Source organism: Mesorhizobium sp. M0522 (genome assembly GCF_040321085.1).
In the GTDB taxonomy this organism is placed as follows: domain Bacteria; phylum Pseudomonadota; class Alphaproteobacteria; order Rhizobiales; family Rhizobiaceae; genus Mesorhizobium.
Map to the genome: position 1 here is coordinate 227,598 of NZ_JAMYQW010000004.1, position 98,381 is coordinate 325,978.

108 protein-coding genes and 6 pseudogenes (1 of these 114 only partly in view) are annotated in these 98,381 nt (G+C 62.9%); 60 read left to right on the forward strand and 54 right to left on the reverse strand.

The features are described from left to right. The 5 genes from NKI58_RS07745 to NKI58_RS07765 form a co-directional block, all read left to right on the forward strand. Positions 1 to 131, forward strand: the 3' end of a protein-coding gene (locus NKI58_RS07745; protein WP_352784874.1) for an AMP-binding protein. Its footprint begins 1,636 nt before the window's first position; only the last 131 of its 1,767 coding nucleotides appear in the window; its start codon lies off the left edge, out of view; its stop codon occupies positions 129 to 131. A 66-nt stretch (positions 132 to 197) separates the two neighbouring features. Then, positions 198 to 419, forward strand: a complete 222-nt coding sequence (locus tag NKI58_RS07750) for a cysteine rich repeat-containing protein (protein WP_352450969.1) — start codon at positions 198 to 200, stop codon at positions 417 to 419. Positions 420 to 595: 176 nt separating this feature from the next. Next, positions 596 to 1,699 (forward strand): calcium:cation antiporter, encoded by a 1,104-nt coding sequence (locus tag NKI58_RS07755; RefSeq protein WP_352785199.1) that lies wholly within the window; start codon positions 596 to 598, stop codon positions 1,697 to 1,699. Positions 1,700 to 2,325: 626 nt separating this feature from the next. Next, on the forward strand, positions 2,326 to 3,432 hold the full coding sequence (locus tag NKI58_RS07760; protein WP_051406143.1) for an efflux RND transporter periplasmic adaptor subunit: 1,107 nt from the start codon (positions 2,326 to 2,328) through the stop codon (positions 3,430 to 3,432). Further along, entirely contained in the window at positions 3,429 to 6,632 is a 3,204-nt protein-coding gene (locus tag NKI58_RS07765; protein WP_352784878.1) for an efflux RND transporter permease subunit, read from the forward strand. Before NKI58_RS07760 ends, NKI58_RS07765 begins: the two co-directional genes overlap by 4 nt. A gap of 411 nt (positions 6,633 to 7,043) precedes the next feature. On the opposite strand, the gene NKI58_RS07770 is transcribed toward NKI58_RS07765, so the two are convergent. After that, a complete protein-coding gene (locus NKI58_RS07770; protein ID WP_352593740.1) occupies positions 7,044 to 7,685 on the reverse strand; it encodes a peroxiredoxin-like family protein in 642 nt (213 codons plus the stop codon). Between the two features lie 415 nt (positions 7,686 to 8,100). On the opposite strand from NKI58_RS07770, the gene NKI58_RS07775 reads away from it, so the two are divergent. Further along, positions 8,101 to 8,703, forward strand: a complete 603-nt coding sequence (locus tag NKI58_RS07775) for a cupin domain-containing protein (protein WP_352785201.1) — start codon at positions 8,101 to 8,103, stop codon at positions 8,701 to 8,703. A 72-nt stretch (positions 8,704 to 8,775) separates the two neighbouring features. On the opposite strand, the gene NKI58_RS07780 is transcribed toward NKI58_RS07775, so the two are convergent. Further along, positions 8,776 to 9,684: a hydrogen peroxide-inducible genes activator gene (locus tag NKI58_RS07780; RefSeq protein ID WP_352784883.1), complete on the reverse strand. Its 909-nt coding sequence runs from the start codon at positions 9,682 to 9,684 to the stop codon at positions 8,776 to 8,778. 148 nt (positions 9,685 to 9,832) lie between these two features. Between NKI58_RS07780 and katG the strand changes: the two genes are divergently transcribed. Then, complete coding sequence (gene katG, locus NKI58_RS07785) at positions 9,833 to 12,031, forward strand: catalase/peroxidase HPI (RefSeq protein WP_352784885.1); 2,199 nt, start codon at positions 9,833 to 9,835, stop codon at positions 12,029 to 12,031. Between the two features lie 78 nt (positions 12,032 to 12,109). Here katG and NKI58_RS07790 read toward each other — a convergent pair whose 3' ends face one another. Continuing rightward, positions 12,110 to 12,787, reverse strand: a complete 678-nt coding sequence (locus NKI58_RS07790; RefSeq protein WP_352641539.1) for an MIP family channel protein — start codon at positions 12,785 to 12,787, stop codon at positions 12,110 to 12,112. Positions 12,788 to 13,132: 345 nt separating this feature from the next. Here NKI58_RS07790 and NKI58_RS07795 point away from each other — a divergent pair, with 345 nt between their 5' ends. The 3 genes from NKI58_RS07795 to NKI58_RS07805 all read left to right on the forward strand — a co-directional run bounded on the left by NKI58_RS07795 (position 13,133) and on the right by NKI58_RS07805 (position 15,708). Next, positions 13,133 to 14,422, forward strand: coding sequence for an RsmB/NOP family class I SAM-dependent RNA methyltransferase (locus NKI58_RS07795; RefSeq protein ID WP_352784888.1), 1,290 nt, complete (start codon positions 13,133 to 13,135; stop codon positions 14,420 to 14,422). Between the two features lie 125 nt (positions 14,423 to 14,547). Continuing rightward, positions 14,548 to 15,006 carry a PaaI family thioesterase gene (locus tag NKI58_RS07800; protein WP_023677140.1) on the forward strand — a complete coding sequence of 153 codons (459 nt, stop codon included), beginning with the start codon at positions 14,548 to 14,550 and terminating at the stop codon, positions 15,004 to 15,006. A gap of 27 nt (positions 15,007 to 15,033) precedes the next feature. Beyond that, a complete protein-coding gene (locus NKI58_RS07805) occupies positions 15,034 to 15,708 on the forward strand; it encodes a 5'-methylthioadenosine/S-adenosylhomocysteine nucleosidase (protein WP_352623137.1) in 675 nt (224 codons plus the stop codon). Here NKI58_RS07805 and NKI58_RS07810 read toward each other — a convergent pair. Beyond that, positions 15,680 to 16,006, reverse strand: coding sequence for a hypothetical protein (locus tag NKI58_RS07810; protein ID WP_352457583.1), 327 nt, complete (start codon positions 16,004 to 16,006; stop codon positions 15,680 to 15,682). The two genes, NKI58_RS07805 and NKI58_RS07810, sit on opposite strands and share 29 nt — an antisense overlap. Positions 16,007 to 16,077: 71 nt before the next feature. Between NKI58_RS07810 and NKI58_RS07815 the strand changes: the two genes are divergently transcribed. Both NKI58_RS07815 and guaA (NKI58_RS07820) read left to right on the forward strand, forming a co-directional pair. After that, positions 16,078 to 16,611, forward strand: a complete 534-nt coding sequence (locus NKI58_RS07815; RefSeq protein ID WP_352457584.1) for a MarR family winged helix-turn-helix transcriptional regulator — start codon at positions 16,078 to 16,080, stop codon at positions 16,609 to 16,611. Positions 16,612 to 16,666: 55 nt separating this feature from the next. Further along, positions 16,667 to 18,229, forward strand: coding sequence for a glutamine-hydrolyzing GMP synthase (gene guaA / locus NKI58_RS07820; protein WP_352623139.1), 1,563 nt, complete (start codon positions 16,667 to 16,669; stop codon positions 18,227 to 18,229). 231 nt (positions 18,230 to 18,460) lie between these two features. Here the strand turns inward: guaA (NKI58_RS07820) and merBA are convergent, their stop codons facing one another. From merBA to NKI58_RS07835, 3 genes are all read right to left on the reverse strand, one after another. Further along, on the reverse strand, positions 18,461 to 20,725 hold the full coding sequence (merBA, locus tag NKI58_RS07825; protein ID WP_352784891.1) for a bifunctional organomercurial lyase/mercury(II) reductase MerBA: 2,265 nt from the start codon (positions 20,723 to 20,725) through the stop codon (positions 18,461 to 18,463). 245 nt (positions 20,726 to 20,970) lie between these two features. After that, positions 20,971 to 21,264: a cation transporter gene (locus NKI58_RS07830; RefSeq protein ID WP_352623141.1), complete on the reverse strand. Its 294-nt coding sequence runs from the start codon at positions 21,262 to 21,264 to the stop codon at positions 20,971 to 20,973. Between the two features lie 20 nt (positions 21,265 to 21,284). Continuing rightward, positions 21,285 to 21,710 (reverse strand): mercuric transporter MerT family protein, encoded by a 426-nt coding sequence (locus NKI58_RS07835; protein ID WP_352623142.1) that lies wholly within the window; start codon positions 21,708 to 21,710, stop codon positions 21,285 to 21,287. 85 nt (positions 21,711 to 21,795) lie between these two features. Between NKI58_RS07835 and NKI58_RS07840 the strand changes: the two genes are divergently transcribed. Next, complete coding sequence (locus NKI58_RS07840; protein WP_352593727.1) at positions 21,796 to 22,224, forward strand: MerR family transcriptional regulator; 429 nt, start codon at positions 21,796 to 21,798, stop codon at positions 22,222 to 22,224. A 14-nt stretch (positions 22,225 to 22,238) separates the two neighbouring features. Further along, a pseudogene (gene guaA / locus NKI58_RS07845) lies at positions 22,239 to 23,198 on the forward strand (glutamine-hydrolyzing GMP synthase); the annotation flags it as partial. 651 nt (positions 23,199 to 23,849) lie between these two features. Here the strand turns inward: guaA (NKI58_RS07845) and NKI58_RS07855 are convergent. Further along, the gene (locus NKI58_RS07855) at positions 23,850 to 24,497 is read right to left on the reverse strand and encodes a TetR/AcrR family transcriptional regulator (protein WP_352623143.1); all 648 of its coding nucleotides are present in this window, start codon (positions 24,495 to 24,497) and stop codon (positions 23,850 to 23,852) included. A gap of 47 nt (positions 24,498 to 24,544) precedes the next feature. Between NKI58_RS07855 and NKI58_RS07860 the strand changes: the two genes are divergently transcribed. The 3 genes from NKI58_RS07860 (at position 24,545) to NKI58_RS07870 (ending at position 26,676) form a co-directional block, all read left to right on the forward strand. Continuing rightward, positions 24,545 to 24,793: a hypothetical protein gene (locus NKI58_RS07860; protein ID WP_352623144.1), complete on the forward strand. Its 249-nt coding sequence runs from the start codon at positions 24,545 to 24,547 to the stop codon at positions 24,791 to 24,793. After that, positions 24,786 to 25,679, forward strand: coding sequence for an NAD(P)/FAD-dependent oxidoreductase (locus tag NKI58_RS07865; protein ID WP_352457588.1), 894 nt, complete (start codon positions 24,786 to 24,788; stop codon positions 25,677 to 25,679). Before NKI58_RS07860 ends, NKI58_RS07865 begins: the two co-directional genes overlap by 8 nt. Positions 25,680 to 25,812: 133 nt before the next feature. Then, a complete protein-coding gene (locus tag NKI58_RS07870; protein WP_352578785.1) occupies positions 25,813 to 26,676 on the forward strand; it encodes a class I SAM-dependent methyltransferase in 864 nt (287 codons plus the stop codon). 906 nt (positions 26,677 to 27,582) lie between these two features. On the opposite strand, the pseudogene NKI58_RS07875 reads toward NKI58_RS07870, so the two are convergent. From NKI58_RS07875 to NKI58_RS07895, 5 genes and pseudogenes are all read right to left on the reverse strand, one after another. Continuing rightward, positions 27,583 to 27,695 (reverse strand): annotated as a pseudogene (locus NKI58_RS07875) (alpha/beta fold hydrolase); the annotation flags it as partial. Between the two features lie 3 nt (positions 27,696 to 27,698). Next, positions 27,699 to 28,511, reverse strand: a complete 813-nt coding sequence (locus NKI58_RS07880) for an SDR family NAD(P)-dependent oxidoreductase (protein ID WP_352578786.1) — start codon at positions 28,509 to 28,511, stop codon at positions 27,699 to 27,701. Between the two features lie 34 nt (positions 28,512 to 28,545). Beyond that, positions 28,546 to 29,052 (reverse strand): SRPBCC domain-containing protein, encoded by a 507-nt coding sequence (locus NKI58_RS07885; protein ID WP_352450990.1) that lies wholly within the window; start codon positions 29,050 to 29,052, stop codon positions 28,546 to 28,548. Between the two features lie 3 nt (positions 29,053 to 29,055). Further along, complete coding sequence (locus NKI58_RS07890; RefSeq protein WP_352784040.1) at positions 29,056 to 29,655, reverse strand: NADPH-dependent F420 reductase; 600 nt, start codon at positions 29,653 to 29,655, stop codon at positions 29,056 to 29,058. 150 nt (positions 29,656 to 29,805) lie between these two features. Beyond that, positions 29,806 to 30,540: an SDR family NAD(P)-dependent oxidoreductase gene (locus tag NKI58_RS07895; RefSeq protein ID WP_023676197.1), complete on the reverse strand. Its 735-nt coding sequence runs from the start codon at positions 30,538 to 30,540 to the stop codon at positions 29,806 to 29,808. A gap of 259 nt (positions 30,541 to 30,799) precedes the next feature. On the opposite strand from NKI58_RS07895, the gene NKI58_RS07900 reads away from it, so the two are divergent. The 3 genes and pseudogenes from NKI58_RS07900 to NKI58_RS07910 all read left to right on the forward strand — a co-directional run. Next, positions 30,800 to 31,696: a LysR family transcriptional regulator gene (locus NKI58_RS07900; RefSeq protein ID WP_352784043.1), complete on the forward strand. Its 897-nt coding sequence runs from the start codon at positions 30,800 to 30,802 to the stop codon at positions 31,694 to 31,696. A gap of 208 nt (positions 31,697 to 31,904) precedes the next feature. Next, positions 31,905 to 32,492 carry an NAD(P)H-dependent oxidoreductase gene (locus tag NKI58_RS07905; RefSeq protein ID WP_352784077.1) on the forward strand — a complete coding sequence of 196 codons (588 nt, stop codon included), beginning with the start codon at positions 31,905 to 31,907 and terminating at the stop codon, positions 32,490 to 32,492. 108 nt (positions 32,493 to 32,600) lie between these two features. Further along, positions 32,601 to 32,768, forward strand: a pseudogene (locus tag NKI58_RS07910) (GMP synthase (glutamine-hydrolyzing)); the annotation flags it as partial. Positions 32,769 to 32,813: 45 nt separating this feature from the next. Here NKI58_RS07910 and NKI58_RS07915 read toward each other — a convergent pair. The 3 genes from NKI58_RS07915 to NKI58_RS07925 form a co-directional block, all read right to left on the reverse strand. Beyond that, a complete protein-coding gene (locus NKI58_RS07915) occupies positions 32,814 to 33,359 on the reverse strand; it encodes a dihydrofolate reductase family protein (RefSeq protein ID WP_352784898.1) in 546 nt (181 codons plus the stop codon). Positions 33,360 to 33,402: 43 nt separating this feature from the next. Further along, positions 33,403 to 34,098, reverse strand: coding sequence for a dihydrofolate reductase family protein (locus tag NKI58_RS07920; RefSeq protein WP_352784901.1), 696 nt, complete (start codon positions 34,096 to 34,098; stop codon positions 33,403 to 33,405). Between the two features lie 315 nt (positions 34,099 to 34,413). Then, positions 34,414 to 36,453, reverse strand: coding sequence for a N,N-dimethylformamidase beta subunit family domain-containing protein (locus tag NKI58_RS07925; protein ID WP_352784047.1), 2,040 nt, complete (start codon positions 36,451 to 36,453; stop codon positions 34,414 to 34,416). Between the two features lie 226 nt (positions 36,454 to 36,679). Between NKI58_RS07925 and NKI58_RS07930 the strand changes: the two genes are divergently transcribed. The 9 genes and pseudogenes from NKI58_RS07930 (at position 36,680) to NKI58_RS07970 (ending at position 45,519) form a co-directional block, all read left to right on the forward strand. Continuing rightward, complete coding sequence (locus tag NKI58_RS07930) at positions 36,680 to 37,453, forward strand: SDR family NAD(P)-dependent oxidoreductase (protein WP_352853112.1); 774 nt, start codon at positions 36,680 to 36,682, stop codon at positions 37,451 to 37,453. Positions 37,454 to 37,533: 80 nt separating this feature from the next. After that, the gene (gene hisD, locus NKI58_RS07935; RefSeq protein ID WP_352784051.1) at positions 37,534 to 38,856 is read left to right on the forward strand and encodes a histidinol dehydrogenase; all 1,323 of its coding nucleotides are present in this window, start codon (positions 37,534 to 37,536) and stop codon (positions 38,854 to 38,856) included. 15 nt (positions 38,857 to 38,871) lie between these two features. Further along, a complete protein-coding gene (locus tag NKI58_RS07940; RefSeq protein WP_352784054.1) occupies positions 38,872 to 39,894 on the forward strand; it encodes a zinc-dependent alcohol dehydrogenase in 1,023 nt (340 codons plus the stop codon). Between the two features lie 31 nt (positions 39,895 to 39,925). Continuing rightward, the gene (gene hutC, locus NKI58_RS07945) at positions 39,926 to 40,657 is read left to right on the forward strand and encodes a histidine utilization transcriptional repressor HutC (protein WP_023676188.1); all 732 of its coding nucleotides are present in this window, start codon (positions 39,926 to 39,928) and stop codon (positions 40,655 to 40,657) included. Positions 40,658 to 40,881: 224 nt separating this feature from the next. Next, on the forward strand, positions 40,882 to 41,883 hold the full coding sequence (locus tag NKI58_RS07950) for an ABC transporter substrate-binding protein (RefSeq protein WP_502896457.1): 1,002 nt from the start codon (positions 40,882 to 40,884) through the stop codon (positions 41,881 to 41,883). Positions 41,884 to 41,980: 97 nt separating this feature from the next. After that, positions 41,981 to 42,778 carry an ABC transporter permease gene (locus NKI58_RS07955; protein WP_352853117.1) on the forward strand — a complete coding sequence of 266 codons (798 nt, stop codon included), beginning with the start codon at positions 41,981 to 41,983 and terminating at the stop codon, positions 42,776 to 42,778. 10 nt (positions 42,779 to 42,788) lie between these two features. Beyond that, complete coding sequence (locus NKI58_RS07960; protein ID WP_352707347.1) at positions 42,789 to 43,571, forward strand: ABC transporter ATP-binding protein; 783 nt, start codon at positions 42,789 to 42,791, stop codon at positions 43,569 to 43,571. Positions 43,572 to 43,775: 204 nt separating this feature from the next. Beyond that, entirely contained in the window at positions 43,776 to 44,177 is a 402-nt protein-coding gene (locus NKI58_RS07965; protein ID WP_051406115.1) for a YciI family protein, read from the forward strand. 86 nt (positions 44,178 to 44,263) lie between these two features. Beyond that, positions 44,264 to 45,519 (forward strand): annotated as a pseudogene (locus tag NKI58_RS07970) (RNA polymerase sigma factor). 282 nt (positions 45,520 to 45,801) lie between these two features. On the opposite strand, the gene NKI58_RS07975 reads toward NKI58_RS07970, so the two are convergent. After that, positions 45,802 to 46,230, reverse strand: a complete 429-nt coding sequence (locus tag NKI58_RS07975) for a type II toxin-antitoxin system VapC family toxin (protein ID WP_352707342.1) — start codon at positions 46,228 to 46,230, stop codon at positions 45,802 to 45,804. After that, positions 46,227 to 46,469, reverse strand: a complete 243-nt coding sequence (locus NKI58_RS07980; protein WP_352468031.1) for a type II toxin-antitoxin system Phd/YefM family antitoxin — start codon at positions 46,467 to 46,469, stop codon at positions 46,227 to 46,229. The genes NKI58_RS07975 and NKI58_RS07980 overlap by 4 nt, the downstream gene beginning before the upstream one ends. A gap of 193 nt (positions 46,470 to 46,662) precedes the next feature. Between NKI58_RS07980 and NKI58_RS07985 the strand changes: the two genes are divergently transcribed. The 6 genes from NKI58_RS07985 (at position 46,663) to NKI58_RS08010 (ending at position 49,139) form a co-directional block, all read left to right on the forward strand. After that, positions 46,663 to 46,986: an ArsR/SmtB family transcription factor gene (locus NKI58_RS07985; RefSeq protein WP_023716560.1), complete on the forward strand. Its 324-nt coding sequence runs from the start codon at positions 46,663 to 46,665 to the stop codon at positions 46,984 to 46,986. Further along, positions 46,983 to 47,393, forward strand: a complete 411-nt coding sequence (locus NKI58_RS07990) for an SRPBCC family protein (RefSeq protein ID WP_352707340.1) — start codon at positions 46,983 to 46,985, stop codon at positions 47,391 to 47,393. The genes NKI58_RS07985 and NKI58_RS07990 overlap by 4 nt, the downstream gene beginning before the upstream one ends. Before the next feature lie 71 nt (positions 47,394 to 47,464). Then, positions 47,465 to 47,857 carry a VOC family protein gene (locus NKI58_RS07995; protein ID WP_023676178.1) on the forward strand — a complete coding sequence of 131 codons (393 nt, stop codon included), beginning with the start codon at positions 47,465 to 47,467 and terminating at the stop codon, positions 47,855 to 47,857. Positions 47,858 to 47,944: 87 nt separating this feature from the next. Next, positions 47,945 to 48,175 carry a hypothetical protein gene (locus NKI58_RS08000; protein WP_023716563.1) on the forward strand — a complete coding sequence of 77 codons (231 nt, stop codon included), beginning with the start codon at positions 47,945 to 47,947 and terminating at the stop codon, positions 48,173 to 48,175. A 21-nt stretch (positions 48,176 to 48,196) separates the two neighbouring features. Continuing rightward, the gene (locus NKI58_RS08005; RefSeq protein ID WP_352784965.1) at positions 48,197 to 48,649 is read left to right on the forward strand and encodes a DUF1801 domain-containing protein; all 453 of its coding nucleotides are present in this window, start codon (positions 48,197 to 48,199) and stop codon (positions 48,647 to 48,649) included. Between the two features lie 109 nt (positions 48,650 to 48,758). Continuing rightward, positions 48,759 to 49,139: a DUF1801 domain-containing protein gene (locus NKI58_RS08010; RefSeq protein ID WP_502897041.1), complete on the forward strand. Its 381-nt coding sequence runs from the start codon at positions 48,759 to 48,761 to the stop codon at positions 49,137 to 49,139. Here NKI58_RS08010 and NKI58_RS08015 read toward each other — a convergent pair whose 3' ends face one another. Both NKI58_RS08015 and NKI58_RS08020 read right to left on the reverse strand, forming a co-directional pair. After that, a complete protein-coding gene (locus tag NKI58_RS08015; protein ID WP_352707334.1) occupies positions 49,140 to 50,048 on the reverse strand; it encodes a dihydrodipicolinate synthase family protein in 909 nt (302 codons plus the stop codon). Positions 50,049 to 50,058: 10 nt separating this feature from the next. Beyond that, a complete protein-coding gene (locus NKI58_RS08020) occupies positions 50,059 to 50,286 on the reverse strand; it encodes a hypothetical protein (RefSeq protein WP_352707332.1) in 228 nt (75 codons plus the stop codon). 26 nt (positions 50,287 to 50,312) lie between these two features. Between NKI58_RS08020 and NKI58_RS08025 the strand changes: the two genes are divergently transcribed. The 6 genes from NKI58_RS08025 to NKI58_RS08050 all read left to right on the forward strand — a co-directional run bounded on the left by NKI58_RS08025 (position 50,313) and on the right by NKI58_RS08050 (position 56,055). Continuing rightward, a complete protein-coding gene (locus NKI58_RS08025) occupies positions 50,313 to 51,410 on the forward strand; it encodes a Gfo/Idh/MocA family protein (RefSeq protein ID WP_352707329.1) in 1,098 nt (365 codons plus the stop codon). 10 nt (positions 51,411 to 51,420) lie between these two features. Beyond that, entirely contained in the window at positions 51,421 to 52,080 is a 660-nt protein-coding gene (locus NKI58_RS08030; protein ID WP_352707327.1) for a ThuA domain-containing protein, read from the forward strand. Positions 52,081 to 52,232: 152 nt separating this feature from the next. Continuing rightward, positions 52,233 to 53,432 (forward strand): mannonate dehydratase, encoded by a 1,200-nt coding sequence (uxuA, locus tag NKI58_RS08035; RefSeq protein WP_352784062.1) that lies wholly within the window; start codon positions 52,233 to 52,235, stop codon positions 53,430 to 53,432. After that, on the forward strand, positions 53,429 to 54,343 hold the full coding sequence (locus tag NKI58_RS08040) for a PfkB family carbohydrate kinase (protein ID WP_352784064.1): 915 nt from the start codon (positions 53,429 to 53,431) through the stop codon (positions 54,341 to 54,343). Before uxuA ends, NKI58_RS08040 begins: the two co-directional genes overlap by 4 nt. 97 nt (positions 54,344 to 54,440) lie before the next feature. Then, positions 54,441 to 55,223, forward strand: a complete 783-nt coding sequence (locus tag NKI58_RS08045; protein WP_352623163.1) for an SDR family NAD(P)-dependent oxidoreductase — start codon at positions 54,441 to 54,443, stop codon at positions 55,221 to 55,223. A gap of 70 nt (positions 55,224 to 55,293) precedes the next feature. Beyond that, on the forward strand, positions 55,294 to 56,055 hold the full coding sequence (locus NKI58_RS08050; RefSeq protein ID WP_352623164.1) for a GntR family transcriptional regulator: 762 nt from the start codon (positions 55,294 to 55,296) through the stop codon (positions 56,053 to 56,055). On the opposite strand, the gene NKI58_RS08055 is transcribed toward NKI58_RS08050, so the two are convergent. Genes NKI58_RS08055 through NKI58_RS08065 form a run of 3 tightly spaced genes read right to left on the reverse strand, consistent with a single transcriptional unit; the run spans position 56,041 to position 56,587 of the window. Further along, positions 56,041 to 56,229, reverse strand: a complete 189-nt coding sequence (locus tag NKI58_RS08055) for a hypothetical protein (RefSeq protein ID WP_352623165.1) — start codon at positions 56,227 to 56,229, stop codon at positions 56,041 to 56,043. The genes NKI58_RS08050 and NKI58_RS08055 overlap by 15 nt on opposite strands. A gap of 8 nt (positions 56,230 to 56,237) precedes the next feature. Beyond that, positions 56,238 to 56,366 carry a hypothetical protein gene (locus NKI58_RS08060; protein ID WP_280952094.1) on the reverse strand — a complete coding sequence of 43 codons (129 nt, stop codon included), beginning with the start codon at positions 56,364 to 56,366 and terminating at the stop codon, positions 56,238 to 56,240. 5 nt (positions 56,367 to 56,371) lie between these two features. Beyond that, positions 56,372 to 56,587: a DUF2934 domain-containing protein gene (locus NKI58_RS08065; protein ID WP_352623166.1), complete on the reverse strand. Its 216-nt coding sequence runs from the start codon at positions 56,585 to 56,587 to the stop codon at positions 56,372 to 56,374. 219 nt (positions 56,588 to 56,806) lie between these two features. On the opposite strand from NKI58_RS08065, the gene NKI58_RS08070 reads away from it, so the two are divergent. The 9 genes from NKI58_RS08070 (at position 56,807) to NKI58_RS08110 (ending at position 63,231) form a co-directional block, all read left to right on the forward strand. After that, positions 56,807 to 57,205, forward strand: a complete 399-nt coding sequence (locus tag NKI58_RS08070) for a hypothetical protein (protein ID WP_352623167.1) — start codon at positions 56,807 to 56,809, stop codon at positions 57,203 to 57,205. Beyond that, complete coding sequence (locus NKI58_RS08075; RefSeq protein ID WP_352623168.1) at positions 57,202 to 58,422, forward strand: Nramp family divalent metal transporter; 1,221 nt, start codon at positions 57,202 to 57,204, stop codon at positions 58,420 to 58,422. The genes NKI58_RS08070 and NKI58_RS08075 overlap by 4 nt, the downstream gene beginning before the upstream one ends. After that, entirely contained in the window at positions 58,422 to 58,784 is a 363-nt protein-coding gene (locus NKI58_RS08080; protein WP_352623169.1) for a hypothetical protein, read from the forward strand. Before NKI58_RS08075 ends, NKI58_RS08080 begins: the two co-directional genes overlap by 1 nt. Next, complete coding sequence (locus NKI58_RS08085) at positions 58,784 to 59,122, forward strand: hypothetical protein (RefSeq protein WP_352623170.1); 339 nt, start codon at positions 58,784 to 58,786, stop codon at positions 59,120 to 59,122. The genes NKI58_RS08080 and NKI58_RS08085 overlap by 1 nt, the downstream gene beginning before the upstream one ends. A 34-nt stretch (positions 59,123 to 59,156) precedes the next feature. Then, a complete protein-coding gene (locus tag NKI58_RS08090) occupies positions 59,157 to 60,443 on the forward strand; it encodes an SDR family oxidoreductase (protein WP_352784067.1) in 1,287 nt (428 codons plus the stop codon). Further along, positions 60,443 to 60,916, forward strand: a complete 474-nt coding sequence (locus NKI58_RS08095; protein ID WP_352593714.1) for a DUF2269 family protein — start codon at positions 60,443 to 60,445, stop codon at positions 60,914 to 60,916. Before NKI58_RS08090 ends, NKI58_RS08095 begins: the two co-directional genes overlap by 1 nt. A gap of 358 nt (positions 60,917 to 61,274) precedes the next feature. Then, positions 61,275 to 61,913, forward strand: coding sequence for a hypothetical protein (locus NKI58_RS08100; protein WP_352593713.1), 639 nt, complete (start codon positions 61,275 to 61,277; stop codon positions 61,911 to 61,913). Beyond that, positions 61,910 to 62,305: a phage holin family protein gene (locus NKI58_RS08105; protein WP_352593712.1), complete on the forward strand. Its 396-nt coding sequence runs from the start codon at positions 61,910 to 61,912 to the stop codon at positions 62,303 to 62,305. The genes NKI58_RS08100 and NKI58_RS08105 overlap by 4 nt, the downstream gene beginning before the upstream one ends. Further along, complete coding sequence (locus NKI58_RS08110; RefSeq protein ID WP_352593711.1) at positions 62,302 to 63,231, forward strand: hypothetical protein; 930 nt, start codon at positions 62,302 to 62,304, stop codon at positions 63,229 to 63,231. The genes NKI58_RS08105 and NKI58_RS08110 overlap by 4 nt, the downstream gene beginning before the upstream one ends. A 295-nt stretch (positions 63,232 to 63,526) precedes the next feature. Here NKI58_RS08110 and NKI58_RS08115 read toward each other — a convergent pair whose 3' ends face one another. From NKI58_RS08115 to NKI58_RS08160, 10 genes and pseudogenes are all read right to left on the reverse strand, one after another. Then, positions 63,527 to 64,048: a ferritin-like domain-containing protein gene (locus NKI58_RS08115; protein WP_352593746.1), complete on the reverse strand. Its 522-nt coding sequence runs from the start codon at positions 64,046 to 64,048 to the stop codon at positions 63,527 to 63,529. Between the two features lie 107 nt (positions 64,049 to 64,155). Further along, a pseudogene (locus tag NKI58_RS35505) lies at positions 64,156 to 64,350 on the reverse strand (c-type cytochrome); the annotation flags it as partial. Between the two features lie 199 nt (positions 64,351 to 64,549). Beyond that, positions 64,550 to 65,434, reverse strand: coding sequence for a cytochrome c oxidase assembly protein (locus NKI58_RS08125; RefSeq protein WP_352784928.1), 885 nt, complete (start codon positions 65,432 to 65,434; stop codon positions 64,550 to 64,552). Then, entirely contained in the window at positions 65,431 to 65,772 is a 342-nt protein-coding gene (locus NKI58_RS08130) for a hypothetical protein (RefSeq protein ID WP_352593708.1), read from the reverse strand. The genes NKI58_RS08125 and NKI58_RS08130 overlap by 4 nt, the downstream gene beginning before the upstream one ends. A 1-nt stretch (position 65,773) precedes the next feature. Next, positions 65,774 to 66,379: a cytochrome c oxidase subunit 3 gene (locus NKI58_RS08135; RefSeq protein ID WP_352593707.1), complete on the reverse strand. Its 606-nt coding sequence runs from the start codon at positions 66,377 to 66,379 to the stop codon at positions 65,774 to 65,776. Continuing rightward, on the reverse strand, positions 66,376 to 68,352 hold the full coding sequence (gene ctaD, locus NKI58_RS08140; RefSeq protein WP_352623172.1) for a cytochrome c oxidase subunit I: 1,977 nt from the start codon (positions 68,350 to 68,352) through the stop codon (positions 66,376 to 66,378). Before ctaD ends, NKI58_RS08135 begins: the two co-directional genes overlap by 4 nt. Then, positions 68,349 to 69,323, reverse strand: coding sequence for a cytochrome c oxidase subunit II (coxB, locus tag NKI58_RS08145; RefSeq protein ID WP_352502165.1), 975 nt, complete (start codon positions 69,321 to 69,323; stop codon positions 68,349 to 68,351). Before coxB ends, ctaD begins: the two co-directional genes overlap by 4 nt. Positions 69,324 to 69,361: 38 nt before the next feature. Continuing rightward, positions 69,362 to 69,895, reverse strand: a complete 534-nt coding sequence (locus tag NKI58_RS08150; RefSeq protein ID WP_352593705.1) for a c-type cytochrome — start codon at positions 69,893 to 69,895, stop codon at positions 69,362 to 69,364. 1 nt (position 69,896) lies between these two features. Beyond that, positions 69,897 to 70,760: a substrate-binding domain-containing protein gene (locus tag NKI58_RS08155; protein ID WP_352593704.1), complete on the reverse strand. Its 864-nt coding sequence runs from the start codon at positions 70,758 to 70,760 to the stop codon at positions 69,897 to 69,899. Continuing rightward, entirely contained in the window at positions 70,741 to 72,543 is a 1,803-nt protein-coding gene (locus NKI58_RS08160; RefSeq protein WP_352593703.1) for a methanol/ethanol family PQQ-dependent dehydrogenase, read from the reverse strand. Before NKI58_RS08160 ends, NKI58_RS08155 begins: the two co-directional genes overlap by 20 nt. Positions 72,544 to 72,865: 322 nt before the next feature. Between NKI58_RS08160 and NKI58_RS08165 the strand changes: the two genes are divergently transcribed. From NKI58_RS08165 to NKI58_RS35510, 5 genes are all read left to right on the forward strand, one after another. Beyond that, complete coding sequence (locus NKI58_RS08165) at positions 72,866 to 73,696, forward strand: SIR2 family NAD-dependent protein deacylase (protein WP_502897040.1); 831 nt, start codon at positions 72,866 to 72,868, stop codon at positions 73,694 to 73,696. A gap of 84 nt (positions 73,697 to 73,780) precedes the next feature. Further along, positions 73,781 to 73,966 (forward strand): hypothetical protein, encoded by a 186-nt coding sequence (locus NKI58_RS08170; RefSeq protein WP_352623173.1) that lies wholly within the window; start codon positions 73,781 to 73,783, stop codon positions 73,964 to 73,966. Between the two features lie 49 nt (positions 73,967 to 74,015). Next, positions 74,016 to 74,606, forward strand: a complete 591-nt coding sequence (locus NKI58_RS08175) for a LysE family translocator (RefSeq protein WP_352641024.1) — start codon at positions 74,016 to 74,018, stop codon at positions 74,604 to 74,606. A gap of 82 nt (positions 74,607 to 74,688) precedes the next feature. After that, a complete protein-coding gene (locus tag NKI58_RS08180; protein ID WP_352623175.1) occupies positions 74,689 to 75,186 on the forward strand; it encodes a hypothetical protein in 498 nt (165 codons plus the stop codon). Between the two features lie 71 nt (positions 75,187 to 75,257). Next, positions 75,258 to 75,422, forward strand: a complete 165-nt coding sequence (locus NKI58_RS35510; protein ID WP_352784937.1) for a hypothetical protein — start codon at positions 75,258 to 75,260, stop codon at positions 75,420 to 75,422. Positions 75,423 to 75,581: 159 nt separating this feature from the next. Here the strand turns inward: NKI58_RS35510 and NKI58_RS08190 are convergent, their stop codons facing one another. After that, on the reverse strand, positions 75,582 to 75,875 hold the full coding sequence (locus NKI58_RS08190) for a DUF982 domain-containing protein (RefSeq protein WP_023676145.1): 294 nt from the start codon (positions 75,873 to 75,875) through the stop codon (positions 75,582 to 75,584). 125 nt (positions 75,876 to 76,000) lie between these two features. Beyond that, positions 76,001 to 76,204, reverse strand: coding sequence for a hypothetical protein (locus NKI58_RS08195; RefSeq protein WP_023676144.1), 204 nt, complete (start codon positions 76,202 to 76,204; stop codon positions 76,001 to 76,003). Positions 76,205 to 76,516: 312 nt separating this feature from the next. Between NKI58_RS08195 and NKI58_RS08200 the strand changes: the two genes are divergently transcribed. Beyond that, positions 76,517 to 77,080 carry a sigma-70 family RNA polymerase sigma factor gene (locus tag NKI58_RS08200; protein WP_023676143.1) on the forward strand — a complete coding sequence of 188 codons (564 nt, stop codon included), beginning with the start codon at positions 76,517 to 76,519 and terminating at the stop codon, positions 77,078 to 77,080. A 50-nt stretch (positions 77,081 to 77,130) separates the two neighbouring features. Beyond that, positions 77,131 to 77,259, forward strand: a complete 129-nt coding sequence (locus NKI58_RS08205) for a hypothetical protein (RefSeq protein ID WP_352569237.1) — start codon at positions 77,131 to 77,133, stop codon at positions 77,257 to 77,259. A gap of 189 nt (positions 77,260 to 77,448) precedes the next feature. Here NKI58_RS08205 and NKI58_RS08210 read toward each other — a convergent pair whose 3' ends face one another. From NKI58_RS08210 to NKI58_RS08255, 10 genes and pseudogenes are all read right to left on the reverse strand, one after another. Further along, positions 77,449 to 77,667 carry a hypothetical protein gene (locus NKI58_RS08210; RefSeq protein ID WP_023676213.1) on the reverse strand — a complete coding sequence of 73 codons (219 nt, stop codon included), beginning with the start codon at positions 77,665 to 77,667 and terminating at the stop codon, positions 77,449 to 77,451. Between the two features lie 225 nt (positions 77,668 to 77,892). Then, positions 77,893 to 78,657: pseudogene (locus NKI58_RS08215) on the reverse strand (class I SAM-dependent methyltransferase); the annotation flags it as partial. Beyond that, positions 78,654 to 79,643, reverse strand: coding sequence for a GNAT family N-acetyltransferase (locus NKI58_RS08220; protein WP_031211613.1), 990 nt, complete (start codon positions 79,641 to 79,643; stop codon positions 78,654 to 78,656). The pseudogene NKI58_RS08215 and the gene NKI58_RS08220, both read right to left, overlap by 4 nt. 7 nt (positions 79,644 to 79,650) lie before the next feature. Then, positions 79,651 to 80,715: a glycosyltransferase family 4 protein gene (locus NKI58_RS08225; protein WP_352623177.1), complete on the reverse strand. Its 1,065-nt coding sequence runs from the start codon at positions 80,713 to 80,715 to the stop codon at positions 79,651 to 79,653. A 20-nt stretch (positions 80,716 to 80,735) separates the two neighbouring features. Next, positions 80,736 to 81,668, reverse strand: a complete 933-nt coding sequence (locus NKI58_RS08230; protein ID WP_352623178.1) for a glycoside hydrolase 5 family protein — start codon at positions 81,666 to 81,668, stop codon at positions 80,736 to 80,738. Continuing rightward, positions 81,661 to 82,422: a TIGR04290 family methyltransferase gene (locus NKI58_RS08235; RefSeq protein WP_352623179.1), complete on the reverse strand. Its 762-nt coding sequence runs from the start codon at positions 82,420 to 82,422 to the stop codon at positions 81,661 to 81,663. Before NKI58_RS08235 ends, NKI58_RS08230 begins: the two co-directional genes overlap by 8 nt. Before the next feature lie 2 nt (positions 82,423 to 82,424). After that, positions 82,425 to 83,225: a nucleotidyltransferase family protein gene (locus tag NKI58_RS08240; RefSeq protein ID WP_352623180.1), complete on the reverse strand. Its 801-nt coding sequence runs from the start codon at positions 83,223 to 83,225 to the stop codon at positions 82,425 to 82,427. Next, the gene (locus NKI58_RS08245) at positions 83,225 to 84,328 is read right to left on the reverse strand and encodes a CgeB family protein (RefSeq protein WP_352623181.1); all 1,104 of its coding nucleotides are present in this window, start codon (positions 84,326 to 84,328) and stop codon (positions 83,225 to 83,227) included. Before NKI58_RS08245 ends, NKI58_RS08240 begins: the two co-directional genes overlap by 1 nt. Before the next feature lie 14 nt (positions 84,329 to 84,342). Beyond that, entirely contained in the window at positions 84,343 to 84,939 is a 597-nt protein-coding gene (locus NKI58_RS08250) for a histidine phosphatase family protein (protein WP_352623182.1), read from the reverse strand. Next, on the reverse strand, positions 84,936 to 86,039 hold the full coding sequence (locus NKI58_RS08255; RefSeq protein ID WP_352623183.1) for an inositol-3-phosphate synthase: 1,104 nt from the start codon (positions 86,037 to 86,039) through the stop codon (positions 84,936 to 84,938). The genes NKI58_RS08250 and NKI58_RS08255 overlap by 4 nt, the downstream gene beginning before the upstream one ends. Positions 86,040 to 86,190: 151 nt before the next feature. Here NKI58_RS08255 and NKI58_RS08260 point away from each other — a divergent pair, with 151 nt between their 5' ends. Continuing rightward, complete coding sequence (locus NKI58_RS08260) at positions 86,191 to 88,023, forward strand: hypothetical protein (RefSeq protein WP_352623184.1); 1,833 nt, start codon at positions 86,191 to 86,193, stop codon at positions 88,021 to 88,023. Here the strand turns inward: NKI58_RS08260 and NKI58_RS08265 are convergent. From NKI58_RS08265 to NKI58_RS08305, 9 genes are read right to left on the reverse strand one after another with little or no spacing between them, the layout of a single operon-like run. Further along, positions 87,960 to 88,253, reverse strand: coding sequence for a hypothetical protein (locus NKI58_RS08265; RefSeq protein WP_031211608.1), 294 nt, complete (start codon positions 88,251 to 88,253; stop codon positions 87,960 to 87,962). The genes NKI58_RS08260 and NKI58_RS08265 overlap by 64 nt on opposite strands. Before the next feature lie 24 nt (positions 88,254 to 88,277). Continuing rightward, complete coding sequence (locus NKI58_RS08270; RefSeq protein ID WP_352853114.1) at positions 88,278 to 89,324, reverse strand: UDP-glucuronic acid decarboxylase family protein; 1,047 nt, start codon at positions 89,322 to 89,324, stop codon at positions 88,278 to 88,280. A gap of 23 nt (positions 89,325 to 89,347) precedes the next feature. Continuing rightward, entirely contained in the window at positions 89,348 to 90,457 is a 1,110-nt protein-coding gene (locus NKI58_RS08275; RefSeq protein ID WP_352623186.1) for a CgeB family protein, read from the reverse strand. Continuing rightward, positions 90,454 to 91,548, reverse strand: a complete 1,095-nt coding sequence (locus NKI58_RS08280; RefSeq protein WP_352824171.1) for a CgeB family protein — start codon at positions 91,546 to 91,548, stop codon at positions 90,454 to 90,456. The genes NKI58_RS08275 and NKI58_RS08280 overlap by 4 nt, the downstream gene beginning before the upstream one ends. Further along, positions 91,545 to 92,675, reverse strand: coding sequence for a CgeB family protein (locus tag NKI58_RS08285; protein WP_352623188.1), 1,131 nt, complete (start codon positions 92,673 to 92,675; stop codon positions 91,545 to 91,547). The genes NKI58_RS08280 and NKI58_RS08285 overlap by 4 nt, the downstream gene beginning before the upstream one ends. 2 nt (positions 92,676 to 92,677) lie before the next feature. Then, positions 92,678 to 93,781, reverse strand: coding sequence for a glycosyltransferase family 4 protein (locus NKI58_RS08290; RefSeq protein ID WP_352623189.1), 1,104 nt, complete (start codon positions 93,779 to 93,781; stop codon positions 92,678 to 92,680). Then, a complete protein-coding gene (locus NKI58_RS08295; RefSeq protein WP_352623190.1) occupies positions 93,766 to 95,058 on the reverse strand; it encodes a TIGR04295 family B12-binding domain-containing radical SAM protein in 1,293 nt (430 codons plus the stop codon). The genes NKI58_RS08290 and NKI58_RS08295 overlap by 16 nt, the downstream gene beginning before the upstream one ends. Beyond that, positions 95,055 to 96,134, reverse strand: coding sequence for an NAD-dependent epimerase/dehydratase family protein (locus NKI58_RS08300; protein WP_352623191.1), 1,080 nt, complete (start codon positions 96,132 to 96,134; stop codon positions 95,055 to 95,057). The genes NKI58_RS08295 and NKI58_RS08300 overlap by 4 nt, the downstream gene beginning before the upstream one ends. Then, entirely contained in the window at positions 96,131 to 97,237 is a 1,107-nt protein-coding gene (locus tag NKI58_RS08305) for an NAD-dependent epimerase/dehydratase family protein (RefSeq protein WP_352623192.1), read from the reverse strand. The genes NKI58_RS08300 and NKI58_RS08305 overlap by 4 nt, the downstream gene beginning before the upstream one ends. A 256-nt stretch (positions 97,238 to 97,493) precedes the next feature. Here NKI58_RS08305 and NKI58_RS08310 point away from each other — a divergent pair, with 256 nt between their 5' ends. Then, positions 97,494 to 97,766, forward strand: coding sequence for a hypothetical protein (locus NKI58_RS08310; protein ID WP_352623193.1), 273 nt, complete (start codon positions 97,494 to 97,496; stop codon positions 97,764 to 97,766). Between the two features lie 104 nt (positions 97,767 to 97,870). After that, on the forward strand, positions 97,871 to 98,200 hold the full coding sequence (locus tag NKI58_RS08315; protein ID WP_352623194.1) for a hypothetical protein: 330 nt from the start codon (positions 97,871 to 97,873) through the stop codon (positions 98,198 to 98,200). Positions 98,201 to 98,381 lie beyond the last annotated feature (181 nt).

The following is a 98,381-nucleotide window of genomic DNA, read 5'->3' on the forward strand; positions in this document are numbered from 1 at the left end:
ATTTCAAGATCCCGCGCTACATCCGCTTCCGCACCGAATTGCCGATGACGGTGACCGGCAAGCCGCAGAAATTCCTGATGCGCCAGGCGATGATCGACGAGCTGGGATTGGTGACGCAGAAGACGGCGTGAAAAGGCTTCCGTTTGTATCTACGCGTGACGGAGGCGTTGTTTGGGCAACATATTGAGGGGTGTTCCATGCGGATTGGATTAGGCGTGCTTTTCCTGGCAACTCAGCTGGCAGCCACCGCGGTGCTGGCGCAGACGGCGGCCGAGCGTGAGGCCTGCCAAGCAGATTACCAGAGATTGTGCAAGGGCGTGTTGCCGGGCGGTGGCCGCGTCGTCAAATGCCTGGCCGGTCACATGAGCGAGCTGACGCCCGAATGCAAGAAGGTCGTCAAGGCCAACACGCCCGGCTAGCACGCGAGCTTCCTGCGGGTGCGATTGTCCTTCCCTTGTGGGGAGGGGCTAGGGGGTGGGGTACGCTGCGATGGCGCCATGACCTGTCATATGCGATTTCTCTGGATGGTCGCGGTGCGCAACAGTGGTTGCAAATCGCCCTTCCACGGGATTTGCGGGAAGGCAAGAAGGTGACAATGAGTGGTCTCGCAAGATCGGCGGTTTCCTACGGCATGCCGCTGGCCGCGCTGGCGATGGCTGTCGCGGTCAGGGCCAGCGGGGTGTCGGTGGACGAAGGGTCGCTGGGCACCAGGATATTCATCGGCGCGCTGTCGAGCGCGATCATGTTCATCACGATTTTCGTGGTGCTCGACCACGCCGAGGCGGTGGCCAGGCGGGTTGGGGAGCCGTACGGCACGTTGGTGCTGACCATCGCCGTGACGGCAATCGAAGTGTCGATCATCGTTTCCATCATGCTGCACGGCGCGAACAACCCGACGCTTGCCCGCGAATCCGTGTTCTCGACGGTGATGATCACCTCCACCGGCGTTGTCGGCATGTGTCTGACGTTTGGCGGCTGGCGCCATCGCAAGCAGGCGATCGTCCGGCAAGGGACCAGCGCCTATCTGGCGGTTCTGGTCGCGCTCAGCGTCATGACGCTTATTCTGCCGACCTACACGCGAACCACCGATCCCGGCACGTTTTCGGCGGCCCAACTTGGCTTCGTCAGCGTCCTTTCAGTGCTGCTCTATGCCGGTTTTCTGTTCGCGCAGACTGTCCGCCACCGCGACGATTTCATCGATGGACAAGCGCATGGCGCCGCAGTGCGAACCGACGCTCACGAAAGCGTCGCCGCCGGCGCTGTTCTCCTGCTGATCGGGCTGATCGGCATCGTCATGCTGGCCGAACAGGTCGCCGCCAGCGTCGAGGATGCGCTCGTCGCCTACCAGGTGCCGCAGGCCGACGCCATTGTCGGCGCGATGATCGCGGGCTTGGTTCTGATGCCGGAGGCCATTTCGGCGGTTCGCGCCGCACTCAGCAACGAGCTGCAGCGTGGCCTGAACGTCGCCATGGGCTCGGCTTGCGCGACAATCGGTTTGACAATACCGGCAATCGCCGCCGCCAGCCTGCTGACCGGAAGAGGCCTGACCCTGGGGCTGCCGGCGACCGACACGGTGCTTTTGGTTCTGGCGCTTTTCATATGCAATGTAAGCTTTAGCACGGAGAGAACGACGTTCTTGACCGGCTTGGTGCATCTGGTGGTGTTTTTTACTTGGGTGTTTTTGATATTTGTGCCGTGAGGGTTGGAGGGAGGTGGCAAACCACTATCGACCGGTTTTCGAACGAGCGGTCATCCGTTTCCGCATTGAGTTGCGAAGTAGGCGAGCCGCAGAAGTTCCGGATGAGGCGATGGTCGAGAATTGAGAGTGGTGACAGCAAAGAGGGCTTGAGGGGTGGGCGCCAATTTGTCTCCTTTGCGCCGTGGGCGGACGCTTAGCACCAAGGCCTTGAACGTCTCGATCTGCAGCCGATTGCGGAATGGCGGCTTTTACGTTTGAAGAAGGATTGCGGACGTTCAGCCCGACGGGACCAAGATCTGCTCCCGGGTCTAGCCGTCCCGTCTCAATGGCGTCCCGGACCGCCCGGTGGATCTGCGTTGCCAGTGGCGGGTGGCGGGGCAGCCACAGGGTGGACATTTCAGCCGACATGGAAAATGATCATGTTGCCATGCACAACACTGCAGTGCTCTGATCTCGACGAAAAGCCTGAGCGTAGAAGCGGATCAACCGACCTCCGGGTCCAGCGAGCGAGGACGCAAATGGACACCCCAGAGAATGGGCAATTGCATCGCGACGCGGGCGGGCGACCCTGTCGATCGGCCGGCTGGCTTCCCCGCGCCGCCGTGTCGGCGGCATTCCTGCTCGGCATGGCTTTCAGCAGCACTGCGTTTGCGCAGGACCAGCAGCTACCCGTGGTGACAGCGGCCAAGCCGGTGGTCCGTGAAATCGTCGAAGACGACGAGTTCGTCGGGCGCTTCGAAGCCGTCGACCAGGTCGCCATCCGTTCGCGCGTCAGCGGCTATCTGGACAAGGTCAGCTTCCAGGACGGCGCACTGGTCAACAAGGGCGACCTGCTCTTCACCATCGACGAGCGTCCGTACCAGGCGGCTTATGATGCCGCCAAGTCGCAAGTGGACGTCGCCAAGAGTCTGCTCGAATTCTCCAAGATGCAGCTGGATCGCGCCGACGAACTCGCCAAGACCGGCAATATCTCAACCGCGACGGTCGACGACCGCCGGCGGGAATACCTTTCGGCGCAGGCGCAGATGCAGGGCGCGACGGCTGCGCTGACGACGGCCAGCCTGAACATGGAATTCACCGAGATCAAGGCGCCCTTGTCCGGCCGCATCGACCGCCGGCTGGTGTCGGTCGGCAACCTCGTGCAGCCGGATTCCACCTTGCTGACGACCATCGTTACGCGCGATCCGATCGACTTCTATTTCGACGTCGATGAGCGCCTGTATTTCAGCTATGCCCGCGACGCGAAGGAGCGCGGCGGCAGCATGCAGGAAGGCGCCGGCGGGCTCGAGGTGGTGGTTCGCGTCGCCGACCGCGCGGAGGCGGTATTCAAAGGCAAGCTCGATTTTGCCGAGAACCGGATCGACAACGCGACCGGCACCATGCGGGTGCGTGCAAGGTTTCCCAACGCCGATGGCATTCTCCAGCCAGGCATGTTCGGGCGCATCAACGTGCCGGGGTCGCTGCCGCATAGCGGCGTGCTGGTGCCCGACGAGGCGATCGGCGCCGATCAGGATCGCCGCATCGTGTTCCTGGTGGATGAGGCCGGGATGGTGTCGGCGAAGCCCGTGCGCACCGGCCCGCTTCTCGACGGCTACCGGGTCATCCGCCAGGGCCTGACCGGCGACGAGACAATCATCGTCAAAGGGCTGATGCACGCCAGGCCCGGCACCAAGGTGAAGGTCGAGATGGTGACGTTGCCGCCCAAGGCCGAGACCGCCGAGTTGCAGCAATGAGGTTCGCACATTTCTTCGTCGACCGTCCGATCTTCGCATCGGTCGTTTCGATCGTCCTGCTGATCCTCGGCGGGATTGCTTATACCCAGCTGCCGGTCGCGCAATATCCCGAGATCGCGCCGCCGACCATCGTCGTTCGCGCGCAGTATCCGGGCGCCGACGCCGAGACGGTCGCAGCGACGGTGGCAACGCCGATCGAGCAGGAGATCAACGGCGTCGAGGGCATGCTCTACATGTCGTCCTATTCGTCGGGCGACGGGGCGATGGCGCTGACCATCACCTTCAAGCTGGGCACCGATCTCGACCAGGCTCAGGTGCTGGTGCAGAACCGCGTGTCGGTCGCCGAGCCGCGCCTGCCCGAAGAAGTCCGTCGCCTCGGCATCACCACCACCAAGAGCTCGCCCGACCTGATGATGGTCGTGCACATGCTGTCGCCCGACAATAACTACGACCAGCTCTACGTCTCGAACTACGCCCGCTCGCGGGTGCGCGATATACTGCTCAGACTAGACGGCGTCGGCGACCTCATCATCTTCGGCGAACGCGAATATTCGCTGCGCATCTGGCTCGATCCGGAAAAACTGTCCGCCCTGGGGATGACCTCGGGCGATGTGGTGCAGGCGTTGCGCGACCAGAACGTCCAGGTGTCGGGCGGCTCGATCGGCGCGCCGCCGACCAGCACCGGCACGGCGTTCCAGTACACGGTCACCACGCAAGGCCGCTTCAACGACGCACGCGACTTCCGATACGTGATCGTCAAATCGACCGACGACGGCCGCCTGATCTCGCTGCAGGACGTGGCGCGCATCGAGCTCGGCGCCAAGGATTACGTCACCAACTCCTATCTCAACGGCAAACCGGCGGTGGCGCTCGCCATCTTCCAGCGGCCGGGCACCAATGCGCTCGCCGCAGCCGCGGAGATCCAGGACAAGATGAAGGAGCTTTCCCGCGACTTCCCGAAGGGGTTGAGCTACGACATCGTCTACAATCCGACCGAGTTCGTCGCCGAGTCGATCCAGGAGGTCTACAAGACGATTCTCGAGGCGATGCTGCTGGTCATCATCGTCATCATCGTCTTCCTGCAATCGTGGCGCATGGCGATCGTGCCGATCGTGGCGATCCCCGTGTCGCTGATCGGCACGCTGGCGGTGCTTTACGCCGCCGGCTTCTCGCTCAACATGCTGACGCTGTTCGGCCTAGTTCTGGCGATCGGCATCGTCGTCGACGATGCGATCGTCGTGGTCGAAAACGTCGAGCGCAATATCGCCAGAGGGCTGGCGCCCAATCCGGCGTCGCACCTGACCATGGACGAAGTCGGAACGGCCGTCATCGCGATCTCGCTGGTGCTGATAGCCGTGTTCGTACCGACAGCCTTCATCCCCGGCATTTCTGGGCAGTTCTATCTGCAGTTTGCGATCACCATCGCGGTGTCGACGGCGATCTCGGCATTCAATTCGCTGACGCTTTCGCCGGCGCTGGCCGCACTGCTGTTCAAGCCGCATCACGCCGCGGCGGCGCCGCCGCGCTTTTTCCTGGCGCGGTTCGGACGGGCGCTCGCCGACGGCTTCAATCGCGGCTTCGACAGGGTCGCCCATTGGTATTCGAGCATCATCCGCGTGCTGGTCGGCTCGTGGATAACGATCGCCGCCATGCTGGCCGTTTTCGCGGCCCTCATCTACGCCACGGTCTACATGGTGCAGTCGGTGCCGCGCGGTTTCATTCCGTCGCTTGACCAGGGCTATGCGATCGTCGTCATCCAGTTGCCGGACGGCGCTTCGCTGTCGAGGACCGATGCGGTCATCCAGCAGGCGTCGCAGATCATCCAGAAAACGCCAGGCGTCGACTACGCAGTCGCCTTCGCCGGCTTCTCCGGCGCGACCTTCACCAACGCCAGCAACGCGGGCGTGATCTTCGCCAGGTTCAAGCCGTTTGACGAGCGACTGAAAGCCGGCCAGTCGGCGACCCAGGTCATCGGCAATCTGTTCGGCAGCCTGCAAAGCATCAAGGAAGCCTTCATTATCGCACTGCCGCCGCCGCCGATCCGCGGCGTCGGCAATGCCGGCGGCTTCAAGCTGCAGATCCAGGAGCGCAACAGCGCCGACATGCGGCAGATCCTGGCGCTTGCCAACGAAATCGCCGGCAAGGCCAACAAGACGCCGGGGCTGACGGGCGTGTTCACCACGTTCTCCGCGTCGAGCCCGCAATTCTTCCTGGCGATCGATCGCGACAAGGCGCGCATCCTGAACGTGCCGATCCCCAACATCTTCGAGGCGCTGTCGATCAATTTGGGCACCGCCTACGTCAACGACTTCAACGCTTTCGGGCGCGTCTACCAGGTGCGGGCGCAGGCCGACCAGGCGTTCCGTCTCGATCGCGCCGACATCTTGAAACTGAAGGTGCGCTCGGCGACCGGCGCGCTGGTTCCGCTCGGCACGTTGGTCGAGATCCGCGACGTCACCGGCCCGGCGCTGGTCCAGCGGTACAACATGTACGTTTCGGTGCCGCTGCAGGGCAACGCCGCGCCCGGCGTTTCCACGGGCGACGCGCTGGCATTGATGGAAGGGATCACGGCAAAGACGCTGCCGGCCGGTACCTCCTATGAATGGACCGAGCTCGCCTATCAGGAGCGCAACACCGGCAATGCCGCTGTCTATATCTTCGGACTGTCGGTGCTGTTCGTGTTTCTGGCGCTGGCGGCGCAATATGAAAGCTGGGTGCTGCCGTTCGCCATTGTGCTGGTGGTGCCGCTCGGCGTGCTCGCGGCGTTGCTCGGCGTGTCGTTCCGAGGGCTGGACAACAACATCCTCGTGCAGATCGGCCTCATCGTTCTGATCGGGCTTGCCGCCAAGAACGCGATCCTGATCGTCGAATTCGCGCGGCAGGCGCAGGAACGCGGGCTGTCGGCCGCCGAGGCTGCCGTCGAAGCCTGCCGGCTCAGGCTGCGGCCGATCCTGATGACCGCCTTCTCGTTCATCCTCGGCGTCGTGCCGCTGATGATCGCAACGGGCCCGGGCGCAGAAATGCGCCAGTCGCTCGGCACCGCGGTATTCTCCGGCATGCTCGGCGTCACCTTCGTCGGCCTGTTCCTGACGCCGGTGTTCTACGTCACGCTCAGGTCGCTGTTTTCACGGCGCAAGCCCCGTGCCGAGGCCGAGCCTTCGGGGCCGGCAGAGGCGCCATCGGAGACGGCCGCCGAGTAGGGTTACGAATTCGCCGCGTCGGGCGCGGCTTATCACTCCAGAAAATCGGCGCGGCGCGGCAACGGCCACGATCTGCGCGATCTCGGCGTCGAGGTGCGGCGGAGACCCTGCTCGGTCTGATCCAGCCTAACAGCCGCATCCAGTTCAGCGAGACGATGCCGGGCGGCGAGGCCAATGCGATCTTCTATCTGGTCGACCGGGCGGGGCTTGAGGGCGCAACCGCGACCTCCGGAGTCCTCGCTTGCGATGTCTGCTTTCAGGACGCGGAGAAGCTGATCTCTACGGCCGAGATCGGACGCGAAGCGGTCATCCACGATCTTCAGGTTTTGACCCAGGACGGCCTTTCCCCGGTAGTGAGCGGGAAGGGCGCGGTCGTCGAGCGAGTTGTCAGCCGCCTATTTCCGCAGCCCATTAATGTGCAACTTGGGAAGCCGCTGACATCAATTCCTCCGGATTCGGCGCCTTGGGGGTATTGAGGCCAGCCTCCAGAACTTCAGTGAAGCTCCAGCGTACAATGCCCCCTCGGTCGATGAGAAACTGACCAACCAGCAGCTCCTTAGCGGAAGCCATCATCTGCTGATCGGCTTCCGTAATCTCATACCCCTCCTTCTTGTTGAGCAACTCGTTTATTGCGATGGGGTCCATAGGCTCGGGCAACTCACCCGGGAGATCGATACGGATCCCCATGACCTTGTCCATCCCGATCTCGCGCAAGCCGAAAGCACGGTGCGAGGCCCGCTCCGGGTCGGACGCGGCGAGAAGATCGGGTGTCGGATGGTAACGGAAATAGAGCCGTGCCCGCTCTACCGGCGTATTGACGACCGCCAGGCATTCGACGCCTTTCTCAGCCAGGGCCGGCTTGAGTTGCGCCATAGCCGCGACATTGCGCCGGCAGAACGCACAGTGCAGGCCTCGAAACAAGCCGATCAACAATGGGCTACGACCTCGAAAATCAGTGAGCGCGATTTTGCCTTCGCGGGAGATCGCATCGAGAATAATATTCGGCGCCCGGTCGCCCGGCTGCAGCGGGCGTTCGACATTACTCGTGGACATGGACAACCTCCTCGCCCCGGATAAGCACACTCAGCCATCCGGAGTTGAGTCCGTGCTGGGGGACGCCAGGGCAAAAATTGCTTTCGACCTTTGCCATGTTGCCGAGGTCGAGATTACGCGCGTTGCAGGTGCATCATAACACGAAAAAGCCTCTGCGGGTCGTCCGTTTCGCGAGCCGTCGCGAGCGCTGTGGTAAACAGTGTATCGTCTCATCCGTGCCATGGGACGACACAGCGGCGGGACCGATTGGATATTCACATGCTTGCGGTGCTCAAGTCTTGAAACTTGGGCGGCTTCGATGTGCCCGGACGTCAAATGCCGACCGCACAGATCGCAGATCTCTGCCCTCAGCGGAACCGAGCGCCGTGCAGCCGGTTAAGTCGGCATGAAGCTCCCCACCAACCGAGGCCACGCCATGAGTATTCTGCAAACCACGAAGAAAGCCGTCGAGCAGGTCACCGGCGTTGCCAGGCCGGGCAAGCGCGAGGTTTCCGATCTTCTCCGGCCGCGCAAAGCGAATGAATTTCGGTTCAGGGATGATGGCCTGGTGCCCAACCATCCGTTCTGGCCGCTTGTCGTCTATCGCGGCGCCGTCAAGCTGCCCGAGGAATTCGATCCGGCGGCGGTCATGGAGGCGCTTTTCGACGCAAATGGCTGGGGCGATAGCTGGCGCAACGGCATCTACGGCTACGTCCACTACCATTCGCGGATACACGAGGTGCTGGGCGTTGCGCGCGGCACGGCCAATGTCCGCTTTGGCGGCAGCAAGGGACGAACGCTGTCGCTGAAGGCCGGCGACGTCGCGGTGCTTCCGGCCGGCACCGGGCACCAGCGTCTTTCCGCATCCGACGATTTTCTCGTTGTCGGCGCCTATCCTCCATCCGGCACCTATGACCTGTGTACGACCGCCGCCGACCATGCCAAGGCAGTCATGACGATCCCCAGGGTCGGCCGCCCGCGCAAGGACCCTGTCTATGGAAGCAAAGGCCCGTTGCTCGCAGCCTGGGAAAAGGGCTGAAGTCGTTCCTCTCGAAGGCGCTTGCGGGTTCGCTTCGGGGCTAAAACCGGATCCTTGACCAACCTCAGCCGCTCACGCCGCCAGCACCGCCGCGTCCAGCCCGCGGATGATCTTCGCCAGTTCGACGCATTCGTCGTGCCGAACCTTGTTGCGCCGCCATGCGAGGCAGATCGTGCGCTGCGGCATCGGTTCCTGGAACGGCACGATCTTCAGATCGGGGATAGTGCTGGCCGGCCCTGCCGCCATTTCCGGGATGAGCGTGACGCCGAGCCCGTGCGCCACCATCTGTAAGAGCGTCGTCAGGCTGGTCGCGCCGTAGCTTGCCATCGCCACCGGCCGCACGCTGCCGCAGACGGCGAGCGCCTGTTCGCGCAGGCAATGGCCTTCCTCCAGCAGCATCAGCCTTTCCAGCGCCGGGCTTTCCGGCGGCACCGGCGGTGAGGCGAAGGCGGGGTCGCCGGCCGGCACGGCAAGGAAGAACCGGTCCGAGAAAAGTTCCTCGGTGACCAGGCCGTGGTAATCGAGGGGCAGTGCCGCGACGAAGGCGTCGAGCTTCCCCGAGCTTGCGTCCTCGACCAGCGACGCGGTCACCGCCTCGCGCAGTTCCAGCTGTAAGGCCGGGAAATGCCGTTTCAGCTCCGGCAGCACATGCGGCAGCAGATAGGGCGCCACCGTCGGGATGATGCCGAGCCGGAAGCGGCCTTCCAGCGCCGGGCGGCCGCGCCGGGCCGTCGCCTCCACGTCGCGGACGTCGGCAAGAATGCGCTCGATGCGCGGCAGCAGGACCTGCGCTTCGTCGGTCATGCGCACCGATTTGCCGCCGCGCTCGAACAGACGGCAATTCAGCCGCAGCTCCATCTCAGCGATCTGCGAAGACAGCGCCGGCTGGCTGACGCCGGCGAGTTTTGCGGCACGGCCGAAATGCAGCGTCTGCGCCAGCGCCTCGAAATAATGCATCTGCCGGACGGTCAAACCGATCATAAGGAAAACCTATCAGAATAAACAGCAAAGGCAATTTGTCTTTATCGGCTGGGCGGGCTAGTCTGGAACCATTCCAGGAATGGCGCGGCCGCTGGCCCTGCCCGGAAAATCAACAAAATCCCGGAAAATCAACAAATCGGAGGCAAAGATGGACGCGAAAACCGACGACAACAGCGCCGGCAAATGCCCGGTCCCACATGGACCGGCCGCCAGGACCAACCGCGACTGGTGGCCGAACCAGCTCGACCTTGGCGTCCTCCACCAGCAGTCCAGCCTCTCGGATCCGATGGACGAGGACTTCGACTACGCCAAGGAATTCAAGAGCCTCGATCTCGATGCGGTGATCAGGGATCTGCACCAGGTGATGACCGATTCGCAGGATTGGTGGCCGGCCGATTTCGGTCATTACGGCCCGCTCTTCATCCGCATGGCCTGGCACAGCGCCGGTACCTATCGCATCGGCGACGGCCGTGGCGGCGCCGGCGCCGGCCAGCAGCGTTTCGCGCCGCTCAACAGCTGGCCGGACAATGCCAATCTCGACAAGGCGCGCCGGCTGCTGTGGCCGGTCAAGCAGAAATACGGCAGGAAAATCTCCTGGGCCGACCTGTTGATCCTCGCCGGCAACGTCGCGCTGGAATCGATGGGCTTCAAGACCTTCGGCTTCGCCGGCGGCCGCGCCGATGTCTGGGAGCCCGAGCAGGACGTCGACTGGGGATCGGAAACCAAGTGGCTCGCCGACGAGCGCTATTCCGGCGACCGCGAACTTCAGGGCCATCTCGGCGCCGTGCAGATGGGGCTGATCTACGTCAACCCGGAAGGGCCGAACGGCACGCCCGATCCATTGGCCGCGGCGCGCGATATCCGCGAAACCTTCGCCCGCATGGCCATGAACGACGAGGAAACCGTGGCGCTCATCGCCGGCGGCCATACCTTCGGCAAGACCCACGGCGCCGGTGATGCATCGCTGGTCGGGGCGGAGCCGGAAGGCGCCGGCATCGAGGCGCAGGGCCTCGGCTGGTCGAGCAAGCATGCCACCGGCATTGCCGGCGACGCCATCACCTCGGGCCTCGAGGTGACCTGGACCATGACGCCGACCAGATGGAGCAACAACTTCTTCGACAATCTGTTCAACTACGAATGGGAACTGACCAAGAGCCCGGCCGGCGCCCATCAGTGGACGCCGAAGGGCGGCGCCGGTGCAGGCACCGTGCCGGACGCGCACGATCCCTCGAAGCGCCGCGCGCCGGCGATGCTGACCACCGACCTCGCGCTACGCGTCGACCCGGCCTACGAGAAGATCTCGCGGCGGTTCCATCAGAATCCTGATCAGTTCGCCGATGCCTTCGCCCGCGCCTGGTTCAAGCTGACCCATCGCGACATGGGTCCGGCCGTCCGCTATCTCGGCCCGCTCGTGCCGAAGGAAGAGCTGATCTGGCAGGACCCGATACCGGCAATCGACCACGAGCTGGTCAGCGAACAGGACATCGCCTCGCTGAAGGCGAAGATCCTGGCCTCCGGCCTGTCCGTTTCCGAACTGGTCTCGACCGCCTGGGCCTCGGCCTCGACTTTCCGCGGCTCCGACAAGCGCGGCGGCGCCAACGGCGCCCGCATCCGGCTGGCGCCGCAGAAGGATTGGGAGGTCAACCAGCCGGCGCAGCTGGCCAAGGTGCTCGAGACGCTCGAAGGCATCCAGAAGGGCTTCAATAACTCGCAGTCCGGCGGCAAGAAGATCTCGCTTGCCGACCTGATCGTTCTCGGCGGCGTCGCCGCGGTCGAGAAGGCGGCCAAGGACGGCGGCCATGACGTGCAGGTTCCTTTCACGCCGGGCCGCATGGACGCTTCGCAGGAACAGACCGACGTCCAGTCCTTCGCCGCGCTCGAGCCGAAAGTCGATGGCTTCCGCAATTATGTCAGGGGCAAGCAGCCGATGTCGGTCGAAGCGATGCTGGTCGACCGGGCGCAGCTGCTGACCTTGACGGCGCCGGAGATGACGGTGCTCGTCGGCGGGTTGCGGGTGCTCGGCGCCAACACCGGCCAATCGAAGCACGGCGTGTTCACCGACAGGCCGGGCACGTTGACCAACGATTTCCTTGTTAACCTGCTCTCCATGAACACGGTCTGGGATCCGGCCGCCGGCTCCGATGAAGTCTACGAAGCACGCGACCGCAAGACCAGGGCGGTCAAGTGGACCGGCACCCGCGCGGACCTGATCTTCGGCTCGCACGCGCAATTGCGTGCGCTTGCCGAGGTCTACGGATCGGCCGACGCCGGGCAGAAGTTCGTCAGGGATTTCGCCGCCGCCTGGACCAAGGTGATGAACGCCGACCGTTTTGACCTCGCGGCCTGATCCGGGCATACGAATTCTCGACGCAACAAAAAGGGCGCGGGCCTCGACCCGCGCCTTTTTCGTTGGGCTTCCGAAAAGTCAGTCCTTCTCGAAGATACCGGCCTTGGCAACCACGCCGGCAATGGCGCCGCCGATCAGCGGCGCGACGATGAACAGCCACAGCTGGCCGATCGCCGCAGTTCCCGAAAACAGCGCCGGGCCGATCGAACGGGCCGGGTTGAGCGATGTGCCGGTCACCGGGATGATGGCGAAATGCAGGCCCGCCAGCGTCAGGCCGATGACCAGGCCGGCGAACGCCGTCGTGTGCTTGGCGTTGGTGACGCCGAGGATCACCGTGACGAAGGTGAAGGTTCCGATCAGCTCCCACAGGAAGGCCGAGCTGACGCCCCATTTCGTCACATCCCAGCCATTGGCGCCGAAGCCGCCGGTGTGACCGCCGACCTGTCCGGAGACGATGATCCACAGCGCCAACGACGCGATGATGGCGCCGATGATCTGCGCGATCCAGTAGGGAATGACGTCCCTGGCCGGCATCCGCCCGGCGAGGAACACACCGAGCGTCACCGCCGGATTGAGATGCGCGCCGGAAATCGGGCCGATCGCATAGGCCGCCGCGATCAGGCCGATGCCGAACGCCAGACCGATGCCTTCCTGGCCAAGCGGCAGCGCGCCGCCGAAGCCACCCGTCACCACCGAAGCCGTGCCGATGAACACCAATAGAAACGTGCCTAGAACTTCCGCCAGATAAGTTTTCATTGCCCTCTCCTCGTATCGATCCGCGGCTCCGCTTTTTCTGCGACGCGAATCACCGCGCAAAGAGTATTCGCAACCGGAAAACTTGCAAAGCAGAGCAGTTGCGCAAGCCGCTATGCTTGTGAGCACCAGACACGCACATTAGAAACGTGTAATATATTGATCGAATTGTTTCGTTCCGCATGCCGGCGCCCGCCTGGTGGCCGCGGCTCGCGATGCACCAACCCACATTCGTCACCCCTCGGCATGGATCGTCTCGCCGTCGGCGAAACAGAACTGTTTCAATCAGGGCACGAAAAGCTCTAAGAGCAGGGCCGGAATTAATTTGCTGAGTAATGGAAGACGACAATGAGACTGGGCGGGCGGCTGGCGGCAGCCATCGAAGTGCTTGACGACATTGGCCGGCGTCACCGGCCGGTGGCCGATGCGCTGAAGGACTGGGGCCTGTCGCACCGCTTCGCCGGTGGCGGCGACCGCGCCGCGATCGGCAACATCGTCTACGACGCGCTGCGCCGCAAGCGCTCGGCCGGCTGGCTGCTCGGCGAGGACACGCCGCGCGCCATCGGCTTCGGCGCGCTGCTGCTCGAATGGGGCCAGACGGCGCAGTCGCTGAACGAGGCGCTCGAGGGCGACAAGTTCGCGCCGCCGCTGCTTACCGCCGACGAACTGACAACGCTTGCGGCTCGCCGGCTTGCCGATGCGCCGCCGGCCGTCAGGGCAGACATCCCCGACTGGTGCATGCCGCTGTTCGAACGGGCGTTCGGCACGGCCTGGGTGGAAGAGGGTGCCGCGCTGGCGACGCGCCCGCCGCTCGACCTCAGGGTCAATACGCTGAAGGCCGATCGCGGCAAGGTGCTGGCCGAGTTGGCGGAGACCGGCGCCAAGCCTGCCCGGATCGCGCCGCACGGCATCCGCATCCCGCCGATCGAAGGCGACGGCAGGCACCCGAACGTGCAGGCCGAGCCGGCCTTCCAGAAAGGCTGGTTCGAGGTTCAGGACGAGGGTTCCCAGATTGCGGCCGAACTGGCCGGCGCCGAACCTGGAATGCAGGTGCTCGATTTTTGCGCCGGCGCCGGCGGCAAGACGCTGGCGCTGTCCGCGGCGATGGATAATCGCGGCCAGATCTTCGCCCACGACGCCGAGAAGGCCAGGCTGGCGCCGATCTTCGACCGCATACGCCGCTCGGAAAACCGCAATGTGCAGATCGTCACCAAGCCGGCCGAGCTCGCGCCGCTCGGCAGGCACATGGACATGGTCCTGATCGATGCGCCCTGCACCGGCAGCGGCACCTGGCGGCGCCGGCCGGACGCCAAATGGCGATTGACGCAGAGACAGCTCGACGCCCGCAAGGGCGAGCAGGAGACAATCCTCGATGCCGCCAGGGACTTCGTCAAACCCGGCGGCCTGCTGGTCTACATCACCTGTTCGGTGTTCGACGAGGAAAATGGCGACCAGGTTTCGGCGTTCCGGGACCGCCATCCCGGTTTTGTCCCGCTCGATCACCGCCAGCTTTGGGACAGCCGTTTTGCGGGCCACGAAGCGGCAATGCGGATAGGCGCTGCGGGCGGCATTTCGCTGTCGCCATTGCTGAGCGGCACCGACGGCTTTTACTTCTGCGCGCTGCGGCGGGCCGGCTGAATCGTTGCCATCGATACAGGGCTAAGCCGAATGCTGCAGTGCAGCATTTGCGATTGCCTGCCGCTCACCCCTCTGCGATAAATGCCTTTGCAATAAGATTTGCCGAGAAACGAAGGGCGACGGCCATGGCAGCAAAGATCGTTCCTGCTCCCGATTATGAGGACCGCGTCAGGACGTCCTTCGCGCGCCAGAACGCGATGATGACGATTGGCGCCGAGCTGACGCTGGTGACGCCCGGCATCATCGAGATCGAAATGCCCTATTCTGCGGCACTGACGCAGCAGCACGGCTTTCTCCATGCCGGCGTCATTTCGACGGCTCTCGACTCGGCCTGCGGCTATGCGGCATTCTCGCTGATGCCGGAAAATTCCGGCGTGCTGACCATCGAGTTCAAGGTCAATCTGCTGGCGCCCGGCAGGGGCGAGCGCTTCCTGTTCCGCGGCTCGGTGACCAAGCCTGGCCGCACCATCATCGTCGCCGACGGACAAGCCTATGCGTTCGCCGTCGATGGCGAGGCCAAGCTGATCGCCACGATGACCGGAACGATGATGACGGTGCTCGGCCGCGACGGCATCGAGGGCTGAGGAACGGGCAGGGGAGGATGGACGATCATGGCCGGCAAGGCACCTGGTGAGCTCACCCTGATATCCGGCAAGTCCGTTCTCTTCGTCATGGCGGCCGAAGCCGAATACGGTCCACACCTGCAGCGGCTGTTCACGCCGCTGCTGACCGGCGTCGGACCGGTCGAGGCCGGTATCGGGCTCGGCGCCGAACTGTCCCGGCTGCACGCCGGGAAGGCGCTGCCGGATCTCGTCGTGTCGCTCGGGTCGGCGGGCAGCCGGACGCTGGAGCAGACGGAAATCTACCAGGCCGTTTCAGTCGCCTACCGCGACATGGACGCCTCGCCCCTTGGGTTCGAGAAGGGCGCCACGCCGTTCCTCGACCTGCCTGTCAGCGTGCCGCTGCCGTTCAGGATACCAGGCATCAGGCCGGCGGCGCTGTCGACCGGGGCGGCAATCGTCTCCGGCGCCGCCTACGACACGATCGCCGCCGACATGGTCGACATGGAAACCTTCGCCTGCCTGCGCGCCTGCCAGCTGTTCGACGTTCCGCTTATCGGCCTGCGCGGCATTTCCGACGGGGCAGCCGATCTGAGGCATGTCGGCGACTGGATCGAATATCTGCACGTCATCGACGAGAAGCTGGCCGCGGCGGTTCAGCTGCTGGAACAGGCGATCGCCTCGGGCGCGATCGACTTCAAGCTTGTTGGGGCGGCAGGTTCTTAGCGTTGCCGAACAGCACGCCGATCATCCTGAAGCGAACGGCGTTGTCGCGATTGATGTAAGTGACTGACCCGGGCTCGTGATCGAGGGTCCAGCGTCCGGTCGCGCCGGTGTCCCAGTCGGCGACATAACCGTCATCGAGCATCCGCCAGCGCCCGCTTCGCGCCTCGCCATCGTCGAGCAGCATGTGCGCGGCACCCTCGCTTTCAAAATAGACGTAAGCCTCCTTGCCGTTTCGTTCCAACACGTGGGTCATGCCCGGAATGAGCATTGCAAGGGTTTCCTTCTGAAGTGCTGCCATGATTTCCTCCTGAATTGAAGTCGCCGATTGCCTTGACCGGCATCGCCACTTAGAGTGAACTAGTAGTCAAGATGCTTGACTATGTATCGGGCGAGAAGAATTTGGTCAAGGACCTTGACGAAAAACCTGAAGCGCTGCCGGATCACATAGGTTGGCGGCTGTGGCAGGCGAGCCGCGCCTGGCAGACCGAGTTCGCCGCTGCGATGCGCGCTGCCGGCCATCACTGGTTCACCGAAGCGCGTGCCGGCCTGCTTGGACACATCCCGCGCGGCGGCATGCGCCAGTCGGCGCTGATCGAGCGCTCGGCGATCTCAAAGCAGGCGATTCAGCAATTGCTCGATGGCCTGGAGACGGAAGGTGTGTTGCAGCGTCTGCCCGATCCGCAAGACGGTCGCGGCAAGCTTGTGCGCTACACCCGCAAGGGCCTGGACGCCCTGCGCGATGGCGACCGCATCAAGCTGCAGATCGAACGGAGCTATGTTGCCCGCCTTGGTCACGAGCGTTTCGCGGCGCTGATGGGCGCCTTGCGGTCACTCGATACAACGCAAACTGATGCATTGGACAAAGCCTCTGGCGTTCAGGACGACACACCGGAATCGAAGTGAAAGCGCGACCTCACAACCCATTGCGCCGACTCGTTTCTTTCTCTAAACGCTCGCCATGAAAACAGCCAATCATCCCGACACCGTCCTGATTGTCGATTTCGGCAGCCAGTTCACCCAGCTGATCGCCCGCCGCATCCGCGAGGCCGGCGTCTTTTCCGAGATCGTGCCTTTCCAGTCGGCCGAGGCGGCGTTCAAGCGCATCAATCCGAAGGCGGTGATCCTGTCCGGCGGCCCGGCCTCGACCGGCGACATCGGCAGCCCGCGCGCGCCGCAGATCGTCTTCGATGCCGGCGTGCCGGTGCTCGGCATCTGCTATGGCCAGATGGCGATGTGCGTGCAGATGGGCGGCGTCGCCGAAAGCTCCGACCATCGCGAATTCGGCCGCGCCTTCGTCGAGATCGCCAAGGACAGCCCGTTGTTCGAGGGCCTGTGGGCGCCCGGCCAGCGCCACCAGGTGTGGATGAGCCATGGCGATCGCGTCATCTCCCTGCCGAAGGGGTTCGAGGTGCTCGGAAAATCGGAGGGCTCGCCCTTCGCCATCTTCGGCAATGTCGAGCGCAAAATGTACGGCCTCATGTTCCACCCCGAAGTGGTGCATACGCCGGACGGCGCCAGGCTGCTCCGCAACTTCGTCCACAACATCGCCGGCATCGAAGGCGACTGGACGATGCGCGCCTACCGCGAGCACGCGGTCGAGACGATCCGCAAACAGGTCGGCAAGGGCAAGGTGATCTGCGCGCTGTCGGGCGGCGTCGATTCCTCGGTCGCGGCCTTGCTGATCCATGAGGCGGTCGGCGACCAGCTCACCTGCATCCTTGTCGACCACGGTCTGATGCGCAAGGACGAGGCATCAGGCGTGGTGGAGATGTTTCGCCAGCATTACAATCTGCCGCTGATCCTGGTCGACGCTGCGGACCGTTTCATCGGCGCGCTCGAGGGCGAGTCGGACCCCGAGAAGAAGCGCAAGACCATCGGGCGGCTGTTCATCGAAGTGTTCGAGGAGGAGGCCGAGAAGCTCGGCGGCGCCGATTTCCTGGCACAAGGCACCCTCTATCCCGACGTCATCGAAAGCGTCTCTTTCAGCGGCGGCCCGTCGGTGACCATCAAGTCGCATCACAATGTCGGCGGCTTGCCCGAACGCATGAACATGCAGCTGGTCGAGCCGCTGCGCGAATTGTTCAAGGACGAGGTGAGGGCGCTCGGCAAGGAGCTCGGCCTGCCCGACAGCTTCATTGGCCGGCATCCGTTCCCCGGTCCCGGTCTCGCCATCCGCTGTCCGGGCGGCATCACCCGCGAAAAGCTGGAGATCCTGCGCGAGGCCGACGCCATCTATCTCGACGAGATCCGCAAGGCCGGACTCTACGACGCCATCTGGCAGGCCTTCGCCGTGCTGCTGCCGGTGCAGACCGTCGGCGTGATGGGCGACGGCCGCACCTACGAGTTCGTCTGCGCGCTGCGCGCCGTCACCTCGGTCGACGGCATGACGGCCGACTTCTACCATTACGACATGGCATTCCTGGGAGCAGCCGCCACCCGCATCATCAACGAGGTACGCGGCATCAACCGCGTCGTCTACGACGTGACGAGCAAACCGCCAGGCACCATCGAGTGGGAGTGACGGATACAAATGGCGGCAATAGCGTAGTTTGAAGTAGTTACGACAAGTCTTCGTGGCACTCTTGAGCGACCTCCAATGACTCAGGATATTCCTCGTGTGATTTGATGGCGCTTTCTCGAAAAGTAAAGAGAGGTGTGGTCGGCGGAGTATATTGGCGTGCTGGAGCGTACAATTCGGCGGTTCGCTGGAGATCGGCGCAGCTGGCGTCGCAATCGGAAAATGAACGCAATCCTAGCCAGCGCAGCACGACAACTTGGCGACGTCCTTGGCAAAGCCGAGTGCCGCGAGCTTCAAGCCCTCGACAGTGGTTAAATACGGAAAGATCGCATCGGCGAGATCCTCGACATTGAGGCCTTGCCGGATCGCCAGCGCCGCGGTCTGGATACTGTCGGCTCCTTCCGGCGCGAGAATATGCGCGCCGAGCAACCGGCCACTGCTGGCATCGGCCACGAGCTTGATGAGCCCACGGGTGTCGCGAGCGGCGAGTGCGCGCGGCACCCGCTCGAGACCGATCGTCGAGACACGGACGGCATGTCCGGCGGCACGGGCCGCGGCCTCGGTGAGGCCTACGCTCGCCACTTGCGGGTCGGTGAAAACGATGGCAGGCATGGCGCTGTTGTCGTAGCGCAGGCTGTCGCCGTTGAGCGCATTCTTGGCAGCAAGCTTGGCACCATAGGCGGCCATGTAGACGAACTGGTCGCGGCCGGTGACATCGCCGGCAGCATAGATGCCGGCCCCGGAGGTGCGCATGCGGTCATCAACGACAATGCCGCCTTTCGGTGAGAGCACGATGCCGTGCTCGGCGAGCCCAAGGTCTTCGATGTTGGGCGTGCGACCGGTAGTGATCAGCACCTGATCGGCGTCGATCGTCGTATCGTGGCAGTCGATGGAAACGTCGAGCACAATGCCGTTCTCGGTCCCGCGGATAGCACGGTAGGCGATGCCAGAGACCACGGTGATCCCTTCGTCCTCGAAATACCCCGTCAGGGCCGCGCCGATCTCGGGCTCGGCCTCGGGGAGCAGCCGAGACCGGCAAACGAGCGTCACCTTGACGCCGGCGCGGGCGAACATCTGGGCGAGTTCCGCCCCGATGTAGCCGCCTCCGATGACGAGCAACGATCGTGGTAGCTCCTCAAGATCGAGCGCGGTCGTACTGGTCAGATAGGGCACGTCCTCAATGCCAGGGATGGCGGGAACAGCCGGCCGCGCGCCGGTCGCGATAATGATCTTGCCGGCGGGAATGCGCGCGCCGTTCACCTCGACACCACCTTCCACGAGACGCGCCGCGCCCTCATGATAGGCGATGCCGTTATAGGCCGGCAGCAGATCCACGTACTTGGCTTGGCGCAGTTCGGAAACGAGTGCGTCCTTCTGACGGATGGTTCCGCGCCAGTCCGTCAGCTCGGCCTCGGCCGTGATGCCGGCAAAACGCGCTGCCACGCAAGCATTGTGCAGCGTCTCGGCGGCGCGGATCAGCGTCTTCGACGGTACGCATCCGATATTGACGCAGGTGCCGCCGATGGTGCCGCTGCCGATGAGGGCCACCCGTGCGCCCTGATCGGCAGCTGTGATGGAGGCCGAGAAGCCGGCCGAACCGGCACCGATCACCGCAAGATCGTAGGCGCCACCATTGCGACCGTTCGTGCGAAAGCGACAGTCCGCGACTGCGGCCGTCTTCGATGTCGAGCCGACCGAGGATTCTGCCGCGGTATCGAGGCCAGCAAGGCTGGGCCCGAAAAGAGCCCGGCCAGCCTCCAGCGCTTGCTCGATCGACAGCCGGAATCCGGGCTCGTCCGTGGAGCGCTCGCCGCGCCAGGCAGAGAGGTGGTCGTCCGAACAGAAGAAGGCGGTCGTCGCACATAGCGAGCTGGCGGCGCACGCGCCTTCATAGCGGACGCTATGCCACATGACGGCCGATCGCGGCTCGATCTCGGCCAGCCCCCGCCCTTGGTTCCGCGTGGCGATCCGGATCGGTGCACCGCAATGGCGGCAGCGCGAAGCTATCGCGATGTCGCGATCGGTCATGGCGCCGATGCCGAGCGCGTCGACAGCGCACATTGCGTTGAGAACACGCCCGTCCAGTGTGACGTGGTGCCCCGTGTCTCGGTCCGTGAAGGGATAGGCGCCGACGATCCGCTCACAGTCGAGGACGACCAGGTCGCGACCGCGGAGCTCTTCGAGCAGAGGCCGGATGGCCGTCCCGCTCAACCCCGCGCGCTCCGCGAGCGCGCCTGCAGTCGGGGCTCGTCCGTTTTCGGCGTAGAGTTGGAGCAGTGCGACGCGAACGCGGTCCGTGGCGGGATCGTAGCCGCTCCAGCGATCGAACACATGGTCGGAGCCGACCATGGCCTGCAGGGCATCTTGGACCGCCGGCGATGTGACCACGGACCAGTCCGGAAACGTCACGCCGGGTCGCACGGTGTAGCTGGGCAGCGTCGCGGACGCCGAAGCTGCAAGCTTGTCCCGTGATGAGGAGGATGCGCAGCAATCATTCATGGTTTCACGCCTTCCTTATGAATCCTCGTCTCGCAGCCCGCCGCTTTTGCCCGGCAATGGTGGAAGCCTCACGCGACGAGACCGAGGCCCGCGACGATCAGGGAAACACCACCGGACCCGCACCCGCCAGCCATGCACTGAGGCTGGCCAGGGGCAGGCCCACGGCGAGGAGTGGCGCCGCGCAGCAAATCGCTGCGAGAATGGCGCCAACCACGCCTGCGCGGACCAAGGCTCGGTCACGCATCTCAACTGCCCTGCTGCACCGGATGAGCCGGATAGCCGGCATTCATGCTGGCGGTCGCAATGGCGTTCGGGTTCGTCTTCGTGTCATCGAACGTCACGGTCGCGGTCTTGGCTTGGAACGAGACGGCCACCTTCGCAACGCCGGGGACCGCCGCCATCGAGCTCTTCACGATGTAGGGGCACGAGGCGCAGGTCATGTTGTCGACAGCGAATGTGACGGTCCGCTCACCGGCGAAGGCGGCTGGAGCCACCATCACCGAGCTGATCATTGCGAGCGTGTTCAAATACTTGTTCACGGGACGGGCTCCTCTTGGTATTAGGCGCGAAGCAGCAGTGGGGCGACATAGTCGAAGGCGAAGGCGGCGATCACCAGCACGGTCGCGATCCAGAGCGCGAGCTGCACGAGGCCGTTGGGGATTGGGCGCGCGCAAGCGGCGTCATCGGCGCAGGCTCGCCTGGGCTTCCAGTAGACGAGGTAGAAGCCGCATCCGAGAAGGCTTGCCGTGCCGGCGACGAAGAATGGCTTGTAAGGCGCGAGCGCCGTCAGATTGCCGATCCAGGCCCCGCCGATGCCAAGGCTGAACAGAAGCAGCGGCACGATGCAGCAGGAGGAAGCGGCAAGCGCGCCGAGAATGCCGCCAAGGGCGATCAGGCGTTGCCGTCCGACCTCGCCCCGCTCGGACGCGGCGAGAACTGTCGTAGCGGCCGCCGTGTCTGCCGTTCCCGGTCGCGATGCGAGCATATCAGGCCTCTCTTTCCTTGCCGAAATGCCAAGTCTGTCGTAACATGCAGTCTGTAGTCACTACAGGGTCAAGAGAGATTTTGCGATGCGCGATCACACCGTGGTGAAGGGCCTGCAGCGGGCCGAGCTCGCCCAGCGAACGGGATGCAACCTGGAGACCGTGCGCTACTACGAGAAGGTCGGCCTTCTGCCCGAGCCGCCGCGTACGACGAGCGGCTATCGCAGCTACGACACCATGCACGAGCGGCGCCTTTGCTTCGTGCTACGCGCGCGAGAGCTAGGCTTTTCCCTCGATGAAATCCGCGAACTGCTGCGCCTCGTGGATGAACGCGATCGGCCTTGCGGCGAGGCAAGAGATGTGGCCGCCGCCCATCTTAAGGACGTGCGGACGAAAATCGCTGACCTCAAACGGATGGAGCGCATGCTGAAGGAGGTGGTCGCGCAATGCGCTGACGGCACGTTGCCGGAGTGCCCGCTGATCGAGACGCTGTTCCAGGAGCGAACTACCGCATAAGTGCGTCCGAAGGCGACTGGACGATGCGCGCCTACCGCGAGCACGCGGTCGAGACGATCCGCAAACAGGTCGGCAAGGGCAAGGTGATCTGCGCGCTGTCGGGCGGCGTCGATTCCTCGGTCGCGGCCTTGCTGATCCATGAGGCGGTCGGCGACCAGCTCACCTGCATCCTTGTCGACCACGGTCTGATGCGCAAGGACGAGGCATCAGGCGTGGTGGAGATGTTTCGCCAGCATTACAATCTGCCGCTGATCCTGGTCGACGCTGCGGACCGTTTCATCGGCGCGCTCGAGGGCGAGTCGGACCCCGAGAAGAAGCGCAAGACCATCGGGCGGCTGTTCATCGAAGTGTTCGAGGAGGAGGCCGAGAAGCTCGGCGGCGCCGATTTCCTGGCACAAGGCACCCTCTATCCCGACGTCATCGAAAGCGTCTCTTTCAGCGGCGGCCCGTCGGTGACCATCAAGTCGCATCACAATGTCGGCGGCTTGCCCGAACGCATGAACATGCAGCTGGTCGAGCCGCTGCGCGAATTGTTCAAGGACGAGGTGAGGGCGCTCGGCAAGGAGCTCGGCCTGCCCGACAGCTTCATTGGCCGGCATCCGTTCCCCGGTCCCGGTCTCGCCATCCGCTGTCCGGGCGGCATCACCCGCGAAAAGCTGGAGATCCTGCGCGAGGCCGACGCCATCTATCTCGACGAGATCCGCAAGGCCGGACTCTACGACGCCATCTGGCAGGCCTTCGCCGTGCTGCTGCCGGTGCAGACCGTCGGCGTGATGGGCGACGGCCGCACCTACGAGTTCGTCTGCGCGCTGCGCGCCGTCACCTCGGTCGACGGCATGACGGCCGACTTCTACCATTACGACATGGCATTCCTGGGAGCAGCCGCCACCCGCATCATCAACGAGGTACGCGGCATCAACCGCGTCGTCTACGACGTGACGAGCAAACCGCCAGGCACCATCGAGTGGGAGTGAGGGAAACGGCGATGATAGGCGGCTCTAGCGTAGTATTTCGCAGAAAATACAATGATTTGCGGGCAGGGCAGACTGCTAGCCAAGGCACATTATCAATGGAATTGACAAATCTATCGAGTCATTGAAATCGTCAAGTTTATCGGAGCGCCTGGCGCGGCTCGCAACTTGTAGCAGATCACTCTGACGGTACTTTTGACGGTGTTTTTCGTATCCGACAGAGCATTCTAAAAAGTACCGTCATTCGTTTTTAGGGTTTGACGGTACTTTTCTGTGTGTCAACGCTTTGAAATATATAACGAAAATGCCCCGTAGCATGACATTTCCGCGCTGACGGTACTTTAGTTATCGACATAGATAGTTTCAGCTTTGGCTGCGGTACCGATCGATGTTCCGGACCCGATCGCATATCGTCGGATGGCACCGTCGCATCACCTATCAAATGTTGTCCCGACTGCTGCCGGATCTGCGATGGAGAGAAGCGTCGACCGCATCCAGGCGGGAGCTTGGACCGCGGTAGATGCGAGCGTCTTTTTATAGTTGGGAGAAAGATGAGGTGCCGCGATCTGTGCAAGCTCGGCCGCGCGCGCCGGCCCAATATGACGAAGCGCCTGGACCACGGTCCCGGCCAAGCTGCCCGGAGCAATCAAATGCTTATCCGCCCGCGTGGTCGTTGCCACCGTGCGCGGCGATGAACATGGCGACGGCCGACCGGCAATAGGATTCGATTTCGTTGTCGTCCTCTGCTCTCGCCTGATCGAAGCGTGCGATAATCAGGAGATCGGATCCTTTGAAAAGCGCGGCAAACAAGCGGGCAGACCGGAGAGGATCGGGCACGTTCAGAACCGCCTTCGCGTGCAACTGGCGCAACAGGGCCTCGATTTGGGCGATGACATGGGCGGGGCCAGCTTCGTAATGGAGCTTGCTTAACGACTTTTGATTCGTCTTGTCGGCCATGACCATGGCTTCGACACTGCGGACGTCCGGGCTCAACAGCGTGCGAAGCAGGGATGATCCCACCGTCATGAGCTGATCTTCGGCCGAACCGTCGACGCCTTCAAAAAGGGCCTGTGGTGCAAACTGATGGCAGCGGGCCGCGATGGCCGCGCTGAACAGCGCCTCCTTGTTCTCGAAGTGCCGATAGATGCTGAGCTTGGATATCTTCGCCCGCTGGGCGACCTTGTCCAATGTCGTCGCTTGAAAACCCAATTCCACAAAGAGTTCGCACGCGGCGTCGACTATCGTTTGGCCAAGCGCCTCGTTGGCGGGCCGGCCGCGCCGGCCCTGGCTGTTTTCGGTCACGACAATTCCAGTACTTGACAGTATTATAATTCTTGCATTACGATACCATGCAGTATCTGAAATGTGCAAGCCAACGGGTAGGTTTCAACCTGTCCTCCAAATCAAGTTTCCCCGGGCCGCCCGGCGATATCGAATGCGGCATTGTCCGGCCGGTCAACACAGTGATGGGCGACATTCTCGTCGATGCCGAAGCCCTGCTCGCTGACCGTCTCGAGCGCGTATCGGTGGACGATATTTCGCGCCAGGCCCAGCCCAACCCCCTCCATCCACAACACGGAGCTTATCACCATGGATGACGTCATCATCATCGGCGGCAGCTTTGCCGGTCTAGCCGGCGCCCTGCAGCTCGGCCGTGCCCGCCGCAAGGTCACCGTTCTCGATACCGGCCTGCCGCGCAACCGCTTCGCCGGCCACTCGCATGGTCTGCTCGGCCACGATCACAAGCCACCGCTGGACATCCTGGCCGAGGCGCGGCAGCAGCTGGCGCGTTATCCCACGATCAGGCTGGTCAATGCCCGGGCCGACAGCGTCTCCGGCGCCGTCGACGATTTCTCCGTCCTCACTGGCGATGGCGAAAGCCTTGGGGCGCGCCGCCTGATCCTGAGCTATGGCGTCGCCGACCAGATGCCTGATGTTCCGGGCTTTGCCGAAGGCTGGGGCACGTCCATCGTGCCCTGCCCCTATTGCGACGGCTTTGAAGTCGCCGGCCAGCATTGGGGCCTCGTCTGGTCCGGCCCGCAGTCGCACCAGTCTGTCAGGCTGTTCCACGATTGGACCGACAGGTTGACGCTCTTCGCCGATGGTCACGACATTCCGCCCGATATCCGGGCCGATCTCGCGCGTCGTAACATACCTGTCGTCGATGGCCGGATCACCGAGATCGCCCATCACGGGGACCATATCGCCACCGTCAATCTCGATACCGGCCCCAATGTCGCGGTCGACATCCTGTTCGCGCATCCGCGCAACAAGCCGTCCGCAAGCCTGCATGAATCACTGGGCCTCGCCACGGTCGATACGCCCCTCGGCATCGCCCTCAAGGTCGACGAGCGCCGCGAAACCAGCATGCCCGGCATCTACGCCGCCGGCGACCTCGCCAACCCCCTCATGCCCTCGGTCACCACGGCATCATCGCACGGCGCGATGGCGGGCATCTTCTCCCAGCAGTCGATGCTGGTTTGAGAGCACAGATTTCCTTCTCCGGTTGCCGCGGGCGATCATATTCTGAAGGTTGCGGGCCGGTGTCACGGAACGCGGGCCCCCTCTCCCCTGAGGGGAGAGCCTAGCAAAGAAAGAATCAGAACAAGGATATGGCATGGCAGAGAAAAATGTTTATCAGGTAGCCGACTGGAATGGCCAAAGCGGGGAGCGCTGGGTCGCTTACCAGGCCCGGCTCGATGCCATGATGGCGGTGTTCGGCCAGGCCGCGATCGAAGCCGCCGCGCCCGCCACGGGCGAACGCGTGCTGGACGTCGGCTGCGGCGCGGGGGCGTCTAGTCTGGATCTGGCCGCCCGCGTCGGCGCGGGGGGCCATGTGCTAGGCGTGGACATATCCGAACCGCTGATCGGCAGAGCGCGCGCGCTAGCGCCGCAGGATACGCCGGCCCTGTTCCAGGTGGCCGACGCCAGCAGCACCGCGTTGCCCGAGGGCGCGTTCGACATCCTGTTCTCGCGCTTCGGAGTGATGTTCTTTGACGATCCTACGGCGGCGTTCGCTCATATGCGCCGTGCGCTCAAGCCGGGCGCGCGGGTCGCTTTCGTCTGCTGGCGCGGCATGGCCGAGAACGATTGGGTGCGCTTGCCGATGGGCGCGATCAAGGGCATCGTCCCGCCGACGGCGCCGCCCGATCCCGAAGCGCCCGGCCCGTTCTCGTTTGGCGACCAGGGGCGGGTGGCGCGTATTTTAACGGCGGCTGGCTTCACCGATGTCGCTATCGCGCCATTCGATGCCTCCATCCCGTTCGGCGAGGGGGGGACGCGGGACGCGGCGATCGACGACGCGGTGGAGATGACACTCGAGGTCGGCCCGCTGTCGCGCGCTCTCGCTGATCAGCCCGACGACATCCGCGCCCGCGCCTCGGCCGCGGTTCGTGCCGCCTTCGCGGGCCTCCCCGGCGAGCGGTCGGTGATGATCGACGGCGCGGCGTGGATCGTCATCGCACGCAATCCGGCAAGCTGACAGGGATTAACAGGGGAGACGCCCCCGCTCGGTGGAGCGGGGCGTCTTTGGCCGGTCAGATTGATGTCCCTTCTGGCTTGGAAGCCGCCATTAGCGAGCTAGAGGCTTTGATGGCGGGGTACAGCGTTTGCACGACACTCGAAAACGTTGGTGCACGTGCTTACGGAGCACGTAGCGGGTACGACGTCCGCACGCGATGTATTCGAGGCTGCACAGAACGCCGCCAAGGCGTAAGTCCGGGACGGATCAAGGCATGAGAGGAACTGCGTGTCGTTCAGGCTCTTGCGAGCCGTGACGGTCTTTTTGCCGACGGGATCGTGAAGGCACAGCTAAAGAATGTCGAAAATCGACCAATCGATGCCGATAGTCGCTGAAACCGAGCAGATTTTGAATCGCCGAAATTCTCCTTTGAATTCAAGAGCGCAAATTTCTGACGGATCGGGGAGACGGTTCTTCATTGCGTGCAGAAAGAATTTGTGCAGGGAATTCAATGCGTTACGATCACTTAAAACAATCGAGTGGGAATGATGGGGCGTACGGTAGAGTAGGTTGGAGTACTGTCGGATATATTCGGAAATTGTTGGTCAACGATAGGAAGCGATAGTTCGCGGGCGATTCTGCAAGAACAAGCAGCCGTTTTGCAGGTCGGCGATAGACCTTCGATTATGTGTAGAGAGGCTCAAAGGGATCGATACACCGCGCCGTCCACAGCACATGCTTTGGATTGGGATTGGAGCGCCGATCCAATTCCTCGGACAATAGACGTCATGTTCCGTGGATTTGTATCATGGTCTAAGCCCCGGGGCGGGACCAACGAGACGAGCGCACGGCCGCCGAGCACAGCGGGGACGGCGCCGTAGCTGAATACGTTCTCGTGCCTCGCATAGTTTCAGAGTGCTCCCGCAATGCGTGGATCGTGCGCATGCCGTGCGCCAGATCCCTGTAGACTTAAGCGTGCCATGCTTCAGCAGCTTGGCCGACAGCGGACCCGAGTTGGCGAACGGAACAATTTGGTCGTCCTGCTACGCGACGAAGCGGACCACGCCACCATCCACCCGCAAAGCCGCGCCGGTGGTCGCCGAAGCCTGCTCCGAGCATGTGTAGATGATCATGTTGGCCACCTCATCGGTGGTCGCGAAGCGGTGGATGAGGCTCGTCGGACGCATCGCCTGCAGGAATCCCTGCTCGGCTTCGTGCTGCGTGATTCCATTTGCGTCAGCCTGTTTCGCCATGAAGTTGCCCAGGATCTCAGAGCGGGTAGGTCCCGGCAGGACGGCGTTGACGGTGACGCCCGTGCCCGCGACCGCCTCGGCAAGCCCGCGTGAGACCGCGAGTTGAGCGGTCTTGGTCATGCCATAGTCGAGCATTTCCTTAGGGATGTTGACTGCGGATTCGCTACTTATGAACACGACGCGGCCCCAGCCTTTCGCCACCATCCGCGGCAGGTAATGACGGCTCGCGCGCACGCCACTCATTACGTTCAACTGGAAGAGGTCAAGCCAGTCCTCATCGGGGATATTTGCGATATCCTCGACGCCGTTGTAGCTCCGGATGTGTGCTGTACCGACGTTGTTCACAAGGATATCGGCGTCCGGCGCATGCGCGATCAAGGCCTTTGCCCCCTCCGCTGTCGCAAGATCAGCGGCGATACCCGAGATGTCGCTGCCGGGGAAGGCCTGCCGCAGCTGCCGCACCGCCTCATCGACCCGAGCGTTTCCACGGCCGTTGACGACGACCGATGCACCGGCACGCGCCAACCCCTCCGCCGTCGCGCGGCCGATACCGGCGGTGGATCCGGTAACGATGGCCTTGCGGCCTTTGAGTTCGATATTCATCTCATTCATCTCCAAGATTAAATAGGAAGCGCAATCAATCCACTGTCGTCTTCGCTGTTTCCGCCTCCGCTGCGTGGGCGAGGCTTTCGACCCAGTCTTGGTGATACCGGTAGAGTGCGCCGGGATGTTTGCGCCCGAGCTCATCGAGGAAGAAGGGGCCCTGCTGCGTTTCCTCGGTCAGCACATGGCAGCCATGGTCTGTAGGCGTGATGACCCAGCCATGGTATGCGCTTGAGCCGGTCTCGTCGCCATCAACTGTCGTCGCCCATGCGAGCCTGCGAAGGGGCTCGCATTCCGTCACGACCAGACTCATCGGAAATCCAACCGTCACACGGCTGTATCGCGTTCCGAGCGCCAGTTCCGGCTCCCCCGTCAGAATCTTGACCTGATCCTCGGCGGGAAAGTAGCTCGACCAATTCTCGGCTTCGACGAGCAGCTTCCAGACCGCTTCAGGCGGCGCCTTCACGTCAATGTCGTTGAGTGCGTAGATGGCCGACGTTTTCGGATCATATCGCTCGGGCCAGGTCACATGGTCGTACATCGATTACTGCTCCTTCTTGAACAAATCCTGGAAGATGAGCTGGCCCCAAGTGCGGCCGCGTGCCTGCACCAGCGCGCCACCCTCGTTGAGCTTTCCCAGCTTGACGGGTGCGAACCCGAGTTGTTTGGCCAAGGCCGCCACGGGAGCGGTCGCGTCCTCGTCGTCGCTCGACAGAAAGACGACACGGTGCCCGCCCTCGACGATCGGATCGGCAGCCAGGGTGGCCGCAACCAGATGATTGAACCCTTTCACGAGCTTGGCGCCGGTGAACGCCTTCGCGACGAAGGCGGAGGACGGGAGGCCGTCCAGCTCTTCAGGCACTGGAAACGCGTTCGTCGCGTCGATGACCGTCTTGCCTTTCCAACTCGGCAGGGCTTTCGCAACCTCGCGATGCTCCCCGAACGGGACCGCCAAGATAATTGTGTCGGCCTCGAGTGCATCCCGCAGCGACTTGGCGACGACCGTGGGTCCAATCGCCCGAGCCTGCGGCGCCAACGCCTCGGGCGGCCGGCGGCTCGCGACGGCCACGTCGATGTTTTTACGGGCGAAGGCGTGGGCGAGGGCCTGGCCTATCTTACCGAATCCTACAATTGCGTAGCTCATAATGCTTCTCCGATCCGTGTTGGTATTGATTCCCCGGCCTTCAACGGCGCTGGGTTATTCGTTCCGCTGTGTGGCGACCTTTGCGTGGTCGTTCCACCATGGACACGCTAGTTCCCGCCGGTCAGCCGCTTCCCGCGATCCGGCGCGATTTCAGATGGCCGAGAAGCCGCCATCGACGGACAACTCCACCCCATTCACGAAGCTCGAATCGTCGGAAGCAAGAAACAGCGCGGCCGTCGCAATTTCCTCAGGACGCCCCATCTTTCCCCGCGGGATCAGGGATTCGAACATCTGCTTCGCCTCCTCGGTGAGAACTTGGTCCTGCATCGGTGTGGCGATCGGCCCCGGGTGCAGCACGTTCACCCGGATATTCCTGCCCTTGAGTTCGTTGAGCCACCCGCGTGCGAATGCGTGCAGCGCCGCCTTGCTCGCCGCATACACGCTGTAACCAGGAAAACCTTTCACCGAAGCAACTGACCCGGTCATGAAGATCGATCCGCCATCGTTGAACAGCGGCAACGCCTTCTGAACCGTAAACAGCGTGCCGCGCGTATTCAGGCCGAAGGCCGCATCGAAGTGCTGCTCGGTAATCTCGCCCAGTGGGACGGCTTCGCCTGTGCCGGCGCTCGCGTACAGGACGTCGATCCTGCCCTTTTCCCGCTTGACTGTATCGAACAGGCGGTCGAGGTCGTCGAGATTGGCCGCGTCGCCGCGCACGCCGGTCACGTTCCGGCCGATCAGCTTGACGGCCTCGTCCAGCGCCTCCTGTCTCCGGCCCGTGATGAAAACATAGGCGCCTTCTTCAACGAACCGCTTGGCGCTCGCCAGCGCCATGCCGCTCGATCCACCCGTGATGACTGCAACCTTACCCTCAAGCTTTCCCATGACTTCTCCTTTCGTGGTGTCGGGACAGCATCTGCCTCCGAGAACCTCGAAATGGGTCCGCCGGCGTCAGTTGTTGAGTGCGGAAGCGCGCACATCGGTGGTGCGAAATCGATCCGGCTGGACGACTGACGCCAGCCGCGACGATCGGCGTCCGCCGTTCGGAATTGAGCCGCGCTCGTCGACATAGGCTATGATGACCGCTGTTCGATGTGTTAGATACGGGCTTTGGAAGGCGCACCGCGCGGTGCCGGATTGCACCATGATCGACTGGGATGACGTTCGCTACTTTCTTGCCGTCGCGCGCGGAGGCTCGGTGCGGGCCGCCGCCGAGCGCCTCGGTGTGAACCACTCGACCGTGCTGCGACGTGTCGCCCAGCTCGAGGAACGCCTCGGGGTGCACATGTTCGAAAAGCTGCCTTCGGGCTACCGCCTGACGGCTGCGGGCGAGGAGGTCCTCGAGTTCGCGGACCAGATGGAAGTGTCGTCGCACCTGCTGGAGACGCGCGTCTTCGGGCGCGACCAGAGCGTGCGCGGGCTTCTGCGGGCGACGCTGGCACCGCCCCTCGCGACACACCTGCTCATGCCGGACTTCGCCGATTTCGCGCGTCTGCATCCGGACATCGAGATGGAAATCTTGTCGTCCGGCGAGCTGGCAAATCTGACCAACCGAGAGGCCGACGTCGCGATCCGCGTCGTCTACGATCGCAAAACCCTGCCGCTCAATCTTCACGGCCTGAAGGGACCGGAGCTGTTCGGCGGCGTCTACATGTCCTGCGATCGACTAGCCGCGTGGCGTGCGGGCGCGCCTGATCCCATCCGGTGGATCGTCATAAGCATTCATGGAATTCCGGAATGGGCCAGCGAGGGTGAGGTTCGTACCACGGCGGTTCCCTTCAGGACCACGGACGCCGAGGCGCAGATCGTTGCTGTACGGCAAGGGCTCGGGATCACGACACTGCCCTGCTTCGTCGGCGATGCCGACCCCCTACTGGTGAGGGTGCCGGGCACCGACCTGCACATGTACGGAACGCTCTGGCTTCTCACACAGGGGGAGACACGCAAGACGAAGCGCGTGCGGCTCTTCACGGAGTTCGTATCCCGCAGGCTCGCCGCGTACGCGCCGCTTCTCGCGGGGCTGTCCATATCGCGCGACTGATGCCTGGCAGGTCGCCGATGGCGCTGTCTCGAGCGTACCGCTGTAGAAGGGCCATTCTCGGCGTCGAAAAACAATTGCTCTTTGAAGACTGTGGCGCGTACAGCTATTTCGAAATCCATGATTGGTATGAGAAGCTTTGCCCGAGCACCGCGCCGCACGAATGATGACGCGCAGCGCAATCAAATTGGGGAGGATTCAAAATATTGGTATGCGATGTTTGATTGTCACGGCTCATCCACTCAATCCAAGCCTTTGCCAAACGCTTTCGAACGCAGCTATCGACACCCTGATGGATGCGAAGCACCAGTGCCGACATGTTGATCTGTATCGATCTGGCTTCTTCCCGGCTCTTACACCGGCGGAGCGCGCGAGCTACTATTCCGGATTCGAGACTATAGAGGTAGCTAAAGAGATTGAGGATCTTCTCTGGGCCGAGACTATCGTCTTGATTTTTCCCACGTGGTGGTTCGGACCTCCAGCTATATTGAAGGGCTGGTTCGACAGGGTATGGGTGCCTGGTATTGCATACGATCACGCAGCCGATCTTGGTGCCATACAACCGCGACTTCGCCAGTTAAGGAAGGTGGTTGCAATAACCACTTTGGGCTCACCTTGGTGGGTCGATTGGCTGATCCTCAGGCGGCCAGTGCGGCGTGTTCTCAAGACAGCTATTCTGAATACCTGTGCTCCTCAAGCCTCGCTTACGTTCCTTTCATTTTACAAGGTTGAAAGTCTGCCTAGGCAAGGTGTCGATGCTGCGATAAATCGCATTAGATCAATGCTACAGCATCTATAGCTAAGCCCCGTCACAATGCTCCTTTTCTTTGAAGGGCGCAGGTAGAGCAATGCCCGTGGGGACAGCGCGGCTCGTGACCGCTGCCCTTATCGGTATGTACGCGCATACGCGCCGAAAGCGTCACCATCGGTAGATGGCAGCACCGCGGATATCTACCGTCACGACATGGCATTCCTGGGCGCCGCCGCCACCGGCATCATCAACGAGGTACGCGGCATCAACCGCGTCGTCTATGACGTGACGAGCAAACCGCCAGGCACAATCGAGTGGGAATGAACTCAATTCGGTCCGACGGACGTTAGGGTGTCGGATGGGTTGTGATCAGGCGGGAACGTACGTCACTCTGATCGCGTCCTCGCCAACCCGGTCGCTGGCCACGAGACGCAGCGGCGGCCGCGGGCCGGCGAAGAATGGCTTGCCGCGACCAAGCACGATGGGACGCAAGTAGAGCCGGTACTCATCGATAAGGCCAAGCTCGGTCAGACTACCCGCAAGCTCCGGTCCGGCCACTTCGATCTCGCCCTCGTGTTCGGCTTTAAGCGCCCTAACGAACCCTTTGAGATCGTCGTCCACCAGCGTGGCGTTCGGCCCGACCGACTTCAGGGTGCGAGAGACGACCCATTTCGGCTGCGCCCGCCAGGCCGCCGCAAAGTCGCGCCCGACGTGGTCCTGTCCCGGCTGATCCTCGTCCCAATAGCGCATTACCTCGTACATGCGCCGGCCGTAGAGGCTGCCGGCGATCCCGCGCACATGGGCGTTGAAGTGGCGATGGAGCGCCTCGCCCGGCATCGGCAGCCCGGGCCCGCCCTCGGCGCCAGCGACATAGCCGTCGAGCGACTGCATCATTCCGAACACAAGCTTCGCCATGCACAGGCTCCTATCGATCGACGACGATCCGAAGGGATCGCATTCATTTATACCTCGCCCTTACTTCGTCGGTTCGTTGGCTGCACACATTCTCTGACGTGTTCACATTGGCCGATAAATCTGCGCCACTGCGCCCCCCCGGAAAGGCTTTCGAGCTCACCAGCTTGAGAGACATCGGCGCGGCGAGTTCGGAGAACAGCGGCAGGCCTTTGCCCAGCGCCACGGGGGCCACCATCAGGGCGAGCTGGTCGACCAGTCCTTGGGCGACGAGACTGCGGGCGAAGCTCACTCCGCCGTGGGCGATGATCGGCTTGCCCTCTTGGGCTTTCAACTTCGCGACTTCCTCCGCCAAGTCACCGCTCGCCACATAGGCCTCCGCCCAACTTTCACCACCGGGCTGCAACTTCGCCGGCTGTCCGGTTCCCGCGTTGACGGCGCGAGCCTCATCGAGCGCCGCCGACTTGCTCACCTCCCTCAGGATCTCCGGTCCCCGTCGTGAGAAGACGGCCTTGGGGATCTGGTTCATCGGCGCCGCGAACTGCTCGCAGGAGGTCGGCCACCAGGCGGCCATGTCACGGAAGCTGCGGCTGCCCATGATGTGCAGGCTCGAGTTCCATATGAACTCTACGCCCCAGGCCTTCGCCTCTTGATCGGCGCCGAACATCCATGTGTTTCGGCCATCCAGGTCACTCACGAAGCCGTCGATCGATATGGACATCTTCAAGATCAGGTCTCTCATCGCGTCTTCCTTGCGCTGGTGAGACCCAAGGACGGGCCAGATCGGTCAGTTCCGACAATTCGTTGCGGGATAGTCCGACAACGCTTGCACGCCGCCGAAGAAGGGATACCGAGCTTCCTTGCCTAGTCGGCGAGGGTGTCGTTGATGCCGCGCCAAATTCTGGTTCAGCGCCGTTTGTCAAAGCAGCGCACCTGAAGGTTGCGGCTGAGGCAACTGCCGTCCGCCAGGTGGCGAGAGGCATGGGAGACGAAGCCGCTGCACGCCGACTGATTTGATTCCCAAAACCGGATACGGGTCTTGCCGTAACGGCGCCAATCAGCTTATCGATTTTTCTCGGCCGGGTTCTCCTTTCGTGGCGCCGAGGCGGGTAAGCAGATTGAGCGTGATCCTGCCGACATCGTTCATGGCGCCTGCGGCTGGCAGCGCGCCGCACCAGGCAACCGAGCTTGCGGAAAAGATCAAGCCGCCTGCTGCGAGCTTTCGCAGGGTCATTTCGGCGCAGCGGCGGGCGATGCGTTGCCTATCCCCGCCCTCGTACCAGCGCGTCGGATCCTGAAAGAAGCTGTCGGGAAATCCCGTCGCACGCGCGATCACGACGGTGTCAGCGGAAGTGCCGAGGGCTGGATCCGTCGCATCCACTTCGTAGCCCGCGGCACCGCCCAGCACGATGCCGTCGGTGCCGAAGGTCGCATTTTCAACGCCTTCGAACAGCCATGCGCATCCTGCTTCATGGCTTTCCTCAGTGCGCGTGAAGGGGCGTGCGCCATCGAAACCCATCAATGAGATTGCACCGCCGATCAGCGAGAATTCGCCTCGGCCGCGGCAGCGGAGATAGCCGCCTGGTTCGTTGGTGATCGACAGCGCCTGTTCGGCGACCGGGCCGTCCCAGGTGCGGCCGGCCTCCAGCGGCGAGCGCCGCAACTCCATCAGATCGTCCTTGAAAGCCACAGTGGCAGCAAAGCCGTTTCCGCCGAGATAGGCGATGCTGCCGCCTTCGGCTACAAACTGCCGCAGCGCCTGCTCCATCTCGATCGACATATATTCGGGATGACTGCCGGTGACGACGGCTTGATGTCGACGCAAACCGTCTATGCCGCATTCGTGCAAATCGTGATCGGTCATGACGTCAAACACGATTCCATTGTCGTGGCAGAATCGGAGGAAATGCAGATCGACCGGCAAATTGTGTGGGCAGCCGCAGAGCGGATAGTCGTAATCGTCCCTGAGCGTCACTTTCGGCTTTTTGTAGGAACAGATGGAAACACCGCTAAGGTCGGAATGATAGTCGTAAAGAGATTTCAGATTGTTGGCGATCGCGAAGCGATGTCCCCGGTCGTCGCCTTTCCATTCATAAAGATGATCCGGGAGATATTCGTCCGCATAAGCGAGATAGGTGGCCGTCGGCACGAGATACAACAGCGGCGACGAAACCTGTGAAGAGGTGACGAAGAACACCACGCGTTCGTAGCCACCCTCCCATTCGACCTGGAACGCGTAGACGCCTGGGTGTGCGTTTTCAGGGATCGTCGCGCGGTGCGATGCCTGCCACTCAAGCGGGCCGATGTCGTCGTCGTGGCAATGGATAGCGTCGTAGTGCGACGGCACCAAGCGAGGCTCGAAGCTCGATCCGTCCCAGCGTGCCGAAGTCACGCAGAAGGCTGGCTGATTGATCACATCTAGGAGCAGCGGATCTGCTCCGCCCGACGACAGGATCGGTTGCGTTGGTAACAGCGTTGGGAAATTCCAGGCAACAGTCCCGTGTGGGGTGTCGAGCCGGATCGCAGCAAATTTCGCGTTGAGGGTAGGTTCGTGGTTGGTGGCACTTGCGCCGAAATGGATGCCGTGCGCCTGGAGGTTCCGCGCCGGGCCGCCAAAACCTTCATGGAGTTCGTAAGGCGCGAGAAGATCATGGGATTTGATGCGCAGACGCGATTGTTCCTGCCGCAGGTCCAACTCGACGGTGAGCCACACACCAGTTGGCGCCTTTTTCTCGACAAGGGTTTCGCCGCCGATTTCCACGACAAATGCGCCGTCGCGGAGGCGCAGCCCGAGGGCGCCTGCCTCCAGGATCGTGCGCGCACCTTCGTTGCGCGTGAGGAACAGCTCGAAACGAATGCCGTGGACGGCTTGTACTTTGGCCAGTTCGCCGGCTCGCACGAACAGGAACGACCCTTGGTCGAAATGCCGACGCCGTGCTTCACCTACCGTTTCGATGGGCCAGGCGAGAAATTCCGGAGCCGGTTTGTCGAGCCGGCAAATTCGTGTGGCCTTTATCGGCCGATCGCATGACAGGCTGAGCTTGATCCGCTGGCCTGCTTTGGCACTCCAGGGGGTGGTATAGCCAACCACGCTCATCGCGTCGTGGTCTACTGCGCGCTTCATCTATCCCCTCCCGATGAACTCCAGATGGGCTGGGGCGAACCGCGTAGTCCGGTCCGATGTCGGCCAATGCGCTGCCGCGCTGACAAGCAAAGTTCCGCATGGCGCACTACAGCCATGATGTACATGCTTGTATAGATAAGCTGCATTCGGATAGTCTCGACGCGATCGGTCCAAGCGCGACATTACCAAGGAGGATGACATGCGCAACGCATCTCTCTTCGATCTGTCAGGCAGGAAGGCGCTTGTAACCGGCGCAAGCCGTGGCATCGGGCGCAGCATCGCCGAGGCGCTCAGCGCGGCCGGCGCCGACGTCGCGGTCACGGCGCGCAGCGTGGCCTCGCTCGAGAAGACGATGGCCGCCATCCGCACCGCCGGCGGGGTCGCGCATGCCATCGCCCTGGATGTCACCGATGTCGACCGCTGCCGGGCGGCGACAGCCGAGGCCGGCAGCCTGCTCGGAGGTCTCGATATTCTCGTCAACAATGCGGGGGTGGAAGAGGTCCGGCCTTCACTCGATGTCGACGAGGCCTTGTGGGACCGGATTGTCGATACGAATCTCAAAGGCGCCTTCTTCTGCGCCCAAGCCGCCGCGCGGCAGATGAGAGACGCCGGACGGCCCGGCGTCATTATCAATCTCTGCTCGCTGACCTCCGAGGTCGGGATTCCCACGGCGGTGCCGTACGGCTCGTCGAAATCAGGCCTCCTCGGCATGACGCGGGCGCTTGCAGCGGAGTGGGCCGATCTCGGGATCCGGGTCAACGCCATTGCGCCTGGCTATTTCAGGACAGCGATGACAGACGTGTTCTACAGCAACGAGGGATGGCAGCAATCGATGCTCGCCAAGATTCCGCAGCGCCGTTTTGGTGATCTCTCGGACCTGCACGGAATCGCGGTGTTCCTCGCTTCGGATGCGGCAGCCTACATAACCGGCCAGTCCATTCCCGTGGATGGAGGCTTTCTCGCATCGATTTGAAGGCTTCAGGGGCCGGAGACGTGTCCCAGAAGTGATCGACAAGCGCTAATCGTAATTGCGTTCTAAGAAAAGGAGCCGCCATGTCTGACGTCAGCTTCCACCGCCTGTCATCCCTCAGTGTCGATCAGCGGGCCAGTTTACTGAAACGCGCCGAAGGAGATCTGTCTTCTTTCATCGAAAAGGTCTGTCCAATCATCCAGGCTGTCAAGGATGAAGGTGACGCGGCACTGCTCCGGTTTGCACGCGAACTCGACAAAGCCGATGTTGCCGACGGTGGACTGAAAGTTTCGGAAGCGGAGTTCGACACGGCATTCGACAAGGTCGAGAAGGATGTCGTCGAGAGTATCCGGTTCGGCATCGAGAACATAAGGCATTTCCATGAGGAGCAGCGCCCGGAGACGATGTGGCTCAAGGAAGTTCGGCCGGGCGCCTATGCGGGTGACCGATACACACCGATTGCTTCCGTTGCGCTTTATGTTCCGCGCGGCAAAGGCGCCTTTCCCTCGGTGACGATGATGACCTCGGTTCCGGCGGTGATTGCCGGGGTTCCCCAGATCGCGATTGTGACGCCTGCGACTTCGGATGGTTCCGTCGACGCCGCGACGCTGGTTGCTGCCCGCATCGCCGGCGTGGAGACCGTGTACAAGTGCGGCGGCGCCCATGCGGTCGCCGCCGTCGCCTATGGGACCGAGACTGTGAAGCCTGCCGTCAAGATCGTCGGGCCGGGGAGCCCCTGGGTGGTGGCGGCAAAGAGCGTGTTGTCCCCGATCATCAACACAGGTCTCCCCGCCGGTCCGTCCGAAGCGATCATCTTTGCCGATGACAGCGTCGACGGCGGCCTGGCCGCTCTTGACCTGTTGATAGAGGCCGAGCACGGGCCGGATTCCTCGGCCTACCTGGTGACGCACAGCCGCAAGGTCGCCGAAGCCGCGTTGATTGCGATACCGGAACACTGGTCCCGAATGAGCGAACAGCGTGTGGAGTTCTCGCGCGCGGTGCTGACTGGAAAGCGCGGCGGCATCGTGCTGACCGAGTCGCTGGAGGACAGCTACCGGTTCATCAACGACTATGCGCCGGAGCACCTCGAGATTCTGTCAACCGAGCCATTTGCGCATCTCGGACGTATCACGGAAGCCGCCGAGATCCTCATGGGTCCGCATACGCCGGTGACCCTCGCCAACTTCGTCCTGGGACCCAATGCGGTGCTGCCGACCAGCCGGTGGGCGCGAACCTTTGGACCGCTTTCCGTGACGGATTTCGTCAAGAGATCGTCGGTCGGCTATGTGACCTCGGCGGCCTATCCGGAACTCGCCCTGCATGCCCGCAGGCTCGCCCGCTACGAAGGATTCAGCTCGCATGAGAACGCGGTTTCGGAGATCCGCGATCGCTATCTCGCCGGCTGAGCGGAAACGATGACGATGAGGGCGGCGCGACTCTATGGACCCGGCGACTTGCGCGTCGAGGATATCGCCGCGCCAGGCGCTCCCGAGCCGGGCTGGGTGAAGCTGAGGGTCGATGCCGCAGGCATTTGCGGTTCCGATCTCCACAACTTCGGCACGGGCCAATGGATAAGCCGATCGCCTTCGACGGCTGGCCATGAGCTGACAGGCACGGTGATCGCCATCGGCGACGGTGTGGACACTGTCGCTCTTGGCGAACGCGTGGTCGCCGATTCCCGTTTCTGGTGTGGAGAGTGCGCGCAATGCCATGCAGGCAAGCGGCATCTTTGCACGTCGCTGGGCTTCGTCGGCGAGATATGCGACGGCGGATTTGCCGAACAGGCGGTCCTGCCCGCGCGCCTGCTGCACGTCGTCGATGCCGCGCTTGACGAACGGGTCGCGGCGATGGCCGAGCCGCTGGCTGTAGCGTTGCACGCAGTGCGGCGTCTGCCGAAAACGGCCGGCTCCGTTCTTGTCGTCGGCTGCGGGACTATCGGCGGGCTTGCCGCACTGCTGCTTTCCCGGACATTCGCAGGTACCGTGCTCGTCGCCGATCGCAACCCTGGCCGCTGCGCCCGCGTGGCGCGTGTGACCGGCGCCAGCATCGTCGATTTGAACCGGGACGCCATTGCCGCCGCCACCACGGATGCCCCCTTGCTCGCTGCCGTCGAAGCAACCGGCAGCGTCGCAGCACTCGGCCAGTTGCTCGAGGTTCTCGATGCCGGCGGCACCGTTGCGATGGTCGGCATATTCCATGGGCGCCTCGATATCGATCCCAACATCCTGGTTGAACGCGAAATAGCATTGCTGGGATGCCACGCCTTTGCCGATGAGCTTCCCGACGCCATTCGGATGCTCGGCGAATTGACCGAGCCCATGGTCGAACTGATCGACCGCGAGATCGGCCTGGATGATGTTCCCGCAGCCTATGAGCGGCTGTTGGCGGGGCAGGGTGACGGCTTGAAAACAATCATCCGGATGCGGTGTGCCGGGCGCCTGTGATTTCCGAACCTTGCCGGAAAGGATTTTTGAAATGATAACTTTGCCCGACACCGCCAGCCCTCTTTACGAGAAGGTCAAGGACTACATCCTGACGAACATCGGAACGGGGCGATGGAGCAAGGACCGCAAGCTGCCGTCCGAAAATGAATTCGTGGCGACACTCGGCGTGTCTCGGATGACGGTCCATCGTGCCTTGCGGGAGTTGACCTCTGCGGGTTTTCTGATCCGGCTCCAGGGCGTCGGCACATTCATCGCGCCACCTCGACCGCAATCCGCACTGATCGAGATCAACAACATCGCGGCGGAAATTGTCGCGCGGGGAAACAGGCATCGCTCCGAGGTTATCGTCCTCGAAAAGATCATGCCGACAAAGGAGCTCGCGCTTTCGTTCGAGTTTGCAAAGCGCGTGTCGGTCTATCATTCCATCGTCGTCAACTTCGAGAACGACCTGCCTGTGCAACTGGAAGAGCGCTTCGTCAACCCGGGCCTGATACCCGACTATGACAAGCAGGATTTTTCCAGGACAGCGACTTACGACTACCTCATGCAGAAAACCCCGGTGACGGAGGTCGAGCACATCATCTCGGCGACCCCTGCCGATGCCGAGACGGCGCGGTATCTGGGCATCGACGTCGGCAGCTGCTGCCTGTTTCTGCATCGCCGGACATGGACGGGCGCCGTCGTTGCCACGATCAGCAAGCTGACTTACGTTGGCAGCCGCTACTCGCTTGGCAGTCGATATTCTCCATCCAAAAAAACCTGATCGCAGTGAAGCGAATCAGAGTCGGAAGGAGGGGCTAACTTGTATATGCATGTATGTATTTAGCCTTGACATCCGCTGTTGCTGACGTTGAAGTGTCGTCGCACTTTCGTTGAACGAACAGCTAAGATGCCGAGGCACGGTGCCGCAAGAGCAGAAGCCCGCATTCTCACCAGGCCGGATGTTTGGTTCAAAAAAGCGGCCTGATCATCAAGGGGAACAAGATGATGCGTAACCTAGCAGGACAATTTCGGGCACTCGTTATGGCTGCTGCCGTCGGGTTTGCCCCGGCGGTCTACGCGGCCGACACGACAATTCCGGCGACGCCTGAGGCAGGAACATTCAAGATCGGCATCGAGCCATGGCTTGGCTACGGCCAGTGGCACGTCGCAGAAGCCAAGGGTCTGTTCAAGGCAAACGGGCTGTCCGACGTGCAGATCGTGAACTTCGCCGAGGACAAGGACATCAACGCCGCCCTGGCGAGCGGCCAGCTCGATGCGGCCAACATCGCGACCCACACGGCTATGGGAATGGTTGCGGCCGGCCTGCCGGTGAAGATCGTGCTTCTGCTCGACGTCAGCATGACGGCGGACGCCATGATCGCCGGCAAGGACATCGCCTCCGTCGCCGACCTCAAGGGCAAACAGGTGGCTTTTGAGGAAGGCACGACGAGCGACATCCTCCTCAAATACGCGCTCGCCAAGAACGGCATGTCCATCGCCGATGTCCAGCCGGTTCCCATGCCGGCGGCGGATGCCGGCAGCGCGTTGATCGCTGGCCAGGTTCCGGTCGCGGTTACCTATGAGCCTTATCTCACCGCGGCCAGGGCACAGAACAAGGACGTCAAGCTGCTCTTCACCGCAGGCGAAGATCCCGGCCTGATCAGCGACGTGTTCGTGGTGCGGGATGAGGTGATCAAGTCGCGTCCCGGCCAGGTGCTTGCCATGATCAAGACCTGGGATGCGGCCCTGAAGGCTTACAATGCCGACACGCCCGACGGCCGGGCGATCATCTCCAAGGCAGTCGGTTCGAGCGTCGAAGACCTCAACACCGCCTTTGATGGCGTGCGTTACTATACTCTCGCCGAAAACAAGGATGCGCTGACGGGCGAATTTTCCACCAAGACATTCGCCGATGTCGAGGCAGCCGCCAAGAACGCCGGGCTGCTTCAGGCGGACGTGACGCCGGAGCAGATGATCGACCCGTCATTCGTCAAGGCCGCGAAATGACGAGGGCCGGCTCGCGGTGGTGACGCAAATGTCCGAGCAGCGTGCGACCAAGCCAAGCCCGTCTCACGCAGCGCCGGAGCCGGTGATCAAACAGCCGATGCGCCGTCGCCGACCCTCCGGGTGGGGCGCGCCCATCGCACGCTCGCGCTTCCTGATGATAGCAGTGGCGGTTTTTGCCGGCCTCGGTCTTGCTTGGTGGGCGGCAACAGGGCTGGGGCTGGTAAAGCCGATTTTCCTGCCCTCGCCGGGGAGCGTGGTGACCCAGCTCGGCAAGCTCTCGGGTGACGGCACGCTGTGGCTGGATCTCAGGACCTCGATATACCGTATTTCTGTTGGCTTCCTCATCGCCTCGGCATTGGCGATTCCGATTGGCGTGCTGATCGGCAGCTTCAGGACTTGGGAAGCGGCGATCGAGCCGCTTGTGGATTTCATCCGCTACATGCCGGTGGTCGCTTTCGTGCCCCTCTCCATCCTGTGGTCGGGGACGGGCGATGCCCAGAAGTTTCTGATCATCTTCATCGGCACCTTCTTTCAGCAGGTGCTGATGATCATGGACAATGTGAAGCGGGTTCCCGCTGATTTCATTGGCCTTGGCAGGACGCTCGGGCTGCCGGATCGCAAGATCCTGACGCGCATCGTGGTTCCCAGCGCCTTGCCAGGCATCTGGGACACGTTGCGCATCAGTCTCGGCTGGGCATGGACCTGGCTGGTGTTGGCGGAACTTGTCGCGGCGACATCAGGGCTCGGCTACCGCATCACCGTGTCCCAGCGTTATTTCCAGACAAACACCATCATCGGCTACATCCTGCTGCTGGGCGTGCTTGGCCTCATCACCGACCAGGTCATGAAGGCACTGGGAAAAGTGCTGTTCCGGCAGGAGGGCCACGTGCAATGAGGCTGAGCCGATGAGTTTGCCCAAACTGCGGATCAAAGGTCTCCACAAGAGCTTCGGCACGGGCGCGCGGCGCACGGAAGTGCTGCGCGATATCAATCTCGATCTTGCCGACAACGAGTTCGTCTCGCTGGTGGGCACGTCGGGTTGCGGCAAGAGCACGCTGCTGTCGATCGTTGCCGGACTGCAGGATTTCGACGCGGGAGATCTTGCCATCGATGGCGCGCCGATCCTGCAGCCGGGCCTCGACCGCGGCGTCGTCTTCCAGTCCTACACCCTGCTTCCCTGGCTGACGGCGCAGCAGAACATCGAGTTTGCCCTCAAGGCCGCGGGTCATGATCGCGCGACCTGCCGCAGGATAGCACGCGAGCATCTCGATCTGGTCAAGCTCCCTCACAGCGCCAATCGTTATCCGTCTGAGCTTTCGGGCGGCATGAAGCAACGGGTGGCCATAGCGCGTGCTCTTTCCTATCGACCCAAAATGCTTCTGATGGACGAGCCCTTTGGCGCGCTCGATGCCTTGACCAGGCATCAGATGCAGGAACTCCTGACGCAGATCTGGGAGGAGCACAGGCTCACCGTGCTCTTCGTCACCCATGATGTGGAAGAAGCCGTCTACCTGTCGGACCGCATCGTCGTGATGGGGATCGGCCCGGGACGCATCATGCAGACCTTCAATGTCGATATCGAGCGCCCGCGCCGGGAAGAGATCATGGAAACCCCGGCCTTCATGGATTTGCAGCGCAGCGTACACAAGGCGATCCGCGAGGCTTCAAAACGTCCCGAAATGGTTTAGGCGGGCCACTCAATTACTTACAATCGGCGACCAGCGTTGCGCCCAATCTCGATATCGCGCCATCGCGATTCCTGACCAGGGGAGCCGCGATCGGCGGCTTTCTCCTCAACCTCGAAAAAAATTTGCAGGACAATGTCGATTTCCTAAACTCCGTTCGTCGTTTCGATGCCGGCCGGTGAGTCCGGCTCAACAAGGAGACAGACGATGCGTGTGATGGTGCTCGTGAAGGCTACCGAGGACAGCGAAAAGGGCTTTGTCCCCACGCCCGAGGCGAAGGAGGCGATGGAGGCGATGGGCAGGTTTAACGACGAGCTGCGCAATGCCGGCATCTTGCTCGACGCCGATGGCCTCAAGCCCTCCTCGCAGGGCAAGCGCGTTGCGTTCGATGGTCCCCGCCGGACGGTCATCGACGGGCCTTTCGCCGAGACCCGCGAACTGGTCGCCGGCTTTTGGCTCTGGGAAGTCAAGGACATGGACGAGGCTGTCGCCTGGGTGAAGCGCTGCCCCAATCCCATGCCCGGACCGAGCGAGATTGAAATCCGGCCGCTTTACGAGATGGCTGATTGGCAATGGGAATCTGACGCCGGAGGTCACGGAAATCCATGACCGGACGCGCAAGAAGCTCAGCGGCAACTGAACCTGTCGGCCGCAACCTGCTTTGCCTTCGTTATGGCTTTGGCCGATAAGGCAGCATGACGGCAGGCGAGACGCAGCAGGCGATCGAGGCGATTTTTCGCATTGAACGAGCCCGGCTCATCGCGGGCCTGGCCCGCCTCGTGCGCAATGTCGATCTTGCAGAGGAACTGGTGCAGGACGCCCTGGTCATAGCCTTATCCGAATGGTCCAGGACCGGCGTTCCGGCCAATCCCGGCGCTTGGCTGATGACGGTCGCCAAACGCCGCGCCATCGACGCGATCCGTCACGACAAGATGCGCGAGCGCAAGCATGAGGAGATCGCGCGGGAGCTGGACGGCGAGTGCGATGGTACGGCCGAGGAAACGAAATGGCCATGAACGACGATCTTGGCGACGAGCTGCTGGGCCTCATCTTCACAGCCTGCCACCCCATACTTTCGGCCGACGCCCGCGCGGCCCTCACGCTGCGTGTCATCGGCGGCCTGACGACAGACGAGATCGCCCGTGCTTTCCTGTCGAGCGAGGTGACGATCGCCCAGCGCATCGTCCGCGCAAAGAGGACGATCGGAAAGGCCGGGCTCAGCTTCGAGGTGCCGCGCGGCGCCGAGCGTGCGGCGCGTCTGTCCTCGGTGCTGGAGGTCATCTATCTCATCTTCAATGAAGGCTATGCTGCCACGGCAGGCGACGACCTTGTCCGGCCGAGCCTGTGCCTGGAGGCACAACGGCTCGGCCGCATGCTGGCGGGGTTGATGGCCGAGGATGCCGAGGTGTTCGGCCTGCTGGCTCTGATGGAAATCCAGGCATCGCGCCTGCCGGCACGCATCGGGCCGGACGGCGCCCTCTTGACCCTGACCGAGCAAAACCGCGCGCGCTGGGACCAGCTGCTGATCCGCCGAGGCCTTGACGCGCTGGCCCGTGCCGAAGCCCTCGGGGGCGATGGCCCCTATGTGTTGCAGGCCGCGCTTGCAGCCTGTCACGCGCGGGCGCGCAGTCCGGCCGACACCGACTGGCCCCGGATCGCAGCGCTCTACGACCGGCTGCGTGCAGTGATGCCCTCGCCGGTGGTCGATCTCAATCGAGCGGTCGCCCACAGCATGGCCTTCGGGCCCGAAGCGGGCCTGCGGTTGGTAGACGAGATTGCCGACGCCGCCGCCTTGCGCAATTATGCGCCATTGCCGGCGGCGAGGGGCGATTTTCTGTTTCGGGCCGGCCGGCTGGCCGAGGCCCGCGCCGAATTCGAGGCTGCGGCCAAGCTCACCCGCAACGTGCGCGAGGCGGCCTTTCTCCTCGCCCGCGCAGACGCTTGTGGTTGACAGCATCGCTCTCCGTGCCGGACACGCCGCTCGGCAACATCGAAAGCCGCCAGTTCGCTCCCGGCCAGCCCCCTTCAATGAGCGTGATCAGCTCGCAACGCGAAAGGGATTAACGATGCGCAAGCCTTCGTCGAGCGCCATTCCGTGCTGCATGTCCTCTGACCAGAGTGTATCGCAGCCAACGTGAACCGCCGCGGAGGCGATCATCGCGTCATAAGTGGAAAGGCCGTACCGCTCGGCGAGCCTCAATCGGTTTATTCATTTTGGAGGAGAGGGCCTCGATCATGCCAGCAACTGCGTCGGCACGCCGAGAATCGGTCCTGCCTCGGCGAGCCGCTGGTCGAGGGTCCACACCGTGGCGCCATGCTCCGATGCCGTCGCGAGGTGCAGGGCGTCGCCAGCACGAAGCCCGAGCATATGCTGATCGGCGAATTTCGCGGCGACCCGAAAATGCCCGCCCGTCACCGGCAGCACGGTGAAGCTCTCAGCGACAAGCTTATTGAACATCGCGAGCGCTGCCGCGCGTTGCTCCAGGTCGATCTGTCCGGTCCGAAGCTTGATCGCCATGGCGGAGGACATCTCGGTGATGGTCCAGTCGCTGATCACAAGTTGCGCTGGGTCCTGCTCCGCCAGCCAGCCCTGAACGCGCGCGGTCATGGCTTCGTTGGATAGTGCCGCGATGATCAGCGAAGTATCGAGATAGGACGTCAATAGCGATCGCCATCTCGCATCGATCGCACCAGATCGGCGGCAGCCTGGGCCTGCAGAGGCATGGTTGCGGTCAGGGATTGGAGCAGGACGGCGTCGATCCGTTTGCGAGGGCGGGCCACGGCCGTGAGCCTGGCGACGGGCTTGCCACGCCGGGTTATGTCGATCGAGTCTCCAGCCTCGACCCGGTCGACGAGCTCACTCAGATGTGCCTTGGCGTCCGCCAAATTGACCGCGTCCATCTCAGCTCCTGACCATGTAGATGGTCATGTAGCGTATAACGCGTGACAATTCCAGTGCAGAGCACGGCGAATAAGCAACTGGCTGCGTGAGCGAAGCAGGTGACCTGCAACGAGAATTATGCCGCTTCCCGCTTGACTCACACATATCCCGGTGGTTATACATCGATCAATAGCCGAAGGGTTATCGATCCCAATGCCAAACGCTCACGATGTACTCTTCAGAACGCTTGCCGATCCGACTCGGCGCGCTATTTTTGAGCGGCTGTGTCGCGAAGGAGAGCAGACGGTCGGGGCTCTGACGGCTCAGGCCGGGATCTCGCAACCGGCCGTGTCAAAACATCTCGGCGTTTTGAGGCAGGCCGGGCTCGTGCGCGACCGCCATGCAGGGCGACAGACCCATTATAGCGCGCAGCTTGCTGCGCTTGCCCCCCTGATTGACTGGACAAGCCAGATGACCGGGTTCTGGCAGAGCCGGTTCGACGACCTCGAAGACCTGCTCAAAAGGATGGACCAGTGAACGAAATGGCGACCGAAACGCTCTCCGTCGTTGTTGAACGGGAAATCGCTTATCCGCCCGAGAAGATCTGGCGCGCGCTCACGCAACCACACTTGATCGAGGAGTGGCTCATGAAAAATGACTTCAAACCTGTCGCGAACCACCGCTTCAATCTTCACGCAGACTGGGGCGCTGTCGAATGTCAGGTGCAGACGGTCGAGCCGAACAGAACACTGACTTACACGTGGGATACCAAGGATCTCAAGAGTGTCGTCTCCTGGACCCTCACCCCCACGAGCACCGGAGCCCGCTTGCGCATGGAACAGTCGGGCTTCCGGCCGGATCAGCAGCCTTACTTCCGGGGTGCCAAAGTCGGCTGGCCGAGGTTCTTTGACGATCTGGAGCAGGTTCTGGCGCGGACGGACTGAGATCCGCTGGGCTATCCAAGCAAGGGCTCTGTTACAGAGCGACATCACGAGGCGATAATGGAGGCAAGCCAATGAAGATCAAGTTGGCCAAAGTATACGTGGACGACCAGGAAAAGGCACTGGGCTTTTACACCGAAACGCTCGGCTTTACCAAGAAGGCCGATTTCAGCAATGGGCCGTTTCGCTGGCTGACCGTTGGATCACCCGACGAGCCGGACGGTGCCGAGCTGCAACTCGCGCTCAATGACAACCCCGCTGCAAAGACCTACCAGCAAGCCATTTTCCAGCAGGGCCAGCCCGCGGTCATGTTCTTCACCGATAACGTCAAGGGCGACTACGAGCGCATAAAAGCGCGCGGCGCCGAGTTCACGATGCCGCCGACCGAAGTAACCGGCTCGACCATCGCCCAGCTGAACGACAACTGCGGCAATCTCGTTCAAATCACCCAACTGGCGCGCTGGTAAAGCATGCGTTCAGTGGCGTGGCTGCCCGGCGGGAGTCGCCAAACGGGCCGCCCGATCCGCTTCGGTTCGTCTTCAGAGGAGGTCTCAATGGATTGGAACAAATGGGTTCGGCAGATCCACCGCTGGCTGTCGATTATCTTTGCGGCGGTCGTCGCCGCCATCTTCATCAGCCTGGGAGCAGGCAAGGAACCCGCCTACTGGGTATACCTCTTGCCGCTGTTTCCACTCGGCTTGCTCCTGCTTACCGGTCTGTACATGTTCGTGCTGCCTTACGCTCCCAAGTGGCGCAACGCAGGGGGCACCGGCGCATTGGAGTGAACGCATGGCCACAAGACGTCCATCAAGTCAGCGGCGGTCGCGAAGAAGCCCGCCGCCAAGCCTGCAGCCGCCAAGCCGGTCCTCCTCGCAGCCGGCAACCCGCAGATCCCGAAGGGTGATGGTGACGCTCCTGTGCAGGCCTACATCGCGGCCATGCCGGGCTGGAAACGCGATGTCGGCCGCCGCCTCGACGCACTCATCGAGCGCAACGTTCCCAACCTGCGCAAGGCCGTCAAATGGAACTCGCCCTTCTATGGCGTAGAGGGTCAAGGCTGGTTCCTCAACTTCCATTGCTTCACAAAGTACATCAAGCTGGCTTTCTTCCGCGGCACGTCGCTGCATCCTGTCCCTCCAGGCGAGTCCAAGCACAAGGACGTGCGCTACCTCGACATCCGCGAGGACGACCAGCTCGACGAAGCTCAACTCACCGACTGGGTAAGGCAAGCCAGCCAGTTGCCTGGCGAGCGAATGTGAGTGGAATGCGAGTCATTCCCGCAAACCCGGTGCCGACTAGCGGTATTCATGTGACGGGCGAGCGGCAACAACCCTGGGGAAAGCGACAATGGTGATGAAGAGTGGCTCTATGGAAGGAAATGCAGAGAGCTCCCCCTCGCAGCTGATAGATGCGAGGATCAGTGAGCTGGGCGATTGGCGAGGCAAGACGCTTTCCCATGTCCGCGCTCTCGTCAAGCAGGCTGACCCGGAAGTGGTCGAGGAGTGGAAGTGGCGAGGCGTTCCGGTGTGGTCGCACGCCGGAATAATCTGCACCGGCGAGACCTACAAGAACGTCGTGAAGGTGACCTTCGCAAAGGGCGCCTCCCTGCCGGATCCTTCAGGCCTGTTCAACTCCAGTCTCGAAGGCAACACCAGGCGCGCCATCGATATCCGTGAGGGCGAAGACATAGATGAGAATGCGTTCAAGGCGCTGATACGCGCTGCTGCCGCCCTGAACACGGCCCGATAGTCAGCTCCGGCCGATATGGTCGGCTAGCGGGCCGAAAGCGGCGAGCAAAGCTTCGCCGGTGGCTTGCGTCGCGTTCTCATGCGGCGCGCGCAGGTTCAGCCAGCGTCTGTCGCCGGACCGTACCGCCAGCACTGCCTTCATCGCGGAGATGAGGCCGGCGTCCTGGATGATTTTGCGGAACGCCTTGATGGCGGCATCCGCGTCAGTAATGTCCTCTCCCGCCAGCGCTGCGTCGTAGAGGGCCCGGATCGCTGCGGCATTCAGATTGACCGTCGCCGAGATGCACCCCGCAGCACCGTTGGCGAGGCCTTTCGTCAGCTGTGCTTCCGAACTAGGGAACACCGCGACCCTTGGGGCTGCCGCAATGACCGCCGCGGTGTTGTTCCAATCGCCGGCGCTGTCCTTGTAAGCCACCACGACATCCGGAAACGCTTGGCTCAAGCGGGCGGTCAGCGCCGGGCTCACCGATACGCCGGAATTCTGCGGGATGTGGTAGAGGATCATCCTCATCGCCGGGTTCGCCACCCGTTCGATCAGCTCGCCATAGTAGCGGGCCTGTCCGTTGTCGCCGGCGGCCGTATAGAAGAACGACGGCAGCACCATCACCCCGGCACAGCCGAGCCCGACGGCATGCGCCGTCAGCTCGACGGTCTCGGCAAGTGCTGTGACACCAGTGCCGGGCATCAGATGGCTTGGCGAAATGCCGGCCTCGACCAGCCACTCCAGCGCTTGCATGCGCTCGCGCAACGAGACGGACAAGGCCTCGCCCGTGGTGCCGAACGGCGACAGGAAATGCGCTCCCTGATCCAGCACCCATTTGGCGTGGGATATCCAGAGATCGCGGGCGATCCGGCCGTCGTTTTCGAACGGCGTCAGGATCGGTGCGATGGTTCCTTGTGGGCGGATCATGTGCGTCCTTCTACGGGTGAAAATCTGTGCTGTGCTCAAAGCCGGCATCAAAAATGTCGAGCAAGCTACATGAAGCAATGTTGCTGAGTACCGGCCGTTCGACCTCGAAAGCAAGCGGCTCGCGCATAGGCGCGCGATTGTGATCGGGCGGCGGTTCTGAGGCTCTCGAGGTATATCCTTGTACGGGATAACGTCGTCTGGCCGAAAGGGGGGTGACAAACGAGTTCTGCTGTTTCATCAATGCCGCCTTTTGAGGAGAAGCCCATGCGGAGGATCGGTGTCGGCATTATCGGCTGCGGCAACATTTCGGATGCCTATCTGAAGGCATCGCCACAATTCCCGGTGCTCGACATTGTCGGCGTCGCCGACGTCAACCGGACGGCGGCCGAGGCCAAGGCAGCGGCCTACGGCCTGGCTGCCATGCCGGTTGACGCGCTGTTGGCCGATCCGCGCGTCGAGATCGTGCTCAACCTGACGACGCCGCAGCATCATGTGCCGGTCGGCCTGCAGGCTGTCGGGCAAGGCAAGCACGTCTATTCCGAGAAGCCGCTGGCAACGACGCTCAGCGACGCCGAGCGGCTGGTCGCGGCCGCGCGCGAAAAGGGCGTGCGCGTCGGCTGCGCACCCGACACCTTTCTTGGCGGCTCCCACCAGACGGCGCGGCGGCTGGTCGATAAGGATACGGTCGGGACCATTGTCGCCGGCTCTGCCTTCATGCAGGTGCCCGGCCACGAACTCTGGCATCCCAATCCGGATTTTTACTATCAGCCTGGCGGTGGGCCGATGCTCGACATGGGACCGTACTATCTGACCTGCCTGGTCAATCTCCTTGGTCCGGTAAAATCCGTGACCGGGCAGGCGAAGTCATCCTACGCCACCCGCACCATCGGTTCTGGACCGCGCCAGGGCGAAACCATCCGGGTCGAGGTGCCGACCCATATTTCCGGCCTACTCGCATTCGAGAATGGCGCCGCGGTCTCGATCACCACCAGCTTCGACGTGTGGAAGCATGAACACAATCACATCGAACTTTACGGAACCACGGGCTCGATGATCGTCTCCGATCCCAACCAGTTCCAGGGCGACATCAGGACCAGCCAGCGCAAGGGCGACTGGACGGTAGCCGATCAGATCCATTCCTATGGCAACGGCAACTACCGGGGCCTCGGCCTTGCCGACATGGCGCAGGCGATCGTCTCCGGCAGACAACACCGCGCCAGCCTCGATCTTTCCCTCCATGTCCTGGAAATCATGGAATCGATCATCTCTTCATCTGAGACAGGGCGGCGTATCGATCTCAGATATGGCTGCGCCCGGCCGGCGCCGATGCGCGCCGATCTGCCTTTTGGAATTCTGGAATAGGAACAATGCGATGAGCAAGACGGCACTGATTTTCTGGGGCGGCTGGGAAGGTCACACCCCGGCCCGAAGCGCCGAAATCGTCAAGGAGATGCTGGCCGGCAACGGCTTCGACGTGCAGCTGGAGCAGGGGACTTCGGCGCTTGCCGATCCGCAGCTGAGCAAGCTCGATCTCATCGTCCCGGTGATCACCATGTCGACGATCGAAAAGTCGGAGCTGCAAAACCTGACCAGCGCCGTCGGGGCCGGCACCGGCCTTGCGGGCTTTCACGGCACGATGTGCGACAGCTTCCGCAACGAGCCGGAATACCAGTTCATGACCGGCGGCCAGTGGGTCGCCCATCCCGGCAACATCATCGACTATCACGTCGACATCACCAGGCCGGGCGATCCGGTCATGCAGGGCATCGACAGCTTCGCCTACCGTTCAGAGCAGTATTACATGCATGTCGATCCGACCAACGAGGTGCTGGCGACGACTACTTTCACCGGCGAGCATCTCGATTTCATCGCCGGCGTCGTCATGCCGGTTGTCTGGAAGCGCCGCTACGGCAAGGGCCGCGTCTTCTACAGCGCGCTCGGGCACACCGCCGACGAGTTCGCCGTGCCGCAAATGCGCACGATGTTCGAACGCGGCGCGATTTGGGCCAGCCGAAACTCGGATCTTGGATAGCCGTTCAATCTGAACGCCACGTACCGTTGTAATCTCTCATAGGGCGGCCGCCCGAACGCGGATACAGGCACTGGGCTGCGGCAAGCAATTGACTGCCATGGTAGTATCCAATACACCAGCGGTCATCGAGAAATTCCGCAGCTGGAGGTCGAATGGAGCAGACGTGGCGATGGTTTGGGCCGAGCGACGCGGCAACGCTTGCCCATGCCAGGCAGGCCGGCGCGACCGGCATCGTGACGGCACTGCACGACATCCCTTACGGCGAAGTCTGGCCGATCGACGCCATCAGGCAGCGCCAGGCGCTTATCGAGGCGGATCCGGCGATGGGCCTCAAATGGAGCGTCGTCGAGAGTGTGCCCGTGCACGAGGACATCAAGCTCGGCCGCGGCGATCTCGACCGGCTCTACGACAATTTCAGGCAGACCTTACGCAATCTCGGCGCCTGCGGTGTGCGCACGGTCTGCTACAACTTCATGCTGATCCTCGACTGGACCCGGACCGACCTGGCTGCGCCGCTGCCGGGCGGCGGACGGGCGCTCCGCATGAACATGCACGAGCTTGCCGCGTTCGATTGCTACATGCTGCAGCGCAAGGGATCGGAGCGCGACTATGCGTCCGATGTTCTCCAGCGGGCGAGCGAATGGTTCGAGACGACGCCGGATACGTCAAAAGAGCGTCTGCTCGCCAACATCATGGCCGGCCTGCCAGGCGCCTTCAAGCGCTATGACGTAGCGGAATTGCGCGAAGTGGTGGCCGAGCAGTCGAGCCTGTCGCACGACCGGCTGCGCGAGAACCTCGTCCGTTTTCTCGAAAACGTGCTGCCGGCGGCCGAAGAGGCGGGCGTCACGTTGGCGATCCACCCGGACGATCCGCCGCGCGATCTCGTCGGCCTGTGCCGGATCGTCAAGAACGCCGACGACATCGCCTTTATCCTGGACGCAGTGCCATCGGCTAATAGCGGTCTTACCTTGTGCACGGGGTCGCTGGGCGCCAACCCGGCCAATGACGTGCCCGCCATCGCCAGCCGCTTTGCGCACAAGATCAACTTCGTGCATCTGCGCAACGTCAGCAAGGACCCGGACGGCTCGTTCATGGAATCCGAGCATCTGAGCGGCGATGTCGACATGGTCTCGGTGGTTTCGATCTTGCTCGACGAGCAGCAACGCCGCCGCGACGCCGGTGAACCGGCGGCGTTGCTGCCGTTTCGCCCGGATCATGGCCATGAGCTGATCGATGACGCTGCGCGGCACACCCATCCCGGCTATCCCGTGATCGGCCGTCTTCGCGGCCTTGCCGAATTGAGAGGCGTGATGACGGCGATTGCCCATCAGCGCGGCTACCGGCTGCAATGACGGCGCCCCGCCTGCTTTGCGTCGGCGCGCTCACCTACGATACGATCTTGCGCCTCGATGTCCTGCCCTCCGGCGCCGGCAAGTTCCTGCCAAGCGAGGCCGTGCAGATCGCGGCCGGCATGGCAGCAAGCGCCGCCGCGTCGGCCAGCCGCCAGGGCGGGCAAGTCTGGCTATGGGCAAGCGTCGGCAACGATGCCGTCGGCCGCGACGTCATCGCCCAGATGGAGGCGGAGCGGGTCGACTGTTCGCTGGTGCGAAAGGTCGAGGGCGGCCGCTCGGCCATTGCCACGATCCTGGTCGATGCCGCCGGCGAGCGTATGATTGTGCCCTTCTACGATGCAGTCACGCAAGCCGATCCTGACCGTCTTCCGCCCGCGGATTTTTCCCGCTTCGACGTCGTGCTGGTTGATGTCCGCTGGCCCGGAGCCGCGGCCCTGGCGCTGGCGAAGGCTCGCGAGTGCGGCATCCCGGCGATCCTTGACGCCGATGTCGCTTCGCGACCGGTGCTCGACCGGCTGCTGCCGCTCGCCTCGCATGTCGTTGCTTCGCTGCCGGCGGCACGCATCCTTTGCGGTCCGGAGATATCCGCCGGTTCTGCCGTCGCCATTCTCGGCGAACGGACCGGCGCCTTCGTGGCGGTCACCGATGGCGCGAACGGCACCGTGTTCCGCTACTCGGGCAGCAATGACGTCCATCATCTGCCGTCGCCGCGGGTCGAAGCCGTCGACACCCTGGCGGCAGGCGACGTGTTCCACGGCACCTTCGCTCTCGGCCTGGCCGAAGGTTGGGACGAAGAGCGGGCGATAGCAGTGGCCAGCGCCGCCGCCGCCCTGAAATGCCTGCGCTTTGGCGGACGTCTTGGCGCACCGACGCGCGCGGAAACGCTGGCTTTCATGCAAGGAGCGACATGATGCCGAACACGCTTGGGCCGGCTCGGTGGAAAGAGCACGTCAAGTGCGCCCGTCGACTACCATGGCAGTCGCTGCGCAACTGTTCGAGGGAGGATAAATGGCTGAGTTCAAAAAACGCGCACTGGTCACCGGGGCGGCCATGGGCATCGGCCGTGCTGTCGCCGAAAGACTGGCCGAGCAAGGCGTCGACCTGATCCTGTTCGACCGGGCGGGCGATCAGTTGGATGAGGTAGCGGCGCAGCTTTCGGCGAGCGGCGTGACCGTGCACACCGTGCTTGGCTCGACCGCCGACACTGAGGCCTGTGGCCGCGCCGTCGAGCTTGCCCGGTCCGCGTTCGGCGGGCTCGACATGCTCTCCCACAATGCCGGCATCCAGCGTTACGGAACGGTGGAGACCACGGACGAGGCGCTTTGGGACGAGGTGATGAACGTCAACCTCAAGGCTGCCTACCTGCTCTCCCGCGCGGCGATGCCGCTGCTGCGGCAAAGCCGCGGCGCCATCGTCCATATGAGCTCGGTGCAGGGTCTGGCCAGCCAGGAAGGGGTTCTGGCCTACAGCACGGCCAAGCACGGCCTGATCGGCCTGGTCAAATCGATGGCCGTCGACTATGCGCCGCTCGGCGTGCGCGTCAATGCCGTCGCTCCGGGTGCGGTCGACACGCCGATGCTGCGGGATGCGGTGAAACTCAACGATAAGCCCGACGAGATCCTGCGCATCCTCGACAATATGCATCCGCTCGGCCGTACCGCCCGGCCGCAAGAGATTGCCGCAGTCGTCGCCTTCCTGCTGTCCGACGATGCCTCCTTCGTCACCGGCGAGGTCGTACGCGTCGATGGCGGCCTGCTGGCGCGCATCGGCGGTTCTCCGCGCAAGGAATAACCTCGGCGCTGCTGCTTGCGCAGGCATTTCATGAACGGCTTGAAGCTGCAGAGCCTATAAGGGGTCGCCGATGGCAGGGCTTTTGGGAATGCGGACCATCACCGAGGGGCGGTTGGGCGAAACCGGCCCCGGCGTATCGGTCGCGGCGAGGACGTTCGAGGTTCTGCTCGACCAGATCCTGACCTTCCGTCTGAAGCCGCATGAAGTGATCTCGGAAAAGGCGATGTCGGAAGCCCTCGGCGTGAGCCGCACGCCGGTCAGGGAGGCGCTCGCCCGGCTGGCCGGTCTTGGCTTGATCGACATTTATCCGCAGCGCGGCAGCATGGTGGCCCCGCTCCGGATCGCCGATCTCGAAAAATCGCAGTTCCTGCGCGAATCGCTCGAAGTCGGCCTGATCAAGCGTGCGGTCGAGAGCCCGCGTCGCGCCGACCTGCTCGCCATGCTGAAAGGCGAACTGGCCGTCCAGGAGACGTTCGCCTCCATCGCGGACGACAGGCGCTTTTTCAAGTCGGACGAGCTGTTCCACCAGCATATCGCCAGCCATGCCGGCTTCCCCGGAATCTGGGCCGACATCAGCGCGGCGAAGCTGCACATGGACCGCTTCCGTTTCCTGTCTTTCCCGCGCCTCGACAGCATGTCGGTGGTTCTCGGCCAACATCGGCGGATTGTCGATACGCTCGAGCAGGCCGACGCGCTTGCGGCGGAAGAGGCGATGCGAACGCATCTTCGCCGCATCTTCGAGGTGCTCGAAATCGTCCAGGAGCGCTATCCCTATTATTTCGAGGCAAACGGCAGTGTGAGCCCGCTTTCGGCCGGCTCAATCCAAGCTTGAGCCTTTCTTGCGCGCTTCCGAAGGCGTCTTGGTCTTGCTGCCGGATTTGTCGGAAGCTGGCTCGGCTTTGCGATTTTGACCCTCGCCGCCTTGCTCCTTGCGGAGCTGCTTTTCCACTATCGATCGCGATCCTTCTGCCGGGTCTTGTTCAGGATGAGTATCGGTTCCCGTCATGTCGGCTCCTATCCATTTTGATCAATTGCGTGCGGCGTGGGCTGACCTCCGCCGCCGGTTCTGTCGCGCCCGATCATCAGCCAGGCGGCGAACAGCACGACCAGTACGACCACGATCCAGGCGACGAAACGAGGCATCGGCCTCATGTCCCTCGCCGCCGCTTACTGCCACGCGCCTCGGGACTGGAGCCGGCCCCGACCGTTGGATCGGGCACGACCGGACCGCGTTCGGCCTCGGAACCCTCAGCTTCGATCTCCTGCACGGCCTGATCCCAATGCTCGCGCTCGCGTCCTTGGGGACGGCCTTCACGCTCCCAGATCTCATGGGCTCGCTGCCTGATACGCTCTTCCCTGTCCATGACTTTTGCCTCCTCATCCCCCTAATCCGGCGATCGGTGGTTTGTTCCGGGCTGCCAAGGCAGTTCATCGCGGTTAGTTGACGTGATCACCCAGCGCTCTAGATCAAACTTCGCGCCGAAGTCGCTTGGTGCGGGGAGAACAATCGTGTGGCAGCAACGCTACAAGCCCGTATTGTAAATGCCGTTACAGCCGTCGATCTTCGACCAGACCGCCCGTGCTTGCTGCTGATAATATTTGTATTGACGGCATGCTCGCCTTCCGACCAGGTCGAGCAGCAGTCGAAAACCGCGGCTTCCGCCACACAGACCGCATCGCTGGTGCTGGATGCCTGGGCTTCAGGGGCGGCCCCCTCGAAATACACGTCGCGCACCTTGCAATCGGTCGGCAAGACGCTCGCCGATGCCCGTGCGCAAATCCAGTCGGCCAAGTCGCCTGAAGCCAGCGAGCAAGCCGGTCTGACGGCGGCAGTCGGACAGCTTTCGACGGTGGTGACACGCGCCGCGGCGGCAGTGCAGGACGGCAATCGCCCGGAAGTGGAACACGCGCAGCACGATCTTTGGGCTGCCGCTGCGGCCCTGAACGCGTCCCAGGCCAAATATTTCGCGCCGAAACCATGAAGAAGCTGCTCGAAATATCGCTTGGCGTCGTTACCAGCGTTGGCGGCTTTCTCGAGATCGGATCGATGGCAACCGCCGCTCAGGCGGGCGCGGCGTTCGGGTTCCAGCTGATCTGGGCCGTCGTTCTGGGCGTGATCTGCATCATCTTCCTGGTCGAGATGGCCGGCCGGTTCGCCGCCGTAAGCCATCACACCATCGCCGACGGCATCCGGGAACGGTTTGGCTTCAACGCCTTTCTGTGGCCGCTGCTTGCGACTTTGCTGGTCAACTTCCTGGTCATGGCAGCGGAGATTGGTGGTGTTGCCATTGCGCTCGAGCTCGCCACCGGCATCGGCTTTCAGTGGTGGGCGCTGCCGGTCGCTTTTCTGGTATGGCTGTTCCTCTGGAAAGGCACGTTCGGCTTCATCGAAAAAGGCGTCTCGATCCTCGGTCTCGTCACGCTGTGCTTCGTGGTTGGCGCTATCATGCTGAGACCCGATTGGGGGCAGGTCGCGGCCGGCGCCGTGCCCACTCTGCCGGACCACGACGCGGCCAAATACTGGTTCATGGCGGTCAGCATTCTTGGCGCGTCGATATCGCCTTACCTGTTCATGTTCTATTCGTCGGGAGCGATCGAGGATCAGTGGGACAGGAGCTATCTCGGAGCCAATCGGGCGATTGCCGGCATTGGCATGAGTTTTGGCGGCACGATCGCGATCGGTGTGCTGATCGTGGCGGCGCTCGTGCTGGCGGCGCACGGCATAGAGCAGGTCGACGACTACCATCAATTGCCGCTGATGCTGATCCAGATCTTCGGTTTCTGGGGATTCATCCTGTTCGTCGCATCGCTCGGCATTGCCTGCTTCGGTGCCGCGCTCGAAATCGGGCTGCAGCAAGCCTATCTCGTGGCGCAGGGTTTCGGCTGGACGTGGGGCGAGGACCAGAAACCGCGCGACGATCCCGGCTTCAGCACCGTCTACACTGTCTCGCTGTTTCTCGCCGCCATTCCGATCGCACTGGGTCTCGATCCGCTGAAGCTAACCATCTTTTCCATGGCGCTGACGGCCGCCAGCCTGCCGCTGACCGTGGTGCCGTTCCTTTTCCTGCTGAATGACGAGCGTTATGTCGGCGAGCACCGCAATGGCATGATCGCGAATGCCGCGGTCATCTTCATCATTGCGCTCGGTTTCGTGCTCGCGATCGTGACCATTCCTTTGCAGATATTCGGAGGCACGTGATGGATTTGCTACGCGACATTCTGGACAAGCAAGTGGTCGACCGCGAGCAGGTCAAGATCGGCAAGGTGGACGGTCTGGTGGCGGAACTCAGGCCAGGCAAGCCGCCCAAAATCGTTGCGGTCGAGCTCGGCTCGATCACGCTGGCGCGTCGGCTTGGCGAGCGACCCGGGCGCTGGATGGCGCGGGTTGCGGCAAGGCTCGGCGGCAAGCGCCATGCCGAGCCGCACCGCATCGCCTGGAACAAGGTGCGCGACATCGGCGTCGACATCGAGTTCGATATCGACGTCCGCGAAACGGCGATTTTCGACTGGCAGGACTGGCTGCGCGATCATGTCATTGGGCGTATTCCGGGAGCTGGATGATGGCCACCGTCAATCTTGAGCAATTGGCTGGCAGGAATGTGCTTTCGCAGCGCGGCAAAAGCATCGGCCGTATCGAGGAGATACGCGCCGAACCGGATGGCGACAACCTGGTAGTTGCCGATTACCATGTCGGCATCTACGCGGCCTTCGAGCGTCTGTCCGCTTCGGCCATCGGCATTGCGGTCCTCGACGCCTTTCGATTGCGCAGTCGCGACAGCGTGTACCGCATTCCCTGGGACAAGCTCGACATCTCCGACCCGGCGCGGCCGCGGTTGTTATGCACGACGGAAGAACTTTCCGGTATGAAGGGGAGTATCGAGGGCGATAAACCGGAATGAACGATACTTTCCCGCCGTCGGAGAATGGGGTCCAGTGAAAGTCCTGGTTACCGGCGCCACCGGCCTGATCGGTGCCTCCGTCGTGGCACGCCTTCTTTCCGAAAGGCATGAGGTGATCGGATTGGTCCGCAGCCCCGGCGCAAGCCGGGCCGGCAATTATCAATTGCTGGTGCTGGACATGGCGGCGGCGCTGCAGCCCGAAGACTGGCTACCGCATCTCAGGGGTGTCGACGCCGTCGTGAATTGTGCCGGCGTCCTGCAGGACAGCCCTCGCGAAAAGACGCGCGAAGTCCATCGCGATGCGGCGGCAGCACTCTTCCTCGCCTGTGCGCGGGCAGGGGTTGCCCGGGTAATCCACTTCTCGGCGATAGGCGTCGATCGGGCGCAGCCTTCGGCATTCTCGGCGACGAAACTGGCCGGCGACCAAGCGCTTATGGCGCTTGATCTGGATTGGGTGATCCTGCGCCCGTCCGTGGTGCTCGGCCGGCCGGTGTTTGGGGCCAGCGCATTGTTTAGGGGTCTCGCCTCGCTGCCGGTGCTGCCGTCCATGCCCGGCACCGGCCGGCTCCAGGTGGTACTACTCGACGATGTGGTCTCAACAGTCGTCTTCCTTCTCGATCCCGACAGTCCGTCTCGCGTCGTGTTGGAACTTGTCGGTCCCGAACAGCTGAGCATGGACGAGGTCGTCGGCAGCTATCGCCGATGGCTCGGCTGGGCTCCTGCAGCCAGGTTTGTCTTGCCGGCGGCTGTTGCAAGGCTTCTCTACCGCCTCGGCGACCTTGCCGCGATGTTCGGCTGGCGTCCACCGATGCGCACCAACGCGGCCAGAGAGATCGCCCGAGGAGCGGTTGGAGATCCCTCGGACTGGACCGCCGCGACCGGCATACGCCCGCAAACCCTGGCGGGCTTCCTCGCGCTCAATCCGGCAACGGTGCAGGAAAAATGGTTTGCCCGGCTGTATTTCATCAAGCCTGCGATCTTCGTCGTCCTGCCCGTCTTCTGGATCGTGACGGGTATTGTGACGCTGACCACCGGCTATAACGGTGGCATCGAGCTGATGCAAAGCACGGGGGCTGGCATCTTGTCGGCGCCGACCGTGATAGCCGGTGCTCTTGCCGACATCGCCGTCGGCGCGCTCCTAGCCTGGCGGCCAGCGACGCGAAAAGGCCTCTATGGCGGCATCGCGCTCTCGCTCTTCTACCTGGTCGTCGGAAGCTTCCTGAGCCCCGATCTGTGGAACGACCCGCTTGGGCCGTTGCTCAAGGTGTTGCCGATCCTGGTGCTGCACTTTGTGGCCTTGGCAGTGCTGGAGGAGCGTTGATGCTCTATTTCCTGCTGAAATTTCTGCATGTCATCGGCGCATCCGTGCTGCTTGGTACCGGCGCCGGTATCGCTTTCTTCATGCTGCTCGCCCACAGGACCGGCAATGCCGCGACGGTTGCGGCGGTGGCGCGTATCGTCGTCGTCGCCGACTTCCTTTTCACCGCGACGGCCGTGGTCGCGCAGCCTTTGACCGGAGCCGCGCTCGCCTGGCAGGCAGGCTACTCGCTGTCGGAGGGCTGGATCGTACTTTCGATCGCGCTCTATATCTTCACCGGAATGTTCTGGCTCCCGGTCGTCTGGATGCAAATGCAGATGCGCAAGCTGGCATCGCAAGCCGCCGCTGCAGGCGCGCCGTTGCCGCCGCGCTATCATAGGCTCTTCTGGCTGTGGTTCGCCTTCGGCTTCCCCGCCTTCGCTGCCGTGCTCGGGATTTTCTGGCTGATGATCGCGCGGCCTGCGATCGAGTGGTAGGTCGCAGGCAGGTCCCACTGCGATAATGCCCAGTCAAAGCACTACGGAAAAATTCCGGCCCATGCAGCGCCATGTGCCGGAGCGGACCTGCGCCTCGACCTGTAAGTCGCACCGGAGTCCGGTCTCGTATCATTTCCAACCGCGCGCTCACCGCCATCGGCACAGGACAAGATCCCGTCTTGAGGCTGGTTAGGCTTCGCTTACCAAAAAAGATGACGTCTGAGGGAACACGGGAAGCACAGGCAAGTTCGGTGCGCAGTGGAGGAGATTGCGCCATGAACAGTGTTATTTATCTCATCGGCCTTGTCGTCGTCGTGCTTGCAATCCTCTCCTTCCTCGGATTCCACTAGGAGACACTATGCAGGACCAGGACGATCAGGGCCGTCAGACGGCCGATTTCGAGACCGCCAGAAGCGAGCTTTCAGAAAGACTACAACGGGAAAAGCAGACCGCGACGGAAGCGCTCCACGATGCGCGTGACGAGATCACCAGGAAAGCCGGAGATTACGCATCGGAAGCAAAGCAAGCGTTGTTCAACAAGGCTGAGGGAACGCAGCGCGACGTGAGCGCCAATCTCAAGGCCTTCGGCGGCGCATTGCGCGCGGCAAGCGAGCATCTTGCCAATAATGATCAACGGACCGCTTCGAAATTCGCCCTTGACGCCGCAGGCGGGCTCGAGCGGCTTTCCTCGTCCCTGAAGGATAAACCGTTCGACGAGGTGCTTGGCGAAATTCAGTCGTTCGGCCGTGAAAACTCGGGGGCGCTGATCGCCGGTTCGGTATTGGCAGGCCTGGCGTTGGGGCGGTTCATCAAGAGCTCGCCACCCTCTGCCCAAACCGGAGCACCGGGCCAGTCGGGAACAGGCCGGGCGCCCGAGACGGGTCCTAGCTCGAATGAGTCGGGATGGCGATCGGTAGAGGCAGTTGAGCCGGCCCCGCTAGGATCCGATCAGTCCGGCGATGACTGGGCCAATGCAAGCCTGGAGCGAAACCCATGACTGACAATCAGGACACTCGCAGCCTGACAACCCTTGTCAGCGATCTGGCACAGCAGGTCACAACACTGCTTCAAACCGAAAGCAGGCTGTTGCGGGCTGAAATGTCGGAAAAGGTAAGCAAGGCCGGCGCCGGCGCCGTGGAGGTAATGGGAGGCGCCATTTGCCTGCTTGCCGCCCTGATGGTGCTTTTGCAGGCGCTGGTGATTGCCTTGGCGAGCGCCGGGCTGGGAGCCGGATGGTCCTCGCTGCTCGTCGGCGTCGTGGTGGGAGTACTGGGCGTCATACTCTTGCGCTCCGGCAAGGCAAGCATGGCTCCCTCAGAGTTGACCCCCGACCGGACACAAGACCAACTTAAACGCGACGCACGCGTGATCAAGGAACAGATAAGATGACCGACAAATCCGCAGCCGAGTTGGAACGCGATGCTGATATTGCGCGCGCCAGAGTGGCAGATACCGCAGACTCGATCCGCAGCAAGATGACACCGGGCCAACTGATCGACGAATTCACCGGGATGTTCAGCGGCGAGGGATCCGCCATGCTCAGCAATCTTAAGACTCAGGTCAGGGACAATCCGTTGCCGCTTACATTGGTCGGCGCGGGCCTGGCCTGGCTGATGCTTGGCAAGGGCACCTCGGTAGACAGTTCAGCACCTGGTGCCTATTCGACCGGCAGGGAACCTGACGGCAGCCGAAACGTCTCTGACGAGCGGAGCTTGGGCGGGGCCTGGCAGGACTCACGCGGCGATGAGTACGGTGCCGAGGGCGAAGCTTCCGCCGGCTCCATGCTCTCCGATGCCGCTCGTTCGGCTGCGTCCGTGGCAGGCGGTGCGACTGAGGCTGTGGCAGACGTTGCGAGCGGCGCCAAAGAAAGATTGAGAAGCACAGCCGGGCAGGTCGGCTCGGCCGCGACCGATATGACGGGCCGGGTGCGGCAGTCGGCGCAGGACCTGTTCCAGCGCGAACCTCTGGCAATGGCCGCGGTGGGCCTTGCCGTGGGCACAGCCATCGGCGTGATGCTGCCTCACACCGCCGCGGAAGACGCGCAACTCGGCCCTTACCGCGACAAGCTTCGTGACAGTGCCGAAGAAGTCTTTGAAGAAGGCGTGGAGCAAGCCAAGCAGGTCGCCGCCGAAGCATATGAGACTGTAAAGGAAGAGGCTGACCGACAGGGTTCCAGCGGCGACGCCGAGACGTTGGTCGACCGCGTCGAGAAAGTCGTGAAAAAGACGGCAAGCAAAACCGAGGAAGCCATTCGCGATCGTTTGCCGGAGACCGACGAGGCTCCCAAATCGAACGAGTCTCCCGAAACGACGTGATAGCGCTGCGGTCGTTCGTGGCGATTCCAACCGCGGGTCGCCTCGCGGTTGAACATCGAAGTCGGCGCAACCTTCCGCAGACAAATGTGATCGCGGCGCTGAAGTCATTAGCCGAGGCGCTCCGGTCCGTTCCGATTCTTCGCTTGAATCCGTTCGGTTCTTCGGGCTGCATGAAGCGTGTCTGGCCAACGGCGTGGCGTGCAGTCTTAGCAGCACTGTCCAATAAAAAAACAACCACCCCGTCAATTCGACTGGGTGGTTGCCAGGAATTCCTCTCGGCCAGCGGCGGGGCGGCTTAACTTTTGGCGGTCTCTCCCGCCTCACGCAGCCTGGCGTATTGCAAGGTGACGCCGCGCAGGTTCTGCTTCAACCAGTCGGCCATTTTCTCTTCTTCGCTGAGATTCTGCTGAAGAGAGTTGATCGCCTGATTAAACCCTCCGGCCTCCCCGAGCACGAGCAATGAGTTGTAAGCCGCGATCTCGTAATTTTCGAATGCAAAGTTGGCGAAGCTGTTCTTGAGGATTTCGTCGCCGGCTACGGAATGTCCCATCGCGGCCATGCTGCCGACCATCGACATAGCCGTATCCTTCAATGTGGAATGGTCCTCACCGAGGCGATCCAGAATGGATTCCAGGCGGGCGATCTGCCCTTCGGTCTCCGTGATATGCTGCTGCAGGCGGTCGGCGACCTGCGGATAGTTCTCGATCCGCTTGACCTGAGGCTTCATGATCGACAGTGCTTGGTTCTCCATGGCGTGGGCATTGCGCAGCCCGACAATGAAGATCGAGCGGGTTTCGGAATTGACATCAGTGTCCATAGCACTTCCTCGCGGTTTGATCGGTAGAACCAAACCTCGGCCTTGCCGATTTGTTCCTGGCGAGATGTTGCAGCCAACCCTGCTCTTCAAGAAATGCTGCAACAAAGTCATTTCAGCGAGTAGAGGTAGGCAGCGACGTCCCGCGCCTCCTGCTCAGAAATCCTGGTCGAAGGCATTGCCGTATGCGGATTGATCTCCCTTGCCCCACGGATCCACCGAATCAGGTTCTCCGGCCTATTGCGCAAGACGCCGCCGACATAGACCCGGGTGGGCAGGCTTGCGTCGAGGCGTGGACCGACTAACCCTTGCGCACCGGGAACGCCGGTGATGGTGTGGCAACCGGCGCAGCCATTGGCCATCATGATCGGTATAGCGCGGGCGCTGACACCGCCGGTCGCATTGTCGGCCTTCTGCTCGACCCGACGGCTTTGCTCGAAGTACAACGAGATCCCGGCCAAGGCTGCAACGAGCACGACAATAACCGCAGCGCCAATTACGGCTTTAGACAGCGTGAAGCGCATGCGACGCCTCCCGGTCCTTTCGGCTGCTCGAGCGAATCCACAGGCCGGCCAGCAGCAACGCGGCCCCGCCATAAATCAAGCCGGCCGGAACCCACATCATCAGACCGGCGAGCTGCTGGTCCTCGAGCGGGCTAAGGTTCCACAATTCCGCGCCTGCTGCGTTTACCGGAAACCACAGCCTTGGCGAGACCAGCAGCAGCACCCCGAGCAGGCCGGTGTGCAGCGAGGTGAAGAAAAGGTGCATGACCGCGCTGCCATAGGCTTGTTCGCGGCCTGAACGCGGCAGCAGTACCCACCAGAACAGCAGCCCCGTACCGAAGAAGCTGGCATGTTGCGCATAATGCAGGACACTCTGTGCAAGCGCCGCCTCGAACAGCGCCGGAACGTGCCACGCCCATATCGCGACGCCGTGCAAGAAGGTCGCGGCTGCAGGGCGGCTGACGGCGGTCCAAATGGTTCGAAGCACCTTCGCGTGCCCGGCTGCGCCAAATGCCAGCCGCAGCCTGATCGGCAACGCCCACATCAGCGCCGCCGCCGGGCAGGAGGCGACCAGCAGGGGTGCCGCCACCGCCATCAACAGCTCGTGCTCGATCATGTGGGCGGTGAAGACGCGCTCACCCAATGCATGGAGCGGACTGACCAGTGCTGCCGCCAAAATGGCCCAGCCGGCCGCGAACAGCACGGCCTGCCGCAGTCGCAACGGCCGGCTGCGGGCGCTCCGCCGCCACAGCCGAAAGGCGCCTGCCGCGTAAAGCACTGCGACCACGGTTAGCGGCAGCGTGATCGGCAACGCCAGCGTCCAGCCGGCCTGCGGGGCGCCGGCACCGTAGCAGATCGAGGTCGAGAAGAGCGCGTCGAAGCTCATCGCAAGCAGCCGTCAAGAATGAGCGAGGCGGCGCCTTGCATGACGATCACCAGCGCAAACAGCACCGCGCTGAGAATGCCGATATTGGCGACGAAATCCTCGGTGGCGCGCGTACGATCCGGTTTAAAGGCGGCGCCGCCTTGCTGGCGCGCCCGCCACGACAGCACGCCGCCGAGCAAGGCCAGCACTGTCAGCACCAGCGCAATGACCGGTATGACGGGAATGCCATGAGCGCACTGCCACTCCACGAACGCATAATTCAGCTGCGTCGACACCGCCCAGGCCAAAGGCCCGGACAACAGCCCGCCCCATGATGTGCCCAAGCGAAGCGCACGCATCTCAGTCAAGCCTCGGCATCCAGTAGATCAACAGATACATCGGGATCCAGGTCGCGACCACGAAATCCCAGTAGAAGACGTTGTCGCCAACGTCCCCGAAACGCCGGCCGCTATAGCCATGGCGCGTGAACATCAGGACTGTCAGCACCAGCGTGTCGCCGACGTCGGTAATCAGATGCGTTGTGTGAAGGCCGAGCAGCACCCACAGCATTGAGCCGTACGCATTGGTATCCCAATAAATGTTGAGGGCCGGAAATTCGAACCACCGCACGACAAGCGGTGCAATACCGAGCAGCGACATGACGATCAGGCCGATGCGCACAGGCACCATGGCACAGGCTTCGGCGTAGCGGTTCAGTATGTGATTGGGCACCACGCTGGCGAGCAGCAACAGCGTGACGATGGTGCCCGGCCAATGGTTGGGCGGCGGCACGCCCAATGGCCATTCGGGCGACAGATAGGCAAGGTAAAGATAGGCGCCTGCGGCGAGCGCGAAACCGATGCCCTCGAGCGCCATGAAGGCGAGGGTGCCCCACCAGGTCGGGCTGCGTGGTCCGAGCCCGAAGGTCGGGAGTTCGGAAATGTCCGCGAACGGGCGCTGTTTCATTCCTCATCCTCCGGATCGCCTTTTGGCCAGAACCAGCCGATCAGAGTGACGGCGATCGGTCCGGCCCCCCAAATCACCGCCCACGGGCTGAAAATCGAATAAAGAAAGGTGGCGCCGATCGCGAGCGCGGCGAACAATGGCCAGATCGATGGCGTCGCCGACTTCTCGCGTACATCGGCATGCGCCTCTGCCACCGTCGAAACAACAAGCTCGCGAACGTCGACGCGAAGCCCGGTCGCAACCGGCAGCGCGTCGTGTTCGGCCCAGAGCGGCTCGGAGTGGGTAACCACCGGAATCCGGGCGAAATTATAGCTCGGCGGTGGAGAGCTCGTCGCCCATTCCAGCGTGCCGGCATTCCAGGGATTGTCCCCGGCCGGGGCGCCCCTCGAGGCGCTGTACACCAGGTTTGTAGTGAACAGAACGAAGCTTAGGAACAGGATGACCGCGCCGGCTGTGATGAACAGGTTGATGTTGCCCCAGCCGAGTTCCACCGGATAGGTGTAGACCCGCCGCGGCATGCCCCACAGGCCGACAATGTGCATCGGAAAGAACGCCGCATTGAAGCCTAGGAAGGCAAGCCAGAAGTGCCAGCGTCCGAGACGTTCGCTCATCATCCGGCCGGTGATCTTGGGGAACCAGAAATAGGTCGCGCCGAGCAGCGGGAACACCGACCCGCCGATCAGCACGTAATGGAAATGCGCGACCACGAAATAGGTGTCGTGTACTTGCAGGTCCAATGGCACCGACGCCAGCATCACGCCAGTCAGGCCGCCCGCAACGAACGTGAAGAAGAAGCCGAACACGAACAGCAGCGGCGTTCTGATTATCGGGCGTCCGTCCCACAATGTCGCCAGCCAGCAGAAGATCTGCAGCCCGTTCGGGATGGCGATCAACATGCTCGAGGCGGTGAAGAAGCTCGCGCCGAGCTTCGGCAGGCCGGTTGCGAACATGTGGTGGACCCACAGGCCGAACGACAAAAAGCCGACCGCAATCAAGGCCAGTACCATGCCCAGATAGCCGAATACCGGACGCCGGGCGAAAGCGGCGATGATCGAGGACACCATGCCGGTAGCCGGGAGGAAAATGATGTAGACTTCGGGGTGGCCGAAGAACCAGAACAGGTGCTGGAAGAGCAGTACGTCGCCACCCTCGGCGGGGTTGAAGATATGGGTGCCGACCAGCCGGTCGAGGATCAGGAACGTCGACGCGATCATGACCGCTGGCATGGCGAACACGATTACGAAAGAGGTGACCAGCATCGCCCAGACGTAGAGCGGAATCTTATCGAGCGACATGCCCGGCGCACGCTGCTTCAGCACGGTTACGATGGTGGCGACCGCGACCGCCAGCGATGACACTTCGGTGTAAGTGATCATCTGCGCCCACACGTCGGAACGCTTGCCTGGCCCGAATTCAGGACCGGACAGCGGCACGTAGGAGAACCAGCCGACGTCGGGCGCCATGTCGAGTGCAAACGACACCCAAGCGAAGAGGCCACCGGAGAGATAAATCCAGAAGCTGAATGCATTGAGGCGCGGAAAGGCGATGTTGCGGGTGCCGACCATCAGTGGCACGAGGTAGATGCCGGTCGCCTGAACGATCGGCACTGCAAACAGGAACATCATGGTCACGCCATGCATGGTGAACAGCTGGTTGTAGCGGTCGGGCCCGATCAGCCCACGCTCCGGCCCCGACAGTTGGATGCGCATGGCAACGGCGCTGAGGCCACCGAGGCACAGGAAGACGAAAGCGGTGATCAGGTAGCGCCGCGCGACAATTTTGTGGTCGACGCTCGAGAGCGCACCGATGATGCCTGGCGCCGTCTGCCATGTCCGCGCCAACCAGCCGTCAAGGCTGGCGTCGTCGAGGCCGGTATCGCGAGGACCGTCGCGTTCGGGAGCTAGGTCACCCTTTTGTGCTGCGGCGCGTTGCTGGGCGAGGTCACGCCCATGGGCCAGGTCGGCGCTACTCATTTCAAGCCCTCGAGATAGGCTACGATTGCATTCAGCTCGTCCCCGTTCAGTCCCACCACGGGCATGTGGGCACCTGGCTTGATCCCTTGCGGATCGGCTATCCAGGCTGCGAGATTGCCCCGGCTCATCGCCAGCGTTCCGGCAGCGAGCGTCCGCCGGCTTGCGATATGTGTAAGGTCGGGAGCGACCGTACCGCCGGCGATGGTGCCGCCGATCTTGTGGCACATCACGCATGGCCGTTTGAGGAACAGGTCGTGGCCGGTTTTGGCCTCGGCCGACACGGGGGCGGCCGCCGGCCGCAGCTGATCGTTCAGCCAGGCGTCGAATACAGGCCGAGGTTCGGCGATGATGAAGGTGCTCATATTGGCATGCTGCGCGCCACAGAACTCGGCGCACTGGCCGCGATAGACGCCGGGTTTGTCCGCCTTCAGATCGAGAACGTTCTCGTGGCCTGGAATGAGGTCCAGCTTGCCCGAGAGGTTCGGGACCCAGAAGGAATGGATAACGTCGGTCGAGGTCACTACAAGCCGCACCGGCTCGCCCGCCGGGATGTGGATTTCATTGGCGGTCGTCAGAATGCGGTTCGGCTGATCATTTTCGTAGCGCACCTCCCACCACCATTGATGCCCGGTCACCCGGATCGTCAGCGCCGCATCCGAGCCGATAGCAGCGAGCGTCCGGTTGGCGAAGTAGCTCAGCAGGGTCAGGCCTACCAGGATCAGGGCGGTAGCGGCGAGTGCGGCGACGACAATTCGCATCTTGCTGCGCTCGGCGGCAGCGTCGAGTACAAGCGGATCGCCGAGCGGCGCCGCGCGCCGGGCCAATGGCATGATCAGCACAGCCAGCACTAGAAGCCAGACCACCGTGCACAGCGCGGTGAAGAACCAGATCAGCCACGCAAGCTCACCCGCGGCCGGGCCTTTTGGGTCGAGCGCCGATTGCCAGCCGCTGCATCCTGCAAGGAGCAGCATGCAGGCTGCGCCGCAGCACACCCTGCAAACAAGGCGGTTCACGGCGACTTCCCCAGAGTCGCGGCATCCGGCAGGCGATTTTCGGATGGATGGGGCATCATGTCGTCGTCGCGGCTCGGCGCAGCGGATTTTGGCGCGTTGCCGCTCAACGCGCGGACGAAGGCGGCAAGCTCCCAGATCTGGTCGTCCGGGATCTTGTCGCGGAAGCTCGGCATGCCGTTTGGCCGACCGTCCCTGATCGTGGCGTGGATGCTTTCGATCGAGCTGCCATAGAGCCACTTCTTGTCCATAAGGGCCGGGCCCATGCCGCCACCGCCATTGGCATGGCAACCGGAACAGTTGAACCAGTTGAACAGACGCTTGCCCTCGCTGAGGTGGAAGGCGTTGGCCTCGAACACGCCGGCCTTGGTATCGGACGAGGCCGGCCGTTGGCCGCCCGGCTCGAGGGCCGTCACGGCTGCCGGTTGGTCGCCCGAGCCGAACGCCGACTGTGGACGCGTGTCGCGTTCCTCACGCTGGCACCCGGAAACCGCGAGGATCGCGAACACCAGCAAGGGAAGACCGCGCTTCATTTCAAGGCGCTCCGACAGGATCGAGGCGGGGCACCTGGTAGGTCGCCAGGATCGCGTCGATCTCGGCGCGGTGTCTGGTCAGGGCGGCGTTCACCTCGCTGCGCAGCGTATCGTCGCCACGGCGCACGCCCATCGAGATGTCGAAGATCATCGGCAGTTGCGGGCCGTCCACGCGCGGCGAAACCGGCGTGATCCGCAGCGCCACCTTCTGCCTGGCTGCAAAGTAGCCGGCCAACGGTCCCCAGACGACGGCCATATCGATGTCGCCATTCGCGACCGCCTCAATGATGCGTGCTGGCGGGTTCGGCGCCGAATAGTCGCCATAGACGGGGAAACCGATGAGATGGCCGACGATGCCACGACGGCCAAGCGCCTGGACGGGGGGCGAGTTGGCGCCATCGTCGCCTATCAGCTGGACGCCGATGTGCAGATCGCGCAGGCGAGGATCGTTGAAGGACGTGATTTCGGGCACATCTTGGCGTGTCACGAACACATAAGAAGACCGGTAGTAGGGCGCGGTGGTGCGCAGCATCTCGAGATTGGCGGGCGTGCCGGGCACAAGATCGCACAAGCCAGCTTTCAACGTGTTGCGGACGAAGCCGCGCCGCTGTGCCCACCACGTGTAGGAAACAGTCGCACCAAGCTCCCGGGCGATGAGTTCGGCGATCTTGTTTTCAAAGCCCTGCCTGGCGGCATTGGAGAACGGCATGTTGTTGGGATCGGCGCAGATCCTCAACTCGCGCGCATTGGCAACGGCGGCAACGAGCGAGAGTGCCAGTGCGCCAACCGCGACGGCTAACCGCCGCGAACGCGTTCTCCGTGGCCCCGCAACTCGGCCGATCGTCTCAAGGCAGCCGGAACACATACAGCGTACCTCCCGGCGTGGTTACATCCTTCAGATCCTTCATGACGTTGACGAAGCCGAGCGCGGCGGTGGCGTCGCGCGGGTCGAGATCGCCGGATACGATCGCGCCGGCCCAGCCACCGACGCCCGAAAGAATCGCGACATATTGGTGCCCGTCCGGGCCGCGATAGGTGATCGGCTGGCCGATGATGCCGGACGACGTCTTGAACTGCCAAAGCAGTTCGCCGGTCCTGGCGCTGACCGCCTTGAACCAGCCTTCCATAGTGCCATAGAACACGACGTTGCCGGCGGTGGCGACGGCGCCGCTCCACACCGGAAAATTCTCCTTCAGGCTCCACGCCGGCTTGGCGGCGGCGACATCCCAGGCGGTGAAAGCACCGCGATTGCCGCCCGGCCCGGGAATCATTCGCACGTTCATGCCGACATAGGGCGTGCCGGCGATGTAATTCACCTCGACGCCTTCTTCGTCCATGCACATGTTATTGTGCGGAATGTAGAGCAGGCCGGTCTTTGGCGAGAACGCCGAAGGTTGCCAGTCCTTGAGGCCAGATGCGGTGGGACAGATGTCGCGGACGACCTTGCCGGTGCCGGTCTTCTTGTCCGGATTTACAATCAGCCGGCCGGTCTTCAGGTCGACGCCCTTGCTGGAATTGACAGGCCCGAACGGCACTGCCGACAGGACCTCGCCCGTGGTGCGGTCCAACAAATAGACGTAGCCGTTGCGTTCCGGCCGCACCAGCACCTTGCGGGGCTTGCCCTGCCAGGTCATGTCCAGCAGCACCTGCTCGTTGATGCCGTCGTAATCGTGCAAATCGTGCGGGGTCCACTGATAGAACCATTTGGCTGCGCCTGTGTCGGGATCGCGGGCAAAGATGCCGGCGGTCCATTTGTTGTCGCCAGGTCGCAGATCCGGGTTCCACGGACCGGGATTTCCGGTGCCATGGAAGATCAGGTTGAGGTCCGGGTCATAGGAGATCCAGCCCCATACATTGCCGCCGCCGATCTTCCAGGCGTCGGGCGGCCACGACGTCACGCCGAGATCCTTGCCCTTGTCCATGTCGTAATGCGGCTTGAAATCGGGGCCGATCAGCACCTCGGCGTCCGGGCCGGTATTGTGGGCCGTCCAGACGACGTGCCCGTCGCCGGCGTCGAGGGCCTTGATCCAGCCGCGTACGCCCATTTCGCCGCCGGAATTGCCAACCAGCACTTTGCCCTTCACCACCAGCGGCGCCATGGTGATGGTCTCGCCGATATTGATGTTGCCGATATGGGTGTTCCAGACCGGTTTGCCGGTGGCCGCATCGACGGCGATGGCATGGCCGTCGAGCGTGTTGAAATAGATGCGCCCGTCGAAGAAGGCTGCACCGCGGTTGACCACGTCGCAACAGGCAACGCCCTGCGCCGCGGGCTCGGGATTGGGCTCAAACTTCCACTTCATCGGCGCGCCGGGCTTGGTAAGGTCAAGCGCATAGAGGATGTTGGGAAACGGCGTCACGATGTACATCGTGTTGCCGACGACCAAGGGCGCAGCCTCCTGGCCCTTGTTGACGCCGGTCGAGAAGGTGAAGGCCACCTGCAGGTTTTTGACGTTGTCTTCGGTGATCTCCGCAAGTTCGCTGTAGCGGGTGGAGGCGTAGTTCTTTGCCGGCATCGCCCACTGGCCGTCGTCGGGCGGAGCAGCTGCGGCCGGCGGATTTATCGCAGGGCTTGATGCTGGCTGAGCAACCGCCGCGGTTATCAGTGCAAACCCCGCCAGCAGCCTCCATCCCAGTATTGCAGCCATTGGCCTCTTTCCCCTTTTGCCAGGCACCCTATTTTTCGCCGCCACCAGTCGCGCTTGCCTCATTTGCTGTCGAGTTGCCGACGTTGGCGCAGAGCTCCATTAGCTGCAGCTGCGCCGTGTTTGTTGAACACTCTCCAACGCGTGAGCGGCGCAGAAGTGCCAAATGCAACGAAATAAATGTCGGATTCGGTTGGCCAAAAGTCGGGGGCCGGGCGCTCGGGACAGCCGATCCGAGTGTCCGCACTCAAGTCGGAAGTAATTCTATTCCGGCAGTGGTCCTGGCTCGGCTGGAACGGAGCGGCACCTATCGCAGTTGTGTCGAATGCTGTCTGCAGTCGAGCAACTGGCTCAATCGGTGAAAGAGCGACGAGCTATCTTGTTCGTTGGAGCCGGGGTGTCGATGAGCGTCGGCTTGCCGTCCTGGCAAAAGCTCATCGAGCACATGCAAAACGAGCTCGGCCTTCACGAGGACATGATCGGCGCACCGGAGGCCAGCTATCAGGCCCTTGCCGAATACTACCGGCTGAAGCAGGGGAGCCTCGGCCCTTTGCGCAGTTGGATGGATCGTGAATGGAGCGTCTCGCGGGAAGAAGTGCAGCGGTCGGCAATCCACAAGCTCATCGTATCGCTCGATTTTCCGATCATCTACACCACCAATTATGATCGCAACCTCGAGGTAGCCTTCGAGATCCATGGCCGGCCCTTTGTGAAGGTGGCCAATGCAAAGGACTTGCCCAAGACGACCGGCGAGGTGACGCAGATCATCAAATTCCACGGCGATTTCGACGACGACAAATCGCTGGTCCTGGCGGAGACCGATTATTTCGACCGGCTTTCGTTCGATTCGCCGCTCGACGCGAAGTTTCGCGCCGACGCGCTTGGGCGCACCATCCTGTTCATCGGCTACAGCATGTCTGATATGAACATCCGTCTGCTATTGCACAGGCTTTGGCAGACCTGGCGGCGGTCGGGCTACGAGAAGAGCCGCCCGAAATCCTTTATCTTCATGTCGCAGCCGAGCATCGTCCAGGAGGCTGTTCTCGGCCACTGGGGCATCGAAATGCTGACCGAAGAGGCCGACGATCCTGAGGACGCGCTGCTCGCATTCCTGAACGAACTCAAGGACAAGGTCGGCCGGCCCGACGGCGCCTGAAAAGCCTGCGCAGCGACGAAGCAGTGGGGAACCGGTTGGCCCGATGTGAGTTGGGGACGCTAAGTCTCACGGGATCAAGCATGTATGAGCGGACGCAAACACAAGCGCAGAGTGCATGCCAAGGACGGCCTGTCGGCCGAGCAGGCCTATGAGGTCAATTTCTTTGCCCGCAGGTGCGGCCTGACCAGGGACGAGGCGCTCAAGATGATGCGAGATGCCGGTCGGTTGAAGGACGGCGCGAAGGCCTCCTACGAAACCGGGGCGAAGTAGCGGCATGGATCCTGCCTCGTGGGCGGCCTTTCTCGGGACGGTCATTCTGATGCAGATGCCCCCGGGGCCTGACAGTCTGCTGGTGATGGCGCGTGGCATCGGGCAGGGCCGTGACGTTGCCCTGTTCACCGTCCTGGGAATGACCATCGGCGCCGGCATGGTCCAGCTGCCACTCCTTGCCCTCGGCATATCGTCGCTGCTCCAGGCATCGCCCGTTGTCTTTGCCATGCTTCGATGGATGGGCGCAGCCTATCTGGTTTGGCTTGGATCGCGTCTGGTGCTGCTGCCGTCGGCCGGCGTCGCCGTCGAGGAGCCGCGCAGTGTCGGGCCGCTTGTGGCCGCACGCGAAGGAATGATCGCCAATCTGATAAATCCCTGGCCGATAACCTTCATGGTGGCATTCCTTCCACAGTTCGTCGATCCCGCGCGGGGATCGGTCACACTGCAATTGCTGCTGCTCGGCGGCAGCCAAAAAATAACCGGTGTGCTGGTGCTGGGCACATATGCGCTCGCATCCGGTACGCTCGGGGCCTGGATCATGAGACGACCGAAGGTAAGGCTCTGGCAGCAGCGCGTGGCAGGCTGCTTCGTCGTCTGTCTCGGTATCCGCATGGCAGTCGGTGGTGGCGCGCACCGCTGAGGATCGAGCGATGCAGCGGCCGCCGATGGAACATCCGCCGACAATTTTCGTTGACATGCTCCACAAGGCGAAGAGGTCGAGCATGTCGAAGTTCCAAGCCGCTACCCCGGAGCGTTTGCAGCAGCTCAGGCTTGAGGCGACGGCGCACTTTGCGCCGCTCATACTGCGCGAGGCGCTGGTGCGTCTCTGCCGAGCGTGTGGAAGCGAGAGCCTCGAACGGTTCGAGAAGACCATGGTCGACCAAATCGAGGCATCGCGTGACGAAAAGGCCGATTTCGACACAATGAAGGAATTTGCCATCGAACAGCTCTATGGCTCGATTCGAGAAGTCAGGTCTTCACCGGACATGACACAGCCGCTGGAGAATGTAGACACCCGAAGGACCCCTGGCCGCTCGGAAGAGCCGCAGACGCTGGAAGACCAGCTGCAGGCGGGTCTGGAGGATTCTTTCCCCGCAAGCGACCCGCCGGCTGTTGTTTCCACCGCGATCCCTGGAGGATCGAAGAAGCTGGTCGGAACCGACGAGGTCCTCAGGCAGCAGCGGGAGAAAAAGGCCGAGGAAGCCAGCCATTCGCGATAAACGGCTCTGCGGGGAAGCAGCCTGCCGGTTCGCCCGCCGTCCGGCATGAAGGCTGTCCGGGCATGCGTGTCATGCGGCTCGCCTTCGACAAGTATCTTCGCTTCCAAAGCCGCGTCGATAAATGCTTCGCGGGCTTCCGCTGCCGCCTGGCCGATCTGGGCGCCGCCAATGCATCTGCCGCCATCAGCGACAACGGGGCATTGCGGGCAGGCCATTTCTCGCTTTTGAGGCAGTAAGAAGCCTCGAAAATGGAGCTGACCATTCGCGATCGTCCCGGCTTGCCGAAGTAGATGCAAACCGGAGCATCGAACTTTATCTCCAGCATGGCGGTCCTCCCGATTCAACCACCCTTGATATAAATTAGCGTCAGCGGGTCACATGGCCTGCTGGGCATTTTAGCCGACGTCGCGAACCGCAGTGGGATTGGTGCCTGCTGGTATTTCGGCGGCGACATCGTGCGCCAGAATGCCCGCCTTGCGGGCGAATGCTTCGAACGCCGCGCGCACGGTCTCGGCATCGACCTCGTCAGCCAGCCCGGCGCGACAGGCGTCGAACGCCGCCTTGTGCGCCGGGCCGCGACTCGGCCATTCGTTCAAGACGTCATAGGCCTGCCAAATATTTTCGACATGGCGAGGGAAACCAAGGCCGACGAGAATTGGAACGGGGCGGCCAAACGATTTTTTTGTCATCTGTGTCTCCGCGAAAGAGCCTGTCGCATCAACGCTGGGCGGACGCGAGGCCCATGCTCTTTAACGCGGGATTGCTGCACGGGTTGCAGCGGGTTTGTTCGATCGTGCGCCGGCCGATGCTGGCATCATTTGTTGGTCCGCATCTTTTGCCGGGGATTGATACCGCCTTGAGGCGTGGTGTCGTTCTCGACATCGCCTTCGAACGTGTTGTCGCCCTGATCGAGCCGGTCGCCCTCCTTGATCGTGCCCTTGGAACTGCCGATGCCGGGATCGTTGGCAAGGTCGCTGTCGGCCGGCGTTTTGCCTTTGGCGTGCTTGTTTCCTGTCATGGGTTCCTCCTGTTTTGAGGTGGCGGACTGTCCTTGAGGTGGCGGCCCAGGCTCGCTGCGAAAATCGCGTTTCGACACGCCAATGGCGGCGCCCCGGAATTTCGGACGGCCTGGATTCCAACTCCGCGATACCGGTGGTTGTTCCGTCAAAAATATCACCGCCGGCTGGGTTGCCCAGCCAAGCCGCTCCGGTTCCCGATCCGGGTGATTTTCGCCAGCCGGAACGATCTTTCGCCCAATGCATTTAACTGGTCTGCGCTCACGAACTCATTCTGGACGGGAGCTGGACCATTGCCACCTACAGCCTACGCCTTGGCGACTCGCGAAACCGAAGAAGTTTCCATCGTCGACCTCATACCCGCTTTGAGGGCTTTCGCCCGCACCTTCTGCCGCACTCCTGATGATGCCGACGACCTGGTCCAGGAGACGCTGACCAAGGGCCTGGCCAACATTGACAAGTTCGAAGCTGGAACGCGCATGAAGTCATGGCTCTTCACGATCATGCGCAACACCTACTACACGCGTGTCAGGGCCGCGGTGAGGGAAGCGCCCGGCCTACTCGACTGCGCTTCGCTGCGGCCGATCTCGGAAGCGACGCAGGAATGGTCCGTACAGGGCAAGGAGGTCCACCAGGCCATTCAGAGCCTTCCCGAGCACCAGCGCGAGGTTCTGATGTTGATAGGCGTTCTGGGCATCAGCTATGAGGAAACGGCCGAAATATGCGGTTGCGCGGTGGGAACCGTGAAGAGCCGGCTCAACAGGGCACGCGCCGGCGTGCTGGAATACCTTGGCGAAAGTTCCTCGCAAACCCTGATGGAAAGGCGCAGCTATCTGTCCGAAGGACAACTGGACTTCGAAGCCGAGAGGCGCCGTTAATACACGTCACGTTAGTTGCTGGTTTCGCGCAAGCGCCTTTCGATAAGCGCATGCTGCAATTCGATCGCAAGTTTGGTCAGCCGGTCAGGAACCCTTTCCTGCTCGATGGCCGCAAGCAAGGAAGCGATTTCCCGATCTATCGTCAGATCGGCACGCCTGCTGCCGGAATCTTCCCTTGAGCGAGACATCGCGTTCTCTTGGCAAATGTTGGTTCCTTCACCTCACTCTGGTGGCAACAGTGCGAGTTTGCAAGAATTTGCAGGGCGTCCATGCGACCGGCATCGGTCCTTGCACAGCTTCGTCAGCGGTTGGCTTCTCGCCGCCTTTCAATTGCTCACCGGCTGCACGCTCGCATGCTGCCGCAACGATCAGTCTTCAGGCCGCCGATCCGCTGAATGATCCTGGTACTGCTCGGATTTGACCCGATTGCCGTCGAGCCCGCGCTCCTTGGTGTGCTGCTTCTTGTCTCTGTTGGACAAAACAGCGTTCTCGCCGATCTTGTCCTTGGGAAGATCGGTCATTGCGCCAGCGCCAGCGCCTTTGCCGTGACTGCCGCGACCGATGTGCTTCTTGCTGCCGGACGCCATCTTGTCCTCCTTCATACTGTCGAATAGCGGCTTTTCCCGTTCGGCATCCGAACCATCGTTGGGCCGCAATGTTCCGTCGGAAAGCGTAAGCAGGAAGGCATCGCCGTCCCAGTACCGGAACGGCTTTTCGCCGTCGACGAGGACTTGCATGCCATTTGCGTTGGCGAAGTTATGGACATCGGCGCGATCCAGCGCCGGCGATCCGCGATATGAATAATTCAAAAGCGCGGCCATGCCCGGCCTCTTCAGCACGCGCGCGATTTCCACGAAATGTCGCTCCGCAAGGCCGGCCAGCACCAGATAGGGAAAGCTGTCGACGGCCAGCACGCGGTCGAAGCTGGCATCGCAAAAATCGGCAAGATCGAAACCGCGCGCAGGGCGGAATTCTACATTGCCGAGCCCGGCGCATCGCCGGCGGGCGATCGAGATCATCGCAGGGGATATATCGCTGCCGACGATCCGGTGCGACAGAGCGGAGAGCGCCTGTTCGAACCGACCGATACCACAGCCGATATCCAGTATGTCGCGGTCACTGCCGGTAAAGCCTCGCCTCTCCAGCCAGGCAACGATCTCAGCCGTAGCGGCAGAGAGCTTTTCCTCATTGCCCAGCGATGACAGCTGGACGCTCGCCGCCGGGGAGATCGCCGCCGCCGCGTCAAACCCGGCCGCCAGCCGCTTGACGACCGCATCGTCGGTCTCGTCCTCGCCACGCTCGTGCCGAACAGCACCGCCTGTTTTGCGCAGCGTGGCGAAGATCTCGGGCCTGCGCCGAAGCAGGTCCGCAATCCGTTGCAGTTTTGCCGTGTTTCGCGGGTCAGCCGAGTGCGTGTTTTGCGCAATCTTCGCCAATTCTGCAGCATCGATTCCTGTCTCGAAACGGAGAGCCAGCCTTGCGATGACGGCTTCGACGCCGGCACCGTCTGCCATGCAATCCTCCAGCACCCGCCTTGCTGATGTCGACCGCCGAGATTCCGGTTGGGTCGCGCTCATCGCCCTTTGCTCCGCGTCCAGATCTTGCGCATCGTCCACCGGTCTACGGCGCCCCAGCTGTACTTGTAGGCCTCTTGTCCGCGCAGAAAATCGAACTCTTCCGCGCCTTCGCAGATCGCCTGCCTTATCGCCTGGCCGATGAGCAGCGCGCCGGGACTTTCCTCGGCATAGGCCGGATCGAAGCCACCGAGATAAGCGCAAGCGCGGCCACGATGATGGAACCCGTAATAGGCGCCCACGATCGCGTTACCGATCGTGATAAGCCAGCATCGGGCAAGCACCTGTGCCACCAGTTGCGGGAGCGCCTGACGGTGGAATGCTTCCACGCGGGAATCGGACAGAACGCCGTCGCCGTGTCCGGCCCAGCGCGCGCGGTGAAGGCGGATCAGGTGGTCGAGGAATGTCTGCGGATCGGACAAAGCGGGTTCGATGGAGACACTGCCGCGTCTCGACGCGGCCCTGTGGGCGCGGCGCAATTGGCGCCTCCGCCGCGCCGGAACACAGCCTTGAAGCGTCTGGTCGCCGGCGAGGGCGAGCACCGGGCAAGCGGCGTGACCGACGGCTTGGCACGATTCGAGCGCGGCATGCCTGATGGCAAGGCCGGCGCCGCCGGGAGGCAGGTCCTGCAAGATCCACTGTGACCAGCCCACGGAAAGAACGGCGCCACCGATGACTGCGCCGACCGGTTCGGCGATCTCGGGAAGACAAAGGACATCCAGATAGTCGCTCAACGAAATGCCGAGCGGAAGCAATCGCGCGCCGGCGTCGTGGCGTTCCAGATAGAGTGGCGCCAGGCCGACCAGATCGTCGCCACGCCAGATGGCGACCGTCGCTAGCTCGCCGGGAGCAAATGTTCGCCACCATGGCAGCAACCATGCGGGAGACTGGAACGGCGTCGCCGAGGGACTGCGCGACCAGAGTTCCCACCAGTGCGGCTCGAGGGCTTCGAGGTCCGCCGGATCGTCTATGATCTCACTGCGGAGCATGTCGCGCTCACTTTGCCGTCGCGAGCTGCTCGCTGTCTGTGCCGAGCCGTGCCAGCGCCCGATAGGCGTCCATGTAGGAGGAAACCATGCGGTCGAGTGAAAAGCGCCGCCGCGCCTCGGCCCGGCACGTCTCGGGGTCCAGGCTGGGTGCGGCAGCGATGGCTTCGGCCATCTCGTCGACATCCCCGACCAGATACCCGGTCTTGCCGTGCTCGACCACATCCGGCAGTGCGCCATTCGGGAAGGCCACCACGGGGGTGCCGCAGGCGAGCGCCTCCATGGCGACGAGCGAACTGGTTTCCGCGGCAAGGCTCGGGATGACTAGGCAGCGGGCTGTGTTCAGCAGGCGCCGCTTGGCGACAAAGCCGAGCGGACCAAGGAAGCGGCGCCGGTCGTCCAGGCGGGATTCGACCTCGTCGCGAAAATACGCTGTGTGCGTTTCATAGGGGTAGACCTTGCCACCGATGACCAGCGGGACGCTGGCCTTGTTGGCTGCGTCCAGCGCCAGATGGATGCCCTTTTCCGGGCAGACGCGGCTGAGCACGAGCGCAAAGTCGTGTTTGGCCTGCGGCTCGCTCAGCGCGTCGACGTCCACTCCGTTGGGAATCGGCCCGATCAGCCTGGCGCCCGGCGGCGCGGTTCTTTGCTGAGCCGCCGATACCGCATGCAGCCACAGATCCTCCCGCGCCGGATTGAGAGCGTCGGCAGGATACCAGTCGAGCGGCAAATGCAGGGTCACCAATGTCGGCCCGTCGCCTGGCAGATAGGCATCGAAATCGATACCGTGCAAATGGACCACGTCGATTGGCCAGCGAGCGCGTGCGGTAGCAATTGCGGCGCAATGAGAACGCTGCGCCCGGCGCTTCGCCGCTTCATCGAGCACGCCCGGTTCGGCCGGCGTCTCGATGAGGACACCCGCAGCGCTCGAGCCCTGGCAGCCGATCACGATCGAGCGGTGTCCGGCCTGTACGAGCGCCTGGTCGAGCATCGACAGCACCTGCTCGGCACCACCGACCGCATCCGGCCCGACCGGGGCGAGGGGATAGGCGACGTTGAGGACGGTGAGCATCATGGCTGGAGAGCCGAAGCTCCTCACGCTGCGGAGGCGCGCAGCCTGCCGACCGAAGGGGCAGCGATGCTGCCGGCATATCGGCGCGTCATTGCCGCGCAGAAATCGGCGAATTCCTCCGGCACCAGCGGCGGACTGCTGTGGTGCGGCATCATTCCGCGGTGTTCCGGCGTGAAGCAGAAAGTAACCGTCACGTCGAAGTCGGCCAAAGCCTCCATCTGCCGGTCGAACCAGTCAAGTGCGTTCGGCCTGAAGCTGTCGGCCCAGGAAAGCCCGGTGCGCAGATTGGTGACGCCGAGCCGTTTCATCCAGGCGACGGCGTCACCCAGCCGGTGATCTTCGAAATGGAACCACTGCACCAGTCCCATTGCCGGCGTGTGGTGCAGGAACTCCTCGAGCGCGGGCTTTGGCGTGCCGTCCTGGCGGAGCAGGCCCATGTAGAAATGGCGGTAGTAAGACGAGCCTTCCGCCTCGCGATGGCGCGTCGTCGCTTCCCACTCGCGCGGCAGGTCGTAGAGGCTATACCATTGGATGCGCGGTGCGTTGCCGATCAGCAATTCCGCGGTCCGGCGCAGGCCCCAGACCTGTACCTCCTCGGCGCCGAAGGTCGACACGCCGACCTCGCTGACCCATACCGGAAGATCGGTGACAGCCGAAATCTCGCCGATCTTCTGCGGCCATTCGTGGATCTGCCAGAGGTTCCAGTCGAGCGGAAAGCCGTGCACGGCGACAGCATCGACATGATCGAGCACGTCGAACTCCTTCATCCGTGTCATGAAACCGGCATCGATCGGCGAGATGCCGCCAAGGACCTTGGTCAAGGCCGGATTCTCCGACGCGATCGCGTCGGCGGCCAGGGTTGCCATGTTGGCGAAGCGGCTCCAGTCGGGGTCGAGCTCGGGATCCCAGTGGGATTTGTTGTTGGGCTCGTTCCAGATCATCGCGGCTTCAATCATTTATTTGTCCTTTCGACGGGTAGACGACGCCGCCACCGGCCGGCACGTCGGCGGTGCGGCAGAAATAGACCTCCTGCTCCGGTTGCAGGACGATCTCGAAGCCGGCGCTGCGCAGCATGGCTTCGGTGCAGGCGCGATTGGGAATCCACCAGTTGGTCGGGTCGTCGGCATAGCGATGCTCGATGAAATGCAGCTTTGGGAACTCCGGCCGGTCGAACAGGTCGTGGGTCCAGAAATGATAATTCTGCTCGAGCGCCGGCACGTTGGTGCTGCCGCGCTGCATCGACTGGAAGATCATCAGGTCCCGGGCGACGTGCTCCCGGATCAGATCGAGTGCGAGCAAGGGATGGCGCAAATGGTAGAGCACGCCCATGAACAGCACGATGTCGAACCGCTCATGCAGGGCGCCAACGTCGTAGACCGAGAGCTGCCGGAATTCGATGTCGCAGTCCGCCACCTCAGCGGCAAAGCGCGCCTGCGCCAGGTAAGCCTCATCGAAATCGATGCCAAGCACGCGGCCGGCGCCGCGGCGTTTCATCTCGATCGAATAGAAACCCGCATTGCAGCCTATGTCGAGCACCGCCTTGCCGGAAAGATCGGCGGGAATCGCGTCCGCGAATTTGCGCCATTTGATCAGCGGATAGTTGCCAAGGAAATGGTCGGGAGCGGTTTCGATGCCGGCCAGTTCCATATTGTGGAACCATGGGCCGAGCGCATCGATACGGCGGCGGATTTCGGCATCGGAATGCAGCATGGCTAGCCTCCTTCGCCTGCGAGGACAGGGACGTGCTGGTTGCCGGGCAGCGTAATGGCGACTTGGTCGTCCTTGGTACCGGCGGCGCTTTCAAGCAGGCGAAGTGCGGTGCGGTAGCCGTTGAAGGTGCCGACGTCGACATAGGCGGTGCCAGCCTTGATGCCATAGGCATCGCCTCCGGCGGCGAGATAGGCATTGACCAGCGTGCCGATATATTCGTCGCACCGGTCCCGTTCCCGCCACAGCGCGGCGAGCTGGTGAAGGGTGCGGCCGGGCATCTTGAACGCACCCCAGATCCAGTTCGATTGGGCATTCTGCTGCTTGACCTGGATTTGCTTCACCCGGCTGTCCTGGTCGACAACGACGGCGTCGAAGAACTCCGGCTGGTCCACCGGAAACAGCAGGAAGGACAGGCCGTCGTCCGGGAGGGCAAGGAAGCCGTCTTCGGGAAACCAGATCGTATCGGGCAACCCGACCAGAACGGTCTCATCGGCTGTGACGAGCGGTGCGGCACGGAAGATGGCGTCGCAAAGGCCGACCGGAGAGGGCTGCACCACAAACAGCGCAGTCGCGTCGGCATAGCCGGCAGAATAATATTCGAGGATATCCGACTTACCCGAGCCGATGACGAAACATATCTTGTCGGCCCCCGCGCGCACCATGCGGCGCACCAGGTATTCGCTGACCGCGCAAGGCCGCTCGGTGTTGCCGTCGATGCGGCTGCCGACCGGCAGAAGCTCCTTCGAAAAGCCGAGCGGCTGGATGCGGCTTCCCCGTCCGGCTGCGGGCACGATGCCCAACATCAAACTGCCTCCTTCAACGGCTCGCCATGCGTGGAGCCGTGCAGTGCATCGGACAGGATGCGGTCGAATTCCTTCGCGCGCCGCGCCGAGGTGTGTTCGTCCAGCACCCGCTCGCGCGCTCGGCGGCGGATAGCGTCAAGCTCGGCGTCGGACAGGTCGAGCGCGGCGACCACGTCGTCGGTGCTGTTCGCCACGACGATCTCTTCGCCGGGCCGGAAAAAGGACTCCAGTCCCGGCCATGTGTCGCTCACCATCGCGGCACCGCAAGCGGCGGCTTCGAACAGCCGGCCGGAAGGACACCAGCCCCTTTCGGCCATCGCCTCGCGGGTCACGTTCAGCGTCAGCCGTGATGATGAAAAGAAGGCGGGGTGGTCGGCCGGCGGCAGATGCCGGACGAAGAAAATATTGTCGCTCCACGGGAATTCCTGCGGATATTGTGCGCCGCCAATGATGAAGCGGCGCTCCGGCAGGCGCGCAGCCGGACTGACCAGCAGCCTCTCGACCCCGGCCTGGCGGTCTGCCGCATAGGTCCCGAGATAGGAAAGGTCGCCGGCAAACTCCGGCCTGGGCGGGGCGGGCCGGTGTCGCTCTGGATCGACATGGCCGTAGAGCGGCATGACGCGGCGCGCACCCAGCATCGACCTCAATGCGTCGATCGCGGTTCCTCCCGTGTAGCTCAGCACGAGATCGAAATCGCGAAGCCCTTCCGGCCCGAAATAGGCCGGAGGCTCACCCTGTTCGATCCGCGCCAGCGTCACCGGCGTATCCAGATCGTAGAACACCTTCAGCCCGCGACAGGCCTGGTGGGCAAGGCGCGACGCGCTCACGGCATCGGGGCAATAGGAGGTGACGATGACCACATCGGCCTCATTCATCGCCTGCTCGGCAACGCGCTGGATGTCCTCCCAATCCTGATAAAGGACGAGGTTGCCGCCATCCAACTGGTCGAGGTCGCGCGTCCCGGCATAATAGGGAGTGTTGCGTTCGAAGAAGGTGATAGACCAGCCCAGCCCGGCCATCGCCCGGATCAATCCGCGCCACAGCGTGGCGTGCCCATTGCCCCACGACGATGTCACGGTAAGACCGAAAATGACCATGCGCATCCGGCAATTCCTCGTCAGGCAGCTTCGTTGAGTCTGATCAGCTTCGACCCCCAGTCCCCCCAAACAACCGTGGTGATCGACGCTGGGTCGATATCGAAGCGAAAGCAGTTTCCCAGCGACAGGCCGAGCACCTTGCACACGGTGGCCTTGATGACGTCGGCATGGCTGACCAGTGCGACGCCCTGGTTCTGGTAGGTGCCGCGGACCTGCTCGATCAATGAGACGACGCGTTGCTGCACGTCCAGCATGGTCTCGCCGCTCGGTGTTCTCGCCTGCTGACGCTGGTCGTTCCACACTCGCCAGTCGGCATCCTGGTTCAGCTCTTCGAAGGTCTTTCCCGACCAGGTGCCGAAGTCGATCTCATCGAGTTCCTCGCGGATCACGATCTCTCCGGCATTGCAGGCGAGCGCGATCGGGTTGGCAGTCTCCTGCGTGCGTTCGCGCGGGCTGCAGAAGATTGCCGCTATCGCCTCGCGTGCCATGCGGTCTGCCAGATGCGAGGCCTGTGCCTTGCCGGCTTCGCCGAGGCAAACGCCGGCCATCCGTCCGGCAAGATAACAGCCGACATTGTCGTGCGCGGCGTGGCGCACCAGAAAGAACGTCGTCGTCATTCCGCGGCATCGAGCATCGGCTCGTCCTTGCCGGCGATGAAAGAGAGCGTGCGCTGGCGGGCTTCCGCGTCGGTGAACTGCTCGGGCGGCGATTTCATGAAATAGCTGCAGGGACCGGTCAGCGCGCCCGCGATACCGCGGTCGAGCGCCAGCTTGGCGCAACGCACCGCATCGATGACGACGCCGGCCGAATTGGGCGAATCCCACACTTCCAGCTTGAGCTCGGCATTCAGCGGCACACCGCCGAAGGTCGTGCCTTCGACCCGGATATAGGCCCACTTGCGATCGGTCAGCCACGGGACATGGTCGCTCGGCCCGACGTGAATGTTGCCGGGCTCCAGGGGAACGTCGATCTGGCTGGTGACGGATTGCGTCTTTGAGATCTTCTTCGATTCCAGCCGCTCGCGTTCCAGCATGTTGAGGAAGTCGGTGTTGCCGCCGAAATTGAGCTGGTAGGTGCGATCGATGCGCACGCCGCGCTCGCGGAACAGGTTGGCGAGCAGCCGGTGGACGATCGTCGCACCGACCTGGCTCTTGATGTCGTCGCCGATCAGCGGCAGGCCGTGCTGCTCGAAGCGCCGGCGCCACTCCGGCCGCGAGGCGATGAAGACGGGTATGCAGTTGACGAAGGCACAGCCCGCCTCGAGCGCGCACTCGGCATAAAAGCGCGTTGCCTCCTCCGAACCGACAGGCAGATAGGACACCAGGATTTCGGCGCCGCTTTCGGCGAGGATCTTGCCGACATCGGCGACCGGCTCGTCGGCCTCCTCGATCTCGTCGCGCAGATATTTGCCGATGCCGTCCAGCGTCGGCCCGCGTTCGACGCGGGCGCCGGTAGGCGCCACATCGGCAAAGCGGAAAGTATTGTTCGGCGCGCTGTAGATCGCGTCTGCCACATCGCGTCCGACCTTGCTCTTGGCGACATCGAAAGCGCAGACCACCTCGATGTCTTTGACATGGTAGCCGCCAAGATCGGCATGCATCAGCCCGGGGATGGGCTCATTGCTCCTTGCGTCACGGTAATAGGTGATGCCCTGAATAAGGGAGGAGGCGCAGTTGCCCACGCCTACTATTCCGATCCGAACTTTCTTCGATCCCACGAAACCGCTGCCTATGCTGTTGAAGGTAAGTTCTTCGTGCCAAACCGCCTGCCTCGCTGATTGTTCCTTGCCGGCTGCAAAAATCGTGCAACCGATGGTGGATCAAAGTAGCGCTCGCCGAGTTGTGCAGTGAGGCCAACCGGGACGGACAATGATCGTCTATGGCGACCACAAGCGAATGCAGAGCGCGCAACATGTTCGCGGCTCAGCCTGCAAAGCGGCCGAGCACATTGCGGACATGCCAAGTGGGACCGAACGCCACGCAGCCCTGGTCGGCCTGTTCATCAAGGTCTCGGAACTGGTCCAGGGCCTTGCCGATGCTGAATTCGAGGCCAACGGCATGGACAGGAATTCCCGACAGCGGATCGCGGGCGCAAATCTCCTGGTCGGCTTGGCCCGGGACGTGGGCAGATCGTGGGCGGCCGGATTCGCCATCGACGGCCCGGTCGATGCCGAAGTGCCGCGAATGCTGGCCGAACTCGATTGCGATGGCGAAATCCTCATCGGCACGGCCGAGGGCTACGCCCATTACGCGCTCTATCCGGAGAGCTATTTCGTCGCCGCACGGCAGTCGGGTCTCGATGCGAACACATGCGTAATCGGCATCCGCAGCATCGGCCTGGGATTGGCAGCGATGGTGGCGGCAGCCATCGGCGCGCCGGCACCCGTCAGCGTCCGTCCGACCGGTCATCCGTTTCGCAGGCGGCTTGCCGCCGATCCGGAACTGATCGGCGGCTGGAGGACAAGGCCATCGGCCCATTTCGCTGTCGTCGATGAGGGCCCGGGCCTGTCCGGCAGCTCGTTTCACGCCGTCGTCGCATGGCTGCAAGCGCTGGATATCGATGCCGGGCGCATCCATCTGTTCCCAAGTCATTTGGGTGGGCCGGGTCCCGAGGCATCGGCGGACAGTCGTGAGGCATGGACGGTTTGCCAAAAACACACCGCGGATTTCGAACGGACTTTCCCCGCTGGATCCGCTGTCCCGACGTTGCGGGATTGGGTGGCCAGGACGGTCGGCCGCACAGCGGCCAGCCTGACCGAAACATCCGCCGGAGAGTGGCGTCGCTTGCACTATGGCTCGCTGGATCATTGGCCACCCGTCCACCGCAGCTTCGAGCGGCGAAAGTTTCTTGCTTCTGCGGGCCGGGAAAACTGGTCGGTCAAATTCGTCGGCCTCGGTGAAATCGGAATGCACAAGGCCGAGACTGCCAGGAGGCTGAATGACGCAGGCTTTGGCCCGGACATCGCCGGGCTGTGCCACGGCTTTCTCGTTGAACGCTGGATCGACGGTACAACGCTGGAGCGGGCAAGGCATTCGAAAGAAAAGGTGGTCGCTCATCTCGCGCGCTATCTGTCCTGGCGCGCAGCCAATCTGCCCGCCTCCCAACCGGGCGCCTCGCTGGAGGCGCTTGCCGACATGGCCGTGCAGAATACAAGCGAGGCTTTGGGCGAAAGCCGCGCGGCGGAGCTGCGGAACTGGTTCTCGAAACAGGCTCCACCAAAGACCATGCAGCGGGTCGAAATCGACGGGCGGCTTCATCCGTGGGAGTTCATCCTTTCGCGCAGTGGAACGCTGGTCAAGACGGACGCCCTCGATCATTGCCGATCGCACGATCTGATCGGCTGCCAGGACATCGCCTGGGACATTGCCGGCGCCCGTGTCGAGTACAGCCTCTCCGACGCAGCGACTGCGGCACTGTGCAAAGCTGTCGAGGCGACTACGTCTCGTCCCGTCGATGCCAATCTGGTCCACTACTACGAGCCCTGCTATCTCGCCTTCCAGCTTGGCTTGTGGAGCATGGCTGCACGATCTGGCGATGATCGGGAACAGATCCGGCTGGCGGCCGCGGCAAGACGTTATACCTCGATGTTGCTTCGTTTCCTGGAGAACCAAGGGGAGCTGCGGCCCTTCGACCAGGATCAGTCCAGCCGGCGCAGCATATCCGCTTCCTTTTCGAGGATGGCCGCTACCTCCTCGCGCTGAAGATGCGTCATCATCAGGCTAACACAACATTCCAGATAGGTGATGGAGGCGCGCCGCAGGAAGGCAGCCGTCTCCTTTGCGGCCATTTGTTCGATGTCTTTGGCGGATCGCTTCGGATGCACAATCGTCTCCATGCCGGTACCTTGACAGAACCAGAAGCTGGACGGGTTGTTCCCGCGACGAGAAAAAGTGACCAAATCCGAGACGACGGCGCTTTCCGTCGTGACCAAGCAGCGGCCAGACGCTCCCCGCCTTCAGGCCGGCAGGTTTTGCAGCCGGCCTGATGCAGAACGCACGGTGGCGGCAATTCGACGTCTTCTGTCGATCATCTGCGCCGTCTCAAGCTCGGCAAAATAGCCGATTGTGCGCACCAAACCCTGCCTGAGCGGCACTTTTGGCGACCAGCCGAGAAGCTTCCTTGCGCGGGAAATGTCGGGTTGCCGACGACGAGGATCGTCTTGCGGCAGAGGCAGGAATTTCAAGCCCGATTTGGTTGCGGTCATGTCTCTCACCAGGCTCGCCAGTTGCAGGATGGTGAACTCCCCCGGATTGCCCAGATTGACGGGCTGGCGCGGATTGGGATCGACCTCCATCAACCGGATCAAGCCGTCGACCAGATCGGAAACGTAGCAGAACGATCTGGTCTGCAGCCCGTCGCCGAATATCGTCAGCGGCCGTCTCTCGAGTGCCTGCATGATCAGATTGGAAACGATCCGTCCATCCGCAGGATCCATCCTGGGACCATAGGTGTTGAAGATGCGCGCTACACGGATATCGGCCTTTCCCATTCTCAAATAATCGAAGCACAAGGTTTCGGCAGTGCGCTTGCCTTCGTCATAGCAGGCGCGGGGGCCGATGCAGTTCACGTGGCCGACATAGTCTTCCTTCTGCGGATGCTGTTCGGGATCGCCATAAATTTCGCTGGTGGACGCCTGCAGGAACCGGGCGCCATTGCGGGCGGCGAGCTCCAGCAGATTGAGTGTTCCGATGACGCAAGTCCGCGTCGTATGGACCGGGTCGGCCTGGTAACGCGGCGGCGAGGCCGCGCACGCCATGTTGAAAATGCGGTCAACCGGTTCGCCAAGCTCCAACGGTCGGCAAATGTCTTGCTTGATCAGCCGAAAATCCCGACGATCGGCGATCGATGCTATGTTCTCCATGCGGCCGGTAAGGAAATTGTCGACGCAGATCACGCGCCAGCCGGCCTGGAGCATTGTCTCGCAAAGATGCGAACCGAGGAAACCTGCGCCGCCGGCGACAAGCACGGTCTTGGTCCGTCGCGCCTTTCTTGATAGCTGCATCTCTATCTTCTCCCGTCTGCGGGTCATGCTGCGCTCTCGACGTCCAGATCGAGAACAGAACGTGGCGATTTGGCCTGCGCCAGCAGCGAAACGAATTCGCGCGCTCTTGCGATGCTTGTGTGAGCCGCGAGGATGAGCAGGCGCGCCTGCCTGGCCATGGCAAGCCGGGCGCTGTCGGATTCCCCAGACAGGATGCCGATCACGTCCTCGGTCCTGCGCGCCGTGTGGATCGTTTGCCCCGGAAACAGGCTGTCCAGTCCCGCCCAGCTATCGCTGATGATCGCCGTGCCGCAGGCGGCTGCCTCGAAGAGGCGCACGCTGGGCGACCATCCGGCCGCGATCATGGAACTGCGCGTGACGTTCAACGTATAGCGTTGGCGGCTGTAAAAGGCGGCGTGATCTGCCGGCGGCAGGTGTTCGATGCGATCCACATTGTCCGGCCAGGCGATTTCGCGCGGATATTGCGAGCCTGCCACGACGAAGCGGCGCTCCGGCATGCGACGCGCCGGTTCGAACAGCAGGGCCTCCAGCGTCGCCTGGCGGTCGGGGCTGTAGGTGCCGAGATAGCCGAGATCCCAGCGGATTGGATCACCGGTTCCGTGATGCCGTTCCGGGTCGACGGAGCAGTAGAGCGGCTCGGCCCGCCTCGCGCCGAATTCCGCCGTCAGACGGGCAAGCGTCGGCCCGCCGGTGAAGGAGAAGTAGACGTCGAAATACGGGACCTGCCGCCTGGCAATGTACTCGCAATCATCGGTCGAAAGCTTTGCCAGAGTGATCGGCGTGTCGATGTCGTAGAAGCAGAACTGACCCATGCACAGCGATGCCACGACGTCGATGATTTCAGGGCCTTCGGGAACGAAGGAGCCGACGACCACGATATCGGCATCGCGCAGGCAGCGCGCAAAATTGCGGCGAAGATCATCGGTCGTTTCGTAGTAGCGCAAGGCGCAGAAATCGGGATCGCGCAGATCCCGGTGACTTGCGTACCACGGCACGTCGCGTTCGAGAAAAGTGACGCGGTGACCGAGTTCGTGGAGACCTTTAAGCAGCCCCCGAAAGGTGGTGGCGTGGCCGTTTCCCCAGGATGAGGAGAGCGACAGGCCAAGAAAGACGATGTCGAGCGGCTTCGTCATTCGGCCGCCTCCACGGTCGGACGCTCGAAATGGCGCCTGAAGATGGCGTCGGCTAGAACGGCACGTGTCGTATAGGTATGTTCGCCAAGCACGCGCCGAAGCGCCGATGTCCCGATCGCCTTAGCCCGTTCGGCACTAAGGCTTTGCATGATCTCGGCGACGTCCTCGCCATCGCGCGCGACCAGGATTTCCTCGCCGGGTTTCAGGAACAGGTCCACGCCGAGCCAGGCGTCGGTGATGAGGCATGCGCCGGCGCCCGCCGCCTCAAAAACGCGCGTCGCAGGTGAAAAGCCATTGGCCGCCATGCTGTCGCGGCTGATGTTCAGCACCGCCTTGGCCGTGACGTTCAATGCATTGTGGTCACGCGTGCCGACATGGCCGAGCCATCGGACATTGGCGGGCATCTGCTTGTCGCCCCAGCCCGATCCGCCGAGCAGGAAGCGCTGATCGGCCGAGCGGAGGGCCGGGTCGAGGAAGAAGGCCTCGACGCGCGCCTCGCGATCCGGCAGCCGGTTGCCGAGAAAGGCGAGATCGCACGCAAAGCGCATATCCTTGCCGACCGGATGATGCGTTTCCGGATCGAGCGCGTTGTAGATCGGCACGCATTCGGCCGCCCCCATTGCCCGATAGGCCCAGACCACCGGGTCGCCGCCGCCATAGGTCAGCACGAGGTCGATTTCCTGCAGCGCGCGATGCAGCGGATGGTCGGGCTCGTCGCGCAACTGGCCAAGCGTCGCCGGCGCATCGACATCCCAGAATACGGTGAGCGCATCGGCACGGGCGTGATCGAGCACCGCCCGCAACAGCGCGTCGTCGGCGAAACCGACGCCGCTCGCCTTGACGACGATATCTGCCTCCGCCGCCCGCGCCGCCACCTGCATCATGGCATGCGGAGTGGCCTTGTAGACGACGACGGCACACCAGTCCGGCGCCTCGATATCGCGGTTCTTCTGGCGATCGTAGACGTCCGGCTCGTAGAAGGTGATGTCATAGCCGAGCCTTGCCAGGGCCTTGAGCAGTCCGCGGTAATAGGTGGCCGCGCCGTTCCAGTAGGACGACAGCAGGCTTGACCCGTAAAATGCAATCTTCATTCGGCGGCCTCCGTTGCAAGGATCGTGTCCGCGGCTTGGCGGCGCCCGCATTCGGCGAGCACGCCGAACAATTGATCCGCCCGGTGCCGGCATGTGTGCCGCAAGCGGATGGTCTCGAGGCCCGATGTCGCCAGAGAAGCGGCGAGATCCGCGTCGTGCAGCACGGCGCGAAGATGACGCCGCATCTCGGAACCGTTGTTTGCAAACAGAAAATCTACGCCGGGCCTGAACAGGCGTTCGACATCGGACCACGGCGCCGAAACGAGCGGGATGCCGCAGGCGAGCGCCTCGAACATGCGGATGGTCGGGATGCCGGGCAGGCTTTCGCGGTATGGACGCCTGGGGATGTGCACTGTGATGCGGTTTGCTGCAAACGCCTTCGGCACGTCGGCGTTGGCGATCCAACCTTCGTAGTGCAGGCCGGCGGCCGCAAGGTCGGCGAGCGCTTCCCGTGGATAGCGAACGCCGTGGACAGTGCCGCTCAATCCGAGCTCACGCACCGGCTCGACCAGGAATTCCCTGATTTCGGCGCTGCGCTCGTCGTCGCCCCAATTGCCGATCCAGATCAGGTCGGCGCTGCGCTCGATTTCAGGATGGGGCTGGAACAGATGGTCATCGGCTGCCTCGTGCCAGGTAAAGACCCGCTTGCCCCATCCGGCGCGAAGATAGCTTTCCCGCAGGGCCTCCCCAAAGGCGAGCACGCCGTCGTAATGTTCAAGCTGCAAGGCAGAAATCGCTTGCGTTGCCGAGATGGCGCGATGGTGCGTGTCGTGGAACAGCAGCGTGAAACGGCCGCCAGTTGCTTTCGCCCTGCCCAGCCGCGCAACAAGGGCCGGCTCGGTCCACTCATGCACGATCACCACATCGGCGTCGGAGATCCAGGCTTCGTGGTCGAAGGCGGCGTCATAGGTGACCGGCATCAACTCGGGAAAGTCCTTCCGGAATCGCTCGATTGCGAAGGACCCTTTCTCGGCCAGCAGGTTCGACCGGCTCCAGCCGTCGGCGGGCTCCAGCGCGATAGCCTGGTGCCCGCGCGCGACCAGCTCGCGCATGATGCCGCGCAGGAAATGTGCGTTGCCGTGGTTCCAGTCGGAAACGATCGAATGGGTGTAGAATAAAAATCGCATAATCAATTATCCGCCATGGTGGCCAGGGCCGCCTTGTCGTAGACGCCGCGCATGGCGGTCGCCTGCCTTGCCAGTGAAAATCTGCGGCTTCGGCGCGCCGCCGCCTCACCGAGCTCTCGCCGGCGCTGCGCGTCATTGCAAAGGCCATTGATGCAGCTGGCGAGATCACTCGGATCGCGCACGTCGTAGAACAGGGCCGCGCCGTCCCACAGTTCCTGGTAGGTCGCGATATCGGCGAGCACCAAGGGCGTTGCCGACATTGCGGCTTCCAGCGTGGCCAGGCCGAACGGTTCGTAGAGCGACGGCGATACGAAGATACCGGCCCGCGCCATCAGCGAGCGCACTTCCTCATGTGGCACCGGTCCGACGGGAACGGCGTGACTGAAGCCAACATGCTGGCCGTCCGGGCCTTGCTGCGAGCCGGCGACGAAGACCGGCCATTGCGTCAGGGAGGCGGCCTGGTCCAGCACCGCCGCATTCTTTCCTTCGTCCCACCAGCGCGCGGCGGCGAAAGCGACCGATTCCCGTCTTTCGCTCTTCGCGCCGGGCCGCGCCCCGTTGCCGACGACGCTCAGGCGGGCGATCGGCCCGTAGCAGGTTTCGAGCATGTCGGCATGGCTGCGGCTGGGTGCAACGACAATGCCTGCTTTGTCGAAACCGCGCCGGTTGCGGTCCTTCTGCCAGGCCCATTCGCCGTCCGCCGCCTGTCCCTTGACGGCGTGGAACCATGTCACCACGCAGGAATGCGACACCGCCACGACGGGGCAGGGCACGTCGAGCCCCGCGGCCTGCGTCGGCGCGTTGAGATGGACGATTTCGACGGCGTAGTCACGTATGAGCGGGTGCAGCTCCTGCTGCAGTGTGTCGAGGTCGTGCTCGTTGCGGGTCATCCAGTCCGGCGGCGTGTTGAGCCATGTCAGCGCTGCAAACGACTGGGCCTCCTCGGCCTGCTGCCTGGACGGTTCCGGACCAAGCCCGGCAAGCACGACGCTGTCCCCGCCGGCGACCAGTTGTCTGGCCAGATCGAGCGCATAGCGCCAGACGCCGCCAACGGCATCGACAGTCATCAGGATGCGGCGCGGCCGCGGGCTCAGTGTCCGCAACATGTGGCCTCCAATTCGGCCAGCGGACGCGGACGCTTCTCCTGGATGTCGCTGAACGTTCGGAAGGATGCGAGATAATGTTCATGCGCGCGCTCCCAGGCGAGATCGTCCGGCTCGCCCCAAAGTTCGCGGTAGCTCGGCGAACTCGGATAAGGATAAAGCGGCACCGGTTCGTTGGCCCAAACACCGTTGTCGATCAGGTGCTTTCGCCAATAGTCGACCAGCGCGGGATCGTCCTCGACCACGCCGATCAGGTTGGCCTGCACGAACGGCACGTGGCGCCTTGCGTCGACCAGCAGCGCGGCCAGCTCCTCGGTGCCCAGCCGGCAGCGTTTTGCCAGCATGGCGCGGCCTTCCACCGTCAGGCTTTCGAGCCCCGCCTCTATGGAGACGCAGCCGGCGGCGCCGAGCAGTCTCAGCAGTTCCGGTTTCCAGAGGTCGATACGGGTCTGCACGCCGAACTTCACATCGCGATCGACCAGTGCCTCCAGCAAAGCCTTTTGCGGCAGGAAGATCTCGTCGATGAAGTAGATGTAGCCGACGCCCTGTGCGATCAGCCGGTCGATCTCGGCGATCACTGCTTCCTGGTTCCGGCGGCGATAGGCATCGCGGAAATCGATCTTGGCGCAGAAGCTGCAATTATACGGGCAGCCGCGCGACGCCTCGACCTCCGCACCGAAACCGACCTGGTTGTCGTCGAAGCGGTGATGGTGGTGCGAATGCGCGGCAATCCAGTCCGACGGCCATTCGAGCGGTGGGTGATCGATGAACGAACTCGCATGGACGCCGCCGTTCGAGACCAGTTTTCCGTTCTCGAAACGGGCGGTGGACGGCACCGCGCTCCAGTCGTCGCGCCGGGCAAGTTCCGCGACCACTTCCTCGCATTCGCCGCGCACGACAATGTCGACGCCAAGCTTGCGCAAAGTCGGCGTCGGCGTCGCAGAGCCATGCGGCCCGACGGCGGCGGTGCGACCGCCGCGCCCGGCAAGATGATTGAGGAAATCGGCCGGCACGCGCAACTCGGGCGGTGCGCAGCGCCAGAACAGGTAGGTCGGCGCGGTGCTGACGACGGTCATGTCAGGCTCGAATGCGGCGACGCGATCGGCGAGCGCGGCGTTGTCGAGCTTCTGGATCTGCCCGTCCAGCATCAGCACCTCGTGGCCGGCTGCTTCGAGCAGCGCTTTCGAATAGCCGAGTTCGAGCGGCAGATGCGGCTGGCGGCAGCCGAAATAGATGCTGTCCTGGTACGTCCAGGACGGATTGACCAGAGCGACCCTCATGCCACGTACCTCGCCGGTTCGGGATGCGGGTCGAGGCGATGACGCTGCAGCCAGTCGGCGAGGTCGCGGATGCCGTTTTGCCACGGGACGTGCGCTTTCCACCCCAGCGCCGCCTCGATCGCGCGTGTGTCGGCGACGAAGAACGGTTGGTCGCCGGTGCGTTCGCGGTCGTAACGAATCGGAACGTCCCGTTTCGTTATGTCGCAAATCTCCTTCAGCAGCATGCGCAGGCTGACGGCGTTTTCCGGTCCGCCGCCGAGATTGAATGCTTGGCCCTTGATCGCCTCGATCCGGTCGAGCACGGCGCGGTAAGCCGCGACCGCGTCGGCAACATGGAGGATGTCGCGCACCTGCTTGCCGTCACCGTAGATGGTGATCGGCCGGTCGGAGAACGCGTTAAGCAGGAAATGGGCGACCCAGCCCTGATCCTCCGTGCCGAACTGGCGCGGTCCATAGATGCAGCTCATGCGCAGCACCGCCGTCGGCAGATCGTATGACTTGGCGTAATCGAGGACATACTGGTCCGCTGCGCCCTTGGAGCAGCCATAGGGCGTGCAGAAATCGAGGCCGCGCGTCTCGTCGACGCCGTGCGCTCGGATGCCCGCGTCGCGAGGCGCGTATCTGCCGTCTTCTTCGCGCATAGCAAGGTCGGCGAGGCGGCCATAGACCTTGTTGGTGCTGGCGAAAACGACGGGGATGCGCTTGCCGCTGCGGCGAGCGGCTTCCAGGACGTTGAACGTCCCGCGCAGGTTGATGTCGAAATCCTCGTCCGGCCGAACCAGGCTCGTGGTGACGGCGGTCTGCGCGGCAAAGTGGAAAACCGCCTTCGAACGCGCCACCAGCGGCATCAGCGCCTCGGCGTCACGGACATCGGCGATTTCGACGGCGAGGCGGTTGCCGTGCTTTTGCGTCAGCCATTCCAGGTTCTGTTCGACGCCGGGACGGCTCAGATTGTCGATGACCAGCACCGGCTCGCCGTCCGACAACAGGCTGTCGGCGAGGTTCGAGCCGATGAAGCCGCTGCCGCCGATAATGGCGACGGGCGCTTCGCGAAAATTGCGTGAATCCGGTCTCATGATACCAGCCCTCGCGCTTCGAGTTCCCGCTTCATCTCGGCGCTGCGATCGATGGCGACCGTGTTACGCACCCAGGCGACGAAATCGCCGAGCGAATGCTCCAGCCGGTGCTGCGGCTGGAAGCCGAGCAGTTCGCGCGCCTTGGAGATGTCGGCAAAGCAGTTGCGGATATCGCCGGAGCGTGCCTTGCCGAGGATTTCCGGCTGGCGGCCAGGCACGCCCATTGCTTCGGCGAGCAGCCGGGCGACGTCGCTGACCGCGTAGGCTCGCCCGCTGCCGATGTTGATGACGTGGCCGCGCGCCTGGGGCTGTTCCAGCGCCAGCCGGAAGGCGAGGGCGACATCGCGTACATGAACGAAGTCGCGCTGCTGTTCGCCGTCTTCGAAAATCAGCGGCCGCTGGCCATTGGCGATGCGCGAGGCGAAGTTCGCCAGGACGCCGGTATACGGGTTCGAGAGCGCCTGTCCGGCGCCGAAGACATTGAACAGGCGCAGCGCCACCGCATCGACGCCGTAGGCCTCGCCGAAGATCAGTACGGCGCGTTCCTGGGCGTATTTCGTCAGCGCGTAAATCGAGGCGAGATCGACCGGTTTCTGTTCGTCGGTCGGCAGCGGCGACAGGACTTCACCTTCCGGCGACAGGGGATTCCATTGGCCGCTACGGATGTCGTCCGGCTGCCGTCTTGCATTGTCGATGCGCCGGCCGTCCGGCGTCGCATAGAGACCCTCGCCATAGACGCTCATCGATGAAGCAACGACGATCCGTTCGATCGGGCGTTTGATCAGCGCTTCCAGCAACGTGGCGGTGCCGAGGTCGTTGGCGCCGACATAGCGGGCGATCTCGTACATGGACTGTCCGACACCCACTTCAGCCGCCAGGTGAATGATCGCGTCGACATCGTCGACCGCCTCTGCGATGGCGTCGCGATCGCGAACGTCGCCTTTGATCAGCTTGGCGCCTGGCGGCAGGCTGATTGCCTCGCCACCATGCACCTGGTCCAGCAGCGCATCGAGAATTGAAACCCCATAGCCATGTTCAACGAGTTCCTGGGTGACGTGGCGGCCGATAAAACCGCAGCCTCCCGTGACCAGTATACGTTTCACGACAACTCCTCATACGAATGGCTTTGCCGCCCCAAACTTCCGGGCGAAAGGTTTGTTCCCTTGCTTCAACAAAGTTCAGGAGGCTCGCAGGGGTAAGTTCAACCAGGCGTGGGAACATCGAAGGCTGCTTGGTGTTAGGAGCTATGTTCGACCAACCGCGCGCACATGCCGGGCAGCGATGCATCTGCTGGTTGTGTGGAGGCAGACCGGCAACGCGGGGTCTCGCGGTCTGCGGTGGAATCGAAGGGAGATTGCGATGTCTGAATCGAAGACGACCACCGATCACGACGAAATCCGCCGTTGGGCCGAGGATCGCGACGGGCGGCCGGCGGTGGTGCGCACCAAGGGCGAGGGCGGCATACTGCGCATCGACTTCGGCGAGCCTGAAGAGACGTTCGAGCCCGTTGAATGGGACGAGTTCTTCAGGATCTTCGATGAGAACGAACTAGCCTTCCTCTACCAGGATGAGACCAGCGGCGGAAAGACCAGCCGCTTCAACAAGTTCATCGAGCGCAGCCGGAAAGGCTAACATCGTCTAGTACCCCTGCACAGAGGATTCGACGGGTTCGATGGGTTGTAGCCTGGGTAGGATATCGGGTTTGACGAGCAGTTCAATGCTGCGCGCGAGGCCCGGTGCCTGCGGATCAATCCGGCCCGCTCGAGGGTGAGCACCATCTGATGGACGGAAGGCGCGGTGACGCTGAAGAAGCGCTGCATGTGGCGTTGGCCGCAGAACTATTCGAGACGACGGAAGCGATCGAGCGCGTCCTCGTCATAAGGGATGCCTCCCAACTCTCGGGGTGCGCCGAGGCTAGACTTCGCCTGGAAAAGGCGACGACGCGCATCATCGACCATGGCGGCGGCGACTGGAGCGCTACGACTGCGAGTACAAACGCAACGGCACCGCAAACCTGTTCGTTTTCCTCGACGCGCAGCGTAAGCGCTGTTTGCCTCGCACCTTGACCACGACGCCGTTGTGCCGTTTCGAAGACTGCCGCTGTGACGGAGATGGCAACAATGCGCCAGCGAACGAACCCGCTCGCGGGAGGGGCGCGGGGTTTGAGGCGTGAGCTTCGTTGGCAGCGTCGGTGAGGCTTTAATCGATCAGGGGTGACGGACGGCCATCGGCCTCCGAGCATGAAGT

Excerpts from the sequence above, each read along its gene's own strand:
- NKI58_RS08270 (WP_352853114.1), bottom strand. The coding sequence starts at position 89,324 with ATGCAGCTATCAAGAAAGGCGCGACGGACCAAGACCGTGCTTGTCGCC.
- NKI58_RS08160 (WP_352593703.1), bottom strand. The coding sequence starts at position 72,543 with ATGGCTGCAATACTGGGATGGAGGCTGCTGGCGGGGTTTGCACTGATA.
- NKI58_RS07885 (WP_352450990.1), bottom strand. The coding sequence starts at position 29,052 with ATGTACGACCATGTGACCTGGCCCGAGCGATATGATCCGAAAACGTCG.
- NKI58_RS07995 (WP_023676178.1), top strand. The coding sequence starts at position 47,465 with ATGAAGATCAAGTTGGCCAAAGTATACGTGGACGACCAGGAAAAGGCA.
- NKI58_RS08245 (WP_352623181.1), bottom strand. The coding sequence starts at position 84,328 with ATGCGCATGGTCATTTTCGGTCTTACCGTGACATCGTCGTGGGGCAAT.
- NKI58_RS07805 (WP_352623137.1), top strand. The coding sequence starts at position 15,034 with ATGGCCGGCAAGGCACCTGGTGAGCTCACCCTGATATCCGGCAAGTCC.
- NKI58_RS35510 (WP_352784937.1), top strand. The coding sequence starts at position 75,258 with ATGCGGCTCGCCTTCGACAAGTATCTTCGCTTCCAAAGCCGCGTCGAT.
- NKI58_RS07980 (WP_352468031.1), bottom strand. The coding sequence starts at position 46,469 with ATGGACGCGGTCAATTTGGCGGACGCCAAGGCACATCTGAGTGAGCTC.
- NKI58_RS08290 (WP_352623189.1), bottom strand. The coding sequence starts at position 93,781 with ATGTTGCGGACACTGAGCCCGCGGCCGCGCCGCATCCTGATGACTGTC.
- NKI58_RS08030 (WP_352707327.1), top strand. The coding sequence starts at position 51,421 with ATGAGCAAGACGGCACTGATTTTCTGGGGCGGCTGGGAAGGTCACACC.
- NKI58_RS08295 (WP_352623190.1), bottom strand. The coding sequence starts at position 95,058 with ATGAGGGTCGCTCTGGTCAATCCGTCCTGGACGTACCAGGACAGCATC.
- NKI58_RS07905 (WP_352784077.1), top strand. The coding sequence starts at position 31,905 with ATGCGATGTTTGATTGTCACGGCTCATCCACTCAATCCAAGCCTTTGC.
- NKI58_RS07890 (WP_352784040.1), bottom strand. The coding sequence starts at position 29,655 with ATGAGCTACGCAATTGTAGGATTCGGTAAGATAGGCCAGGCCCTCGCC.
- NKI58_RS07895 (WP_023676197.1), bottom strand. The coding sequence starts at position 30,540 with ATGGGAAAGCTTGAGGGTAAGGTTGCAGTCATCACGGGTGGATCGAGC.
- NKI58_RS07780 (WP_352784883.1), bottom strand. The coding sequence starts at position 9,684 with ATGATCGGTTTGACCGTCCGGCAGATGCATTATTTCGAGGCGCTGGCG.
- NKI58_RS08180 (WP_352623175.1), top strand. The coding sequence starts at position 74,689 with ATGTCGAAGTTCCAAGCCGCTACCCCGGAGCGTTTGCAGCAGCTCAGG.
- NKI58_RS08075 (WP_352623168.1), top strand. The coding sequence starts at position 57,202 with ATGAAGAAGCTGCTCGAAATATCGCTTGGCGTCGTTACCAGCGTTGGC.
- NKI58_RS08165 (WP_502897040.1), top strand. The coding sequence starts at position 72,866 with ATGCTGTCTGCAGTCGAGCAACTGGCTCAATCGGTGAAAGAGCGACGA.
- NKI58_RS08280 (WP_352824171.1), bottom strand. The coding sequence starts at position 91,548 with ATGAAGATTGCATTTTACGGGTCAAGCCTGCTGTCGTCCTACTGGAAC.
- ctaD (WP_352623172.1), bottom strand. The coding sequence starts at position 68,352 with ATGAGTAGCGCCGACCTGGCCCATGGGCGTGACCTCGCCCAGCAACGC.
- NKI58_RS08045 (WP_352623163.1), top strand. The coding sequence starts at position 54,441 with ATGGCTGAGTTCAAAAAACGCGCACTGGTCACCGGGGCGGCCATGGGC.
- NKI58_RS08135 (WP_352593707.1), bottom strand. The coding sequence starts at position 66,379 with ATGAAACAGCGCCCGTTCGCGGACATTTCCGAACTCCCGACCTTCGGG.
- NKI58_RS08060 (WP_280952094.1), bottom strand. The coding sequence starts at position 56,366 with ATGCCTCGTTTCGTCGCCTGGATCGTGGTCGTACTGGTCGTGCTGTTC.
- NKI58_RS07920 (WP_352784901.1), bottom strand. The coding sequence starts at position 34,098 with ATGAGAGACCTGATCTTGAAGATGTCCATATCGATCGACGGCTTCGTG.
- NKI58_RS07775 (WP_352785201.1), top strand. The coding sequence starts at position 8,101 with ATGAGTATTCTGCAAACCACGAAGAAAGCCGTCGAGCAGGTCACCGGC.
- NKI58_RS08095 (WP_352593714.1), top strand. The coding sequence starts at position 60,443 with ATGCTCTATTTCCTGCTGAAATTTCTGCATGTCATCGGCGCATCCGTG.
- NKI58_RS07755 (WP_352785199.1), top strand. The coding sequence starts at position 596 with ATGAGTGGTCTCGCAAGATCGGCGGTTTCCTACGGCATGCCGCTGGCC.
- NKI58_RS07880 (WP_352578786.1), bottom strand. The coding sequence starts at position 28,511 with ATGAATATCGAACTCAAAGGCCGCAAGGCCATCGTTACCGGATCCACC.
- NKI58_RS08240 (WP_352623180.1), bottom strand. The coding sequence starts at position 83,225 with ATGTTGGGCATCGTGCCCGCAGCCGGACGGGGAAGCCGCATCCAGCCG.
- NKI58_RS08150 (WP_352593705.1), bottom strand. The coding sequence starts at position 69,895 with ATGAAGCGCGGTCTTCCCTTGCTGGTGTTCGCGATCCTCGCGGTTTCC.
- NKI58_RS08285 (WP_352623188.1), bottom strand. The coding sequence starts at position 92,675 with ATGCGATTTTTATTCTACACCCATTCGATCGTTTCCGACTGGAACCAC.
- NKI58_RS07810 (WP_352457583.1), bottom strand. The coding sequence starts at position 16,006 with ATGGCAGCACTTCAGAAGGAAACCCTTGCAATGCTCATTCCGGGCATG.
- NKI58_RS07900 (WP_352784043.1), top strand. The coding sequence starts at position 30,800 with ATGATCGACTGGGATGACGTTCGCTACTTTCTTGCCGTCGCGCGCGGA.
- NKI58_RS08105 (WP_352593712.1), top strand. The coding sequence starts at position 61,910 with ATGACTGACAATCAGGACACTCGCAGCCTGACAACCCTTGTCAGCGAT.
- NKI58_RS07760 (WP_051406143.1), top strand. The coding sequence starts at position 2,326 with ATGGCTTTCAGCAGCACTGCGTTTGCGCAGGACCAGCAGCTACCCGTG.
- uxuA (WP_352784062.1), top strand. The coding sequence starts at position 52,233 with ATGGAGCAGACGTGGCGATGGTTTGGGCCGAGCGACGCGGCAACGCTT.
- NKI58_RS08025 (WP_352707329.1), top strand. The coding sequence starts at position 50,313 with ATGCGGAGGATCGGTGTCGGCATTATCGGCTGCGGCAACATTTCGGAT.
- NKI58_RS08115 (WP_352593746.1), bottom strand. The coding sequence starts at position 64,048 with ATGGACACTGATGTCAATTCCGAAACCCGCTCGATCTTCATTGTCGGG.
- NKI58_RS08190 (WP_023676145.1), bottom strand. The coding sequence starts at position 75,875 with ATGACAAAAAAATCGTTTGGCCGCCCCGTTCCAATTCTCGTCGGCCTT.
- NKI58_RS08300 (WP_352623191.1), bottom strand. The coding sequence starts at position 96,134 with ATGAGACCGGATTCACGCAATTTTCGCGAAGCGCCCGTCGCCATTATC.
- NKI58_RS08175 (WP_352641024.1), top strand. The coding sequence starts at position 74,016 with ATGCAGATGCCCCCGGGGCCTGACAGTCTGCTGGTGATGGCGCGTGGC.
- merBA (WP_352784891.1), bottom strand. The coding sequence starts at position 20,725 with ATGAATGATTGCTGCGCATCCTCCTCATCACGGGACAAGCTTGCAGCT.
- NKI58_RS07930 (WP_352853112.1), top strand. The coding sequence starts at position 36,680 with ATGCGCAACGCATCTCTCTTCGATCTGTCAGGCAGGAAGGCGCTTGTA.
- NKI58_RS07950 (WP_502896457.1), top strand. The coding sequence starts at position 40,882 with ATGCGTAACCTAGCAGGACAATTTCGGGCACTCGTTATGGCTGCTGCC.
- NKI58_RS07765 (WP_352784878.1), top strand. The coding sequence starts at position 3,429 with ATGAGGTTCGCACATTTCTTCGTCGACCGTCCGATCTTCGCATCGGTC.
- NKI58_RS07955 (WP_352853117.1), top strand. The coding sequence starts at position 41,981 with ATGCGCCGTCGCCGACCCTCCGGGTGGGGCGCGCCCATCGCACGCTCG.
- NKI58_RS07840 (WP_352593727.1), top strand. The coding sequence starts at position 21,796 with ATGCGCGATCACACCGTGGTGAAGGGCCTGCAGCGGGCCGAGCTCGCC.
- NKI58_RS08225 (WP_352623177.1), bottom strand. The coding sequence starts at position 80,715 with ATGATGCTCACCGTCCTCAACGTCGCCTATCCCCTCGCCCCGGTCGGG.
- NKI58_RS08235 (WP_352623179.1), bottom strand. The coding sequence starts at position 82,422 with ATGCTGCATTCCGATGCCGAAATCCGCCGCCGTATCGATGCGCTCGGC.
- NKI58_RS07940 (WP_352784054.1), top strand. The coding sequence starts at position 38,872 with ATGAGGGCGGCGCGACTCTATGGACCCGGCGACTTGCGCGTCGAGGAT.
- NKI58_RS08055 (WP_352623165.1), bottom strand. The coding sequence starts at position 56,229 with ATGACGGGAACCGATACTCATCCTGAACAAGACCCGGCAGAAGGATCG.
- NKI58_RS08170 (WP_352623173.1), top strand. The coding sequence starts at position 73,781 with ATGAGCGGACGCAAACACAAGCGCAGAGTGCATGCCAAGGACGGCCTG.
- NKI58_RS08020 (WP_352707332.1), bottom strand. The coding sequence starts at position 50,286 with ATGAAACAGCAGAACTCGTTTGTCACCCCCCTTTCGGCCAGACGACGT.
- NKI58_RS08110 (WP_352593711.1), top strand. The coding sequence starts at position 62,302 with ATGACCGACAAATCCGCAGCCGAGTTGGAACGCGATGCTGATATTGCG.
- NKI58_RS08220 (WP_031211613.1), bottom strand. The coding sequence starts at position 79,643 with ATGCTCCGCAGTGAGATCATAGACGATCCGGCGGACCTCGAAGCCCTC.
- NKI58_RS07790 (WP_352641539.1), bottom strand. The coding sequence starts at position 12,787 with ATGAAAACTTATCTGGCGGAAGTTCTAGGCACGTTTCTATTGGTGTTC.
- NKI58_RS07815 (WP_352457584.1), top strand. The coding sequence starts at position 16,078 with ATGCTTGACTATGTATCGGGCGAGAAGAATTTGGTCAAGGACCTTGAC.
- NKI58_RS08260 (WP_352623184.1), top strand. The coding sequence starts at position 86,191 with ATGATCGTCTATGGCGACCACAAGCGAATGCAGAGCGCGCAACATGTT.
- NKI58_RS07860 (WP_352623144.1), top strand. The coding sequence starts at position 24,545 with ATGCAGTATCTGAAATGTGCAAGCCAACGGGTAGGTTTCAACCTGTCC.
- NKI58_RS07915 (WP_352784898.1), bottom strand. The coding sequence starts at position 33,359 with ATGGCGAAGCTTGTGTTCGGAATGATGCAGTCGCTCGACGGCTATGTC.
- NKI58_RS08100 (WP_352593713.1), top strand. The coding sequence starts at position 61,275 with ATGCAGGACCAGGACGATCAGGGCCGTCAGACGGCCGATTTCGAGACC.
- NKI58_RS07925 (WP_352784047.1), bottom strand. The coding sequence starts at position 36,453 with ATGAGCGTGGTTGGCTATACCACCCCCTGGAGTGCCAAAGCAGGCCAG.
- hutC (WP_023676188.1), top strand. The coding sequence starts at position 39,926 with ATGATAACTTTGCCCGACACCGCCAGCCCTCTTTACGAGAAGGTCAAG.
- NKI58_RS08230 (WP_352623178.1), bottom strand. The coding sequence starts at position 81,668 with ATGATTGAAGCCGCGATGATCTGGAACGAGCCCAACAACAAATCCCAC.
- NKI58_RS08080 (WP_352623169.1), top strand. The coding sequence starts at position 58,422 with ATGGATTTGCTACGCGACATTCTGGACAAGCAAGTGGTCGACCGCGAG.
- NKI58_RS08000 (WP_023716563.1), top strand. The coding sequence starts at position 47,945 with ATGGATTGGAACAAATGGGTTCGGCAGATCCACCGCTGGCTGTCGATT.
- NKI58_RS08210 (WP_023676213.1), bottom strand. The coding sequence starts at position 77,667 with ATGGCGTCCGGCAGCAAGAAGCACATCGGTCGCGGCAGTCACGGCAAA.
- NKI58_RS08050 (WP_352623164.1), top strand. The coding sequence starts at position 55,294 with ATGGCAGGGCTTTTGGGAATGCGGACCATCACCGAGGGGCGGTTGGGC.
- NKI58_RS08040 (WP_352784064.1), top strand. The coding sequence starts at position 53,429 with ATGACGGCGCCCCGCCTGCTTTGCGTCGGCGCGCTCACCTACGATACG.
- NKI58_RS07795 (WP_352784888.1), top strand. The coding sequence starts at position 13,133 with ATGAGACTGGGCGGGCGGCTGGCGGCAGCCATCGAAGTGCTTGACGAC.
- NKI58_RS08065 (WP_352623166.1), bottom strand. The coding sequence starts at position 56,587 with ATGGACAGGGAAGAGCGTATCAGGCAGCGAGCCCATGAGATCTGGGAG.
- NKI58_RS08195 (WP_023676144.1), bottom strand. The coding sequence starts at position 76,204 with ATGACAGGAAACAAGCACGCCAAAGGCAAAACGCCGGCCGACAGCGAC.
- NKI58_RS07865 (WP_352457588.1), top strand. The coding sequence starts at position 24,786 with ATGGATGACGTCATCATCATCGGCGGCAGCTTTGCCGGTCTAGCCGGC.
- NKI58_RS07800 (WP_023677140.1), top strand. The coding sequence starts at position 14,548 with ATGGCAGCAAAGATCGTTCCTGCTCCCGATTATGAGGACCGCGTCAGG.
- NKI58_RS07870 (WP_352578785.1), top strand. The coding sequence starts at position 25,813 with ATGGCAGAGAAAAATGTTTATCAGGTAGCCGACTGGAATGGCCAAAGC.
- NKI58_RS07985 (WP_023716560.1), top strand. The coding sequence starts at position 46,663 with ATGCCAAACGCTCACGATGTACTCTTCAGAACGCTTGCCGATCCGACT.
- NKI58_RS08015 (WP_352707334.1), bottom strand. The coding sequence starts at position 50,048 with ATGATCCGCCCACAAGGAACCATCGCACCGATCCTGACGCCGTTCGAA.
- NKI58_RS07835 (WP_352623142.1), bottom strand. The coding sequence starts at position 21,710 with ATGCTCGCATCGCGACCGGGAACGGCAGACACGGCGGCCGCTACGACA.
- NKI58_RS08205 (WP_352569237.1), top strand. The coding sequence starts at position 77,131 with ATGCTGCAATTCGATCGCAAGTTTGGTCAGCCGGTCAGGAACCCTTTC.
- NKI58_RS07750 (WP_352450969.1), top strand. The coding sequence starts at position 198 with ATGCGGATTGGATTAGGCGTGCTTTTCCTGGCAACTCAGCTGGCAGCC.
- NKI58_RS07965 (WP_051406115.1), top strand. The coding sequence starts at position 43,776 with ATGCGTGTGATGGTGCTCGTGAAGGCTACCGAGGACAGCGAAAAGGGC.
- NKI58_RS08250 (WP_352623182.1), bottom strand. The coding sequence starts at position 84,939 with ATGACGACGACGTTCTTTCTGGTGCGCCACGCCGCGCACGACAATGTC.
- NKI58_RS08310 (WP_352623193.1), top strand. The coding sequence starts at position 97,494 with ATGTCTGAATCGAAGACGACCACCGATCACGACGAAATCCGCCGTTGG.
- NKI58_RS07770 (WP_352593740.1), bottom strand. The coding sequence starts at position 7,685 with ATGTCCACGAGTAATGTCGAACGCCCGCTGCAGCCGGGCGACCGGGCG.
- NKI58_RS08130 (WP_352593708.1), bottom strand. The coding sequence starts at position 65,772 with ATGCGTGCGCTTCGCTTGGGCACATCATGGGGCGGGCTGTTGTCCGGG.
- NKI58_RS08085 (WP_352623170.1), top strand. The coding sequence starts at position 58,784 with ATGGCCACCGTCAATCTTGAGCAATTGGCTGGCAGGAATGTGCTTTCG.
- NKI58_RS08010 (WP_502897041.1), top strand. The coding sequence starts at position 48,759 with ATGGAAGGAAATGCAGAGAGCTCCCCCTCGCAGCTGATAGATGCGAGG.
- NKI58_RS08155 (WP_352593704.1), bottom strand. The coding sequence starts at position 70,760 with ATGTGTTCCGGCTGCCTTGAGACGATCGGCCGAGTTGCGGGGCCACGG.
- coxB (WP_352502165.1), bottom strand. The coding sequence starts at position 69,323 with ATGCTGCTCCTTGCAGGATGCAGCGGCTGGCAATCGGCGCTCGACCCA.
- NKI58_RS07960 (WP_352707347.1), top strand. The coding sequence starts at position 42,789 with ATGAGTTTGCCCAAACTGCGGATCAAAGGTCTCCACAAGAGCTTCGGC.
- NKI58_RS08125 (WP_352784928.1), bottom strand. The coding sequence starts at position 65,434 with ATGAGCTTCGACGCGCTCTTCTCGACCTCGATCTGCTACGGTGCCGGC.
- hisD (WP_352784051.1), top strand. The coding sequence starts at position 37,534 with ATGTCTGACGTCAGCTTCCACCGCCTGTCATCCCTCAGTGTCGATCAG.
- NKI58_RS08275 (WP_352623186.1), bottom strand. The coding sequence starts at position 90,457 with ATGACGAAGCCGCTCGACATCGTCTTTCTTGGCCTGTCGCTCTCCTCA.
- katG (WP_352784885.1), top strand. The coding sequence starts at position 9,833 with ATGGACGCGAAAACCGACGACAACAGCGCCGGCAAATGCCCGGTCCCA.
- guaA (WP_352623139.1), top strand. The coding sequence starts at position 16,667 with ATGAAAACAGCCAATCATCCCGACACCGTCCTGATTGTCGATTTCGGC.